The following is a 115,343-nucleotide window of genomic DNA, read 5'->3' on the forward strand; positions in this document are numbered from 1 at the left end:
AAAATGTGTTAATTGTGGACTTTGTGCAAAAGTTTGTCCTTACCATGCTATCATTTACGTACCTGCTCCTTGTGAAGATGCTTGTCCCGTAGGTGCAATTAGAAAAGAAGAAGATGGCAAACAGAAAATTGACTATGAAAAATGTATTTACTGTGCAAGATGTCTGCAGGCTTGCCCTTTTGGAGCAATTTTAGAAAAATCTCAACTTATAGAAGTCATTCGTTCTCTAAAATCACCCTCTCAAAAAACTGTAGCTCTAATAGCACCAGCTATTGCAGGCCAATTTTCGGCAGATTTTGAACAGATTGTTTCTGCTCTCCGGAAGCTAGGATTTGATTATATTGTAGAAGTAGCCGCCGGTGCAGATATTTATGCAAAAAAAGAAGCCAAAGAATTTATTGAACGAATGGAAAAAGCTGATAAGCTCATGACTTCTTCTTGCTGTCCTTCACATTTAGAACTCGTAAAAAAGCATATTCCAGAACTTTCTCCTTATGTTTCCAGCACAAGGACACCTATGCACTACGCAGCTGAACTAGCTCGTGCTCAATATCCTGAGGCTAAAATTGTATTCGTAGGTCTTTGCGAGCGAAGCGAAGCAATCCCTGAGACTGCTTCGACCTCTAACGAGGCCTCGCAGTGACAGCGAAGGTTACTTTGCTTTAGCGATTATGTCAGCGGCAATACTTTGTCGTGTAAAAAACACTCGGATTAATATTAATCTTATCCAAAAAACAAAAAAGGCCTGGCTGAGGGTTACTCAACCAGGCCTTCTATCTATCTAAAATTTAACCCGGGCGCCGACCTACTCTCCCACCGGGGTAACCCAGCAGTACCATCGGCCCTGGAGGGCTTAACGACCGTGTTCGGAATGGGAACGGGTGTGGCCCCTCCGGTATGGGCACCCGGGAATTTTCTCCTTCTCTTACCTTCTAAAAGATCAAAATAACCAAAAAAACAAAAATTGCTGACAAGTGATATAGGGTACCGCTCCGGTATCCACGAGCCACCCACAGTATTAACTATCTAAGCCAATACTGTGGCCAAGCCGCTCGGGCGATTAGTACCGGTCAGCTCCACCCATTGCTGGGCTTCCACCTCCGGCCTATCTACCAGGTAGTCTCCCTGGGCCCTTCGGGGACAGGGTCTCCCCTGTCTCGGGAGGCCTCATCTTGAGGAGGGCTTCCCGCTTAGATGCTTTCAGCGGTTATCCCTTCCGCACATGGCTACCCGGCTGTGCGGCAGGCCAGCCACAACCGGTCCACCAGCGGTGCGTCCACCCCGGTCCTCTCGTACTAGGGGCAGCTCCTCTCAAGCCTCCTACGCCCACGGTGGATAGGGACCGAACTGTCTCACGACGTTCTGAACCCAGCTCACGTACCCCTTTAACGGGCGAACAGCCCGACCCTTGGGACCTTCTCCAGCCCCAGGATGGGATGAGCCGACATCGAGGTGCCAAACCGCTCCGTCGATGTGAACTCTTGGGAGCGATCAGCCTGTTATCCCCGGAGTAACTTTTATCCGTTGAGCGACGGCCCTTCCACTCGGCACCGCCGGATCACTAGGCCCGACTTTCGTCCCTGCTCGGCCCGTCGGCCTCGCAGTCAAGCACCCTTCTGCCCTTGCACTCAACGGCGGGTTTCCAATCCGCCTGAGGGTACCTTTGGACGCCTCCGTTACCTTTCAGGAGGCGACCGCCCCAGTCAAACTGCCCACCAGGCACTGTCCCTGAGGAGGCTTACCCCTCCAGGTTAGCACCCCGATGCAGGAAGGGTGGTATCTCAAGGACGGCTCCACCCGAGCTGGCGCCCGGGCTTCTCAGCCTCCCACCTATCCTGCACATCCTGCACCGAAGTGCAATGCCAAGCTGCAGTAAAGCTTCACGGGGTCTTTCCGTCCCACCGCGGGTACCCGGCATCTTCACCGAGACTACAGTTTCGCTGGGACCCTGGCCGAGACAGTGCGGCAGTCGTTACGCCATTCATGCAGGTCGGAACTTACCCGACAAGGAATTTCGCTACCTTAGGACCGTTATAGTTACGGCCGCCGTTTACCGGGGCTTCAAGTCCGAGCTTCGGAGGCCTACGCCCCCTAACCCGGACCCTTCACCTTCCGGCACCGGGCAGGCGTCAGACCCTATACGTCGTCTTACGACTTCGCAGAGTCCTGTGTTTTTGGTAAACAGTCGCCACCGCCGATTCCCTGCAACCCACGCCAGCTCCAGCCGCTAAGGGCCTTCACCAGCGTGGGCACCCCTTCTCCCGAAGTTACGGGGCCATTTTGCCGAGTTCCTTAGCCAGGGTTACCCCACGCGCCTGAGCATTCTCTGCCCGCCCACCTGTGTCGGTTTGCGGTACGGTCACCTGAGCTTCTTCAGCCACGAGGCTATTTCTCGGCAGTGTGGTCCGAGCGCCTTCCCGGGAACTCTCGCTCCCGGTTACTTACTCCCCCTCACCCTCGGGGGCGGGATTTGCCTCGCCCCGTCACCGGGCTACAGGTTTGGAGGGCCTGCCATTCACGGCCCCGGCGCCCTTCCCTCCTGCGTCACCCCTTGGCCTCCACTCAGGTGGCGGGGGATTGTTGACCCCTCTTCCCATCGGCTACGCCTTCCGGCCTCGCCTTAGGGTCCGGCTAACCCTGGGCGGACGACCCTTCCCCAGGAAACCTTGGGCTTACGGCGAGAGGGATTCTCACCCTCTTTATCGCTACTCGTGCCCGGATTCTCTCCTCCGACCACTCCAGGTGCCCTCACGGATCACCCTTCTACGCAGTCAGAGTGCTCCCCTACCACTCATGCCTCTCAGCATGAGTCCGCAGCTTCGGCGACTGGCTTAAGCCCCGTGGTATTTTCGGCGCAGCCCCGCTCGACCAGTGAGCTGTTACGCACTCTTTAAATGATGGCTGCTTCTAAGCCAACATCCTGGTTGTCTAAGCAGGGCCACCTCCTTTACCACTTAGCCAGTACTTCGGGACCTTAGCTGGCGGTCTGGGTTGTTCCCCTCTCGTCGCTGGACTTTATCACCCAGCGGCTCACTCCCAGGGTCCTTCTGACGGTATTCGGAGTTTGCCGGGGTTCGGTAGGCCGGTAAGCCCCCTAGCCCCAACAGTGCTCTACCCCCGTCAGATATCCCCTGAGGCTGTACCTCAATACATTTCGGGGAGAACCAGCTATCACGGGACTCGATTAGCTTTTCACTCCTACCCACAGCTCATCCGAGGAGTTTTCACCCTCCACCGGTTCGGGCCTCCAGCGGGTGTTACCCCGCCTTCACCCTGGCCATGGGTAGCTCGTCCCGCTTCGGGTCTGCCGCCAGCGACTTAACGCCCTTTCAGACTCGCTTTCGCTTCGGCTCCGCCTATCCGGCTTAGCCTCGCCACTGACGACAACTCCCGGGCTCATTATGCAAAAGGCACGCCGTCACCCACGCTCCCGCGCAGGCTCCGACTGCTTGTAGGCCAGCGGTTTCAGGCTCTATTTCACTCCCCTCCCGGGGTTCTTTTCACCTTTCCCTCACGGTACTTATGCTCTATCGGTGCGCAGGGAGTATTTAGCCTTGGAGGGTGGTCCCCCCTGATTCACACGGGATTCCTCGTGCCCCGTGCTACTTGGGTAGCACACCCAGGGAGTCCACTCAGCTTTCGCCTACGGGGCTCTCACCCTCTACGGCGGACCATTCCAGGTGCCTTCGGCTAGCCAAGCGGTTTTCTTACTCCCCGAGGAGTCCCTAGCCTCCTCCAGTGTGCCCCCTCTACCCCGGATGAGCAACGCCTAGGGGCTTCTACACTCATCCGGTTTGGGCTCCTCCCCTTTCGCTCGCCGCTACTCAGGGAATCTCGTTTGATTTCTTCTCCTCCGGGTACTGAGATGTTTCACTTCCCCGGGTTCGCCTCCGCCAGGCTCTTAACCTAGCGGATGACCAGGTATTACCCTGGCCGGGTTCCCCCATTCGGGCATCCACGGATCAACGCCTGCTTGCGGCTCCCCGTGGCTTTTCGCAGCTTGCCACGCCCTTCCTCGCCTCCTGCGCCCGAGGCATCCACCGCTGGCCCTTAGTAGCTTGGCCACTAAACTCTTCTTTATAAAAATTCCACAAAAAATACTCGTATCCTTGCTCTCGGCTCGTGGATACCGGGCGATACCCTATTCACTTGTCAAAGATCTGTGCCTACTAAGTGGCTTTGCTGAACTACCCCCCCTACCTTCTCCAACAGGGCAGCTCCCCAAAACCACCTACTCTGGTGGAGGTGAACGGACTCGAACCGTTGACCCCCGGCTTGCAAAGCCGGTGCTCTCCCAACTGAGCTACACCCCCATATATCTATATGGTGGGCCTAGGTGGACTCGAACCACCGACCTCACGCTTATCAGGCGTGCGCTCTGACCTAAACTGAGCTATAGGCCCAACCCTATTAGGCCTATCTACCCTTCACCTTCCACCTTCTATCTCTCTCTTTAAAAGAACAAATCAGCCTCTCAGCCAATCCCTCAAAACTGAATAGCGGCTAGCGGACAAGCACCTGTCTCTTTACCTACTCTCCATAACTCTTCCAAAACTAGAAAAGCTAGTTACTTGAGTCCGTACACTCAGACTCCTTAGAAAGGAGGTGATCCATCCCCACCTTCCGGTAGGGATACCTTGTTACGACTTCACCCCAGTCACCAGCCCTGCCGTCGGCGCCTCCCTCCCCCTTCCGGGGGTTGGGATAGCGACTTCGGGCAGAGCCAGCTCCCGTGGTGTGACGGGCGGTGTGTACAAGGCCCGGGAACGTATTCACGGCGGCATGCTGATCCGCCGTTACTAGCGATTCCGGCTTCACGGGGTCGAGTTGCAGACCCCGATCCGTACTGAGAGCGGCTTTCTGGGATTTGCTCCCCCTTACGGGTTCGCTTCCCTCTGTACCGCCCATTGTAGCACGTGTGTAGCCCTGGGCATAAGGGCCATGATGACTTGACGTCATCCCCCCCTTCCTCCGGGTTGTCCCCGGCAGTCCCCCTAGAGTGCCCGGCTCTACCCGCTGGCAACTAAGGGCAAGGGTTGCGCTCGTTGCGGGACTTAACCCAACATCTCACGACACGAGCTGACGACAGCCATGCAGCACCTGTGCTAGGGCTCCCAGGCAAAGCCCGGGCACCCCCTCATCTCTGAGGGGTTCCCTAGCATGTCAAACCCAGGTAAGGTTCTTCGCTTTGCATCGAATTAAACCACGTGCTCCACCGCTTGTGCGGGCCCCCGTCAATTCCTTTGAGTTTCAGCCTTGCGGCCGTACTCCCCAGGCGGGGTGCTTATTGCGTTAGCTTCGGCACGGAAGGTTTAACCCCCCACACCTAGCACCCATCGTTTACGGCGTGGACTACCCGGGTATCTAATCCGGTTTGCTCCCCACGCTTTCGGGCCTCAGCGTCAGGTGCCGTCCAGCCGGCCGCCTTCGCCACCGGTGTTCCTCCCGATATCTACGGATTTCACCCCTACACCGGGAATTCCGCCGGCCTCTCCGGACCTCAAGCCAGACAGTATCGAACGCAATTCCGGGGTTGAGCCCCGGGCTTTCACGTCCGACTCGTCCGGCCGCCTACGCCCCCTTTACGCCCAGTGATTCCGGGCAACGCTCGCCACCTCCGTATTACCGCGGCTGCTGGCACGGAGTTAGCCGTGGCTTCCTCCAGGAGTACCGTCAACCCCTACCAGCTCTTAACCAGTAAGGGCTTCTTCCTCCTTGACAGGGGTTTACGACCCGAAGGCCTTCTTCCCCCACGCGGCGTCGCTGGGTCAGCCTTTCGGCCATTGCCCAAGATTCCCCACTGCTGCCTCCCGTAGGAGTCTGGCCCGTGTCTCAGTGCCAGTGTGGCCGACCACCCTCTCAGGCCGGCTACCCGTCGTTGCCTTGGTGAGCCGTTACCTCACCAACTAGCTGATGGGACGCGGACCCCTCTTAGGGCAGGTGCTTGCTATGCAGTGGCACCCTTTCTTCCCTCGGCTCGCGCCTCAGGAACGTATCCGGTATTAGCCACCCTTTCGGGTGGTTATCCCAGACCCCAAGGTAGGTTACCCACGCGTTACTCACCCGTCTGCCGGTGTACTCGGGTAGCCGAAGCTACCCTTTCCCCCTCGACTTGCATGTGTTAGGCGCGCCGCCAGCGTTCGCCCTGAGCCAGGATCAAACCCTCACGTTAAATCAATAACGCAAAGGCTCTTTGGCTCCCTTAAAACTCAAAAGCCGACAAGCCTCTCAAAGGCGCTTGCCCGCTACCGCTATTCAGTTTTCAAAGATCAGCCTCAATCAGGCAAACCTAAATTTAAACACACATAAAACCACCTGTCAAGCTCACCCCGACAAGTGGCTTAACTCATACTCAAAGATCAAATATCCTCAGCAACTCTATATGTTATACATCTGACATATCTCTGTCAAGATCTCGTAACTTCCTTCCTCGCTTTCCTCGCTTCCAAAGATCAACGCTCTCTCTCAAAGGCCCTGCTAATTTAACCACCTAACTAAAACTGTCAATACCTAATCTGAAAAAATTTTAAACCACCTATATTCCAGCTTGAGGCCCTAACTCCTAGTTAAAAAAGAAGAAAGGCCACCAATCCTGGCAATAAATAGTTTTAAGCAAATTATCCTTTCACCTAGGAGGTAACTTGCTATGGGAGAAGGTGATCTTTGCGATATCGACCTCCTCAAAGAAGGCTTTGCCCAAAAACTCTGGCTGGCCTCCAATAGGTTCCTGATAGCTGAAGAAGTTTCAGAATACTTATGTCTCTTTGATGAAGACTCTATTGCTTCTCTTTCTAAAATAGCAGCAAAGTTTATTTCTCCCGTTATAAAACATGAAATTTCTCGTGAAAGACTCGCAAATAATTGCCGATTTTAAAAGGGAAGCCATTTAAGGCTTCCCTTTATGTCTAATAGGCTTCGTCAGTTTTTAGAAACTCTGGCTTTATTTTGTCACTAAAGAGTTTATAAGTCCAGATTTGATAGGCAATCACCAAGGGAACAAATATAAAAGCTACTACCGTCATAACTTTTAAGGTCAACGGACTTGAAGATGAGTTATAAATTGTAAGGCTCCAAGCGGGATTAAGGCTAGAAGGAATAAGGCGAGGAAAAAGCCCAGCAATACCAAAGGCTACGGTAAAAACAATAGCTGCTGACGAGGCAAACCAAGCATACCAATAAGCAGCCCTAGAAAGGAAAGCTGGTATGGCAAAATAGGCTATTAAAGCTGCTGCAGGAATTATTAACAACCATTTATGAATAACATAGTTAGTCCACAAGTCGGTGGTCAGGCCAGAGACCGCTAAAAATACTAAGACCAAAATTATTTCTAGAATCCAGAAACGCTCGGCTATCTTTTTGGCTCTTTTCTGTAATTCACCGTTACTTTTGACCGTTAGCCAGATAGCCCCATGAACAATAAACATAACTACAAAAAGGGCTCCGCCAATAAGGCCATAAGGGTTTAAAAGAGTCAGTGTATTGCCGTGCATAATACCTTGAGCATCAATGGGCAAGCCTTTAAAGAAGTTGGCAAAGGCTACTCCAAAAAGAAGAGAGGGCAAAAAGCTACCAAGAACCAGACAGACATCCCATATTGTGCGCCAAATGGGGCTGTCTTCTTTACCTCTGAATTCAAAGGTCACCCCTCTAAAAATTAGGGCAAAAAGAATTAATAGAAGAGGAGTATAAAGCGCACTAAACATTACAGCGTAAGTAGTAGGAAAAGCGGCAAAAGTAGCACCACCAGCAGTGACCAGCCAGACTTCATTGCCATCCCAAACAGGTCCTACGGCGTTGTACATAATACGTCTTTCAGTTTCATTTTTGGCAGCAAAGGGTAAAAGCATACCTATGCCGAAATCAAAACCGTCAAGCATAAAATAAACAGCCCAAAGGACTCCCCATAAAATAAACCAGATTATCTGAAAAATATTTTGTTCCATTCTCCATCCCTCCTTTCTTAGGTAGTAATCGGCTCTGCCGAAGTAATTTCAATTACTTTGGTTTCTTTAGCTTTAGGACCGCGTCTGGCAAACTTGAAAATAAGATAGAAGCCTATCAAACCCAAAAAGGTATAAACCAGAGTGAAGGCTATTAATGAAATGGCTACCTGAACAGGAGCTACAGGAGAAACAGCCTCTGTGGTCTTCATGAGTCCATAAACTATCCAGGGCTGACGGCCTACCTCCGCTACTATCCAGCCTAGTTCACAACCTAAGTAAGGCAGGGGAATTATCCAGGGAAGGATTCGCAAGAGCTTTCTGTCTGTCTCAGGATTGAGGCGCTTAACAAAAGCCCAGATACTCATGAAAAGGAAAAGTAATCCAAGCCCTATCATGGCCCTGAACGACCAAAAAGTCAAAGCCACAGGGGGCCTTTCTTCTTTAGGCCATTCTTTAAGACCTTTTACTTCGGCGTTTAAGTCATGGTAAGAGATGAAACTTAAAAATTTAGGTATAGGGAGAAGTTCTATTTTGTTGCGCTCATTAGCTTCATCAGGGATCACTAAAAGATAAAGAGGAGCTCCGCGCTGAGTTTCCCAGATAGATTCCATAGCCGCCAACTTAGTTGGCTGGGTATGGGCTACGTGGCTTCCGTGGATATCACCATTTATGACTAAAAATATAGAAAAAACTAAAGTCCAGATAGCTGCTACACGAAAACTTTTTTTGAAAAAGGTAACTTCATTTTTACGGATCAAGTGCCAGGCCGAAATCCCCAGTACAAAAAAACCGGCCAAAACATAGGCTGCAGCTGTTGTATGAAAAAATTCGAGCCAACCAAAGGGGTTGGTTATAACGGCCCAAAAACTTTCAAGCTCAGCTCGATTGTTGCGTAGAACATAGCCTACTGGGTGCTGCATCCAGCCGTTAGCCAGAAGTATCCACAGGGCAGAAATATTACCAGCAATGGCTACCAACCAGATACAAATAGCGTGAAGCTTGGGAGACAAACGATTCCAGCCAAAATGCCAGACAGCTATAAAAGTAGACTCCAGAAAAAAGGCCAGAGTAGCTTCAATGGCTAAAAGAGAACCAAAAATGTCTCCCACGTACATGGAGTAGCGCGACCAGTTCGTCCCGAACTGGAATTCAAGGGTAATACCAGTAACTACACCTACGGCAAAATTAATCAGAAAAAGCTTCCCCCAGAACTTGGCAGCACGTTTGTAGTCCTCATCGCCGGTTTTAACATAGAGGGTTTCATAAATAGCCACCAAAAGAGAAAGCCCCAAAGTTAAAGGAACAAAAAGAAAATGAAACAAAGTGGCCACAGCAAATTGTAGCCGTGACAGTAAAACTACATCAAACATTTTCCCACCTCCTGAGTTGTTTTATTGCAAGCCTCTTTTTGTTATTGCGAGCGAAGCAATCTCCATCCCGCGCGCTAGCGAAAAAACCTGAGATCATCGCGGCAACTGAGTCGCCTCGCCATGACGCTTGTAATGCCTCATTAGTGGCTATAAACTAAACTTTAAGTTGGCTATGGGGATGCCTTTTAACAGTTTTCTTAAACCATCCCGAGCTGCCTCCCACACCAAATGCACCTTACAGTTTTTACTTAGATGGCAAGCTTCGGGCTTGCCTACGCATACATTTAGACAAATTTCTCCTTCAAGGGCTTCCACTACCTCTAGCAAAGAAAGTTCACTGGGATCCCGGCGCAGTAGATACCCACCGGCCCGCCCTTGCTTTATCTCTATGATGCCTGCTTTGGCTAAATTCTGAGCAATCTTTGCCAAAAACTCACCAGGGATGTCCATTTCGCGGGCAATTTCTGTGCGAGGAATAATTCTCTTAGGGTTTTCAGCTAAATAAACTACTAAACGAACTCCATAATCTGTGGCTCGGCTGATACGCATAACACCTCCTAAACAAGTTAAATTGGGTCTTAATTATCTTAGTTTCTTAATTTTGACAAGACCCAAAATTTAGCCCTTGTTGACCTTTACTGTTTCACTATCTATGATTCGGTAAAGGAGGGAAAAATGTTTAAACTGGGTTGGTTTACTACAGGAAGAGACAAAGCGGCCAGAGACCTTTTAAGTGTGGTTCAACAAAAAATAGACGAAGGCTTTATTCCAGGAAAGATTGTTTATGTGTTTCTCTCTCGAGAGCCCGGAGAAAGCCAAGAAAGTGATGCCTTTTTAAGGCTTTGCGAAGATTTAGGGCTTAAAGTTTATTGTCTTTCAGCCAAACATTTTAAGCCCTCTCTTCGTCAGCAAAATCGCAAGGCCTGGCGCATATCTTATCACCAAAAAGTTTACGAACTGATTAAAAAAGATCCTGTAGATTTGGTAGTTCTGGCCGGTTATATGTGGGTGGTCTCTGCTGAACTTTGTCAAAAACTCCCCATGATAAATTTACATCCAGCACTTCCTGGTGGCCCTCAGGGGACCTGGCAGGAGGTGATATGGAAGCTTCTTGCAGAAAGAGCCGAAGAAACTGGAGCTATGATGCATTTGGTAACCCCTGAGCTTGACCGAGGGCCTGCGGTGACCTTTTACCGTTTTAACATCAAAGGCGAAAAATTCGCTCCCCTATGGGAGGCATTTGAAAAAAAACTAGCGGAAAAGGGTTTAGCAAAAATTATAAAAGAAGAAGGAGAACAAGAACCTCTCTTTGCTCTAATTCGTGAAGAAGGGGTTAAAAGAGAGTTGCCATTAATTGTCTATACCATAAAGGCCTTTGCCGACAGTGAAATAAGGCTAGTAAATCACCAATTGGTTGACCGGGAAGGGAAAAGACTCTTAGAACCTTTTGACCTCACCTCACGCATAGAAAAATATTTGACCACTGGAGAATGGTAAATGCTTCGTGGTCACGGAGGCGAAGTTTATTATCTTGCCAAGCATCTTGGAATCTCTCCAGAAGACATTAGCGACCACAGTAGCAATGTCTCTCCCTTGCCCCCTCCCCAAGGGCTTTACGAACACTTAAAAAAACATTTACCAGAAATTGAACGTTTACCCGAAGCAGATAGCGAGTCTTTGCGAGAAGCCATGGGGATACACTTTGGTCTTGAGCCCGAATTGATTATCCCCGCAAGTGGCACCAGTGAATGGATATTTAATATTCCTAAACTCCTTAAACCAAAAAAGGTTATCATTTTAGGCCCTACATACAGTGACTATGCTGATGCTGCAAAGTTAGCAGGTCTTGATAAAAAATTTGTACTGGCTAGAGAAGAGGAAAACTTTAGGCCTCCTTTAGAAGAACTTGAAAAAATCATTGGCCCAAAAGATTTAGTTTTTATATGTAATCCCAACAATCCTACTGGCACTCTAGTACCCCAAGAGGCCCTTAAAAGGCTGGTTTTAAAATACCCTGAAACTTTTTTCGTTATTGATGAATCTTACATTGACTTTGTAGCTGACGAATCTTCCCTGGTTCCTTATATTAAAAATTTGCCAAATTGTCTTATTTTGCGTTCCTTTTCTAAGATATATCGCATTCCCGGCTTAAGACTTGGTTTTTTAGTAATAAGCCCCCCATTAAAAGATGTTTTTTGGCAGGCCCTTCTCCCCTGGGCTGTTAATAGACTGGCTCAAGTGGCAGGAGTTTGGCTAATTGGCCAAAAAAACTATGTTAAACAAGTAAAACTTTTTATCGTCCAGGAAAAGAAAAATTTTTTGAAGACCTTAAACGACATGAATTTACCGATAAAAGTTTACGAAAGTTCTTTGCATTTCTTTTTATTAAAATTAATGAAGCATAATTCCCAAAAAGTTTGGCATTCATTGCTGAAAAAATATTATATTTTGATACGTAATGCCTCTAACTTTTATGGTCTTAAGGGGCCTTTTTTGCGTTTGGCCTTAAGAGAGACTGAAAAAAACCAAAAGCTACTCCTAGCTTTAAGGGATGTGCTTAAATGAAAAGGATAAAAGTTTTGCCCGTTCCTAAACCAATTGAAACAGAAGGTTTGATTGTGCTGGTAGATATTTTACGAGCTACTTCAACTATAGTAACAGCTCTGAGTTGCGGAGCTTTAAGGGTAAAGCCTGTAGCTTCTATAGAAGAAGCCTTGCTTTACAGCAAGCAAGACTATTTACTAGCGGGAGAAAGGGAGTGTGTACCTCCAGAGGGTTTTCAGGCGGGGAATAGCCCCATTGAAGCCCAAAATTTTGCTCAGGCAAAAGTGGTATTAACCACTACAAACGGGACCAAAGCCCTAAGCTTTGTAAAACGAGCAAAAGCTATTTGTGCCGGGGCTTTTTTGAATTTGGCAGCGGTAAGCAAGTTTGCCGAAAGATTTGAAGAGGTAACGGTGTTATGTGCTGGCACTAATGGAGACTTGTCTCTAGAAGACTTTCTGTGGGCTGGTAAATTTTTAGGCTATCTTTTTAATTATGAAAGAGAAAATGACGCAGCTATTGTTGCTTTTGAATATGCCAGAGAGATATCAGACATATTAAAAGAAATTATCAAATCTCCACATGCTCGTCGGTTAGAAAAATTCGGATTTTATAAAGACATAGAGTTTTGTGCCAGACTAAATATTTACAATACCGTACCTATCTTAACCTCTGAAGGTTTTGTGGGCATTGAAGTAACATAGACCGTTGAAGAGCAAGGCATTGAGGCAAAGATTCCCATTGTGTTACTAGAAAAAGACAAAACAGGTGACAATTTAGGGTTTGTCATTGCGAGCGAAGCGAAGCAATCTCATTGACGGGACTGCTTCGTCGCCTAACGATCTCCTCTCAGTAACAGAAAATAACTACTACGCCGCAGGCAAATGTGCTGCCTCTCGTGACATTTATTAAAAAATATTCCTTTTAATATAAAAAGTGGAAATCTTGGTAGGGAAAAGACATTGACGCCCGTTTAAACAGCACGTAGTTTTAAATCTTATGAAAATTGCTTTAGCCCAGATAAATCCCACAATAGGCGCTTTTTGGCAAAACTCCCAAAAAATTTTGGCTTTTACAGAAAAGGCCCAAAAAAAAGGGGCTGAACTTGTAATTTTCCCGGAACTAAGCCTTTGCGGTTATCCTCCAAGAGATTTATTGACACGCAAAGATTTCAGAAAAGCGGTAGAAGACACTTTAATTTATCTCAAAAAAAATTTGCCCAAAGATATTACCGTTGTACTAGGTGCCCCCAGGTCTAAAGATGGGGCTAAAAATTTACCTGTAGAAAACCAGGCCATCGTGATAACTAATGGAGAAGAAGTTGTTTCTTACGGCAAAAACCTGTTACCTCCTTACGATATTTTTGATGAACCTCGTTATTTTAAACCTTCTTATCAAACTGCTTGCTTTTTGCTGAAGGGAATAAGTATTGGACTTAGCATCTGTGAAGATATTTGGCCGTTACCAGGATTTCTTGATTTCGATTACGCCTTTGACCCCCTTGAAGGCCTTGCCGGACGTATCGAAATCCTTATCACCATAACTGCTAGCCCTTATTTTGTTGGTAAAGTAGATATCCGCAAGAAACTGCTGGCCTCTCAAGCCAAGCGCCTGGGAGCCTATATTTTTTATGTCAACCAGGTGGGAGCCCATGACCATTTACTTTTTGATGGCCAAAGCCTAATAGTCTCGCCTGAAGGCAAAATTGTTGGTGAAGCCAAAGATTTCGAAGAAGACCTCATACTTTTTGACTTTTCTGCTAAAAAAGCAATAAAACATCCTATCTCTGAGTCTAAAACGGCCAGCCTTCTTAAATCTTTAGTTTTTGGAGTGAGAGAGTACTTTCGAAAGACCGGGTTTAAAGGAGCCCTTATAGGCCTTTCAGGCGGTATAGATTCTTCAGTAACAGCGGTTATTGCCACAAAGGCCCTGGGGCCCGAAAATGTAATAGGTGTACTTATGCCTTCTCCCTATACCAGTCAGGAAAGTAACGAAGATGCTAAAAAATTAGCCGCCAATCTTGGCATCAAGACTTTGACTATCCCTATTTCACAAACCTTTGAAACTCTTCGACAGGAAATAGCCAAATCACTTGGCCGTAAAACAAAAGGTCTTACGCAAGAAAATCTGCAGGCCAGAATAAGGGGCAACATTCTCATGGCCCTGGCCAATGAGTTTAATTACTTGGTTTTAAATACGGGCAATAAGAGCGAATTGGCCGTAGGGTACTGCACTCTCTATGGAGATACTTGTGGGGCTCTTTCAGTTCTAGGTGACGTGCTAAAAAACGACGTATATGCCCTGGCTCGCGAAGTAAATCGGGAAAAAGAAATAATTCCAGCACGAGTGCTTAAAAAACCACCATCAGCCGAGTTGCGGCCAGATCAGAAAGACGAAGACGATCTCCCCCCCTATCGAATTCTTGATCCCATTATCAAAGGTTTTGTCGAGGAGGGGAAGAGTGTTCGCGAACTGATTTCTCAAGGTTACCCAAAAAAAATAGTAAAAGAAGTTTTAAAGCGCTTGCGTATTGAAGAATATAAGCGCTGGCAACTCCCGCCTACATTAAAAGTAAGCCCCAGGGCTTTTGGCTATGGCTGGCGTTACCCTATAACGCATAAGTTCTTTTTTGAAGAGTAATTACCAGAATATCCATTTCCCCGTGATCAACACATAAAGCCCCAGGCCGAGGTTGGTTATTGCGTGAGAAAGGATGGGTACCCATATATTTTTGCTATAACAAAGAAGGCCGCCGTATATTACACCTGCTAAAAATCCCGGGAGAACTCTAAAATGCTCAAGAGCAAAAAGGGTAGCCGCTGTCCAAAAAGAAAAATGGGTGTAAGCACCTAGCGGTACTTTATAAAAATCCTTGTCTATCAAATAGCGCATTAGAAAAGAACGCCAGAAAAGCTCTTCAAGCACAGGGACCATTATAGCGGCCCCAATAAGCCTTATCCCTATAAATGTCCAGGAAATCCAGAGTGAAGAGGTTTCGGCAAAAGGAGAAATCGCTTTGGGAGTACCTATAGTAGGGAATATTCCTTCTCCTCCAACCCAGCAAACCAAAACAAAAACACCGCTTATTAAAGCCAAAAGGATTTCTCTACTATTAATGCGTGAGTAAAGCTCAACAAAATTTTTACGCCAATAAAAAAGCAAAAAACCAACGGAAAAAGTCTTCAAAATATAGAGGTAAAAATAGTATTTAGAAGGTAAATAAGAGCCTACAAAAGTTAAGACTAAAAATAATGCAAATGGTAAAATATAATATATTGTTTTAGGCATCATGCTATGTTAATCGGAAAAAATCATGGTTAGCAATAAAAATTTTACAGGATACGTCCAAGTTTATACAGGAAACGGCAAAGGGAAGACTACCGCCGCCCTAGGTTTGGCTTTAAGGGCCCTTGGGGCTGGATTCAGGGTCTTTTTGGGACAGTTTATAAAGAGCAGTGAGTACAACGAAATAAAAGCTCTAAGAAAATTTGAACCGGCCGTTGAAATAGCCCAATTTGGGCGAGGTTGCTTTATCAAAGGTAAGCCTTCTCCTGAGGATTACCAGCTGGCTCAAGAAGGTTTTACCTTTTGCCAGGAAAAAATTCTTTCTGGCCAGTTTAACCTGGTGATACTGGATGAACTTAATCTTGTTTTACATTTTGGGCTATTAGATTTAGCTAAAGTGCTGGAGTTGCTTAAAGTCCGGCCCAGACATACAGAAATTGTAATTACAGGACGTTATGCCCCACCTGAGCTTATTGAAGCAGCAGACCTGGTCACGGAAATGAGGGAAATTAAACATTATTTTCGTCAGGGAGTAGCAGCCCGCGAAGGTATAGAAAAATAGCAATCTACTAAAAGCATTGAACAATTTTCCTAAGGCTAATATAGTGTAAAGGCGTGAGAGGATTTTCGCGTACTCTATTTTTATTATTGTTTGTGGTGGTTATTGCCTTTTTTCTTTCTCTACGGTCACAAAAATCACACACCGTAGAGCTTATCCGGGTGCCTATAACCTCTTTCAACAAAATTTCCGGTGAGGTGACTTTTAATCGTCGAGGAGACAACTCTGAATATATAGTCATAAAACTCGGTAATAAACCTTCTCAGGAACTAGTTGTCCTGGTTGTTGAAAAAGACGGAATAGCTAGAGAAATTGGCCGTATCTCAGGGGCTACCTTTATTTATACGTTGCCGAGGAATATAAAATTCGAAAATTTGAAAAAAGTAGAGTTGCGTTCTAATGAGACAGGGCGTATTTTGGCGGAGGCATATTTGACTAATAAGGAGTAACTATGGGGCGGAAGCACAAATTGCATACTAAGTTCATATTTGTAACTGGAGGAGTTCTTTCTTCTCTGGGGAAAGGTTTAGCCGCAGCAGCTATAGGTACTCTTCTTGAGGCTAGGGGTCTTTCTATAACCCTTCAGAAGTTGGATCCCTACATCAATGTTGACCCAGGTACCATGAATCCTTTTCAACATGGCGAAGTTTACGTTACTGACGACGGGGCCGAAACAGACCTTGACCTAGGACATTACGAGCGTTTCACCTCGGCTAAAATGAGCCAGAAAAATAACTTTACTTCAGGAAAAATTTATTACTCAGTGATTATGAAAGAACGCCGAGGGGATTATTTAGGAGGTACAGTTCAGATTATTCCCCATATCACCGACGAAATAAAAGCGTCTATTCTTCAACTGGCAGGTAACGATGTTGATATTGCTATTGTCGAAATAGGCGGCACAGTTGGAGACATTGAAGGGCTCCCTTTTTTAGAAGCCATTAGACAACTTAGATATGACCTGGGTCGTGAAAACACCCTTTACATACACTTGACCTACGTACCCTACATAAAAACAGCTGGAGAACTAAAGACCAAGCCCACTCAGCATAGTGTAAAAGAATTGCGTGCCATAGGTATTCAACCTGATATTCTTCTTTGTCGTACCGAAAAATTTTTGCCCCAGGAAGTGAAAAGAAAAATTGCCCTTTTTTGTAATGTTGATGAAGACGCGGTAATAACCGCCAAAGACGTAGAATGTATTTACGAGATCCCGTTAATATTTCACAAAGAAAAATTAGACGAAAAGATAATAGACCTCCTAAACATCTGGACCCGAGAACCCCGTCTCACCGCCTGGGAAGAACTTGTTTATCGTTTAAAAAATCCCAAACACGAAGTAACAATTGCTGTAGTAGGTAAGTACGTTCACTTAAAAGACTCTTACAAATCACTTCACGAGGCCTTAGTTCACGGAGGAATTCCCTCACGTACTAAAGTGAACATTCGCTATATTGATTCCGAAGAAATTACACCAGAAAACATCGGTGAACTGCTTGATGGAGTGCATGCGGTCTTGGTTCCAGGTGGTTTTGGCTCTCGCGGAGTCGAAGGAAAGATTCAGGCTATAAAGTTTGCCCGTGAAAATAAGATTCCTTTCTTTGGTATTTGCCTGGGAATGCAGTTGGCAGTTATAGAGTTTGCCCGTCATGTGGCGGGGCTTAAAGGAGCTGACTCTACAGAATTTAACACTGACACCCCTTATCCTGTCATTTATCTCATGCGTGAGTGGTTTAACTTCCGCACCCAAAAGGTTGAAGTACGCGACGAAACTACAGAAAAAGGCGGTACCATGCGGCTTGGAGCTTATCCTTGCCGCTTGATTGACGGTACCCTGGCCAAAGAGGCTTACAAACAAGATGAAATCTTTGAACGGCATCGGCATCGCTATGAGTTCAATAACGAATATCGCGATATTCTTACAGAAAAGGGCCTGGTAGTAAGTGGTGTCTCTCCTGACAACGAACTGGTTGAAATTATTGAATTACCTAAAGATGAACACCCCTGGTTTCTGGGCTGCCAGTTTCATCCAGAATTCAAATCAAAACCCATGGCTCCGCATCCACTTTTTGTAGCCTTTGTAAACGCAGCCCTTGAAAAATCGCAAAAGATAGATGAAAAGGCCGCCTGATATCTCCTGGGAAGAAGGTTTTGACTGGCTTAAAGAAAAACTTAAAGCGAGCCATATCTCCTATGACTTAAAAATATTTGGGCCAAAACTTAAGGCCTATTTAGCGGCGTTTGAAAAAGAAGCGCAAGCCCTTAATCTTACCGCGGCTAAGAGCCGTTTTGACTTGCTTGCCGGCCCAGTTTATGAGGCCCTTTTCCTGGCCAAGTACCTCCCGCGAAACATGACTTGTGCTGATCTAGGCACAGGTGCAGGATTCCCTGGATTAATTGTAAAGATAGCCAGACCTGATCTCAGAATTTTTCTAGTAGAGGGCTATCCTCCTCGTGTATCCTTTATGAAAAAGATTGTAAAAGAACTGGCACTCGAGGATGTCTATCCGTATCTATGCCACGTAGGATTTCAAAACTGCCCTCTTAAAGTATCGTTAGTGTTGGCCCGCGGCTACGGAAGCCCAAGTAAGTTTTTGAAACATGGCCGCGAGATTTTTGGGGCTTCTCAGGGCTTATATCTCTGGCGTAAAGATGTGGAGAAATGTTCGTTGAAAAAATTGCCCATTAAACCAGTTTATTGTTTACCTATCTCTTCGAGACCTGTTGAACTCCTTGTGTTTCATTTTTGATTTTAGTTGGTTGTCGCTGCTACGTTTTCCTGAGTAATTACAAACAATAGTTAAAAGATGGCTGATGGCACAAGAGGCTGCGTCAGCAGCTAAAGTGAAGCTCCGGTGGCGCCGTGGCTATTAGCCCTATGTTTTTTGAATTTTGCAAATGTATCACTGGACTCAAAAGGCCAACAATCCCTTACAAAAACTATTTGGACACTTCGCCACTTCGTAGCTCGCTATAACGTTTAGTTTAAAAGCAATATCTCTATCGCTTCCTGTAAATTAGAAACAGGCAATTGCTTTAAGTGGATTTGATTAGAAATGCTGCTCAAATTCTCACGCGGAGCACAAACCGTATCAAAACCTAGTTTTTCGCCTTCTTTCAGACGGACTTCAGGGTAAGAAACCTGCCTTACTTCACCGGTAAGCCCTATTTCTCCAAAAAGAAAAAGCCCTTGGGGTAAAGGCCTATCCAGACGGCTCGAAGCTAACGCCATAGCCACTGCCAGATCTACTCCTGGTTCAGTGAGTTTAAGCCCTCCTACCACGTTGAGATAAATATCCTGGTCGTAAAAACTGAGTCCGGCCTTTTTCTCAAGGATAGCGGCGATCATGGCCAATCGCTGAGGGTCAAAACCTACGCTGGTGCGCCTGGGCGTGGCCAGGTAGCTACGGGATACAAGGGCCTGGACTTCTACCAAAATAGGCCGTGTGCCTTCTAGGGTGGCACAAATCACACTTCCTGGAACATCAAGAGTTTCTCTAGTTAAAAATATAGCCGAAGGATTGCTAATAGGCTTTAAGCCAGAGCTAGTCATTTCAAAAACGCCGATCTCGTTGGTAGAACCAAAGCGATTCTTTACGGCTCTTAAAATGCGAAAATGAGCGGTGCGTTCCCCTTCAAAATAAAGCACTGTATCTACCAGATGTTCTAGAACCCGCGGGCCAGCAAGCATGCCTTCTTTAGTCACATGGCCCACCAGGATTACGGCCACGTTTTTGTTTTTAGCGAACTCAAGCAATTTGTTGGTGCACTCTCGCACCTGGCTGACACTTCCCGGAGCAGACGAAACCTCGGGCCAGAAGACCGTCTGAATGGAATCCACGGCTAGAAGCACAGGAGACTCCTCTTCCACTGAAGAAAGAGCTGCGGCTAGATCTGTTTCTGGTAGGAGCAAAATATCTTCCTTAATGACTCCCAATCTTTCCGCTCTTAGCTTTATTTGCTGAGGAGACTCTTCTCCTGAAAGATAAACCACTTTGTAACCGTCGCTGGCCAGGTTTTTTAAAACCTGGAGAAGGAGAGTTGATTTGCCGATGCCCGGATCTCCACCAAGAAGAATCAAGGAGCCAGGAACAATTCCTCCTCCAAGTACCTGGTCAAGCTCAGAAAGCCCGGTAGCCAGACGTTTTTCCTTTAAGCTTTCTACTTCGTTTATCTTTAAAAGGTTGGCCTTGCGGGAAGTTTTTTTACTGATAATAGAAGAAGTTTCTTCTACCAGAGTACCCCAGCTCCCACAACCCGGACAGCGCCCCAGCCACTTGAGACTCTTATAACCACATTCCTGACAATAAAATTTGGCCATTGAAGGTATTTTATTCTATACCCTTACAAAATTCTAGACGGTAAGGGACAGGCAAAACACTTACCAAATTAAAACTATTTATATTTTTATACTTGACACTATACCCTATGGGGTATAGCTTAATAACTATGAAAACTAAAGATTCTAAAAAGCAGCTGATAAATCGTCTGAAACGAGCTCAGGGGCAACTTAAGGCCCTTGTGGAGATGATTGAAACAGACGCTCCTTGTGAAAAAACCGTGGTGCAGTTTAAGGCAGCCAAAGCGGCTTTTGATAGTGCTTACGCTTTGTTTCTAGAGTTAGCCCTTGAAAAATGCCTGGCCCAAAAAGACCAGGAGACACTGAAGTTAATTCTAAAACATTTATGTCAAATAAGAGTGGAGGGAACAAATGAAGAAAAGAAAGATTAACCCTATCTCTCTTAAACGAGCCAAAATCCAGTGGGCTTTACTACCCATTTTTTTGATAGCCGCAAGCCTTGGCTGGAAGTATCACTGGTTAGGTTTTGTTGTGCCGGTAGCTATGATCGTGGGTATGGTTGGTGGCCTCTTGAGGGGCCGTTACGTCTGCGGGAATCTTTGCCCACGAGGAGCTTTTCTTGACCGCTTATTGGCCAAAATAAGCCCTAAAAGAGAAATACCTTCTTTTTTCCGTAGCTCTTATTTAAGAGCCTTTATGTTTGCCTTCTTGATAGGCATGCTCACTTTCCAAATATCGCGAGACCCAGGGAATATTATGCACTGGGGTTTTAGCTTCTGGCTGATATGTTTTGTAACCAGCATACTTGCCATTATTTTGGGAATCTTTTTTCATCATCGTACCTGGTGCGCGTTTTGCCCTATAGGCTCCTTTGGAGCGCTATTCGGAGGGCATAAAAGGGCACTCGCTATTGAAAGGGAAAAATGCGTAAATTGTCTCCTTTGTGAAAAGGTCTGCCCTATGACCCTGAAAATAGCCAGCAAAAACTCAAACGACCTTATCTGTAATCGTGACTGTATTCAGTGCCAGGAATGCGTGGGCCACTGCCCTAAGAAGATACTAAGTCTGGTTAAAAATCCTCAGGGAAAAGAAAGTTGCGCAGAAGAATCACTCCCTCAGGCAGCTCTTCAGAGGTAAAATCCCAATCTTTGGGAGGGCGTCTCAGGCGCTTCCAGGCATAAAGAGAAGTCCCAATGGACTCAGGATGAAACTGGACGCCCTCTATGGGAAATTCCCGATGACGCACACCCATGATTTCTCCCTCTTCATCACGGGCCGTAACATAGAGCTCCTCAGGAAGACTTTCTTCTTCTATTACCAAAGAATGGTAGCGCATAGCCTCAAAGGGCTGAGGAAGATTTATAAAAATGCCTTTCTCGTCATGTTCAATTCGTGAGGTTTTACCGTGCATAAGGCGTTTGGCCCGAACTATACGTCCACCAAAGGCCGCACCAATACACTGATGCCCCAGGCAAACACCAAGAACTGGTACTTCACCTGCTAGTTCTTTAATCAAAGATACAGAGATGCCTGCTTCAGCTGGGGTGCACGGACCGGGAGAAATAACCACATGGGTGGGAGATTGCTCTTTTATGGCCTCAACGGTAGTTTCATCGTTACGAAAGACTTTGATTTCACTTCCGGGTGCCAGTTTTTCACACATAATTCCCAGAAGTTGAACCAGGTTATAAGTAAAAGAATCGTAATTATCAATAACCACCAGACGTATGGCCATTAAAGTCCCTCCTGGGCTAATTCAATAGCCTTTATCATGCCACGGGCTTTATTAAGGGTTTCCTGGTATTCTCGTTCAGGGTCTGAATCCGCCACAATTCCGGCACCGGCCTGAAGATATAACTTGGTGCCCTTCTGAAAAAGGGTCCTTATGGTGATACAAAAATCCATGTTTCCGGAAAAACCAAAATAACCAACAGCTCCAGCGTAAGGGCCACGTTTAGCGTGCTCAAGCTCTTCAATGATTTCCATGGCTCTGATTTTAGGAGCCCCTGAAACCGTACCCGCCGGAAAGGCGGCTTTTAACACGTCAAACATGTCTTTATCAGGTAAAAGTTCGCCGCGCACACCTGAAACTAAATGCATCACGTGTGAATAACGTTCAATCACCATAAGTTCGTAAACATCGACACTTCCGTAAGCCGATACCCGGCCAACGTCATTTCGACCAAGGTCCACCAGCATAAGATGTTCAGCCCGTTCTTTCTGGTCGTGGAGGAGGTCTTCGGCCAGGGCCTGATCTTCAGTTTCTGTACGGCCGCGAGGCCTGGTGCCGGCGATGGGGCGCACTTCTACTTGGCCTTCTTCCAAACGCACTAAAATTTCTGGAGACGAACCAATAAGGGTTTCGTCTCCTAAACGCAAGAAGAAAAGATAGGGAGAGGGGTTTATTTTGCGTAAGGCTCGATAGAGGTCAAAAGGGCGTATATGGTTGGTGCCCGAAAAACGCTGGGAAAGAACAACTTGAATTACATCACCGGCCTGTATGTATTCCTTGGCCCGTTTTACCATTTCGTGAAAACGCTCGCGGGTGATTTCGGGTTTAAGTTTGGTTTCCTGGTCAGAAGTGGCCCGGGGAGGATAAACCAACGGGCCCCTTATACGGCGCACCATAGCCTCTATTTCAGCTAAAGCCCTCTCATAGGAAGCTTCTGGAGGAATTCCTTCGGTAATACGGGCGTTATACACCACGAAAAGAGAATGTTTTAAGCGATCATAAACCAAAAGGATTTCGGGAAACATTAAATGAATATCAGAAAAACCGGTGGTTTCCGGTAAGGTGTCAGGAAGCTTTTCAATAAAACGAACGATATCATAGGAAAGAAATCCCACCGCCCCGCCAAAGAACCTGGGAAGCTCAGGCAAAGTGGCTGCCTTGAAACGAGACATAATTTTTTTCAACTCGTCTAAAGGATCAGCCACTTGGAAACGCCTTTCACCATGGCGGTCGTAAAGAGAAACGGTGGTCCCTCGCGAGCGAAAAACTAAAAACGGGTTTATACCGATAAAACTAAAACGGGCCCACTTTTCTCCCCCTTCTATACTTTCTAGAAGAAAACCGTAGTGCCCTACCAACACTTTATAAAAAAGGGAGATAGGGGTTTCCATGTCCACCAGGACTTCCTGGTAAACGGGGATAAGATTATGGGCCTCGGCCAGCTTCAAAAACGTAGCTTTGTCTGGTGCAGGTTTTCCTAAAATCATGCTTCGCTTTTAGCCTCAGCTAAGGTGAATGTCAAGTTTATCATAGACAGGTCTTAATGGAAGCATTATAAAAGCAGGCATGATTAACATTCCGAATTTAGTAACAATTCTCCGCCTATGTCTGGTGCCAGTGGTAATAAGCTATCTATTGGCCGGAGACCACCAAAAAGCCCTTATCTTTTTTTTAATCGCCGGCTTAAGTGACGTCCTTGACGGGTTTTTAGCCCGTCGTCTCAACCAGAAAACCCTCTTAGGTGCCATTCTTGACCCCATTGCCGACAAAACTCTCGTTGATTCTATCTATCTTTTAGGAGCTTATCTCGAGCTTTTGCCCAAATGGCTAGCTGTTATAGTAGTTGGGCGAGATTTTTTGATCCTTCTGGGCTTTTTGTGTTTGGTGGCCATAACTAAAAAAATAGAAGTGCGCCCTACATACTTGAGTAAGGCTACCACTGCTATTCAAGTGATTACGGTGGTGGCTACCTTAGCCAAAATCCCAAATCTAAATATTTTGTTCTACTTAACAGGGGTTTTTACGGTTTTATCAGGGCTACATTATTTGTGGTTGGGCGTTCAGGCCAAGAAAAGAGGGGCATGAAGCCCCCTCTTTTTAAGCTTTTCTTTGTTTTCTGATGAAAATAGCAGTCAGAAAAAGCCCGACTCCGAGAAGCATGTAAGTGGCTGGCTCAGGGGTGTGAGCTACCACTTCGCCATAATCATTGCCGCACTCCATGGTCCAGTGAATTTTTGCTATATGATCAGAAGACCAGTCAATTAGGTCTAACGGAATGGCTACCTCTATAAAAAAACGGGAAAAGCTATGGTCTGGGTCATCACTATAGGCTAAAGAGCCTCCCCCAATATACGAACCGTTTTCCATACGGAACGGATTAGATACGCCGTGACTGGAATAATAGACATCCCGCCAGGAATCTACCTCATATACGCCGCCGAGATTTAAACCGCGGTTTTCTGAACCGTCAACATAATTAGAGACCACTACCGCATAATCCCAGGTGCCGTCGTTTCCAATATCAAGGGAAATGTCTCCGGCGTCCCACTCCGTACCCACTTGAGGAAAACCCGTGGCTATGGCGATATAAAGATTTTCCGCATCAAAAGTGGCTAAAATAGCTTCAACATCGTATTTTTGCCCGCCATAACCTGGTTCAAGGTAGCCGTTATTTCCTACCCAGTCTTCCTGAAAAACAAAAACACCAGGTATATTCGGGTCCCAATCGTTACTATTTTCTCCGAAGCTAGACGTATTAAGCCCCCAGTCGCTTAAATCGCCATCTACGGTTATAGTTATGGCCCAGGCTCCTGAGACCAACCATAAAAAGGATAAGGCCAGCAACCAAATTTTGAGTTTCATTTTTTCCTCCCTGCTTCAGATTTTAATTTTTATTAAGCAAAGAGCGTGCCAGACATAGAATCGTTGTTTTTCAATAGTTTTAGGGAAGTTAGCTTAGCGAATTGACCAGAAAAGTGGAAAAATCTTTCCACTAGATAGGGAAAAATTTTTCACTACCAGAAGAGTTTAAGACGAGTTTTCTTGAGTTCCTTGATTGTTTCAAGGGGGAGATAAGAAGAAATTTTAAGCTCATTAGCTTTATTTTCAACGAAATTTAAAGCCTCTTCAGGACTTTGGGCATGTACCATGGTGTAAAGATTGTAAGGCCATTCAGGGTAACTTTTTCTCTCATAACAGTGGGTAATTTTTTTCTCTTTCGCTAAAGCCTTCCCTACCTTTTCTAGCTGATCCTCTGGAACTTCCCAGGCTACCATGATATTTCCCCTAACTCCGGCCCTGGTATGGCGTACAAGACCGGCAAAACGTCTTATAATACCCTTATTAAGACTATCTTTAATCCAAGATAGAACTTCTCCTTCATCGAGTCCGATTTTCCTGGCTATTTCTTGAAAAGGCCTTGATACTCGCGGAAGATCTTCTTGGGTTAACTTGACCAAAGAAATGGTTTTCTCGTCGGGAACGAGAAAATTTTTCATATCTGTATCTGAAAAAGAAAAATCTATATTATTGTCTTCAGTATGATTTTCATTGAGATCGTAAACCACGGCGATATGAAAAATACGCTTAATAGGCAAAATAAGAAACCGAGAAACACCAGCCTTTTTAATTAATTCAGCCAAAGTTTCCTCAAAGGGTTCATTGGGAGGGACAGCGATAGTAAACCACATATTATAAAAATGATTACGCAGATAATTATGACTTACGCCGGGAAAGGCATTGATTACATCTGCTGCCTGGCTAAATTTCTCTTCAGGAACAGCAGCCGCCACCAAGCTTGTTTGATAACCCAGGGCGTGCGGATTAAAAATAGCGCCTATCTGGCGCAATATACCCGCCTTTTTTAGCTTATTTAAGCGAGTTATTACTTCTTCTTCAGAAATTGAAAGCTTTCTGGCTAAGCTTTGATAGGGCGCACTCTCTAAAGGAAAACGTTTTTGTATCTCCGTAAGTAGAATTTTATCTTTTTGATCCATGAAGATATAGTGCCTAAAACTTAAATAAAAGTAAAGTTTATGTTTCTTGAGATTTTTGCATGCAAATTTTAGAAAATATAGAATAGATGGCCACGGCGCCAGTGCCTCGCGGGAGAGTTACTTTGGCTGCTAGCATTTGACGGCAGGGATCCCTTCGCTAGTGCTCGGAACAGGGATTGCTTCGCCACTTCGTGGCTCGCAATGAGACTTTTTCCGTGTCACGGCGAGGAGCCAGCTTTCATTCCGTCACTGCGAGCGTAGCGAAGTAGTCTCTTGCGCTACTAGCCCTCTACCAGCAGCCATCAGCCATTGGCCATCGGCCAACTACCATGTAGTCACTGCGAGCCCGCAAAGGCGAAGCAGTCTCTTAAGTAAACCATTTGCAAAGGTCTCGTTTATCAAGATTCCTGTTCAAGCAAGTTTTGGATAAAAAACATTCGAATTTTAAAATAACCTCAACAGAAGATTTTTCAGAAAGGCCTAAAAGATATATATAAAGTTTAACAAAAATAAACAAAAATAAAATTTATATTTGATATTTTTGTAATATTTTTAGACTTTTGTTAAAGGTTTTTTGGACTATATTGAACAAACATGAACACTTCTAAGCGAAAGAATCTCAGTTACATAATTCTTATAGTCCTTTTAGTAGGCTTGTTGGTCTGGCTGGCTCTCTTTCTTCACCATCGTATGCGTTACGCCATTTCTAACGCTGTCTTCGTAGAAACAGATAAACTCGTTTACTCAAGCTTTTCCCAAGTGGCAGGGAAAATCATCAAGGTCTCCAAAGATGAAGGAGAAACAGTTAAAAAAGGCGATGTTTTGGCCATTCTTGATGACTCTCCCTACCAAAAAATTTATGCACGTTTATTAGCCGAAAAAGCTTCCGCAGAAAAAGAAAAAGAGGCCCTTAAAATCGCCATCACCCGCCTTAAACAACACCTTGCCCTCAAAGAATCTCAAGTACAACAGAAAATTTATCAACTCAAAGAAGAACGAAAGGCCGCTTTGGCTCAGGTAGAGGCACTCTCCTCTCAAATTGCTCAGCTCCAAAGAGACCAAAAAAGATTTGCCACCCTTGTGGCTAAAAACCTCGCTCCCAAACGCAAGCTTGAAGAAATAGAAACCAATCTCAAACAGCTTTCTCGCCAGCAAAAAGCCCTGGCCTTTAAAGCCGAAGCCCTTAAATACGGTCTTGTGGCTGCTAAAAAAGAACTAGCCATGGTCGAAAACCAGAAAAAGACCATCAAAGAACAAAAAGAGCGCTTAAAGGCCCTTGAAGACAAAATCAAAGCCCTTTCTGCTTCTGTAGCCGCAGCTAAACTTAATTTAAAATATACCAAACTGGTATCCCCTATAGACGGCATAGTGGCCAAAAGGTTTCACGTGGCCGGAGATGTAGTAGGCCCGGGGCAGCCTGTTTATGCCCTCGTTGATCCTAAAAATCTCTATATTCTCGTCCTTCTTGAAGAAACCAAGCTTAAAGGAGTAGAAGTTGGTTGTCCGGTAAATATCAAAATAGACGCCTTTCCCGATGAAAAATTCAAGGGTGAAGTGGCTGAAATCCTTCCTGCCACCGCGGCTAAGTTTGCTTTAGTGCCAAGAGACGTATCAGCTGGGGAGTTTACTAAAGTGGCCCAAAGAGTACCAATCAAAATACGCATAACGGAAGGCCCGGTAAAAATTTTACGGGTAGGCCTTGGGGGCGAAGTAGAGATCAAAAGGAAATGACACCCTCTTACAAAGAAATCACCCCTGCTGAAAGAGTGCTTATTACCATTATCGTAATGGTAGGTGCCTTTATCGCCATTCTTGACACCACCATTGTAGATATAGTGGTCCCTAAAATGATGGCTCCGTTATCTACCGACCTCTACGGTATTCAGTGGGTTATCACCTCTTATATGACCGCGGCGGCGGTTGGCCTCTTATTAGTGGCTTCTCTGGGTAAATCTTACGGCTTTTCCAAAATTTTTACTGTAGGAGTGGCCATTTTTACTATTTCAAGTGCCGCTTGTGGTGGCGCCACCTCTTTAGCCGAGATGATAGTCTTTCGTTCCCTTCAAGGAATAGGTGAAGCCTTTATCATGGGGTCAGCCCAAACTATTCTTTTTTCAGCCTATCCACCTGAACGCCACGGCCTAGCTATGGGTATTTTTTCTTTAGGAGTAAGTTTTGCTCCTGCCCTTGGTCCTACCGCAGGCGGATTCCTTACGGAACATTTTTCCTGGCGCTATGTTTTTTTAATAAATGTTCCGATAGGAACTCTAAATTTTATAGCCGCTCTTTTCTTTTTGCGTGAGTTAGTACCTTATACTAAAAAGCTAGTCTTTAATTTTAGAAGTTATATTTTATTAGCAACAGCTTCTATTTCTCTCTTGATCATGCTTTCTAAAGGTCAGCAATATGGCTGGTTTCAATCTACTTTTATAGGAGTTCTTGCCTTTGTCTCGGCTATATCTTTATGTCTTTATTTTCTATCTGAAATAAAAAGTAAAACACCTCTTATAGACTTTTCTATTTATAAAATACCAGAATTTGGCTTGACTATGGGCTTCCATTTCTTTGTTTTGGGATTTGCTATGTATCAAATTTTTTATCTTTTACCTCTTTATTATGAAAGGCTAAAGGGACTCCCCACTTTTGATACCGGGCTTCATATGTTAGCTTTTGCCGGCTTTATAGGTATATTTTCCATTATTTCAGGAATATTAAGTGACAAGATTTCCCCGGTAAAAATACTTTTTGTTAGCTTTGTCTTATTATGTATTTGTAGTTTGTTTCTTTTACCCAAGCTTAACTATTGGCTCCCAGCTAAAGAAGCAGCTATTCTTACCATACCTTTTGGTATAGCCATGGGTACTTTTTTTGCACCCATGGCTGCTTTAGCTCTTAGACCTTTGGGAGACAAAGCAGGTCTTGGGGTTGCCCAAATGAACTACCAACGTTTTATTGCGGGTTCTTTTGGCACTGCTATAGCCACTAATACTCTTGAAAAAAGGGCCTCTTTCCATTTTCAAGAGGCAGATAGTTTACAAAATTTCAACTATGCACATATGTTTTTAGAAAAAATTACTCATAAACTCAGTGCAATTTTCCCTGAACCTTTAGCCACCTTAAAAGCGAAGGTCTTGATTTATAAATGGCAAGAGCTTATGGCCTATTCCCTCGCCTTTCAAGATACTTTTAGATACACGTTTTATTATGCTGCTCTAGGTGGTCTTTTTCTTCTAGCCCTAGCCTATCAGCAAAAGTTTTATAGGAGGCCAGCGTGAAAAAACTTTTAGTGGTTATAGTGGGCCTTTTTTGTCTAATTAATACTTCTTGGGCTTCTGAAGAACTTACCTTAAAAGACTGTTTGAAACAGGCCCTTTCAGAGAACCCTCAACTTTCTTCTATCAAAGTACGCGTTAAAGCTGCCGAGGAATTGGCTCAGGCGGCTAGAAAAGAAAAGTGGCCCACCCTTTCAGCACGTTATCACTTCCTTCACATGAGAGACCAGCAAAAAGTAGTTATCCTGGGGATGGACATCCCTCTTTCTGCTCATGAGAAGTCAGAATTTGATCTTTTATGGAACTTTCCCGTATTTCACGGTTTTTCTTTAAGAGTTAAAGAACGCTTGAAAGAACTTGATGCTGATCTTGCCTCTGTAGCCTACGAGCGAGCCCTTTTAACCCTTAGTTTTCAAGTTAAAAAGGCCTATTATGATCTCCTTAAAGCTGAACGGGGCCTAAAAGAAGCCCAAAAGTCTGTAGAAAGATTGAAGGCCCATTTAAAGACTGCTAAAGCCTTTTACGAACAAGGTCTTATTGCCAAACACCAAGTGTTAGAGGCCGAAGTAGCAGTAGCTCAAGCGGAGCATACGCAAATAGTAGCCCAAAACTTAGTAGAAATTGCTAAAGGCCGCCTGAATATCTTGCTAAACCGCAAAGTAACAGCGCCTATAGAAATTCAGGATAACCTAGATAAGGTACCTCTTGTTGAAAAATATAAAAAATATGTTGAGGAAGCCCTTAAAAAACGACCCGAAATAAAAGCAGCCAAAATTGCTATTGATAAAGCAAAAGAAAACGTAAGACTTGCCAAATCAGCCTATTATCCGTGGGTGGATGTACAGGGAATCTACCAAAAACAGGGGACGGATCTCCTGGCCACGAGAAATCCTTATGGAGACAGGGAAAACATATTCTTTGGCGTTGAAGTCAAGTGGCTACTTTGGGATTGGGGGAAACGAAAAAGAGAAGTTTCTGCAGCACGAGCCCAAGTTTATTCAGAAGAAGCGGCTATGAAAGATATTGAAAATCAAATCTCTTTAGAAGTACGGGCCGCCTATCTTGACTTTGAAGCCGCTAAAAAACGTCTAAAAGTAGCTGAAGAGGCCCTAAAAAGCGCTGAAGAAAACTATCGTCTAAACAAAGCCCGTTTTAAAGAAGGACTTGGCACTACTACCGATGTCCTTGATGCGGAGGCCTTTCTTACCAGTGCTCAGGTGAGGCGTATTCAGGCCCTGGCCGATTTAAAAATAGCTTACGCCAAACTTCTATACGCCACGGGCTTAATTGAAAGCAAAAATTAGGTTGAGCAATTTAATGTACGCCGTATACAGGGCCAAGGCCGAGTTCTTTTTCGCTAAAGATTTCAGCAGTAAAAAGATATATTTCTGTTTCAGGGTCTTGCCAGCAACCTGGAGGAAGGCCTGCTTTAAGACAGGTATGGTCTAGAAAGGTCTCTCTATCCCAACCGTATTCTACAGCTACCTGAGGAAGCAAAACACCTCGATTTATACCCCTTATTATGTAAATACCGTGTTTACCTACTTCAATTTCATCTATACTTGTCGCCCTCCACATAGGAGAAAGCACAGAAATTTCTATATCAATTTCAGAAAGTTCCTCTAAAGTTACAGGAGGAAAACGCGGATCATTAAAAGCTGCCGAGCGTGCCATTTCAAAAACAGTTTTATATAGAGGACCTTCAGGATGAAAAGTACCAATACAACCCCTTAACTGGCCATGCTTATGCAAAGTCACAAAGGCCCCATAAGGCTCCAAAAGTTTCGGAGGAATTTCTCGAGGGAGACGGGGAGGGCGCCCCTCAAGGGCGCTCGTAATACTCTCCCTAGCTATATAAAGCAAAAGTGCCTTTTCTGCTTCGTTAAGCCCTACTACTTTGGCCATTCTATTTCACCATTTCTATAATTTGTTTTTCTTCCAAAACCCCTGCGTGTATCTTTCCGTTAGGAAAAATATAAGTCGGAGTTCCTCTGATGCCTAGTCTTGGTAAAATTTTTAAGGCCTCTTTTACTTTTTCCTCTCCCTCTTTACATTGAGTTCCCTGGTAGCCCTTCATTAATTCTTTGGGCCCCTTTTTATCACAAATAATAGCAACAGCTTTTTCCTTGGCATGAGGGTGCAAGGCTTCTAAAGGCATAAATATTACATTTACTTTTATCTTTCCTTGCTCCGCTAATGGAAAAATTATCTTCTCAGCTCTTTTACAGTGAGGGCAGTCAGGATCAGTTATGAAAAACACTTCTGGTCCTTTACCTACAGAAAAAGCCACTAGTTTTTTTAATTCTTTCAGTTTTTCAGGCGAAAGACGATTAAGTTCTGTCAATCTTTCCTGAGTTAAGTCTTTGCGAGCAAGAATATCTATAATACGTCCTAAAACCAGATAACGGCCACTCTCATCAAGATAAACAGGAGTTTTCCGGCCATTGGCCTCTACTACTACTTCGCAAAGGCCTTTTATTGGCGTCGATTTTACACTAATAACTTTGGGCTTCTCACCACCAAAAAGAGGAGCAAGCATCTGAGCTGCTCTTTCTCTTTTAGGACAGGCCGCCCAGCTAGTACCAAATCCAATCCAGACAACAAAAAACAAAACCACTAAAAAAAATTTTTTCATTTTTACCTCCATAAAATAATTTTATTCTTATTTTTCGGCCTTACTATCTTGAAGATTTAACATTAATAAGGCATTATCACAGCAGCTTTTATTAAAATTTAACAAATTTTATAAGGAGGTTCCTTGAAATGAACCTTTTAGACAAAAAAGTCCTTCTCGCTCCAGGGCCTGTACCTGTTCCCCCTCAAGCCTTGCTGGCTATGGCTAAACCGGTTATCCATCATCGCCTTCCAGAATTTTCTGCAATTCTAAATAAGATAAGAGAAGATTTAAAGTACCTTTTTCAAACTACTAAAGATGTCTTGTTTTTTGCCTCTTCTGGAACCGGAGCCATGGAAGCCTGTGTGGCTAATCTTTTCAAGCCAAAGGAAAAAGTCATTGTAGTTAGAGGGGGGAAATTCGGAGAACGCTGGGGTGAGCTTGCTGAGACTTATGGCCTAAATCCAATCTATATTGACGTTACCTGGGGAGAAGCCGTCTCGCTAGAAACAGTTAAGAAAACTTTAGAAGAAAACCCTGATGCTCGAGGCCTTTTAATTCAGGCCCACGAGACTTCTACTGGTGTTAAACATCCCGTGGCTGAAATCGCTGCTTTAACTCGAAATACCGAAGTACTTCTGGTAGTTGACGCTATCTCTGCCCTTGGAGTTTATCCCCTTCCTTTTGATGAATTAGGCATTGATGCTATGGTAGCAGGCTCACAAAAAAGCCTCGCCCTTCCTCCAGGGCTTTCGTTTGTAGCCTTGTCTGATAAAGCGTGGCAGCGTGTAGAAGAAAATAATGAATCTCCCCGGTATTATTTTGACTTTCGCAAAGAGAAAAAAGCACTGGCTAAAGAAACCACTGCTTTTACTCCAGCAGTTTCGTTGCTCTACGGTTTATCTGAAATTCTTAACCGCATAAAAGAAGTTGGGCTTCCGAGTCTTTTTGCCCATTACAAACGCCTTTCTGAAGCCTGTCGAGCCGGGGTAAAGGCCCTGGGGCTAGAGCTTTTTGCCAAAACTCCATGTGAAGCGCTTACCATTATTAAAGTGCCTGAAGGAGTCGATGGGCTTAAGCTCATGAAGCTTATGCGCGAAAAATATCAGGTAACCATGGCCGGAGGGCAAGCTAAACTCAAAGGTAAAGTGGTGCGTATTGCTCACTTGGGATATCAAGGACCTCTTGATGTTATAGTTGCCCTCGCTACTTTTGAAATGGCCCTTACAGAGCTTGGCTATAAAATTCCTTTAGGGGCCGGCGTAGCTGCAGCCCAAAAATATTTTCTGGAAACAGAGGAGGAATAAACATGAAGGTGTTGGTTAGTGATCCCATTGCTGAAGATGGCATAAAAATCTTAAAAGAAGCAGGTTTAGAAGTTATTATCAAAACAGGTCTCTCCAAAGAGGAATTAATTGAAGAACTCAAAAAAGGTATTGAAGCCATCATTATAAGAAGTGCCACCAAAGTAACTGCCGATGTTATAGAGGCCGCCCCAAACCTTAAAGTCATTGCCCGGGCAGGCACCGGTCTTGACAATGTCGATATAGACGCCGCTAATCGTAAAGGAATCGTAGTGATGAATTGCCCAGGAGGGAACACTGTTTCAGCCGCAGAGCACACTATCGCTATGTTAATGGCTCTAGCTCGCAATATCCCTCAGGCCACTGCTTCCATGAAAGCCGGCAAATGGGAAAAAAAGAAGTTTATGGGCCGAGAAGTAAACGGCAAAACCTTAGGTGTCATAGGAGTGGGACGCATTGGCTCTATAGTAGCTGACCGAGCCAAAGGATTAAAAATGCGAGTGATTGCCTATGACCCTTTTGTCAACCCTGAACAAGCCGCCAAAATAGGCATCGAGGTAGTAAGTCTTGATGAGCTTCTAGCCCAAGCTGATTTCATAACTATTCACGTTCCCTTGACTAAAGAAACAAAGGGTTTCATCAGTAAAGAAAAGTTTGAAAAGATGAAAGACGGCGTAATGCTTATACATTGCGCCAGAGGCGGTATCGTAAATGAAGCCGATCTCTATGAAGCCATGGTCTCTGGCAAGGTTGCAGGAGCAGCCCTTGACGTCTTTGAACAAGAACCGCCGCCACCAGATTATCCGCTTTTCAAGCTTGAAAACTTCATTTGCACCCCTCATTTAGGGGCCTCAACCCTTGAGGCTCAAAAGAATGTAGCCTTGGCCGTAGCCTCTCAAGTAGTAGATTACTTGATACACGGAGTAGTAAGAAATGCCGTGAATATGCCTTCCGTTTCAGCAGAACTCCTACCTACTTTAAAGCCCTATTTAAAACTTGCTGAAAAACTTGGTATTATCCAGGCCCAGCTAGCAGAAGGGCCTATTCAAGAAGTTCATATTGAGTATCAGGGAGATGTAGCCAATCTCGATACCAAACCTTTAACTGTAGCTTTATTAAAAGGGCTTCTTACCCCTGCCTTAAGGGAAGACGTAAACTACGTAAATGCTCCTATCAGGGCTAAAGAGAGAGGCATAAAAGTTACAGAAAGCAAAGTAAATACCGCCGAAGATTTTCTTAACCGCATCAAAGTGATAGTGAAATATCCTAAGGGTGAAAATCTAGTAGCGGGTACCATCTTTGGTAAAAAAGAGCCACGCATTGTCCAGATTAACGACTTCCGTCTAGATGCTATCCCTGAAGGGCATATGCTTTATTTAATGAATGAAGACAGACCTGGTGTTATTGGCCAGATAGGCATAACTATTGGCGAACATGGTTTAAATATTTCTAGAATGCACGTAGGGCAAGACCCTGCCCAACAGGCCAACATAATTCTTCTCTGTGTTGATAAACCTGTCCCCCAAGACTTATTGGAAAAACTCAAAACTCTCCCACCAGTAAAATTGGTAAAACCCCTTGAGCTTTCTTAGATATATATTTAGAGGGCGCTGACAAGCGCCCTCTAAATCTTACTTTTTATTTTATCAATTCGTATTGACAAAAAATTTTTTACATATTTTAAAAGAGACCTTTGCAAAATATCTTATTTAAGAGACTGCTTCGCCCATACGGGCTCGCAGTGACACCTGAGAGAGTCATTGTATGGTTTTAAGTAAAGGGCAAAAGCATTAAAGTAAAAAAAGTTGGTAGGGAGGGACAGGCTGTTGAGTCATGGAACGTTTGCTTTTTAGCAAACTGTTCGATCGCAAGATTAGCCGTCCTTCCCTGTGTTTGAACAGTATCCGGGACGTTTCCAATTACGGAAACTGTCCGTATACAAGGCTAAACCTGGAAGGACCTCCCTACCAACAATCTTTATTTTATCTCAAAGAAAGGAGAATTGAAGACCTATGAAAAATTTATCTTTTCTTGGGGTGGATGTGGCCAAGGATACATTGGTTATTTTTGATGGCCAGAAGGTTTACGAGTTTCAAAATGAAAGGGGTTTAAAGAAATTTAAGAGGAAGTTTTTTAAGAAGAAAGAAGACAGGAAGAAAAGGGTGGTGATATACGAGCCCACAGGGCCATATTCGGCATTTCTGGAGGAGTTCTGTGCTACGAATATGATAAAAGTAGTATCCCTTAACCCCAGAAAAGTCCCCCGTTTAAGAGAAGTATTAGGTCATAGAGCAAAAACAGATAATCTTGATGCGAAACTGTTATACGAATATCACAAGATAGTTAGCGAAGAAGAGATCAAAGAAATAGAATATAACGAAAATTTAGAGAAATTATCTTTATTGTTAAGTGAGTATCAATTACTTCAAAATATAGAAAACAAGTTATCTAATTTTCTAGAGTATTTAGATAGAGTACCAGTAGATAGTAAAGAAAGCAAAAAATACATACAGAAAAACTTAGAAGAAACAAGGCAGAGGCTTCAGAAGATAAAGAAAGAGATGGAGGAATTAGTAAATAAAGATGACGACATAAACAGAGGGGTTAGAGAGATAGAGAAAGTTAAAGGTATAGGGAAGATGATAGCGACATATTGTTACATCTTTTTTCGGAAGAGGCGGATAAGAAACCGGCGGGAGGTAGTAGCTCTAGCAGGATTGGACCCGGAAGTAAAGGAATCTGGTAAGAGGAAGCTGGTAACCAGGATAAGCAAGAAAGGGGATAATAGGTTAAGGAGTTTGCTTTTTATGGGGGCGCTTAGTGCCATAAGATGTAAAGAAGGGGGACTAAAAGAGTATTACGAAAGTTTGATAAAGAGAGGAAAACCGAAGAAAGTGGCCATAATAGCCTGTGCCAGAAAATTATTGATATTTGCTTTCTATAATTACAAAAAATGGCAAATGGAAGCTCAAAGTGCTTGACAAAAACCACAGTATCTTGCGAGGCTGCGTCCAGCAGCCGAAGCAATCAATCTATATTTTCCTTAATTTTGCAAAGATCTCTTTTTTGTCAAACTTATGTAGCAACATTCCTGGATTCTAGCTTTAGCCAGAAGTAAATGGAACTTCAAATTATTTTTAAAGCAAACTTGGTTTTTAACGATTAGTTAGTTATAAAAAAGCAAAACCCCTAAAGGAGATCTCTATGGTGGGTAGATGGCGTATTTTAGTAGTGTTTTTGTTGGTGGTGGCTTTTCTTGGCTGCAGTTCCTCCGAAGAAAAGATTGCCAAACACATGGAAAAGGGCATTGCTTTCGCCAAAGAAGGAAAACTTCGCGAAGCAGCCATAGAATTTCAAAATGTGCTTCAAATTGACCCTAAACACCCAAAGGCCAATTACGAACTAGCAGAAATTTACTTAAAAACAGGAAACCTCAGGCAGGCCCTTTCTCAATATCGCAAGGCCGTTGACGTTGATCCGGAAAACCTTGAGGCCCGAATCAAGCTTTCTTCTCTTCTTATAGCCGCAGGGGAATTAGAAGAAGCGGAAAAACACCTACAATATGTCCTTCAAAAAGAGCCCGAGAATATAAAGGCTTTAAATCTTTTGGCTACTCTGCGTTTACGACAGAAAGACTATAAAAACGCCGAGAAATTAGCAGAACAAGTGCTGGCTAAAGATCCGGGAAACATAGAAGCTCTAGTAATTATTTCGCGTGTCTATAATGCCAAAGGTGAAAAAGCTAAAGCACTGGCTAAGTTAAAAGAGGCTATAGCTAAGTCCCCTGACAATGTTTTTCTTTATGAGCTTTTGTTACGCCAGTATCTTGAAAACGGAAAAGTTAAGGAAGCCGAAACTTTGCTTAAAGAACTTACCGCCAAGTTTCCAAAGCAAACGCGTTTCGTAAGAGAGCTCGTTTCCCTTTACGTGGCTCAGGGCAAGTTCAAAGACGCTGAAAACTTTCTGCTAACCTGGAATGAAAAACATCCAAACGAAGTCTTTGGCCGTTTAATGTTGATAGACCTTTACCGTCAACTTGGCCAGATTGACAAGGCCATTCAACTTGCCGAAGAAAGCCTTAAAAAATGGCCAGACTCTTTAGACCTGAAGGCTCAGCTGGCCTATCTCTTAGTCCAGAAAAATAAGCTTGATGAAGCCCAAAAACTGGTTGACGAAGTTCTCGCCAAAAATCCTAACCATCCGATAGCCCATCTGGTACGCGGAAAAATTCGTCTAGCCAAAGGCCTTTTAGCCGAAGCCCTAGAAGACTTTGAAATTACCGTTAAAGGTAGGCCGCGCCTGGCTGAAGCCTACCATTTCATTGGTGTAGTTAACCTGCTTCAAGGAAAGCCGGCTGAAGCCAGAAAGGCCCTTGAAAAAGCCATTGAGTTAAATCCCCTTGCCTGGAAAACTCGTTTGATCTACGCTCGTTTGCTTCTCGCCCAGGGAGAGCCTGATAAAGCGCGTGAAGAAGCGGTAAAAGTCCTTCGTCTCATGCCCCGAAACAAAGAAGCCGGGCTCTTATTGGCTGCTTCTTATATGGCTGAAAAGAAATTTGCCGAAGCTGAAAAAATCTATAAACGTATGATTCAAATATTTCCGAAAGATCCAACAGTACACTTTGCTTATGCTACCTGCCTTTACGCTCAGAAAAAAATAAAAGAAGCAGTGGCTCAGGACTTAAAGACCTTAGAGCTCGCCCCTAACCACTTACCAGCTCTTACTCGCCTGGTACGATATTATCTTGCCCAGAAAGAACCTGATAAGGCCTTGGCCCTTATTGACAAACACATGGCCAATTTTAAAAACAAGGCTCCTCTTTACTTTTTAAAAGCCCAGGTTTATCTGGTTAAAAAAGACCTGAAAACGGCTGAAGAGCAACTTAAACTGGCTCTTAAAGAGAATGACAAGTTCCTCCCCGCTTATAACCTTCTCATTGCTCTTTACGCCAAGGAAGGAAAACTTGACCAGGCTTTAACCGAGACGGAAAAGGCCCTTGAGAAATCTCCACAAAACGTGAGACTCTTGATGATCAAAGGGGCTATTTTGTTGGCTCAGAACAAAAATGACGAGGCCGAAAAAGTTTACCGCCAGATCATTGAAATAAAACCCGATTACTTCCCAGCGCTTAATAACCTGGCCTGGATGCTTGCGGAAAAAGGTGAACTTGAAGAGGCCTTCATTTTTGCCCAAAGGGCTAGAGAACTTGCCCCTGAAAACCCATATATCCTTGATACCTTTGGTTGGGTACTTTATAAGCGAGGCTCTTACGATCTAGCTATTTCTACCTTTAAAGATATTCTTGAGAAGAACCCAGACTTTTTGCCCACAAGATTTCATCTCGCCAAAGCCCTTATCGCCAAAGGAGAAAAGAAAGCGGCTTTGGAAGAGCTCGAAAAGATAGTAAAATCTCCTCTTAATTTCCCTGAAAAAGAGGAGGCTAAAAGACTTCTTGAAGAACTCAAAAAATCTTAGAGACTACACTTGCCAAGAACTTGAGGCCCTCTTCAAAGAAAGAGGGCTTCAAGCCTACCGGGGACGGCAGGTTTTTAAGTGGTTAGCCCAACCTGGAATCTACTCTTTTGCCCAGATGACAGATCTTCCCAAAGCCCTTCGTGAAGAGCTGTCTAAAGAGTTTTGTCTTTTTCTCCCGGAAATTTACAAAGAAGAAGTCTCTTCAGACGGGACTCGTAAACTTGCTTTGCGTCTTAAAGATGATGAACTTATTGAATGCGTTATCATTCCCGAGGAAGACCACTATACCCTTTGCGTATCCTCCCAGGTGGGCTGTGCCATGGGGTGTGCCTTTTGTCTCACAGCCAAAATGGGTTTTAGGCGCAATCTTTCCCCTCACGAAATTACGGCCCAGGTGTTGAGGGCCAAAGAAGTGCTTATACGCGAAGGGCTTATTAAAGAAAAGCCTTTGCGAAATATCGTCTTCATGGGTATGGGAGAGCCGCTTGCTAATTACGAAAATATTCTTAGGGCCCTAAAAATTCTGCTAGACGAGAAGGGGTTTAATTTTTCGCGCCGCCGCGTTACGGTTTCCACCGTGGGCCTGATTCCCCAGATGGAAAAACTCGGGAAAGACATAACCGCTAAACTTGCTATTTCCCTGCACGCCGCAGATGAAGATAAAAGGACTCAACTTATGCCTATCAACAAGCGCTATCCTTTGAAAGAACTGATACCTGCCTGTCGCCGATACCCCTTACCTAAAGGCTGGCGTATTACCTTTGAGTATCTTATGCTTAAAGGGGTGAACGATTCTTCTCACGACGCCCACAAACTGGCCAAACTCTTAAAAGGCGTGCCAGCTAAAATCAACCTGATTCCTTTTAACGAACATCCGGCCTTGCCTTTTAAGTGCTCAGATGAGGAAACTATATTCCGCTTTCAGGGAATTCTCCTTTCTTACGGTTATGTAGCCACTATTCGCAAAAGTAAGGGGCGAGATATTTCAGCGGCCTGTGGGCAACTGGCTACGAGGCTTGCCGCATGAGAGAACCTCATCGTGTTACGATAATCGGCGGAGGGCTTGCTGGTTCAGAAGCTGCCTGGCAACTGGCCTGCCGAGAGGTCCCGGTAAAACTTTACGAAATGCGCCCTAAAAAACTGACTCCGGCACACAAAACAGGAAAGCTTGCAGAACTCGTATGTTCAAATTCTTTGCGTTCAAAAGAGATAACCAGTGCCGTGGGGCTATTAAAAGAAGAGTTAAGGCGACTTCTTTCTCTGATTATGGAAGCGGCTTTGGCCAGCGAAGTTCCCGCCGGCAAAGCCCTGGCCGTTGACCGAGAGCTTTTTGCCTCCTACGTAACCGAAAAGATAGCCACCCATCCGTTAATAGAAGTGATTAACGAAGAAGTTATCTCTATTCCGAGTGAGGGAATAGTTATCGTGGCCACGGGGCCGCTTACTTCTGAGGCCTTAGCTGAAGACTTAAAGCGCTACACAGGCGAAGAATTCTTTCATTTTTACGATGCCATAGCCCCTATTATTTATGCCGAGTCCATCAACTGGGATAAAGTATTTAAGGCTGATCGCTATAGTGAAGGCGAAGGGGCTTATATCAACTGCCCTATGACCAAAGAGGAATACGAAAGGTTTATAGACGCCTTGCTGGCTGCAGAAAAAGTCCCTTTTAAAGATTTTGAAAAGCCGAAATATTTTGAAGGCTGTCTCCCCATTGAAGTTATGGCGGAAAGAGGAAGAGAAACTCTGCGTTTTGGCCCTATGAAGCCTGTGGGTTTGAAAGACCCGCGCACAGGCAAAGAGCCTTATGCCGTAGTGCAACTCAGGGCAGAAAACAAAGAAGGGACTTTGTATAACCTGGTGGGTTTTCAAACTAAATTAAAATACAAAGAACAAGAAAGGGTCTTTCGGATGATACCCGGGCTTGAACAGGCCGAGTTTGCCCGGTTTGGCTCGGTACATCGCAATAGCTTTGTATGTGCGCCTAAGGTGCTTACCAAGACTTTACAGTTAAAAAAAGAACCTCGTATTTTTCTGGCAGGCCAGTTAAGCGGAGTAGAAGGTTACGTGGAATCAACGGCTATGGGTCTTCTTGCCGGGCTTAACGCCGGGCGTCTAGCCAAAGAGATGAAACTCGTTGTCCCGCCGCGCACTACCGCTCACGGGGCTCTCGTCCATTATATCACCGAGGCGGATCCTAAACATTTCCAGCCCATGAATATCAATTGGGGGCTCTTCCCACCACTTGATTTGCCCGGCAAAGTTCGCAAAAAAATGCCCAAGAGGGAAAGATATAAACTAATGGCTGAACGGGCCTTTAAAGATCTGGCCCAATGGCTAGAAAAAGAAAAAATTTTAGCTGATCTAAAATTTTTACAGGAGAAGGCCGATGAATTGTCCCGCCTGTAACGGTAACATCCCCGAAGGGGTTTATTTTTGCCCATATTGTGGCAAAGCCGTGCAAATCAACAAGCAAAAATTCTGGCTTATGGCCGGCCTTGCGGGTGTTTTTGCCGGAGCCGCTATAGCCTTAGTCTATCAATTATTTAAAGAGCGGGAACTCTGGTTAAGTCAAACCCCCTCTCAGAACAAATCTTCTGTTGAAGAAGACGACGAACTTATGGATTTTTAAGAAAGGTCAAACCCTTGCCGCTTTTCATAAAACTTTGTAGTTTTAATACAAAATTTTGAAAAAAATTTGACATAGGGAGATTTTTATGAAGGTAAACGTGGAAGACATCACTTCAGTGCAGAAAAAACTCAAAGTGGAATTGCCGCCAGAGGTAGTGGCCAAAGAGATTGACCGAGCCTGCCGGAAGCTCAGTAAAGAGGTTTCGGTAAAGGGTTTTCGTAAAGGGAAGGTTCCCAAGGCCGTAGTGAAACGCCTTTTTAAAGAACACATTGAAGAGCGCGTGGTAGAAAATCTAATCCAGGAAAGCCTTCCCAAGGCCATTGAAGAATCAAAGCTAGCCCCCATTGTAAGGCCTTTAATTGAATCTTATGACCAGTTAGACGAAAAAACCGGTTTTTCTTACACCGCCGTAGTAGATATAAGGCCTGAGATCGATATAAAACCTGAAGATTATAAAGGATTAGAGATAGAAGCACTTCCTACCGAAGTAACTGAAGAAGAGCTTGAAAATCACCTGAAAGCCATTCAGATGACTTTTGCTGACCTAAAACCAGCTGAAGAAGGCCACGAGATACAATTAAACGATATAGCCATTCTCTCTTTCAAAGCCTACATCAACGGCGAACCGGTGCCAGGGCATGAAGCCGAAGCCCTTTATGTTGACGTTGGTACTGGAGAATTTAACGAGACTATAGAACAGGCCCTCATTGGCAAAAAGGCCGGAGATACAGTAGAAATAGATGTAACATACCCTGAAGACGCTTTAAACGCCCAGCTAGCAGGGCAGACTGTCCATTATAAAGTCCAGATACGAGAAGTTTATGTGAGAGATTTAAAGCCCCTGGACGACGAGTTTATCCAGAAAATGAATCTGGGCTTTGAATCTGTTGAGCAACTACGCGAAAGAATCAAGGCTCGCCTCGAAGAAGAAAAAAAGAAAAAGGCCGAAGAATTTTTAAGAGAACAGGTGCTTCAAAAGCTGCGGGAAAAGATTCAGTTTGAAGTACCTGAACGTTACGTAGAATACAAACTTGCTCGCCTGATTGAACAAATGCAGCAAAACCTTGAAGAAAAAGGCCACACTTTTGAGTCCGCAGGTATTTCTGTGCCCAAACTCAAGGAACGGTTGCGCCCCATGGCTGAGCAGCAGGCCCGTGAAGATCTCATTTTAGAAAAAATTGCAGAGATCGAAAATATAAGTGTAAGCGGTGAAGAACTTGAGGAAAAAGCCAAAATGCTTGCTGAAGCCACTAAGGCCAGCCTTGAAGAAGCAAGAGCTATTCTGGCTACTTCTATGGTGCCACGCATCATAGCTGACAAGACTTTGCAATTTTTGGTGTCTCAGGCTAAAATTAAAGAAAATCAATCAAATTCTGCTTCCGAAGAACCAAAGGACGCCGAGGAAAGAGAGGGTTAACCATGTACGTACCTATAGTTATTGAACAGACTGCTCGTGGCGAACGAGCTTATGATATTTACTCGCGCCTCCTGCGGGAAAGAATTGTCTTTATCGGAGCTCCCATTGATGATCACTTGGCCAACCTGGTGATTGCTCAGCTCCTTTTTCTGGAAGCTGAAGATCCCGATAGAGACATCACTTTATATATAAACTCGCCTGGTGGCATAGTGACCTCTGGCCTAGCTATTTACGACACTATGCAATATATAAAGCCTGATATCTGCACCCTTTGCTTAGGGCAAGCGGCTAGCATGGCTGCTGTACTTCTAGCTGGTGGCACTAAAGGTAAACGCTATGCCCTTCCGCACTCGCGTATCATGCTACATCAACCCATAGGAAGCTTTCAGGGCCAGGCTACCGATGTTGACATTCAGGCGCGAGAAATTCTTCGTTTGCGAGCCATGTTAAACGAAATACTGGCTAACCACACTGGCCAGCCTATAGAACAAATCCAAAAAGATACCGAACGCGATTTTTATATGTCTAGTGAAGAGGCGCAAAAATATGGAGTTATTGATAAAATATTAACCAAGCGCCCTTCAATGAAGGAGGAAAAGGACAATGCCTAAGAAGAAAAACAAAGGCGATTTACATTGCTCCTTTTGCGGAAAAAGCCAGCATGAAGTCCGCAAACTGATTGCTGGCCCGGCTGTTTATATCTGTGATGAATGCATTGAGCTTTGCAATGACATAATCGCCGAAGATTCTGACGGCGAAGAGTTTGAAAAAGAGTCGCCGTCTATCCCTAAGCCTTCAGAGATTAAGGCTTTTCTTGACCAGTACGTAGTCGGTCAGGAAAAGGCCAAAAAGATTCTTTCGGTGGCGGTTCATAACCACTACAAGCGTATAGAAAGTCGAGTGAGCTTAAACGGCGTAGAACTTCAGAAAAGCAATATCATGTTGATAGGGCCAACGGGTAGCGGAAAAACTCTTCTCGCTCAAACGCTGGCCAAGTTTTTAAACGTGCCTTTTACCATTGCTGACGCCACCACCCTTACCGAAGCCGGCTATGTAGGTGAAGACGTAGAAAACATTATCCTTAATCTGCTTCAAGCCGCTGATTATGACGTAGAACTTGCCCAGCGGGGCATTGTTTATATTGACGAGATAGACAAAATTGCCAAAAAGACTGATAGCCCGTCTATTACCCGTGACGTTTCGGGAGAGGGAGTTCAGCAAGCCCTTTTAAAGATACTTGAAGGCACTGTGGCCAATGTGCCTCCAAAAGGCGGCCGCAAACACCCACAACAGGAATTTATCAAGGTTGATACAACTAATATCCTGTTCATTTGTGGTGGTGCTTTTGTGGGGCTTGAGAGAATTATTAAAGAGCGTCTTGGCCAACGTTCCATTGGATTCGGGGCTGATATAAAGAGTGCTAAAGATATGAGTATTGGGGAGATTCTTGCGCACGTGGAACCTGAAGATCTCATCAAATTTGGTATGATTCCTGAGTTCGTTGGTCGTGTACCCATTGTAGCCACACTTGATGAACTTACCGAAAAAGAACTTATTAAGATTCTTACCGAGCCCAAGAACGCTCTTACCAAACAATATCAAAAACTATTTGAAATGGACGGCGTAAGCCTTAGATTTACAGAAGGGGCTCTTAGGGCCATTGCCAAGGAGGCCATAAGGCGCAAATGTGGCGCCCGAGGCTTAAGAGCCATTATGGAAGAAGCTATGTTTGAAATAATGTATGAGTTGCCTTCTATGGAAGGCGTTAAAGAAGTAGTGGTAACAGAAGAAGTTATCACCAGAAAAGACAAACCAATAATAATTTACGAATCACAGGCCCAGCAGGCCTAAGAGGTGTTATGGATACGAAACAAGAACAACAAGCAATAACCCTGCCGTTACTACCTTTAAGAGACATCGTTCTTTACCCTGGACGTTTGGTGCCTTTGTTTATAGGGCGGGAAAAGAGCATCATGGCCATTGAGCACGCCATGGCCGGCACCAAGGAAATTTTCCTTTCCGCCCAGAAAGACGCCCAGCTTGACGAACCTGAAGAAAAAGACATTTATCGAGTAGGTACCATCGGCACGATAATTCAGATTCTCCGTTTGCCAGACGGCACGGTAAAGGCCCTTATTGAGGGTAAACAGCGGGCTAAGATCAACCGCTTTTTGCCAGGGCATTCCTTTTTCATGGTGGAAGTGGAGCCGAAAAGCGAGGTTATTGAAGCTGGCCCAGAAGTTGAAGCCTTGATAAGGCTTTGCCACGAGGCCTTTGAAGAATACACCAAAGTGAATAAGAAGATTCCTCCAGAAGTTGTTTCGTCAATTTTGGGGCTCAAAGATCCTTCAAGGTTAGCAGACCATATCGCCGCGGTTTTAAACCTTAAGCTAGCCCAGAAGCAGAGGCTTCTTGAAATAACTAACGTTAAAAAACGGCTGGAAATGGTGCTCGGTTATCTCCGGGGGGAGATGGAAGTTATTCGCCTTGAGCAGCGCATCAAAGAGCGCGTCAAGAAACAGATGGAGAAGACCCAGCGCGATTACTATCTGAACGAACAGATGCGCGCTATCCAAAAAGAAATGGGCGAGCGAGAAGACGGCCGTGGAGACCTGGCTGAGCTTGAAAAGCGCATTAAACGGAAGCGCTTGCCTAAAGAAGTGGCGGCTAAAGTGCGCCAGGAGTTCAAGAAGCTCCAGATGATGTCGCCTATGTCAGCGGAAGCCACTGTAGTGCGCAACTATATTGACTGGCTGATTAGCCTTCCGTGGTATGAGCGCACTAAAGACAAAATAGACATAGAAGAAGCCGAAAAAATCCTTGACGCTGACCACTACGGCCTTGAGAAACCCAAACAGCGCATTCTGGAACACTTAGCCGTGCAAAAGCTGGTTAAAAAAATTAAAGGGCCGATTCTTTGCCTGGTGGGCCCGCCAGGGGTGGGAAAAACTTCACTGGCCAAGTCGGTAGCGCGGGCCATGGGGCGCAACTTTGTGCGCATATCGCTTGGTGGCGTGCGCGACGAGGCTGAGATCCGCGGGCACCGTCGCACTTATATCGGAGCTCTTCCTGGCAAAATAATCCAGGGCATGAAAAAGGCCGGCACAGTAAATCCTGTATTTTGCCTTGACGAGGTTGACAAGATCGGCACTGACTTTCGTGGTGACCCAGCCGCGGCCCTCTTAGAGGTGCTTGACCCAGAGCAGAATTTTGCCTTTCAAGATCACTACTTAGAAGTGGGCTACGACCTTTCAAACGTGCTTTTTATTACCACAGCCAATGCCCTTCATACTATTCCTACGCCTCTTCTTGACCGTATGGAAATAATTGAAATCCCAGGCTACACCGAAGAGGAAAAGCTAGAAATTGCCAAAGGCTATTTAATTCCCAGGCAGCTTGAAGCCCACGGACTGTCACCTGAAATGGTCACTTTTTCTGATCGGGCCATTTTAGAAATAATCAGGCGTTACACCAAAGAAGCCGGGGTTAGAAATCTTGAACGCGAGATAGCGGCTATCTGTCGTAAGATTGCCAAAGAAGTAGCCAAAGACCCCAAGGCCTTTAAACCTACCAAAGTCTTAGTTAGCAAAGTTCACAAGTATCTTGGTGTTCCTCGTTATCGCTACGGCATGGCCGAAGAGAAAAACGAAGTGGGTATGGCCACTGGCCTTGCCTGGACAGAGACTGGCGGCGCCCTTCTCCAGATAGAAGCGGTGATTATGCCTGGTAAGGGTAAACTTCTCATTACCGGAAAGCTTGGTGACGTGATGCAGGAGTCTGTCCAGGCGGCTATGAGCTACGTGCGTTCAAGGGCGCATCAACTTGGGCTTCCGCCGGATTTTTATCAGCGAATTGATATTCACGTGCACGTGCCCGAAGGAGCCATCCCTAAAGATGGGCCAAGTGCTGGCATAACCATTGCCACGGCCATTGTCTCGGCCCTTTTAAAGATACCGGTTAAGAGAACAGTGGCTATGACCGGTGAAATCACTTTAAGAGGAAGGGTTTTACCCATAGGTGGCCTTAAAGAAAAACTTTTGGCGGCCCGCCGCGGGCATATTGAAACAGTGATTATCCCGCAAGAAAATGAAAAAGACTTAAAAGAAATTCCGGCCAAGGTGCGAAAGGATTTAGACATCGTGCTGGTAGAACACATGGACGATGTCTTAAAGATAGCCCTTGACCTTAAAGAACCTGACAAATTATTTAGAGACGTACCACCTTATACTTTGTTTGGCGATACCAAAGAAGGCAGCGAGATAAGAACGCATTAGCCTTGACAGGTAGGAGTGGGCTTGTTAATTTTACCCCTGGTTGGGGCGGATAGCTCAGCGGGAGAGCATCGGCCTTACAAGCCGGGGGTCACAGGTTCAAATCCTGTTCCGCCCACCATAATGAGAATTGCGGGGCTGTAGTTCAGTACGGTTAGAACGCCGGCCTGTCACGCCGGAGGTCGCGGGTTCAAGTCCCGTCAGCCCCGCCAGCTTATCATCTTATGGACCTACCATTTATCCTCAAAAAAATAATCGGTAATCTTTTGCTGCCCTCAGGGCTTTCTTTTGTCTTTTTATTATTGGCTTTTTTAGCTGCTTTTTCCCGTTACCGTAAAAGCCAGGTGAAAATTTTTCTTGCCTTGGGTTTTATTATTCTCTACTTGTCTTCTACAGTTTTGCCTTATTTTTTATTGCATCCTCTTGAATCTCGTTATGCCAAGCCCAAAGAAGCCGTTTTAAAGGAAGCTCAAGCCATTGTTTTGCTTCCTTCTTACGTATCTGACCGTCCGAATTTAGCTCTACTAGACCGCATTGGGGGAGAAACGGCCAAAAGACTTTTAGCGGCAGTATTGTTGGCCAAAAAATATCCGGAAAAACCACTTATTATCGTGGGGGCTGGGAGTCAGGGCCTGGATATGGGCAAGGGAGCCAGTTACCTGGCAGAAATTGCCGGGGGCTTGGGAGTCAAAAATGTAGAAGTTTACGATAAGGCCAATGATACGGCCTCAAGCGCTCGGGTGCTAAAAGAACGCCTTAGCGGCCAGAAATTCATTTTAGTAACCGCTGCTTACCACATGCCTAGGTCAGTTTATCTTTTTGAAAGAGAAGGGCTTAAGCCCATTCCGTATCCGGCTTATTCAATCTCCAGAGAGGAAAGGTCTTTTGGTATTACTGATTTCTGGCCCAGGCCTATAAATCTTTTTTACAGTGACCTTGCCGTCCACGAATACCTGGGGCTTGCATTTTATAAACTTTTAGAGCACATTCCTTAAACTATGAATAACTGGACTGGTCGGGCGCAAAAAATTTTAGAGGATTCTTTATCAGTCAAAAGGCTATTCTGGGATAAACAGCGGGAGAACATTTTAAAATCCGCTGAAGCCATTTTAAATTCCTTAAAAAACGGAGGAAAACTCCTTATTTTTGGAAACGGCGGCAGCGCGGCCGACGCCCAACACATGGCCGCTGAGTTTATCAACCGCTTCAGACTTGAAAGAGAACCTCTTCCGGCCATTGCCCTCACCACCGATACTTCTATTCTTACGGCGGTGGCTAATGATTACGATTTTTCCGACGTATTTGAAAAGCAGATCAAGGCCCTAGGGCAACCTGGAGATGTAGCTCTTGGCATTAGCACCAGCGGAAATTCAAAAAATGTATTGCGGGGCCTTAAGGCCGCCAGAGAACAAGGGCTTTTAACCATTGGGCTAACTGGCGGGACGGGTGGTAATATGGCCAGTTTTGCTGATATTTTAGTGGTAGTGCCGTCCAGAGAGACCCCTCGTATTCAAGAAGCCCATATTTTTTACATCCATCTTGTTTGCGAACTGGTAGAGGAGGCCATCTTTGCCAGTTAAGCCCCTTGATTTTTCAGGTCTTAAAACTTACAGCCTTTTTGAACGGCCAAGCAAGGTTTCCGTGGAAGACCTGGCAAGGCCTCTTTCGCCGGGCTTAAGTTTTAAAGAGTTTCTCGCCTGCCTGCCCAAAGAACTAGCCGCAAAGGACTTGCTGGCGGTAGCTCGTGCCATGGCTCACGCCATTAAAAACAAGCGGCCGGTTATCTGGGGTTTTGGGGCCCATGTCATCAAAGTTGGCCTCACGCCCATTATTATTGACCTTATGCGGCGGGGGTTTATCTCCGCGGTCATGGTAAACGGAGCCTGCATGGTCCATGACTCAGAACTGGCCATGGCTGGCATCACTTCTGAAGACGTAGCCCAGGCCTTAAAAGACGGAAGTTTTGGGGCTGCTAAAGAAACCGGTGAGCTGGTAAACCGAGCGGCCAAAGAAGGGTGTAAGCAGGGCCTGGGTCTGGCTCTGGGCAAACTTTTGGCTGAGGGCGATTATCCTTATAAAGACCTAAGCCTTTTTGCTTCGGCCTATAAACTCGGAGTGCCGGTAACCGTACACGTGGCCATAGGCACGGACATCGTGCACATGCATCCCACGGCAGACGGCGCCGCTATTGGTGAAGCCTCTTTTTATGACTTTAAAGTCTTTTGCCGCCTGGTGGCGGACCTTGAAGGCGGCGTGTTTTTTCTGGCCGGTTCGGCGGTATTATTGCCAGAGGTCTTTTTAAAGGCTTTAACTGTGGTGAGAAACCTTGGCTACAAAGTAGAAAAATTCACCACGGTGAATTTTGATTTTATAAGACATTATCGCCCCCTTACCAATGTGGTTAACCGACCTACCATGACCGGTGGGAAGGGCTATCATATAACGGGGCACCATGAAATCTTAATTCCGCTTCTTGCGGGAGCTTTGCTTGAGGAGTTAAGCCATGAAGCTTAAACTTATTTTTGACGAAATCGTAGCCGAAATTGAACTTGCCGATACGCCGTGTGCCAAAGCCATTTTTGAAGCGGCTCCTTTTACCTCCCGAGTTAATCTCTGGGGCGAGGAAATTTATTTTGCTACACCGGTGGCCTTTGGCCTTGACGAAACGGCCAAAGAGGTGGTGGAGCTTGGTGATGTTGGCTACTGGCCAGATGGCAAGGCCCTTTGCCTATTTTTCGGGAAAACGCCTATAAGTACGCCTTCGGAAATTAGGCCTGCCAGTGCCGTAAATATTGTGGGGAAAATCTTAAGCCCTCTTGAGGACTTGAAACGCGTGCCTGAAGGATTAGAAGTTAAAGTAGAAAAAGCTTAGGAGGTGTAGGCCCATGCCCATATACGAATTTACTTGCTCTGAGTGTGGAGAGACCTTTGAAGAACTAGTCCTTGGTGGAAGTTACGATGGGATCAAGTGCCCTAAGTGCGGCAGCGAAAAAGTAGAAAAAATAATGTCTGCCTGTGCCTTTAAGTGTGGAGCTAACTTTGTAAGTGCTTCAGGGAGCAGTGCTTGCAGTAGTTGTACGGCCACCAGCTGTAGCAGTTGCAGCGGGAAATAATTTATGCACTACGATATTGCCTCTAAGGTTATTCTTTCTCGCTGCAAAGAGCCTTTTCTTTCTTTTTTCTGCGGTTTACCAGTAAAAAAAGCTTTTTTAATTGAAGAACGCCCACAAGAGACTACCTCTTTAAGGCGGGCTGACTTTGTTTTAAAAACAGTTCTAGAAGATAATGAAGAACTTTTAGTGTTAGTGGAATTTTTTTCTTCTTGGAAGGCCTGGTATCCTTTGCGTACTCTTGAGTGCCGTTGCCGTCATCTTCTTGAAGAAAATATCCCCGTTAAAACTTTTTGTTTTTTGTTTACTCCTTCAGCTGGTGCCAAAAATTACTATAGAGATGAAGAAGTCAATTACCAGTTCAATCTAATTAAACTTTACGAAATAGACGCAGAAATGGTGGTAGAAAAGGGCCCAGAATGTTTATTAGCCTTTGTGCCTATTTTAAAAAACGGGGAAAAATTTATTGATGAAGCTGAAAAGAAAATTTACCAGTCAGAAACTTCCAGGGAAACTAGGGCGGACCTTTTAACGGGAATGGCCATTTTAGGAGGCTTAATTTCTCCTGAAATTCCGTTAAAATTGGTCCAGAGGAGGCGTGATCTAATGATAGAAAGTGCTGCTTACGAAATAATTAAAAAAGAAGGTTTTGAAGAGGGATTAAAAGAAGGTCTCCAACAGGGTATTCAGCAAGGTATTCAGCAAGGTATTCAGCAAGGATTAAAAGAAGTTCTTCTAGATGTGCTTGAAGAAAGGTTCGGAATTTTACCCGTGTCTGTTATCTCTCAAATTAACGCTATATCCAGTGCAGAATTATTAAAAAGCCTTAGCCGAGCGGCTGTTAGAGCAAAAAGCCTGGAAGAATTTAAAGACTTATTAAAACGCGTAAACGAGTAAATTTAGTTTTTAGTCGTCAGAAAGTTAAGTCACGATTTAAAAGGAGTAGTTCTTTGAGAAAGCACATTAAGGTAGGCACTAGAGGTTCAAAGCTTGCCCTGGCCCAAACAAATTGGGTCATCGGCCAGATAAAAGAACGCTACCCCGAGATTCAGGTAGAAACCGTCATCATCAAAACCAAAGGCGATAAGATTTTAGATGTTCCCCTGGCCAAAGTTGGCGGCAAAGGGCTTTTTGTCAAAGAAATAGAAGACGCCCTTTTGCGAGAAGAGATAGACCTTGCGGTCCACAGTATGAAAGATGTTCCTACCGAGCTGCCAGAAGGCCTTGAAATCGCTATAATCCCTGAGCGCGAAAGCCCGTATGATGTCGTAATTTCACAGGGTGGGGAATCCATTGATGACTTGCCTAGTGGCGCCACGGTTGGCACCAGTAGTTTGCGCCGGAGTGCCCAGCTTAAGGCTTACCGGCCTGACTTAAAGATTGAAAATTTACGGGGAAACCTTGATACCCGCTTGCGCAAGCTAAACGAAGGTCTTTACCACGCCATTATTGTAGCCCAGGCCGGTCTCATAAGGCTTGGCCTAAAAGAAGAAAGAGCCAAACCCATTTCGCCTGAAATAATGCTTCCTGCCATTGGCCAGGGGGCTCTCGCTATTGAAGTTCGTGAATCTGACCATGACCTGAAAGAAGGTCTTTCCTTTTTGCATCACGAAGAAACGGCTATTTGTGTAGCAGCAGAGCGGGCCTTTTTGGCCACCCTTGAAGGAGGTTGTCAGGTGCCGCTGGCGGCCTTTGCCAGGCTTTCAGGAGATAACTTAACCGTTGAAGGTTTAATAGCTGATCCTTCTGGCGAAACTATTCTCAAAGAGGAACTTAAAGGCCCCAAAGAAGAAGCCCAGGCACTTGGGCGAAAGCTTGCGGAAATTCTTCTTGGCCGAGGCGGCCGAAAAATTCTTGACGAAGTTTACGGGAGAGCATAATGCCAGGGAAGGTTTATCTCATAGGTGCAGGTCCAGGAGACCCAGGGCTTATTACAGAGAAAGGAAGGCGGGTCATCGCCAAGGCTGATGTCATTGTTTACGACTACCTAGCTAATCCCAGGTTTTTGGCTCTAACCAGAGAGGACGCCGAAAAAATCTACGTTGGTAAAAAAGGCGGTGATCATACCCTTTCGCAAGAAGGTATAAACCAGTTGCTAGTAGAAAAGGCCAAAGAAGGGAAGACCGTAGCTCGCCTTAAAGGGGGAGACCCTTTTCTCTTTGGCCGTGGTGGCGAAGAAGCTGAAGTTTTGGTGGAACACGGCATCCCCTTTGAAATAGTGCCAGGGGTTACTTCCGCCATTGCCGCTCCGGCTTACGCCGGTATCCCGGTAACTCACCGGGAGCATACTTCTACTTTTACCATGGTCACCGGCCACGAAGACCCAACTAAAGAAGACTCAGCTATTGACTGGGAGGCCCTGGCCCGCATTGGCACTATAGCCTTTCTTATGGGCATGAAAAACCTGCCTCGTATTTGTGAAAACTTGCTTCGCCACGGCAAACCCGAAGACACGCCGGTGGCGGTGGTGCGCTGGGGTACTACCCCACGGCAAAAGGTGGTTGTTGGAAACCTCGGAAACATTGTGGCTAAAGTGGAGGAGGCAAAGCTTGGCCCACCGTCCATAATCCTGGTAGGCGAAGTGGTAAAGCTTCGCGAAAAACTTAACTGGTTTGAAACTAAGCCCCTTTTTGGCAAGCGCATAGTGGTTACCCGCACAAGGGCCCAGGCCAGCCAGCTCGTGGAGAGCCTTGAAGAATGCGGGGCCGAGTGTCTAGAAATTCCTACTATAAAAATTGTCCCGCCAGACTCTTTTGAACCGCTTGAGCAGGCTATTGAACAAATAGAAACTTACGACTGGTTGATTTTTACTTCTGTTAACGGCGTGCAGGTCTTTTTTGAAAGGCTCTTTGCCAGAGGGAAAGACGCCCGTGCCCTAGCCAACACCAAAGTGGCGGCTATTGGCGTGGCTACAGCCGAGCTTATCAAAAAATACGGCCTGCTGGTGGATCTCCTGCCCCAAGAATTTCGGGCTGAAGGGCTTTTAGAGGCCCTCTTAAAAGAAGAGCTTGCCGGGAAAAAAGTCTTGATCCCAAGGGCCCTTGAGGCAAGAGAGATACTACCTGAAAAATTACGCGAGGCAGGCGCTGAGGTTGAAGTAGTCCCTGCTTATCAGACGATTCTTCCTGAAGAAGAAGCCACCCGATTGAAGAAAGAGCTTGAGCAGGGGGTGGATGTTATAACTTTTACCAGTTCTTCCACGGCTAAAAACTTGCTAAAAATGCTGGGAGACGAAGCCAGAAGTTTGCTTTCAGAGGTAGTGCTAGCCTCAATCGGGCCTATTACCACCGAAACCCTAAAGAAGGCCGGTTTTACTCCCCAGGTGGAGGCCAAAGAATACACTATTCCCGGACTGGTTAAGGCAATTCTAGAATATTTCAGAGCCTGATTTATTTCTTCTCCCTTTTATAGCATCTATTTTGTTAACCGCCTTGATCCGATGGTAATCATCAAATTGCCACTTGAACATTTTTGAGAGGAAAGGTCACAAATGAAATATGGATATGTTTTTATACGGATAGGACGTCATAGTTTTAAACATCAAATACTTGCACCATTTTTTATCTCTTATGACACGCCGTTTCTATTGTTGCTCCATTCAATCAACCGCTCGATTGACGTTGCCATGATTACGGTAAATATAATAGTTAAAATCAGTCTCAATGCCGTAAATTTAGGTCCTAAAAATTGGAGTTCTACTATTTCTTGAGGAAGCTTTATACACGCCCATGCGTTAAGAAAAATAATGACGTTAGAAATGCGTGCGCCTTTTTTAATTAAAGCCGCAGCCATTGGGAAAGCCACATAAAGAGGGCCTGTCGGCAGAGCGCCAAAGAGCAAGGCCAGAAAAAAACCTTTTATTCCCGAAGTTCTTCCCAAATATTTTACAACCATGTCTTTTGACACCCACAGCGTAAAAAGACCCATTAATATCATCACGGCAGGTAATATCCAAATCATTTCAACAAAGAATTCCCATGATGTTGTAAAAACCATATCTCGTCTATCAGGGAAAATTGATAGCAAGATTATCGCGATACTCAAAGTGATACCTAGAAGAATCACATCTCGGATCGCTCCTTTTAGCGCCTTATCTTTTTTCATAATAGTGCCCCTATTATAAGAGCAATAATAATTGCGAAGATGAAACTTATGCCATTTCTCAGCAGGGCAATTTTCTTTCCCAGTTCTTTTATCTCCAGAGGCAGAGTAACTATTCCAACCATTGTCAACGTTGTTATGAAAGCGGCAACGGCAGTAACTGATGCCCCACCCTTCAGAAGTGACGCTGCCAAAGGAAAGGAGATAAGTGCTGGAATATACAGGATCGTCCCTAAAAAGGCACTGAAAATTAATCCGCCAAAACCAGCTTGCTCGCCGATAACGTCAGAAATCTTGGCCGGGGGCACAAAGCCTAAAAGCAGACCTATGACGATGATGATAATAAAAACCATTGGAAGAATGCGGAAGAAAGATTTTACCGCTACTATCAGTGATTGCTTCGTTTTTTCCTTATTCCTTATTAAAGAAACAAATAAACAAGCAAAAGCGAATATATTTATCAAAAAGGCTGTTTTATTCATTAGTTAGCATCTCACAGCATTTTAGATTAACCCGCCCAACATTCCTTTTTGACCTGCGGCTATGGATTTGAAAAATTTCTTATTCCCCACCTCCAAATTAGGAGGTGCGTTACCATATCATCTATTACCTGTCAATGAATTACTCAAAATTAGCCGTATAAAGTAAATAAATTTGACATAATAACACTAGAAGATTTAGCATTACTATAAATAACTCCTGGCAAAACTTTACTGACTATTTTAAACGAATTTCCTATTCCTGAACTTTTTCAACTAAAGCCCTTTTACATCTCCTGGGTAAAAAGAACCCTTGCCTGAAATAAGAATACCCGGAAAGTGGCTTATATCTCAGAAGACAACAAAAAGCGCTTTATAAAATTTCTTGAAACTCTTATGAACTCTGGCAAGTGGCCCAGGCTGAATAGGCTATAAAAATTTACAACTACTGCGACAATTGAGTTATTGCGAGCGAAGCGAAGCAATCCCTGAGACTGCTTCGACCTCTAACGAGGCCTCGCAGTGACAGCGAAGCTTACTTTGCTTTAGCGATTATGTCAGCAGCGATACTTTGTCGTGTAAAAAACACTCGGATTAATAGCTCTCTGGATAAACCTTGATTTCCGCTTAAGCCAGAATTAAGCTTGGCTTAAAATGGCTACCATCTTTTTCACCTAATGGGTGAGACGGGCGAAGACACAAAACAATCTAAACATACTGGTAATAGAGGGATAGCCCCAACCCTTCTCCCTCTGGGAGAGGAGAGTTTTAGAGGAAAAATCTATTAAAAAATGGGGGGTTTGGGATATGTCCCCAGGGCCTACCCAAAATGTCTAAGTGGGGAATAACAATGAAACAGATTATTTATCTCGATTACAACGCTACCGCACCGGTTCTTCCTGAAGTAAGAGAAGTTGTCGATTTTTATTTAGTCGAGGCCTTCGGTAACCCATCTTGCAGCCATAAAGTCGGGCAGGTAGCCAAGAAAGGCCTCGAAGAAGCGCGAAAAAACGTTGCATCTTTAATTGAAGCTAACCCACAAGAAATAATTTTTTTATCAGGGGGCACAGAAGCTAATAATCTCGCCATTTTGGGAATGACCCTGGCTCAAGAAAAAAAGAAACACGTAATTACCTCTCAGATTGAACATCCCTCGGTGCTAAACCCCATGATAAAGCTTTTAGAAATGGGTTTCGATGTAAGTTTCCTCCCGGTAGATAGTCAGGGCTATGTTGACCCAGACGAGCTTAAAAAAGCCCTTCGGCCGGATACGTTTCTCGTGTCAATTATGCTTGTTAATAATGAAGTAGGTACTATCCAGCCTGTAGCTGAAATTGGACATATATGCCGTGAAAGAGATATAGTTTTTCACACTGATGCGGCCCAGGCTGTAGGGAAACTTCCTGTTTCCGTAAAAGAAATAAATTGTGACTTAATGACTATAGCCGGCCACAAGATGTATGCTCCCAAGGGAATTGGAGCTTTATTTATACGAGAAGGCATTTCTTTGAGGCCTCTCATGCACGGGGCTTCTCAGGAAAAGGGATTGAGGCCAGGCACAGAGCCAGTAGCTCTCGCCTGTGGTTTGGGTAAAGCAGCATCTATAGCTAAAAAGGATTTAATCGCCGAAGGGGCCAGAGAAAAAATATTAAGAGAAAAGCTATATCAAGGTTTGAAAGACATTTATCCCCGTCTAGTTCTCCATGGAGACCCTGAAAGAACCATTTCTAACACCTTGAGTATATCCTTTCCTGGGCTTAGCGCTTCTCAAATTCTTGCCAATTTACCGGAAATTTGTGCTTCTACTGGAGCAGCCTGCCATAACAAAGCCCAGGCCATTTCTCACGTATTAAGCGCTATGGGAGTCTCAAAAGAGGTAGCCTTGGGGACCATGCGTTTAAGCCTTGGCCGCGGCACATCAGATCAAGACATAAGTAGGGCTATTTCCCTTTTTAAGCGCGTATTAGTGAGTTAATAGTTCTCCATGCCCATTTTAGGAGAAATAGCCAATAATCTGATTTTGCCCCTGCGCTTACGAAATTTTAGAGTCTTTTTCATAGGCCAAAGTTTTTCTCTTTTAGGTACCTGGATTTTTGTGACTGCTCAGCGCTGGCTTTTATATGATCTAACTAATTCAGCCTTTTTTCTTGGCATATTGGGAGCTATAGGGAGTTTACCAATCCTTCTATTCTCGATACCAGCAGGATACTTAGCTGATCATTTACCTAAAAGAAATCTTCTTTTGCTTTCTCAAAGTGTAGCTGCTTTGCAGGCAGGTATTCTTACTTTCTTAGTTGTTAGCGGACGGGTCGAAGTTTGGCACATTTTAAGTCTAGCCTTTTTGCTCGGATGCACTGTTGCCCTTGAATTCCCGGTAAGGCATTCTTTTATCTTTGACCTGGTGGGTGAAGATTCATTGGTAACAGCTATTTCGTTACACTCCACGGCTTTTAACTTGGCAAGATTCCTGGGGCCAGCTATAGCAGGGTTTTTAATGGCTCATTTTGGCCTGTGGACCTGTTTTTTGGCTAACACGCTATCTTACCTGCCGATAATTTTTGCCTTGGCTATTATCCCTTTATCTGAAAATCATAAAGGTGTTTCCAAAAAACCCTGGGAGGGATTAAAAGACGGTTTTATTTTTGTATTAAACAGTCGCCAAATCAGACGCATCTTACTTCTCATAGCTACCACCAGCATCTTTGTCTTACCTTATGCGGTGCTTCTTCCAGCGGTGGTGCGTGAAAATTTCGGTGGAGGAGGAAAGGAATTCAGTTTTCTCATGGCCGCCAACGGCCTGGGCACACTTACGGGAGCCATATTCATGGCCGCTTTTGGTAGAAATATTCCTAAAGATAGATTTATACCCGCCAACATGGCTCTTTTATGCATTTATCTGGGCGGGATGATTCTTTCAAAGAAGTTTTATCTGGCTTGTGTTTTGTTGATAATGTCTGGCTTTCATATGGTTTGCATGTTTACCTCTGCTAACGCCTTTCTTCAGCTGAATAGCCCGGATGACCTGCGCGGCCGCATTTTAAGTCTTTTTAGCTTGAGTTTTTTAGGGCTTTTCCCTTTAGGAAGCTTTTGGGCTGGTACTACTGCTCAATATTTTGGGCCTAAATGGACTTTACTGGCAGGGCTAACCATAGCCCTGGTTTTATCCATCTGGCAAGGACTTATTCCAAGTCTTAAAAAAGCGGAAAACAGATAAAATATCCTGGCCATACCTCAAAAATTTCTTGATAAAAAATCAATTTTACGAGAAACTAAAATAGCTCTTTGAAAATTGAATAAGGTAATAGGGGCTGGCATTAGCTTACTTTAAAATATTCCTGTTGTCGTAGCTCCTGTTTTCTACGTTGCTTTTCGGCCGTTGCGGTTTTGTTCTTTTTGGTCTCTGTGGTCCTTTTATTAATGAGTCATTAAATAGGCGACAAAATACCCGGTTATTGCGAGCATTTTTCTGGTCATTGCGAGCATTTTTCTGGTCATTGCAAGCATTTTTCTGGTCATTGCGAGCGAAGCGAAGCAATCTCCATCCCACGTGCTAGTAAAGGTCTTGCCAGACCGCAAAGTAATATCGGCAAAAGCAACCCCTGGCCTTTCCGGTCAGGGGTACCCTATTTTCACGCAAATTTATAAGTTTGCTATTTATCGTTATTTTTGGAAAAGGCTATTTTGAACCCTGACCGGTTCTGGAATCCGTTGGTATTCAAGTGTTTCGGGTGGTTCTTGAGTTAAATAGTAAAGTTTAAAAAGTGGTTTTTGGCAAATTTTCGCTGAACCTTGACCTGAGCCGTCATCTAACTCTAGCAGATAACGCCATTTTTAAGGCCTGCAGTGAGAAAACCTTGCCTGATTAAGAAGGCATTACGACTGGTTAGGTAGTCGTGTTCATACACGACTACCCGGTAGTTAGGGTGAGAAAACCTTGCCTGATTAAGAAGGCATTACGACAAATAATGTTCATAAAAACAAGATTCACAACATGGTTCATGTGAGAAAACCTTGCCTGATTAAGAAGGCATTACGACTGTGTTTTTTGGCCCACAAAACGGCTTTAGCATCTAAATGTGAGAAAACCTTGCCTGATTAAGAAGGCATTACGACTCTGAAGCCAACTGGCTCGACAATATAATATACATTTATGTGAGAAAACCTTGCCTGATTAAGAAGGCATTACGACATTAACACACTCTTCACAAACTACACCAAAACCTTCAACAGTGAGAAAACCTTGCCTGATTAAGAAGGCATTACGACTTTATTGTTACTTTTTCATTTTTATTTATTGGTAACCAGTGAGAAAACCTTGCCTGATTAAGAAGGCATTACGACATGAATTTTTTATCAATTACATCTGAAAAATCAACTAGTGAGAAAACCTTGCCTGATTAAGAAGGCATTACGACTCAACATCAGCTAAGAAACATCTGACAACAACCTCTTCACGTGAGAAAACCTTGCCTGATTAAGAAGGCATTACGACAGGTAATAGAGCTCGTGGTCAACCTTTCGTTCTAAGTAGTCCTGTGAGAAAACCTTGCCTGATTAAGAAGGCATTACGACTCGAGGCTGTTTATTTTCGAATTGTCAAGCCACCTTTCCTGTGAGAAAACCTTGCCTGATTAAGAAGGCATTACGACCCTGGGTATTGAGGGCAATCCAATTGCATCCCGTAATTTGTGAGAAAACCTTGCCTGATTAAGAAGGCATTACGACAGGTAATAGAGCTCGTGGTCAACCTTTCGTTCTAAGTAGTCCTGTGAGAAAACCTTGCCTGATTAAGAAGGCATTACGACTCGAGGCTGTTTATTTTCGAATTGTCAAGCCACCTTTCCTGTGAGAAAACCTTGCCTGATTAAGAAGGCATTACGACCCTGGGTATTGAGGGCAATCCAATTGCATCCCGTAATTTGTGAGAAAACCTTGCCTGATTAAGAAGGCATTACGACCTTTGAAAATCCTCGGCCCCGTTGTGATTTTCCCTGAAGACCAGTGAGAAAACCTTGCCTGATTAAGAAGGCATTACGACCCAGCACCTCTTCCTCATCAAGCTCATCCGTACTAGCGAACCGTGAGAAAACCTTGCCTGATTAAGAAGGCATTACGACGCCTTGTCTATCATGTTTTCGGTGCTGCTGAAGACAACAAGTGAGAAAACCTTGCCTGATTAAGAAGGCATTACGACATGTTCCTCTACGATATCATGATCCACAAGAGTTAGTTTGTGAGAAAACCTTGCCTGATTAAGAAGGCATTACGACATTGCTTTAAGATATCATATTGTTTATTTATGAATAAAGTGAGAAAACCTTGCCTGATTAAGAAGGCATTACGACCTTGGTTTATTTCCCATAAAAATTCAGTATCGTTATTTTTTAACGTGAGAAAACCTTGCCTGATTAAGAAGGCATTACGACATGTTCCTCTACGATATCATGATCCACAAGAGTTAGTTTGTGAGAAAACCTTGCCTGATTAAGAAGGCATTACGACGTTGGGGAGTTGTTGTCGTTTAAAATACTTTAAATACCGGGTGAGAAAACCTTGCCTGATTAAGAAGGCAAAGGGACAGGCCCCCTGGCCTGTCCCTTACAAATTGACGGGCCCGGTAATATGGTAGATGGCTGATGGCTAATGGAGAGAGACTGCTTCGCTTCGCTCGCAGTGACAGAATGGTTGATGCCTGATGGCCAATGGCGAGAGATTACTTCGCTATGCTCGCAGTGACTGGATCTTACAATTCAATATCCCCTAACGTTAAGTTGTTTCCAGATGTGAAAGTAGTTTATAAGCTCGAGCGGTCTTCTTGAAATAGGCCGCTATTTCGCGAGGGTCATCGAGCACCGTGAAAAGATCAAGATCTTCTCTGGAAATCATTCCCTCGTGTAGAAGTCGTTCTTTTATCCAGGTAACTAATCCGTGCCAGTACTTGCTTTCTACCAGTACAATGGGCACTGGCCTTATTTTATGTGTTTGCACTAAAGTAATAATTTCAAAAAATTCATCGAGGGTTCCATAACCCCCCGGCATACATAAAAGGCCTACAGCATATTTAGCCATCATTACTTTGCGCACAAAAAAGTAGCGAAATTCAATTTTTATATTGGCGTAAGGATTGGCTTCTTGTTCTCGAGGAAGCCTTATATTGAGGCCTACCGAATAAGCACCAGCCTCTGCTGCTCCCTTATTAGCCGCTTCCATTATCCCGGGGCCACCCCCAGTAATTATGGAAAAGCCCTCTTTAGCCAGCAAACGAGCAATTTCTTCGGCCTTCTGATAATAAGGATGGCCTGGTTTTACCCTGTTTGAACCAAAGACCGTAATAGCAGGATAAACCTTAGGTAATTCTTCAAAACCTTCTACAAACTCAGCCATTATCTTAAAAAGCCGCCAGGATTCTTTAGCAGCTAAACCATTTAACACGTATTGTTTGTCATCTAATTCTCTCAAGGCCGACCTCCATGACTGTTAGCTAAACTTTTATTGTTAAACATTTCTTTTAAGACTCGTAAAGAATTAATTTCCTGATTTAAAACCCGCAATACAAAATTTTCTATTAACCTTTCCGCCCTTTTAAGGTTTTCGGCACCTGGTTTGATTATCCTTAAACGCATGGGGCTTACATGGGCAATATGATTCAAAAAAGCCAGCAATTTCAAATCGAGGGCAAAATCCTCTTCAAATGCACAATTTTCACAGACCACCCCGCCCTCTGTAAAAGAAAAAAAGACATCTCTCTTCAAAGGCTTTTCACAGCGCAGGCAGCTTTCTCCAAGATAAGGGAAAAAACCGCTAGCTTTTAAAAGAGAAAGCTCAAAGCTAATCTTTAAAAGAGGCCAAAAATCAAGGCCCTTGTTTAGCACGTAAAGACTTTCCTCAAAAAAAGAAAAAAAAGCTTGGCCAGTTCCGACTTTGAAAAAGCATTCTACCAATTCACTCAAATAAGCAGCTTTGGCAAAGGTCAGAGGTTCAAAACGCAAGTTTTCAAAGGGATTTAGCAAATCGGCCTGATCTAGAAATGGTGGCAAATTTACCTTGCCACCGCGCAAATGGGCCTGAATAAGAGAAAAGGGCTCAAGGGTGTTAACAAAACGTTTGAGACTTTTACGCCCTCCTTTAGCTACAGCGGCCAAACGCCCGCGTTCTGCTGAAAGTAACTCCAGCCGGACATCTTTCTCTCCTAGCGTTTGAGAACTTAAAATGATGGCCTGAACAACGACATTCAACGCTTATTCAGCTGACCCTGGAAGCTTAGGTAAAGTTGGTGATGGATTTTTAGGAGTATTTGCTTCGTCTTTTTTTAGAGGAATTTCTTCTATAAGAGGTGCAAGCTGAGAAGCAGATTTCTTTTCTTCTTTAAAAAAGAGGAAATAGCCTCCAGTTATAAGTAAAATTACCAGTATCAGAATGGCTATAAGACGCCACGGTATTTCTTTTTGGGATTCTTTTTCATAGGACATTTCTTGAATTTTTTCAGTCTTATGCCGACGAAACGGGGCATAAGCCTCTTCAAAGCGGATTAAGGCTTCGTTTGGGTCAAGCCCGATGGTTTCACAGTAGCTTCTTATAAAACCCCTTATGTATATTTCTGCAGGAAGAATTTCCCAGTCTTCAGCCTCAAGAGCTTTTAGGGCTCGCAAACCAATCCTTGTTTGTGAAGAAATTTCTTCCAGACTAAAGCCTCTTATTTCCCTCTGGTGTCTAAGGTATTCCCCAAAGCCGTTTTTATTTTGTCCTTCAGACATTAAAGCAATATCCTTATGTAAGCTTGTTCTCTAAGTTCTTTTTGCCAATTTTTGAGCAGTTGGTCAATTTTTTTCTGGCGAATTTTTTCTTCTATCTTTTGTTTGACTTCGCTTAAAGGTTTAGCCTTTTCTTTTTTAACTTGCAAGAGTTTAAAAATCTGCCAGGTATGGCCAACTTTTACAGGTGGGCTAATTTCACCTGGGTGAAGCTTGGCCAAAATATTCCTTACTTCTGGAGCTAACTCTTCTGGACTGAACGTCCCAAGGCTGTGACCGCTATCTGGAATTTGAGAATATTCGGCGGCCACTTCCGCAAAGTCTTTCCCCTTTTTTAGTTCTTGATAAGCCTTTTTAATCTTGATTTCTGCCTGTGGACCACTAATGACTATAGCAGCTATTTCGTATTTGGTTATTAGTTTTCCATATTTTTTTTGATACGCCCTTTCTATTTCCTCTGGAGTGACAACTATCTGGCTTACTCGGCTCTGGACCAGCTTTATTCGTTTTATCTGTTGTGCTACTTTCTCTCTGTATTTTGCAAGAGTTAACCCCTGCTCGGTCAAGAATCTTTGAAAGGCTTTGTCATCAAAACCATTTTGGCGCTTAAAATGCTCAATAAACTTGTCTATTTCTTCTGGAGAAACGGTAATTCCTTGACGCTCAATCTCCTGATTTATTAGTTTTTCGTCGATTAATTCTTGAAGGACTCTTTGGCGAATTTCTTTTTTAATACGCTCTCTTTCAGCAGGGTCTTGTACGCCTTTTAAGTATTCCTGATATAACGGAGCTGCTGCTTCATCAAGCTCTGAAAGGGTTATAACCTCATCGTTTACCACGGCTACAATGCGGTCTACTATCTGGGCCTGAACATTTACCGCCCAAAAAATAACCCATATAAACAAAATAGCCTTTTTCATCTAGCCTCCGCTAAATTTTTCTGCTCTGAGAGAAAGTAAATCTTTTCTGGCAACTTGGCGAGGGCCTTTTTTACCTCCTCGAGAAAAGAAAGCAATTCTTCGAGCACTTCCGATGTAGCTAGACTCAAAATAAGTTTGTTATCTTTAGTGATGCGTAGCCCAAGACCTCTTTTTCGAGCGAGCTTACGCCACAACTTTTCGTCTATCTGGGCTGAAGGGTCAAAGTAAAAGATTACCTCTTTGCCACGACGGTCAAGCTTACGTACTTTAAAAGACCTTAAAATGGCCTTGAGCAGAGAAAGTTTTATCAGGTTTTCCACTTCTTTGGGCAGGATACCGAAACGGTCCTCTATTTCAAGGGCTAGTTCTTCTATGGCTTCTCTAGTTCTAGCCAAGGCCAGACGCCGATAAAGATGCAGACGTTGTTCTACGTCAGGAATATAAGAGGCTGGAAAATAAGCAGGCACCTTGAGGTTGACATCGGATTCTACCTCTTCTTCCAAAGGCTTCCCGCGCATTTCGTCTATAGTATGCTTAAGTATTTCCAGGTAAAGGTCATAACCTACTGCGGCCACATGCCCTGATTGAAACGTTCCCAATAGATTTCCGGCCCCTCTAATTTGCAGATCACTCATAGCCAGCTTAAAACCTGCCCCAAGCTCCGTAAATTGCATAAGGGCCTTTAGCCTACGCTCAGCATCTTCTGAAAGCCCTGAAAGAGAAGGCACCAGTAGATAAGCATAGGCCTGAACGTTACTTCGCCCGACTCGTCCCCTTAACTGATAGATCTCAGCCAGGCCCATACGGTCAGCCCGGTTAATAATGATTGTATTGGCTGAAGGAATGTCTATGCCCGATTCAATTATGGTAGTACAAACCAGGACGTCTATTTCCCTGCGTACAAAACGCACCATGATTTCTTCAAGTTTTTGCGATGGCATCTGGCCATGAGCCACTTCTATACGCGCTTGAGGCACCAAGCGCCGCAGCCAGTCTGCCAGGGCGTATATGCCTTTTATACGATTGTGGACAAAAAAGACCTGGCCTTTACGGTTAAGTTCTCTTTCAATAGCTTCTTTTATCACCTGTTCATCAAAACGGGCCAGATAGGTCTTTATAGGTAGCCGTTTTTCTGGTGGTGTGGTTATAACGGATAAATCTCTTATTCCTAAAAGTGATAACTGTAGCGTCCTGGGAATAGGAGTAGCAGAAAGGGCAAGAACATCTACATTTTTTCGTAATTGTTTAATTTTTTCTTTGTGTTTTACTCCAAAGCGATGTTCTTCGTCGATAATAAGTAACCCGAGATCTTTAAAAGAAACATCATTTGAAAGTAGCCGATGAGTGCCAACTACAATGTCTATTTCGCCTTGAGCTAGTTTTTTAAGGATTTCTTTTTGTTCTTTTGGAGATTTAAAACGGGAAAGAACCGCTACTTTAATACCGAGAGGAGAAAGTCTTTCATAAAAGGTACGAAAGTGTTGTTCAGCAAGCACCGTGGTAGGGACCAAAATAGCCACCTGTTTTTTGTTTTCTACGGCCAGAGCCGCAGCTCTTATGGCTATCTCTGTTTTGCCATACCCCACATCTCCACAAACGAGACGGTCCATAGGGGTAGGCTTTTGCATATCTTTCAAAGTTTCTTCAATGGCGACAGCCTGTTCAGGAGTCTCTTCATAAGGGAAAGAAGCTTCTACCTGACGCAAAAGGGGCCCTGGCTCAAAAGAAAAGCCCTGGCCTACTTTTCTAGCTGCGTAAAGAGAAAGGAGTTCCTGGGCCACTTCTTCAATGGCCTTTTGGACTTTTTTCTTCCTAGCCTCAAAGCTTTTACCACCCAGACGATCAAGAGAAGGTTCTTTTCCTTCGAGACCAACGTATTTGTGGAGGAGATTAAGCTTATCAACTGGGAGATAGAGTTTATCGCCGTCTTTGTATTCAATTAGAAGGAACTCTCCAGGCAAACCGCCTATCTCCAGTGACACTAATCCGTGATAGCGGCCAATACCATGCTCACGATGGACAACAAAATCTCCTGGCTTTAAGTCTTCAAAACGTAAAAAAGTTTCTTTTAATGAACGGGCTTTTTGAGTAGTAAGTGGTTTACGAACTCCAAAAAGCTCATGTTCGGGAATAATAGCTAAAGAAAGTTCTGGCCAGATGAACCCGCGCGAAATGGTGCCTACGTATATGGCCATTTCAAACGGGGCCGCAAATGCATTAAAGGCCTCTTTTTTGAGGGGGATTTCCATAAAGCCGAGTTCTCTTTCTACGAGGGACTTTATCTTTTCCGCTGATTTTTCGTGAGGCGAGGTTATTACCGTTCGTTCTTTACTGGCAATTTCTTGCAGATATTTCAATCCTCTTTCTATGGCTTCTTTAGGAAAGGCCTTAATGGACTCAAGATGGGCCTGATGGTCTTTTATTTCAAAGCTCAAACCTTCTTCTAAGACAGGTAGTTTTGAAATCTCTAAAATTTTGGCATGGTTATCTAAAAGGCTCAAAGCTTCTTTCTGAGTAAGAAAGCTTTCTTGTGGCTCTACCAATACCCTTTTACCTTCCTTGGCCTTGCGCCAGGAAAGGACGAGGCGTTCTTCAAAACGAGCTATCTCGTCAATCACTTTTTCGGGCTCAAAAATGATCAGGGTATCTTTAGGTTCAAGATAGTCAAAAAAACTGGCAGGTTTTTCGTAAACAAGGGGCAGCCAGAATTCTTCAGGTTCTAAAACAAGGCCTGTTTCAAGGGTCCTGAGATAAGAGCTTTCTTTATCAGGAGGAAGGCCATAGTCGGATAGCCTTTTGAATAGGCGTTCTTCAAGGCCAGAAGGGTCAAAGGATAAAATTATTTCTCTTGCCGGGAGAATGACTAACTCTTCGATTTCTTCAAAAGAGCGTTGGGTTTCAGGGTCAAAGCGCTTTACACTTTCCACTTCATCGCCAAAAAAATCAATCCTTACGGGAAAGGTCTCTCCAGCGGGGAAAATGTCAATTACTCCGCCTCTTATAGAGAACTCTCCTACCCGCTGGACAAGGCCTGTTTTTTCGTAACCCAAGTTGATTAAGTTTTCTAAAAACTTTTCGCGAGGAAGCTCTTCACCAAGCACTACATATTCGTAAAATTTATTTAAGGCTCCGGGAGGTAAAGTTTTTCGCAAAAGGGCCTTGGCCGAAAGAATAATTAAGGCTTTTTTTCGTGTTCTAAATTGGTACAGGGCCGCTATCCTCGCGGCACTGATAACGGGAGAATGATAAACGCCACCAAATGGGAGGACATCCTCAGCTGGATAGTGGAAAACGTTGGTAAAACCGAAAAAGTTAAGAGCTTCTTTTACGCGTAAGCATTGAGATTCTTCAGGTAAAAGAATTATTCCTTTTTGTGCTTCAGCAAGACGCAAAAGACAGGCCAGTGCCTCTTCGGTAAGGCCCGAGACCTTTAGCCGGCCTTTTCCTCCAGTTAAAAACTCTTTTATATTTTCAAACTTTTCCGAAAGTTTTAAAGTCATTTAAGTTTAAAAAGGCCTTTGCAAAATGCCATATTTAAGAGACTGCTTCGCCCATACGGGCTCGTAGTGACAAAGTAGATAAAAGCTAGCCTTGACAAGCTGGAAAGGACTCGCCGTGACAGTGGTGTCATTGCGAGCCCTCAGCTCCTTTCCCGTCATTGCAAGCCACGAAGTGGCAAAGCAATTTCTATCGCGAGGCGACATAGTCGCCGTGGCGATCAATCTATATTTTTTTGAATTTTGCAAAGGTCTCAAATTTAAAAGTTTTTTAAAAGTCTCCGAAAAGTATTAAACAAGAGCCATAAAAAATCTCTTTAAGCTTAAACGACAGATGAAAGTTTTAAAAGAACTGGCGAGACAAAAAGAACTAGACCTTCCGTCTTTTCCCCCATTAGCTATTAAACTCGTTGAAGCCGTAAAAGAAGGTTCTTTTGAAAAACTAGCCAAATTAATTCAGCTAGACCCGGCCCTGAGCTCTAAGGTATTAAAACTGGCTAACTCGCCTTTCTTTTCCCACGGTAAAAAAGTTGAAGATTTAAAGTCAGCCATAGCCATTCTGGGTACCGAAATGCTCCAAAATATAGCTTTATCTTTTATTTTAATTAAACATTTTACCCAGAAGGGTAAAGGTAAATTTGATTTTGCTCACTTCTGGCGCAGGTCCCTCACCGCGGCGATAGCCGCCAGTCTTTTAGCTGAAGAATGCGGTTTGTCTCGCGAAAGATTGTATTTGGGAGCCCTTTTAATGGATTTTGGTATTCTCGTTATGTATCACCTGTATCCTGACGACTATATCCAAGTATTAGAAAGTAAAAAGATCGAAGAGATTTCCATTTTAGAAGCGGAAAAGAGGGTATTTGGAATTACTCATCCTGAGGTTGGTAAAGAAATTATCGCTATATGGAAACTACCTTCTTATTTGGAAAGCTTTATCTTGTACCATCACAATCCTGATGTAGCACCTGACATCCTTAAAAAAGAAATAGAGATTCTTTATTTAGCTGATAGGACTTCTAGTATCTACTTTACGAACAGAACAGCTGATAAATATAGTATAGTTCTCGAGAGAGCTAACAAAATATTGGGCTTATCTTTTCAAACAACAGAAAGCCTAATAGATAAAACAGCTAACAAGGCTCAAGAGATTTTTGCTATATTTGATCTAGTTTCTTATGAAATAATACCTTATTCTTTAATACTTGCTGAAGCCAATAAGGAGCTGAAACGGATAAATATAAATTATGCTTTGCTTTTGCAGCAACTTAAAGAAGAAAAAGAAAGAGCAGAAAGGCTTGCAAAAAAGTTAAAAGAGTCAAATATACGTTTGCGAGAAATAGCTTTAAAAGACGCCCTTACGACCTTATATAACAGACATTATTTCCAAAAAAGGCTTGAAGAAGAAATTGAAAGGAGTTTCAGGTATAACCAACCACTTTCTATTGCTATTTTGGATATTGATTTTTTTAAGAACATAAATGACAAATATGGCCATTTATGTGGAGACAAAGTTCTAAAGACGTTAGCTGAAATTTTAAGAGAAGAAACCAGAAAAAGCGATATATTAGCCAGGTACGGTGGTGAAGAGTTTGTTATTCTTCTTCCTTCTACCAATCTTCAAGGAGCCAAGACTCTAGCTGAAAGGCTAAGACAAAAAATAGAAAAATATGAATTTTCCTGTGAAAAATATAAGTTCTCAATAACTGTGAGTTTTGGGGTGGCTTCTTTAGATCCAAAGAAAAAGACAACAGTTATTGATTTCCTTTCTGCTGCTGATAAAGCACTTTATATATCTAAAAGGCAGGGGAGGAATAGAACCACCGCTGTCCAGTTATAATGAGACGGGCAAATCGCCCGCCTCATTAAGCTGCTTGAGCAGCTAATTCTTCTGGAGGGTAAACACTAACCACTTTGCGGCCGTGACGGGTTTCAAACTTAACAATACCGTCTATTTTGGCAAAGATGGTATAGTCTTTACCAAGGCCAACATTATATCCAGGATGGATTTTGGTACCACGTTGACGGATTATTATGTTACCAGCTTTTACAAACTGGCCACCGTAACGCTTAACACCAAGTCTTTTACTATGGGAATCACGGCCATTCTTAGATGAACCGCCTGCTTTCTTATGAGCCATAATTTCCTCCCTTAGGCTGAAATTTCTTTAATTTGTAACTCAGTATAGTACTGACGGTGCCCCATTTTCTTTTTATAATTTTTTCGTCTCTTTTTCTTGAAGACAATAATTTTTTTACTGCGGCCCTGGTTTACAATAGTGGCTATGACTTTAGCTCCTTCCACTAAAGGCTGACCAATTTTAAGATCGTCATCTTTAGCTACCAAAAGAACGTCAGTTAGTTCTATCTCCTGACCAGGTTCCCCTGGAAGTTTTTCCACTCTAATGGTATCTCCAGGGCGCACTTTATATTGTTTGCCTCCGGTTTTAATTACCGCGTACACTTCTTCACCTCCCACAAAAGTATGACTAGGGCAAGATATCACCTAAAACACAACTGTCAAGATTTGAACTTATTATAAAGCAACTTCTCTTTCTTTAAAAGCCTCTAAAATGCCGGCTTGAGCGGGATCTTGAAGGAGTAAATTTATAGCTGTCCTGGCAAAATATGAAAAGAGATGTATATTAGCAAAATGCTGGCTTAAAAAATGACAGCAGGGAGAAAGACTCTAACATCTCAGGTGGTCTAAACCTTGAAGCACATCAATATAAAAAAATTACAGATAGAGATAACAAGCTACTGTAATCTTGATTGCGATTACTGTATCAAAAATTCCCAGGCAAAAACCACACAAACTCACTTAACCCTTGAATCTTTTGAAGAAATTTTACAAAAATACACCGCCCAAGAGTTCGTATTATACGGCTTTGGCGAGCCTTTACTTCATCCTCAAATAGAAAATCTAATTGAACTCGCTAGAACCAAAGGGAAGGTATTTTTACTAACTAACGGTACTATAATCCCGAAGTTAAAAGAGATAGCTTCAAGAGTAGATTCATTAGGCGTTTCGGTAGATAGCCTCCAAAAGAGCAACTTAAGAAAATTACAATTTCAGGAAATCCTAGAAGTTGTAGATAAACTCACCGAAATTGTTCCCATAAGTCTCTCAACTGTATTGTCAACGGAAAATATTGACAACTTCTTAACACTAGTAACCTGGGCGGGAGAAAGGCACATCAATATTTCTGCCACTAATTTAGTCCCTTATAACCAAAATATGGCCCGAAAAGCTCTTTTCTTAGAACTTAGTAAAAAAGCAATAAACGTTTGCCAAAGGTTTTTAAAAAACCTTAACGATGCAGAAGAGTTGCTTAAAGGTATAACTTCTCTTTCCACTAAGGCTCAAAAGTCGTATCAAGAAATTCTTGATAACCTTGAAGGATACCATTTAAACCTTGAAGCCTTGGTCAAGGGATGGCCTAAAATTGAGCAGGCTCAAAAAGCTGAAAAGATACTGGAAGAAGCTCGCGAAAAGGCCTTCAAGTTCAACATAAATATTGATCTTCCCCGCATGTTTGCTGACGAAAAAAGAAGGACCTGCCCTTTTCATGAAGCTATCTTTATTAGATCAGATGGACGCGTGGCTCCCTGTGCAGAATTGGCCTACACTCACCCTCTTTTTGTAAACTTTAGGCAAAAAGAAGTCCAAGAATATTTAAGTTTTTCAGATGAGTTTGCCCTTAAAAAGAAAGACATTGTAAAAAATTATCCCTGGTGTGGTGACTGCCAGCTAGTAGACGGCTGTTGGTTCTTAGAAGAGAGTATGGACTGCTACGGTAATTATCCTTCCTGTAGCGAATGCCTCTACAGTGCTGGCCTGGCGAGATGTATTTTGTAAGTCGTTTTTCGAACTTAAAGATTACTTTTTAGAACGTCCGTAAACATCGTCAAAACGGACAATATCATCCTCGCCAAGGTATTCACCATTTTGCACTTCTATTATTTCCAGAGGTATCTTGCCCGGATTTTCCAGGCGATGTTTGGTAGATTTAGGAACAAAAACAGATTCATTTTCATGTAAAAAGATTTCCTCATCGCCTATTTGAACTTTAGCTGTCCCTCGCACTACAACCCAGTGTTCTGAACGGTGATAGTGCATTTGAAGGCTCAATCGTTCTCCAGGGTTAACCACAATGCGTTTTATCTTATAGCGAGGGCCTTCTTCAAGCACTGTATAGCTTCCCCAAGGGCGATAAGTGGTCACATGCTCCAAGGCCTCAGGATAACCTTCATTTTTTAATTGTTTTACCAGATTGCTAACTTTCTGGGCCTCACCTTTCTTGACTATCAAAATAGCATCGGGAGTCTCTACTACCAGGTGGTCCTCAAGACCAATAGTAGCAATGAGCCGTTTTTGACCAAGAATCATACTATTTTCTGTGTCAATGGTTATAACCCGACCGGTTTGAGCATTGCCTGATGAGTCTTTTTCTAAAACATCAAAAAGGGCATCCCAAGAGCCAATATCATTCCAGTAAAGAGAAAGAGGGACTACTGCTACCTGAGAAGATTTTTCCATTAAGGCGTAATCGATCGATATATCAGGCATTTCTGCAAATTTTGAGGTAAGAGTGTCAAAATCATTATCATAAAGAGCAAAAATATCCGGAGCACAGGTCGCCAGTTCTTTTGAAAAAGTTTCAGGCGTAAAGAGAAATATACCGGCGTTCCAATAATAACCACCTTCTTTAAGGTAATTTTCCGCAGTAGCGACATCAGGCTTTTCAGTAAAGCGAGCCACTTTATAAGCAGAAAAATCATTTACTTCTTTTAACCTCTCCCCCTGTTTGATATATCCATAGCCTGTTTCTGGCCGGGAGGGTGTGATACCAAAGGTTACTAAAAAGCCCTCTTTAGCCACCTGAGCTGCTTTTTGCACGGTCTCAGCAAAAACATCTTCTGGTTCAATTAGATGGTCTGAAGGGCAAATAAGAACAGGTTCATCAGAAGGCAATCCCCACTTTTCTAAAGCATATTTGAACCCGTAAGCAATAGCTGGCCCCGTATTCCTAGCATGAGGCTCACAAAGGAGATGATAACCTGACAAGTCTACAAGATGGGCTTTCACGTGAAATTTATAATGCTCGCAAGTTAAAATCAAAATATCTTCTGGATTAAGGAATAACAACAATCTATCTACGGTTTGCCTCAAAAGAGACTTACCCCCATTAAGCTTTAAAAATTGTTTGGGATAATCTTTACGGGATAAAGGCCAAAGCCTTGTGCCAGAACCTCCTGCTAACACAATAGCCTTCATAACTTACGTCTCCTAAGTTGTATTTTTTAAGGACGGTTGGCCGGTTGACTCAAGCACTGACTGCCAGAAACGGCTTTTTAAGTCAACCTGTTTTCTTTTCTGAATCGCTGTCTTAAGAGGAATATGGATGTAGCGATCATTCAAATAACTTACCATTAACCCGGTTTTCCCGGCCATGGCCGCATGCACAGCATATTGCCCCAAGAACCCACAATAGATTCGGTCATCAACAATAGCCGGGACACTTCTTATGATGTAACTGGGGTCTATGTAACGAATGTAAATCTCTGTACCTTTTTGTTTGAAATACTCTTTAATTTTGTCCCGTAAAAATTTGCCAATGTCACCCAGTTTTAGATTCCCTGAAGCATCGTATTCAGGCGGATCAGGACGAACGTATTTTTGCCCAGCTCCTTCAGCCACTACTATTACCGCGTGCTTACGAGCTTCAAGACGCTGCTCTAACACTGGCAAAAGGCCGTTTGGGGGCTCGATATCGAAATCTGCCTCAGGTATTAAACAAAAATTTACTTCTTTCCGCGCTAAGGTAGCCGCCGCTGCGATAAAGCCTGAATAACGTCCCATAACTTTTACTAATCCTATGCCATTTGGCACAGCTATAGCTTCAGTGTGCGCGCAGCGAATAGCTTGACACGCCATTTCTACCGCCGTGTCAAAACCAAAAGTCTTAGAAGTAAGAAAAATATCGTTATCAATGGTTTTAGGGACGGCTACCACTACTATTTTTAAGTGGCGTCGGCTTATCTCTTCTTTAATAAGAGTGGCGGCACGGAAAGTACCGTCACCTCCAATCATAAAAAGTATCTGAACATTCAAACGTTCCAAAGCATCAACTATTTCATCAATGGGCTGATGGCCACGAGAAGTACCTAAAATAGTACCACCCAGTTCGTGAATGTTAGAAACAACATCTGGTGTGAGCTCTACTACATCATGGCCATATTTAGGGATAAAACCTTGAAGGCCGTATCTAATACCAAAGATATGTTTCACGCCATAGGAAAAATAGAGCGTAAGCACAATAGAACGTATGACGTCATTGATCCCCGGACATAATCCTCCACAGGTAACAATAGCCGCTCTAGTTTTAGATGGATCAAAATATATACGAGGCCTTGGGCCAGCAAGTTCAACAGTGGGAGGAAGTTTTTTTTCTTTTAAACATTGTTTTAGATAAGCCTCTGAGATCTTTAAGGCCACTTTCATGTCATCGGAGATATAGCTGATAGGCTCTTTTTTTAGAGGATTTGTTATTTTGTTGGGCCCTAAAGATTCAATCCTGAAGTCAAGATTCTCATCAATAATTTCTTCAAGGACTTCAAATTGGCATTCCATAATAGCCCCCTCAACTGCCGAGGTTTTTAAGTTTATTCTTTTATTTATTATCGTCTCAATAATCTCTTTTTAAAGAGATTTTGTAAAGCCGGAAAAAGTTCAGGAAAAGAGAAAATATAGCCTGCTTCAAGAAGTCTTTTAGGGCGAGCTTTTACCCCTCCCACCAAAATATCTACCAGTTCTCCAAAAATAAGTTCAAGTGCCTTTGGCGGAACAGGCAGAAGGGCAGGACGCCTTAACACCCTTGCTAAAGTTTGAATAAATTCTTTATTGCGGACAATTTCAGGAGCGACCAAGTTAAACGGACCAGAAACATCTTTCTTGATAAGGAAGGTTACCGCAGCACAAACATCTTCAATGTGTATCCAGGGGAACCATTGTTTACCATGTCCAATCGGACCACCAAGCCCTAGTTTAAAAGGAAGAAGCATCTTAGAAAGAGCTCCTCCGTCGCGACCAAGAACTATACCTAATCTTAACGTACAAACACGGACTCCTTTATCTTTTGCTGAAAAAGCTGTCTCCTCCCAGGACTTACAAACCTTAGCCAAAAAATCTTTTCCTGGAGCACTTTCTTCAGTAATCTCCTCTTCACCGCGGTCAGTCCCATAAAAACCTATAGCCGAAGCATTAAGTAAGATCTGGCCTTTAGTTAATACAGAAACTATGTGTTTAGTAGTTAAAATCCGACTCTCGTAAATAAGTTCTTTGTATTTCGAGGTCCAGCGAGCAAAAATATTAGCACCAACAAGGTTAATAATTACATCGGCTTTAGCACACTCATGCAGCCAATCTCCAGGAATTATTGGGTTTCCATAGGAGGGAATGACCCCTTCAGAAATTACTAGGGCTCTTTCGGGCCTCCTTACTAAAACCTTTACCCGAAAGCCCCTTCTTAATAAGTACTTTGCAAGATGTCTTCCTATAAAGCCGGTACCTCCGGCTATAAAAACTTCCAATACTTTCCTCCATAGTGGCTCTGCTTTCCTTTTACCCTAAAAATTATTTTTTTGCCAAATAAATAGAGTTTGACTATTAGTTGGTCTATAAAACACGACAATTCAAGATTACCATTGAGTTTCATAAATTTTGGTTTTAAATTTTTTTAAGATGAAAAATATTTTAAAGAGACCTTTGCAAATGCTATATTTAAGAGACTGCTTTGCCCGTAAGGGTCCGCAGTGACAGCCTGAGAGGCTCATTGTGAGGCTGCGTCTAGCAGCCGAAGCAATCCCTGTCACGAGGCGCCGATGGCGCCGTGGTGATCTATCTATGTTTTTTGCAAAGATCTTTTTAGGTCAAAATAAAAAGATTAAGGTCATTCAAAATAGATGATAAACTCAAATTACATGTTTAAGTCTTTGTTTTGCGAAAAAGAATGCCGGCTTGAACATTTACTTGAATTATCTCTCAAGTTTGTTACCAAACTCTTGCAAACTGAAGAGGAAGAAGATTTATGGGCCTTGGTGTTGGTGGCAATCACCTCGGCTCAAGGGTTAAAATTTAACCGAGCCTTTATTTTTAAAAAAGAAGAAGCCCGCGATGTCTTTAGGGGAGTAACCGGCTTAGGGCCACTTTCTTTTGAAGAAGCCCACCAAATTTGGTCGCAATTGGAAGTTGAAAAACCGTCTTTCGAAGAATTAATAGCTAGGGCCAGACAAGAAATCACCAACGAAAACCGCCCGATTGTTAAATTTGCTAAAGAACTTTCTATTTCTTTTTGCGAAAATTCTTCCAGCTGGCAAAAAGTTTTTAACGAACAAAAGGTTTTACATCTCAAAAGAGACGAACATCCCGAATTTCGCTATCTTTTTGAAAAATTAGAGGTAAATGAGTGCGCTTTGGCACCTATTAAAACACCTATGACTTATGGATTCATCTTGGTAGATAACTTTGTTACCAAGAAGTCCTTTTCGGCAATGGAGTTCTATTTTTTAGAAACTATATCTGCCTTAACCAGCATAGCCTTACAAAGGCTTTGGTCTTATAAAGAACTGCTAAGACAAAAACATCTTCTTCTAGAGGCGGAACGCATTTCTGTAATAGGTGAGCTCTCTTCAAAGATTTTTCATGAAATACGGAATCCCGTTTCGGCTTTAGGGGGTTTATCAAAAGTTTTGTTAAAAAAAGAAGTCCCTGAAGGCATAGAAAATTACTTAAAAACTATGGTACGCGAAGCTGAACGTCTGGAAAATGTTTTAAAAGATCTTTTTCAATTTATGCCTTCTTTTGAACTTAAAAAAGAACCTGTCAGACTTTATCGTCTACTGCAGAGTGCTCTAGTCCTTTTTTTAGGAGTTTTCAAAGAAAAAGGGATCCATGTTTCCTTTGAGTGTTTGGACGGAGATCCAATAGTAAATGTTGATCCTAAAGAGATGCAGTTAGTTTTTATCAATATACTTAAAAATATTTTAGAAACATTAAAAGAAGGTGGTAGTCTACAAATTATAACGGATAAAGATCAAGAAGGCATAAAACTAAAAATTATTGCCCAAAATTCCCAAATAAAACAAAAAACTTTCCATAAATTCCCATCTCAAATAACTAAAGGTTTTTCGGAAAAATCCGTCTCTGGTTTAGGTTTATCTTTAGCCAAAAGGATGATTGAATTACATGGAGGAAGATTTTCTGTTGAATATCTGGAGTCATCTGGTATGGAAATTATCATCTTTTTCCCAAAAAAGATGATAATGAATGGAGAAGACGCATGAAAGTTCTATGGGCCCCGTGGCGCATGGAATACATACTCGGGCAAAAAGAACCAGGTTGTCCTTTTTGCCCTCCAGAAATCAATCTTCCTGATGAAAAACGTCTTATTTTATACGCCGACGAAAAAACTATCGTTATAATGAATAAGTTTCCTTACAATACAGCCCATCTTTTAGTATCCCCCAGGAAACATGTTCCCGAATTAGACGATTTGTCTCCCGATGAACTTGCGGCTCTAATGCTCACTACCAGAATGTGTCTTAAAATTTTGCGTGAGGTAATACGGCCTGATGGTTTTAACGTAGGTATAAACCTTGGCAAAGTGGCCGGTGCTGGTATTCCTGAACACCTTCATATACAGATAGTTCCCCGCTGGAACGGAGACGTAAATTTTATGACCGTTTTCGGAGATGTAAGAGTAATCCCAGAACATATGATTGCTACTTATAGGCGTCTTTATCCCCATTTTGAAAAATATATGAAGGAGAAAAACTCCTCTGAATAAGAAGGACTCTGTCCAAAAAGCTTTAAAAAAGCTTAGCTACCACCGAAAAGCTTGTCGACTATGCCCCAGAGAGTGTGCGGTTGATCGTGTAAAAAAGCAGGGCTTTTGTAAAACTAGTTGGAACCCCAAAATAGCAGGCTACGAACCCCACTTTGGAGAAGAGGCCTGTCTGGTCGGGAATAAAGGCTCGGGTGCTATTTTTTTCTCTGGTTGCAATCTGGCCTGTGTCTTTTGCCAAACTTATGAAATATCCCGTGAAGGATTAGGCCAGGAAATTTCTTCTGAAAATCTGGCGAGTATCATGCTTGAACTTTCTCAAAAGGGCTGCCATAACATAAATTTGGTTTCTCCTAGCCATCAGGTCTATCAAATTTTAGAAGGCTTGGAATTAGCCTGGGCCAAAGGGCTTACGCTTCCTGTTGTTTACAACACCGGAAGTTATGACAAAGTAGAAACCCTCAAAGCCCTTGAAGGCCTCATAGACATTTACTTAGCGGACTTTAAACTCTGGTCCCCTGAGCTTGCCGCCAAATATTTAGGCGCCAGAGATTACCCTGAAGTAGCAAAAAAGGCTATTAAAGAGATGTATCGCCAGGTAGGTGACTTGGTATTTGATAATCACGGCCTGGCCCGCCGAGGGCTTATTTTGAGACATTTAGTTATGCCAGGTCTACTTGGAGAGACTGAAAAAATTTTAGTCTTTCTAAAAGAAGAGTTATCCACAGACATTTATTTGAATTTAATGGGGCATTATCATCCAGCGGGCCAAGCGCATAATTTTTCGGAAATAAATCGCACCTTAACCAAAAAAGAATATGAAGAAGCCCTAAAAATAGCCAAGGATTTGGGTTTCAAAAACCTTGACACTACTCACCGAGCTCTATTGGAGCTACTACTGCCAGATTAGCCGTAATTTTTCTGTAAGATGGTTAATTTTTGACATTAGTCGAAAATTTTGTTATAAATTTTCATAAAAAGAAGACTAATTATTTTATTTATGAAAATAGATTGCTTGACAAGCTTTAACCCCTATAGTAACTAGCGCTTTAAAGAGAATTTTTGAATTAAGGAGGGCATTATGCCGGTAGTAGAATTCAAAGGTAAAAAGTTTGAGGTAGATGAGGACGGTTTCCTTCTTGGCGGTTTGGATGCTTGGTGCATGGAGTGGGTAGAATACGTAAAGCAGCTAGAAGGTATTGAAGAGCTCACCGATGAACACTGGAAGGTAATCAAAGTTCTCCAGGATTATTACAAGAAGAACGGTGTTGCTCCCATGGTTCGTGTTCTTTCTAAGGTTACTGGTTATCCTCTTAAGAAGATTTATGAGCTCTTTCCCTCTGGCCCTGGTAAGGGAGCCTGTAAGATGGCTGGTCTTCCTAAACCCACTGGTTGCGTATAAGGCTTTATTTGGGGCGGTTTAAACCGCCCTTTTTATTTTTTGTTATTTTTGTTGCACTAGTAGATATTTTTGTAAATTGTTTCTTTCTCCAAAAAGAGTAGATTATTATCTGGCTAGCCCGTTTATTATTTTTATTAAAACCTTTGCAAAATGCTATACTTAAGAGACTGCTTAGCCCAAGTGGGCTCGCAGTGACTACATGGTGGATGGCCAATGGCTGATGGCTAATGGTAATATCCCGGAGACTGCTTCGCCTGTCCCAAGCGTAGCGAAGGGATCTTCCTATTGACTCCTAGCCGTGACAGAATGGTAAATGGCTCTCACTTGCCATTTCTCACCTCTCACTTTTCACTTCTCACTCATATTTACCAGAAGCCCCGCAGGGCCGACGGAGTGGCCCAGCAGGGTCATTGCGAGCGAGCTGTGGCGAGCGAAGCAATCTCAGGGCCGAAATAACGCTCTCGCGAGGCAAAAGTCTCGCCGTGGCGATCAATCTATATTTCTGCATTTTGCAAAAATCTCTATTTTGTTGATTTAAAAAGCACAGAATCCTATTCTATAGTAATTTTTTCTTAAATAAAGATTCAGATATATTGTAGATAGTTTTTCTACCTCTTAAATATTTTTTGTTTGACTAATCTTTCTTTTCAACATAAAGGTATTTTATATCCAGTTTATCAAAATTTAGGAGGTTAGGCATGAAGTGGGCGAAAAGTATTTTGGTTTTAGTCATTTTTTTAGGCCTGTTGGGTTTGGCTCCGGCAAGTAGGGCCCAAACTTCTACAGCTGAACTTTTAAAAAGGATCGAAGAACTTTCCCGCGAACTTGAATCTCTCAAAAAACAGCTCGCTGAGATGAAAGAGGCCCAGGAAGAACAGCTGGCCGTCCAGGAAGAAAACACTGAGTTTCTAGAAGAAGTGAAAAACAATATGGGTAAATTCAAAATCTGGGGAGATATAAGAACCAGAGTTGATTCAACTCGCGCCAAAGTGGCTACCAGCTACTGGAGTTATTTTAACGGCATTTATTATGACTCTACTCTACACCGAATGATTCCTATGATTGACATGACAGATCCAGGCCATGGACAACCCACTAAAGGTTATAAAGAAAACGACACTCTTTGGACCAACCGTATGCGTCTCAATTTCAAGGTAAAGCCCACGGAAGACACGGTGGTTAAGGTTCGCCTGGCTTATTACAAAATATGGGGCATGTCCGATGATTACGTTTCCCCTGAGCTTTTCCCGAGCATGGACAACAATTTTACTTTTGGCGTCAGGCCTTCAGACAGCCGCCTCTACGTTGACCGAGCTTACTTTAACTGGACTAATATTGGTGGCCTTCCTATCTGGGTATCCCTTGGTCGCCGTCCTACCACCCACGGAGTCCCCTCTCATATTCGGGAAGGGCTTGAGCGGCGTGAAGCCAGCCCGGCTGGCATCAACATAGACATTCCCTTTGATGGGGCCACTATTGGTTATCAATATAGCTGGCCCTGGACGGGGAGGATTCGTTTCTGTTACGGTCGCGGCTTCGAGTCCGGTTTTAAAATGCCCATTGACCGCGCCAAAGACGACATAGATTTTTACGGCTTTGTCTGGGACGTCATTGATGAACCTGAACGCAATATGCTCTTCGTTATCCAACTATTTAAAGCCGAAGGAGTGATGGACTTCCCTGAAGGCACCTGGTTCATGTCAAAACTCGGGCCAGGCTACGTAACCACCAATAACAACCTTGGCGACATTTATGAAATAGGCGCTACCTGGCTCCACAAGGTTGACATTCCAGCCCTTGGCCTTGAAGGTGTAGATTACTTCGTCTCTTTCGGGCTTTCTATAACGGACCCCGACCAGATAGGCGCTATGCCTGTAGCAGTTTATGATGGTACCGATTATAATACTGACTTTATGTATTACTCCCTTCTGGGTGGTTTTTCTTTAGGTGACCCTTCAGCAGTAGATACCAGCACCCACACAGGCTGGGCCGTTTATTTGGGCACACGCGTTCCTCTTCCCTGGGTTCCTGGAGCCAAGCTCGGTTTAGAATATAACTACGGCTCTAAATGGTGGATGCCCTTTATGGTGGCCACGGACGACATCTATATCAACAAACTTGCCACCCGCGGGCATGTAGCCGAAGTTTACTGGATTCAGGATCTAGCAGCTGGCGAGGCCCTCTCTGATTACGCCAAAGTCTTCCTCCGGGTAGGTTTCCAGTATTTCTGGTTTAATTACAGCGGTAGTGGCTCCTGGCTGGGTGAGCCACACGAAATAAACGAGCTTGATGATATGGGTATGATGGGACCAGAAAATCCGCAAATGTTTGTGCCTTTAAAACACATGTATAATCTCTATCTCTCTCTAGAACTCTTCTTCTAAAGTAAAGGGCCGGGATTCCGGCCCTTTACTTATACACCTCTTTTTTCTCCCCAAAGAATTTTGTGGAGCTGGAGCTGAAAACGCACTGGAAGCTTGTCTTTTATTATCCATTCGGCCAGCTCTCTGGGTTCAAGCCTCTGCCACACAGGTGAAAATAGAACCTGGGTGTAAACAGGAAGGTAAAATTTGGTCATAACATTTTTAGCCCACTTGTAATCTTCTCTATCAGCAATGACAAACTTCACTTGATCCTTGCGGTCTAAATAAGCCAGGTTTTCAAAACGCATGTAAGCGTTCATCTCGGATGAAGGGGGCTTTATGTCCATGATTTTTACGACTTCGCGGGGAACGCGCTCAAGGGGCATACTTCCGTTTGTTTCCAGAAGGACAGTGGCTCCTTTGTCCAAAAAAGCCTTCATCAAAGGATAGACATTTTCCTGAAGAAGAGGCTCTCCGCCGGTTATCTGGACTACTTTAAGCTTGCCTCCCCTTTGCCACCTATCCAAGATCTCAGAAAGGCTAATAAAGTTTTTTTGGGGCTGCTGAGCGTAAACCGTGTCACACCATTGACACTGCAAATTACAGCCAGCCAGCCTCACAAAAAAAGTAGGAAGACCAACGTAGGTGCTCTCCCCCTGAAGGCTAACAAATATTTCGGCTATGTCTAAAATTAAGTCCCTCTCAGGCATTTAAGCCTTAACAAAAGAAGCACAGGCCCGCTCAGTTTCACAAACAGTTACGCGGATAAGCTCCACTCCATAAGGTTTAAGTTTAGGAGCAAGCTTTTCAAAAATATAGCGGGCAATATTTTCCGAGGAAGGATTCTTGTCCTGAAACGCAGGATGTTCATTTAAGTTTTGGTGGTCTAGCTCGTCAAGAACTTCTTTCAGGTGTTTTTTTAGGTCTTTAAAATCAATGAGAACGTCTATTTCGTTAAGCTTTTCGCCTCTTACAGCTATTTCTACTTTCCAGTTATGGCCGTGTAGCCTCTCACATGCTCCGGGATAATCACGAAGATAATGGGCTGCGGCAAATTCATCTTTAACGGTTAATTCGAACATTGTTTAAAAACCTCGGCAGGAAGTTGGAGGCGGCGCGGGGATTCGAACCCCGGAATAACGATTTTGCAGACCGTCGCCTTAACCGCTTGGCTACGCCGCCTCTGTTATTGGTGGCGGCGCAGGGACTCGAACCCCGAACCTTGCGGATATGAGCCGCATGCTCTCACCTGTTGAGCTACGCCGCCACGCTCTTTTAAATGTTCTCGATAGAAAACAAATTGTCAAGGCCTTCTAAAATTTATCCAAAATTCCCGCTTAAGCATTGGGGGCTTCGCCTCCAAACCCCCATGTTACCAACATGTTAAGCTCTATTTTCAGTTTTTTGTGTTTTCACCCGCTTGCAAAATATATTTGAGCTTTAATTCTTACAGTAAGCTGTTTTAAACCACCAAAATCCCACTTAAATGAGAACAAAGATAGAATTAATTTCTCAGGTTTAATTGAAAATTCTTGAATAGCGGTCAGGCCTGTGGTTTATCTTAAACAGTCAAACAATTTTTAAGAGAGGTAAGCTATGCTAGCTAGTATAGAAGTTGCCTTAAAACCTGAACTTAAAGATGCCCTGGGAGAAAAGCTTGCCAGACGCATGCGTGAAGACCTGGGGCTTTCTGTAGAGGCCTGTCGTACTATACGAATCTATTTAGTAGAAGCAGATATTTCCCATGAGGACTTGCTAGCCTTTGCCTCGGGGCCACTTTGTGATCCTGTAACTGAAATATATTCCGTTGAAAGGCCTTTGGCTCCGAAGTTTGGTTTTGATTGGCTTATTCAGGTAGGTTTTCGGCCCGGAGTTACAGATAACGAAGGAAAAGTAGCCAAAGAGGCCCTTGAATTACTCATTGGTCGTAGTCTAAATGAAGACGAAAATGTCTATTCCCTGACCCAGTATCTGATAAGAGGGCATCTCAGCCACGAAGAAGTAGAGAGGATTGCCAAAGAACTATTGGCCAATGAACTCATAGAACGCTTCTGGATAGTTTCTCAAGCTGAGTTTAATGTGGAAACCGGCCTTGAAACCCCACCACCAAAAGTTACCGAAACCCACGAAATAAAAGTAGAAGTCTTTGATTTATCAAAACTTTCAGACGAAGAACTACTAAAGCTTTCCAAGGAAAGATTACTTGCTTTGAACCTCAAAGAAATGCAGACTATAAAGGAATTTTTCACCGCTAATCAGGAATTCTTGAAACTGCGCCAAAAATACGGCCTTGACTATCGCCTAACTGACGTAGAGTTAGAAAGCCTTGCCCAGACCTGGTCAGAACACTGTAAACACAAAATTTTTAACGCCAAGATTACGTATACTGACAAAACTTCAGGGAAAACCGAAATTATTGACAGTCTCTTTAAGACTTACATTCGCAAATCAACTGAAGAGATTCGAAAGGCCAAAGGTGAGCGAGACTTTTGCCTCTCGGTTTTCGTAGATAATGCCGGTGTTATTAAACTTAATGACAAGTGGAACGTGGCCATGAAAGTTGAAACCCACAATAGTCCCTCAGCCCTTGATCCGTATGGAGGAGCACTCACCGGCATCGTGGGAGTTAACCGTGATCCCTTTGGCACAGGCAAAGGGGCTCTTCTAGTCTTTAACACCGACGTGTTCTGTTTTGCCCCACCAAACTGGAAAAAACCTCTTCCCCCAAGACTTCTTCATCCAAAACGTATTTTTGAAGGGGTAAGAGAGGGAGTAGAGCATGGTGGTAACAAAAGCGGTATCCCTACGGTTAATGGTTCCATTGTATTTGACCCCCGGTATCTAGGGAAACCCCTGGTTTACTGTGGCACAGGAGGTATCATGCCGGCTGAAGTGTGTGGAGAACCGAGCTGGAAAAAGGGGGCCCGTCCGGGAGACTTGGTTGTCATGGTTGGTGGCCGTATAGGTAAAGACGGCATCCACGGAGCTACCTTCTCTTCAGAAGAACTCCACGAAGGCAGTCCAGCCACAGCAGTCCAGATAGGAGATCCCATTACCCAGAAAAAGATGTTTGACTTTCTCTTAAAAGCCCGCGATGAGTGCCTTTATACCTCTATTACTGATAATGGCGCCGGTGGCCTTTCTTCCTCAGTGGGGGAGATGGCACGCGAGTCAGGTGGAGCTGAACTTGACCTTGAAAAGGCACCCCTCAAGTATCACGGCTTACAACCTTGGGAAATTTTGGTTTCAGAAAGCCAGGAACGCATGACCGTAGCCGTGCCTCCTGAACATATTGATCGCTTCCTTGAACTGGCGAAAAAGATGGACGTAGAAGCCACGGTCCTTGGCCAATTTACAGACTCGGGGTTTTTCCACATTCGCTATCAAGGAAAAACGGTAGGGCTTTTGCCCCTTGATTTCCTACATGATGGCGTGCCTCAACTGGAACTTAAGGCCGTGTGGGAACCTCCTAAAGTTGACGAACCTAATTTACCAGAACCTGAAGACTGTGGAGAGATTCTTAAAGACCTGCTTTCCTCTTACAATATATGTTCCAAAGAATATGTAGTGCGTCAGTATGACCACGAAGTGCAGGGGGGAAGCGTAGTAAAGCCTTTGACAGGAGCCAAAGACGATGGCCCGAGCGACGCGGCTGTTTTGAGGCCGGACTTAAGCGCCCCCGATGGCCTGGTTGTGGCCCACGGTATTTGTCCAAAATACTCAGATATTGACACTTACTGGATGGCGGCCAACGCCATTGACGAAGCTATACGCAATGCCGTTTGTGTGGGAGCAGACATTGAACATATGGCCGGGCTTGACAATTTTTGCTGGTGCGATCCCATTCAAAGTGAAAAGACTCCAGATGGCTACTATAAACTTGCCCAACTGGTAAGGGCCAACCAGGCCCTTTACGATTTTACCACGGCCTTTGGAGTGCCTTGTATCTCTGGGAAAGACTCCATGAAAAATGATTATTTAGCTTCTGGGCTTGGCTTAACTCCAGAAAACAATCCCTTTGGCGTAGGAGTAGTGCTGCCTGATGGTAGCCTCAAAATTTCTATCCCGCCAACACTACTCTTTTCAATCCTGGCCAGGATTCCTGACGTCACTAAGGCCTTGACTCTTGATGTCAAAAGGCCGGAAGAACTGGTCTATATCCTTGGGCTTACCCGAGATGAACTTGGAGGCTCAGAATACTTCAGGCTCAGAGGGTTCACTGGTTCTAAAGTGCCCAAAGTTCACGCCTCCTCGGCTTATGAGCGCTATCTGAAATTGAGAGACGCTATTTACTATGGCCTTGTTTCGGCAGCGCACGATTGTTCTGACGGAGGTCTGGCCGTCACCCTGGCTGAAATGGCCTTTGCCGGGCACCTGGGCATAGCCATTGACCTTTCAGCTATACCTTATGAAGGAGAAAAGCGGCCTGACTACTTACTCTTTTCAGAGTCAGCTAGCCGCATAGTGGTAACTGTGCCTAAAGATAAACAAAGGGACTTTGAAAACCTTTTCACCGGTACGGCTTACGCCCTAATTGGCGAAACCATAACCGAACCAGTTTTTATTTGCCGTGATGAAAGAGGCAAGGCGGTAATAGAAGAAAATATCTTTGAGCTTAAAAACGCCTGGCAAAAGCCTCTAAACTGGTAAAAGTTTAATTCTTTATCCTTGGGGGCAAGAAATGGCCTTGTGGCTCCGCCCCCAAGCCCACGTTCCCAATTTGTTTAGCCCTTAAAAAGAATAAATTTGGACTTCAAAATAAGGGGGGATAAAAATCTTGGGGCAATTGGGCTTTTTATTTAGAAAAGTCCTTTCTTTGAAAAGAAACTGAGCTTTACTTCTTAGCCTGGAAATTTCAATAAAGGTCTTATTTTTTTTATAACGAAAAATTAAAGTCCCTTTCGAGGTTTTTAGTTCTATCTTATTTAAAACACCTAATTTTGAAAAATATCCGCAAACTTTACCCTTTTCGTTTAAAGGGATATCTAATCTATAACCATCCTTCGTGGCAAAGCTTTTCGCTTCTTCGAGCCATTCCTGAGGATAAACCCCTAAAAACAAGGCACCCCAGGGGATATCTATCTGACCTAAAAGGTCTTTCATTTGAAAGATATAGGCTTTTTTAGCCAAAAAATTTAGTGCTTCAAGTCTTTGCTTGGCTAAAATTCCTTGGAAAACAGTTAAACCCAAAAAAGAAGGCACTTCAAAATAGACAAAATTTGAACCTGCTAGAAAAAAAGCCTCCCCCTTTAGATTGCCTTTAGGCGTTGAAATATCATAAGCCACTAGCCCTTTGGCCCCGTAAAACGGCCTTACCTCTGGCAACCAGGACACCGGCTTGGGCGGAGCACAGGAAAATAAACAAGAAAACAAAAGAAGGACAAATATTAAGAGGAGTTTTTTCTGCACAGCTTTTCTATTTTCCCGGTTATTCTTTCGCGATCGCGCTTCTTTTTAGCGAAAGAAAGCGATTTTTCATATGCCTTACAGGCCTCTTTTGGACGGCCAAGAGCCTTTAAAATATCTCCGTAATGTTCGTGAATTATCGGGTCATTAGGAGATAATTCCAGGGCCTTTTGAATATTTTTTAAGGCTTCTTGATACTTGCCTTTACGAAATTGAACCCAGGCCAGACTATCAATAATGTAGCCACTTTCAGGCTTTTTCGATAAGGCCTTTTTTATGTATTTTTCCGCTCTGTCAAGGTCTCGATTGAGATCAGCCAGGGTATAGCCAATAAAGTTTAAAAGGTCTGGGTCATCGGGGTATTTCTTTAAAAGCGGAGTAAGAACTTTTAGTACTTCTTCGTCATTACCCGTGCAAACCAATAACATGGCGTAGGATGACATAAAGTCCAGGTCTTCGGAAAACTGCGAAAGCCCTTTTTTCATAAGAGAAAGGCCTAGATCACAGGCATCTAATTGATCAAAAATAGAAGCGGCAAGCAAATATAAGTCTTTATTGTCCGGTTGGCTTGCAAGGGCCTTTTCAACAAGAGAATAAACTTTTTGAGGATCACGGGTAAGGGCCGCAATCCTCCTGAGTGCCAAAGGGAAAACTTCTGAATCAGGTGGTATTTTTTGATAAATTTTAAGGGCTTCTTCTTTTAAACCCTGTTTTTCTTTGGCTATTCCTAAATAAAACAAAGCCGCGTAAAAATCTGGTTTTTTTTCAAGGACTTTTTCAAGGGCTTTTTCAGCCTCTTTTTCACGATTCAAATCCATAAGAAGTAAAGCCTTGCGAAAAAGGAGCTGCGGCCTTTCTCCCACTAATTCTTCAAGTTTATTAATCAGCTCAAGAGCCTTTTCAAACTCATTTGAATTTACATAAAGTTTCAATAAGGCCTCATAAAGGTGAAATTGCTCAGGGTTTTGAGCCAAAGCCTCTTCATAAATTTTCTGTGCTTCTTTAAAAGCCCCTATTTTTTCAAGGAAATCCCCATACTCAAGGAGTATTTTGAGGTTATCTGGTTCAAGTTTTAGAGCCTTAGAATAATACTTACGGGCCTGATCAAAGTCTCCCTTTTTTCGGTAAACACGAGCAAGTTCCAGATATATAACAGGATTTTCAGGATTTTTTTTGGCCAAACGCTCAAGCACTTTTATGGCCTTCTCAAGTTTGTTTTGTTCGAGATAAATAGAGGTAAGAATAGAAAGGGCCTCAGCGTTATTTGGATCTTTTTCTAAAAGTTTTTCTAAAGTCTCTGCTGCTCTTAAAGGTCTCTGTTGAAACCAATAGGCCCTGGCTAGTAGAAAAAGGGTATCTTTATCCCCTGGGGACTCTTTCAAGATCTTTTGAGCCAAACTAATAGCCTTTTCATATTGGCGCATTTGAATATAAATTTTTAGCAAATCCTTTTGGGGTGTAAGGGCCTTTGGATCACATCTTACAACCCTTTCCAAGGCCTTTCTGGCAGAGACTAAATTCCCTTGGAGCAGGAATTGCTCTCCTACGAGATAGTAATAATAAGCTTCAGCAGGAGGACATTTGGCCCACAAATTTGAAGAAATTAGCAGTCCTAAAAAGAGACCTAAACTAAGAACCTTCAATGGCCAGAGGATAATTTTCTGCATCTGGTAACCTTTCCTTTAGATATTTTCTAAGCTTTTTAAGCAAACGTTCTTCTATTTGGCGAATCCTTTCACGTGATACACCAAATCTTTGACCAATCTGCTGAAGAGTTAAAGGCTCTTCAGCCAAAAGACGTTCGTAAAAAATAACTCTTTCCTTGTCTTTTAAGTCTTTACCAAATTCCTCTAAAATACTACGAAGTTTGGAAATAACTTCTTTTTTAGCTACCTGGTCTTCCACTTTGGCATTTGGGTCAGCTAGAAAGTCGCGGTGAAGTTCATCAGAATCTTCTTTAACAGGGGCGTCAAGACTTACCTCACCAGCACTCAAGCGCTGTTCCATTTCAATGACGTCTTCTTCTTTCACGTTAAGACGCTTGGATATAAGCTTGGCCGCAGGCTCAAAGCCCATGGCATCAAGCTTTTCTTTTTCCTTGCGCAAATTGTAAAAGAGCTTTCGCTGGGCCTGAGTAGTCCCTATTTTTACTAATCGCCAGTTATCCATAATGAACTTTAAAATGTAGGCTTTTATCCAAAAGGAGGCGTAATAAGAAAATTTAACTCCCCGATAAGGATCAAACTTCTTTACGGCCTGCATTAAACCAACATTTCCTTCTTGAATGAGATCGAGAAAGTTTTGCATCCAGAATTTCTGAAAATCAAGGGCAATTTTTACCACCAGGCGCAAGTTAGAAGTTACCAAGCGATAGGCAATTTTGGGATCTTTGGTTTCATAATATTCCTTGGTAAGACGCTCTTCTTCTTCACGAGTTAGAAGGGGATATTTGCTTATCTCTTTCAAATATTGCTGTAAAGGATCATAAGAAATCAGATCTTTTTCTTCCTTAGGAATAGCCGGCAGAGCTTCTTTTTCAGAACGATTCTTTTCTGTTCGCTTTTTAGGTTCTTTTAGGGAAAGCTGTTCTTTTTTTTCTGTATTTTGGGCCTTCTCTTTTGTTGTTCTAGCAATATTTTTCTTTTTAAGCTTGAGCTTAATTTTTTTCTTAGGTTTTTCTTCGGTAGGAGAAGAAACGGGTACTGCCAAAGGAGGTTCTTTTTCTGGCAGTTCAACTAAAGCTTTATCTTTATTGATTTGGGATTCTGAAACTTTTGTTGACATCTATCCTCCTAGGCGGTTTCTTCTTTAACTGGGCGATAGCCCTGTTTTTTAAGGTAAATTTGAATAGCTGTAATAGCCGCCGGTGTTACTCCTGATATACGTAAGGCCTGCCCTAAAGACCTAGGGCGCACTTTGCTTAACTTCTCTCTAATTTCTGTAGACAAGCCTGGAATTTCCCAATAATTCAAATTCTCTGGTAAAAGCATGCTTTCCCAGCGGCGAAATCTTTCTATCTCCTGACGTTGCCGATTAACGTAACCAGCGTACTTGGTTTCTATCTCAATCTGTTGCAGGATATCATCAGATAAGCCTTCAAGAAAGGAAAAAATTTTCTTGATCTCCTCAAGAGGTACTTCTGGACGCTTCAATAAATCAAAAAGGCTCTGAGGCTGCTTCAAAGGATTAGAACCAATTTTTAAAAGGAGAGGATTTATTTCTTCAGGGCGCAATTTCAATTTCTTTAGTTTTTCTATAGTTTCTTGAATCAGCTTTTTCTTGCTAAGAAAGTGATGGTAACGTGTATCATCGATAAGCCCCAGGCGATAAGCAAATTCTGTCAAACGCAGGTCAGCATTGTCTTCTCTGAGAAGCAAGCGATATTCTGCCCGGGAAGTAAACATACGATAAGGTTCATTGGTTCCCTTGGTAACTAAGTCATCTATAAGCACACCAATATAGGCCTGCGAACGGTCAAGGATAAAAGGCTCTTTTTCCTGCACAAAAAGGGCGGCGTTAATACCCGCCATAATACCCTGGGCCGCGGCTTCTTCGTAGCCCGAGGTTCCATTTATTTGCCCGGCCAAAAAGAGCCCGGCTATGGTCTTAGTTTCAAGGGAATGCTTTAGCTGAATAGGATTTACGTAGTCATATTCAATAGCATAACCTGGTCTTAAAATCTCGGCATTCTCAAGCCCCTCTATAGAGCGCACCATGGCCCACTGCACGTCTATGGGAAGACTTGTGCTTATTCCGTTGGGATAAACTTCTACAGTATCAAGGCCTTCTGGCTCAAGAAATATCTGATGTCGTGGCTTATCAGCAAAACGAAAGATTTTGTCTTCAATAGATGGACAATAGCGGATACCCACTCCTTTAATTATGCCGGTAAAAAGGGGGGAGCGGTCAAAGGCCCCCCGTATTATTTCGTGAGTTTTTTCATTGGTGTACGTGATATAACAGGGTACCTGAGGCAAAGGTGGCCTTTTGCCCTGGTTTTCATAGGAAAAAAGGGGAGGAGGGACATCACCCCACTGGACTTCCAGACGGGAATAATCAATAGTGCGCCCGTCAAGCCTGGGACAAGTGCCGGTCTTAAGGCGCCCTATTTCAAAGCCTAGCTCCTTCAAACAATCGGATAGTTTGTTTGAAGGGGGGTCTCCCATTCGCCCCGCTGGAAAATTTTTAAAACCTATATGTATAAGACCTTTTAAGAAAGTCCCTGTGGTTAAAACTACGGCTTTGGCGTGAAATATTTCGCCGATAGAAGTTTCCACACCGCAAACCCGGTTATCCTTTACCAGGATACGGTCAACCAGGGCCTGTTTCACAAAAAGGCCTGGAGTGGTTTCAAGCTTTCTTTTCATGTAGTCCTGGTAACGCCAGCGGTCAGCCTGGGCCCTGGTAGCGCGTACAGCTGGCCCTTTACGAGTATTCAGTTTGCGAAACTGGATACCTGTTTGATCAATAGCTTTGGCCATCTCTCCGCCAAGGGCGTCTATTTCCTTAACTAGATGCCCCTTGGCCAGCCCCCCGATGGCCGGGTTACAGCTCATAGCACCAATACGGTCAAGATTAATAGTTAATATCAAAACTTTTGAACCGAGCTTGGCGGCTGCCAGAGCAGCTTCTATCCCCGCGTGCCCAGCACCCACTACGATTACGTCAAACTCTTGAAAATAAACCGGCATAACCCCTAACCTACAATTTGACTTTTAAAATTTATCAATTTAGACTAATCGATTAAAGGATTTTCGCCTATCTCCGAAATTAAACATATAGGAGAGACCTTTGTAAATTCCGAAAAGAGGAATTGCTTCGGCTGCTAGTGCCTGGCGACAGCGATCCCTTCGCTAACGCTCGGAACAGGCGAAGCAATTCCTGAGATTGCTTCGCCCCTAACGGGGCTCGCAATGACAAAAAGTGAAGACGAGAGATCGCAATGACAAAAAGTGAAGACGAGAGATCGCAATGACAAAAAGTGAAGACGAGAGATCGCAATGACAAAAAGTAAAGACGAGAGATCGCAATGACTGCCCCCACTCGTCACTGCGAGAAGGCCCGTAGGGCCGACGAAGCAGTCTCTTAAGTTAAGCTCTGGCAAAGTTTTTAAAAACCTTTTGTGAGGTGGCTTTATGAAAATACAAGACCGCCTGGTATCAAAAAATTTAATTCGTGACTTAAAATCTCAAAAAGGGCCAACAAGGGCGAGTTTTCAAGAAATTTTACAAAAAACTCTTGAAAAGCCAATAAAAACTTCTAAAACCGTAGAAATAACTTCTTCTTTAGAAACTTCATTAAGTCGGGTCAATCAGTTGGCACAAGAAGTTATGGCCACCTTAGAAGACGTCTTAAAGGGTAATCCTGCAGACCTTTCTCTTCTTGAAGCCAAAGCTCAAGAGCTCAAAGAGGCAGCGCAAACATTTCCTCAAGGAGTGCGTGAAACCTTAGAAGAAGTAGCTTTATTGGCTGTGGTACACTCAGCCAAGGCTAAAGAAGGTTTGATTTAAGAAGGATTATTTGGTTTCACCCAGATTTCAAGTTCGTCAAGGGCTGTTTTACTGGCTCGTCTAATCTGTATCTTTAAATTCTTGTATTCAATTACTTCTCCAGGCTTGGGTATGCGGCCTGCTATTTTTAAAACGAATCCACCTATGGTTTCGTAATCTCCAGGTGGGATATTTAGACCTAGCTCTTCGTTGGCCTGTTCTATCTCCATCCAAGCCTTTACTAAAAAGTGATTTTCAGCAAGTTTTATATAGGGGACTAATTTTTGGTCAAATTCATCCCAAAATTCTCCTAAAACCTCTTCCACCAAGTCTTCCACAGTGATAATACCCACAGCCTGTCCATATTCATTTACTACCACCGCCAGGGTTTGTCCCATTTTTTGCATTTCACCAAGGAGCTCGGCAGCTAACTTAAACTCAGGCACGTAAAGGACTTCTCGCATAAAATTGCTGACTGGTTTATCAAGCTCTTTAACCCCTAAAACATCAAGAGCAATAAGGACGCCTACCAAGTGATCAGGATGCTCTTTATAGACCAGAATTCTTGAAAAACCACTTTCTACAAATATTTTAAGAGCTTCTTTAAGAGGCTGATTCTTTTCTATCGCTTTTACCCTTACCAGAGGAATCATTACCTGGGCTGCTGTTTTTTTAGAAAAGTCAATCAGACGGGTAATGAGAAGTTTTTCGCGAGGATCAAGGGCCTCCTCAGAAGAAACAAGAATCCTGATCTCTTCTTTGGTAATGGAGGGAAGCTTTTTACCTTCTTCTTTGGTTACCAAAGAAATAAGATTTGCTACCACCCAAATTAGAGGATACAAAAGTCGGCTCACCAAATAAACCAAAGGGGCAATTTTGGGAGCTAGGGAGTTGGCCTTTTGTTGGGCAATACTTTTGGGTATCATTTGACCGAAGAGCAACATTAAAGGAGGCAAACCAAAAACAGCTAAAAAACCTCCAAATTCAGGAGACACTTTGAGTAGGAATTTAGTAGTAACCACACTATTGCCAATAACAGAAAGATTTAGTCCCAAAAGAGTCGTTGTCAGTAGCCATTCTGGTTTTTCTAATAACTTTAAAGCAATTTTGGCTCCGAGATTCTTTTTAGCCTGCTTTTTTAGTTGATTTTCATCAGCTGCTACCAGAGCAATTTCAGCTCCAGCAAAAAAAGCTTCGGAAAATAGCAATATAAGGAATATGGCCAGGCCAGTTAGATAAATCATTTGACTTTTTCCACAACAATACTAACCAGGCGCGTACCTTTAACCCTCTCTACCGTGAACTTAAAACCAAAAGCCTCTCGACTTTCGCCTTCGCGTGGGAGTTCTCCGAAAAGATGTAGAACCAACCCTCCTAGGGTTTCGAATTCATCTGTGGGAAGATCTGCTCCTACCACACGATTAAATTCTTCAATCCGAAGCCTTGCTGAGACACGATAAACTCCTGGCTTAATTTCCTGTAGGGGCTCACGGCGCACATCAAATTCGTCGTAAATTTCACCAAAAAGCTCTTCAAGAATATCTTCAAGGGTGACAAGACCTACAATAGTGCCATATTCATCCACCACTAGGGCAAATTTGAGACGTTTTTTCTGAAACTCTTCAAGCAAGGTGCGTACTTTCATGGCCTCTGGCACAAAAAAAGGCGGGCGCACCAGTTGAGATAGCTTGGTTGGCTCTGGGCTAAGCTGCCAGCGCAAGAGATCTTTTACATGCAAAATGCCTATAACATTATCGATGTTTCCCTGATAAATGGGAATACGTGAAACCCCTCTTCGCTTGATACGAAACAAGAGATCTTCAGTGATAGGTCCGTCTTCTAAGGCAAAAATTTCACGTCTAGGAGTCATTATGGCTGAAACAGGAATCTTTTCCGACTCAAGAAGCCCGTGGATAAAACGCCTTTCTTGCTCACCTAAAAGACCTGCCTGATAGCTTTCTTCAACAAGTTGTAAAAGATCTTCTTCTGAAAAATCGACATCTGAGCGAGCAGGGAGCCCAAATAGACGCAAAAAAGCTTCAGTAAAAGAAATTAAAAAGATCCTTACCGGAGAAAATATAAAAATAAAAATTCGTAAAAAAGGCGCTAGGAAACAAGCGGCTCTTTCTCTCTGACGGAAGGCAATTACCTTGGGAAATAAGTCTCCAAAAAAGAAAAGCAGGACCGTCATAACCGGAAAAGTAAGCCAGGCATTTTCATCCCCGAAAAGTTTTACAAAAAGAACAGTGGCTACGGCCGAAGAAACAATATCGGCAAATTCGTTGCCGATAAGTATGGTAGCTAAAACTCTACGTGGGTGATGGAGGAGCTTAGCAGCTAAGCGACAGGATTTTTTACCGTGCTCTTTGAGACGCAAAATATCCAGGCGAGAAAGAGAAAATAGAGCAACTTCTGAGCTGGTAAAAAACGCTGAAAAGCATATCAGGGAAGCCACCAAAATTAGTTGTAAATATACTTCTAAAAGGCCTGGACTCATGTAAAGTTTGAGTTGTTATTAAACTGTTTGAATGAAAAAATACCTTAGCCTTTATTTTTTTGAAAGATCTTAACTGTTTTGTCATCAAAGTTTTTTGTCTTTTTCAGAAACTGGTATTAAGTTAAGGAAAAATATATGAGGCAGTGCCGTTTTGGGTGGGAGAGAATTTTCATAATAAGAGCTTTACAAAGTTCTAGGAATTTGGGTTCATTGGGCCTTGAGGTGAAAGATTGCTTTGCTCGTAACGATAGGTCAAGAAAGCTAAAATGGCTATTATTTGATAACAATTTTAATTTATGCAGCGTAATCTTATTGCCCCTATAATAGGCTTTGCTTTAGCAGCCACGGTCATTTTTTTGACCTTGCGCCTTTACCTTCCTTTTTTTCAACCTATTGCCTGGGCAGCGGTTATCGCCCTTTTTTTGCACCCTGTTAACCGTTTTTTGCGGCGCAAATTGGGAGGCCGAAGAGGGCTTGCTTCTTTGCTGCTTTGCATACTTTTTATATTTTTTATCTGTGTACCCATTATTTTTGCCTTTGCCAGCCTTACCACTCAAGCTATTGATATCGTTACCACTATTAAAACCCATATAGAAAAGGGCCAGTTTTCAATAGCCTTTATGCCTGATCCTGAAAAATATCCCCGGTTATATGCCCTGGCCAAAATCTTTTACGAAAAAATAGCCATTTATGAACAAGAGATACAGCAGACTTTGCTCACTCTAGCTTCTTCGGTGGGGCAATTTCTCCTCTCTAGAGGAACCGATATCTTTCGAAACACTATCAATATAATTTTACAAGTTGTCTTTATGATTTTTACTCTTTTCTATTTGTTTCGAGACGGAGACTATTTCGTAGATAGCATTAAAAAACTTTTACCTGTACCCCCAGATGAAGCCAACCGTATAATGAAAAAAGTCCAACAAGTTATAGAGGCTACGCTTTATGGTTCTATTTTGACAGCAGCAGCCCAAGGAGGCTTAGCCCTTTTAATCTATTTGATTCTTCGTATTGACTCTGCTTTTCTACTCGGCCTATTAACGGCTTTTGCCTCTTTCATCCCTCTTTTAGGAACAGCTATGGTTTGGGTATCTGTGGCCATATATTTGGCTATTTCGGGAGCTTTTGTTAAAGCAGTCATTTTGGTTGTTTATGGTTCGGTAATAATAAGCCAGATAGATAACCTTATAAGGCCTTATTTTATCGGTGGCCGCACGGAAATTCACAATCTCTTTATATTCTTTAGCATTCTTGGAGGCTTAAAGTTTTTTGGCTTTCTCGGAGTCTTTTTAGGGCCTATTTTAGTAGCCCTATCCATCTCTGTACTTGAAATTTACCGCCAAAAGATTACAGAAGAACTCTATGCCCGAACTCCCCGAAGTGGAGACTATTAAAAATAGCCTTAAAACCTGCCTTAAAGGTCAAACAATAAAAAGTTGTGAAGTATCCTTACCAAAACTGGTATCTCCTGATGACTTTGCCGAAAAAATAAAAGGTCAGAGCATAAACGACCTTAAAAGACGAGGAAAGGTGCTTTTAATTTTTCTGAGAAACTGGGTCCTTTTAGTCCACTTTAAACTAACAGGTCAACTGATTTATTTAGAGAACCCTTTGTCTCCACCTCCTTATACTCACATTGAGTTTTCTTTAGAAAAAGGCAAGCTTTATTATGCTGATTTAAGGCAATTTGGACGCCTTGTCCTCTGGCCCGTTAAAGAGCTAGACGAATGCCCACTTTTAAAAAAATTAGGGCCAGAGCCCTTTGAGCTAAACATTGATACTTTTTTTAGGCTTTTAAATAAGAGCTCCCGAAAAATTAAAACCTTTTTACTAGATCAAGAGAAAATAACAGGCCTTGGGAATATTTACGTTGACGAAAGCTTATTTAGAGCAGGGGTTCATCCAGAACGGCCAGCTAATTCTCTTTCTTTTGAAGAAGCTCAAAGGCTTTTAAAAACCATAAAAGAAATTCTCAATGAGGCCATAAACCTTGGGGGATCGTCTGTTAGGAATTACGTTGACGGCCACGGTGAAAGCGGCCGTTTTCAGGAAAAACACTTAGTTTACGGCCGCCGAGGAAAGCCCTGCCCTAAGTGCCAAAAGCCTTTGGCTTATGCCCATATTGCTGGTCGAGGAACCACCTTTTGCCCCTACTGCCAAAAATAGTCAGACGAGGAAAGCACTACACCTCTGGTCGATTGAAGATTTTGTGGTTATAAACTTTAGTGGTCATTAAAAAAACTTTAGGAGGGATACGTGAAAGAGCTGCCCAAAGCCTACGATTATCGCGGTGTAGAAGAAAAGTGGTATCGCTATTGGGAAGAAAAAGGCTTTTTTAAGCCTAAGCTTGACCCAAATCGTCCCCATTTTTCAGTGGTTATTCCCCCTCCAAATGTTACAGGGAAGCTCCATATAGGGCATGCTTTAAATAATACCTTGCAAGACGTCATTGTCCGTTACAAACGGATGGACGGCTATGATACCTTATGGCTTCCTGGTACAGACCATGCCGGTATCGCCACGCAAAACGTTGTAGAAAAAGCCCTTGCCAAAGAAGGCATTTCTCGGCACGACATCGGGCGCGAAGAATTTTTAAAGCGCGTATGGCAATGGAAAGAGGAATACGGCGGCGCCATTATTGAACAGCTAAAACGCTTGGGGTGTTCTTGTGATTGGTCTCGCCAACGTTTCACCATGGACGAGGGGCTGTCACAAGCTGTCCGTGAGGTCTTTGTCAGGCTCTGGGAAGAAGGTCTTATTTACCGTGGAGACTATATTATCAATTGGTGCCCGCGCTGTCACACCGCCCTAGCAGATATCGAAGTAGAGCATGAACCCACTCCAGGCCATCTCTGGTACATCAGGTATCCGTTGGTTGACGGTTCAGGCTATATAGTAGTGGCTACTACCCGGCCAGAGACCATGCTTGGAGATACCGCTGTGGCGGTAAACCCCGAAGATGAACGTTATCGCCATCTTATTGGCAAAAAAATAAAGCTCCCTTTAATTGGACGAGAAATTCCAATCATTGCAGACAAAGAAGTTGATCCTGAGTTTGGTACCGGAGCGGTAAAAGTAACACCGGCTCATGACTTTGCTGACTTTGAGATTGCCAGACGTCATAATCTCCCCTTTGTCAAAGTTATGGACGAGGACGGAAAGATGACTAAAGAAGCCGGCCCCTATGCTGGCCTTGACCGCTTTACCGCCCGCCAAAAAGTAGTAGAAGATTTAGAAACTCAGGGACTCCTTGAAAAAATAGAAGATTATGAAGTAGTGCTTGGAAAATGTTACCGCTGTGACGACATAGTTGAACCCCTTCTTTCCAAACAATGGTTTGTAAAGACTAAACCCCTGGCCACACCAGCTATAGCGGCTGTTGAACGGGGGTTCACCAGGCTTGTTCCAGAAAATTGGAAAAATCTTTATTACGACTGGATGTACAACATCAGAGACTGGTGTATCTCTCGCCAGATATGGTGGGGGCACCGTATTCCCGCTTGGACGTGTAAGGATTGCGGGGAAACCACTGTTTCTCGTAACACTCCAGAAGTCTGTGCCCATTGTGGCTCAACAAATATTCACCAGGAAGAAGACGTACTTGATACCTGGTTTTCTTCTGCTTTATGGCCATTTTCTACACTCGGCTGGCCAGAAGATACGCCTGAGCTCAGGCTTTATTATCCGACGTCTCTTCTCGTAACCAGTTTCGACATCCTCTTTTTCTGGGTGGCTCGTATGCTCATGATGGGGATTCACTTTATGGGAGCAGTCCCGTTTCGTGACGTCTATGTCCACGCCCTGGTTCGCGACGAAAAAGGCCAGAAGATGAGCAAGAGCCGCGGAAATGTAATTGACCCGTTGGTAATGATAGAAAAATACGGCACTGACGCCTTCCGTTTCACATTGGTTGCCTTGGCCGCCCAAGGGCGAGATATCAAGCTTGCCGAGTCGCGCATAGAAGGGTACCGCCACTTTGTTAACAAGATCTGGAATGCAGCTCGTTTTGTATTAATGAATCTAGACAACGATTTTGAAAGAGTTGACTTAAAACAAGCGGCTCTCCCTAAAGAAAGTCGTTGGATCCTCTCAAGACTCTCTAAAACCGTGGCCAAAGTTCGCCAAGCCCTTGACAACTATGAATTTGACCAGGCAGCTCTTACCTCTTATCACTTTTTCTGGCATGAATTCTGCGACTGGTATGTGGAAATGTCTAAACGCTTTCTTAGTGAAGGCGGTGAAGCTAGAAAATTGGCCCAAAATGTACTGGTAGAAGTGCTTGAGACCAGTCTCAGGCTACTACACCCTTTTATGCCTTTTGTTACCGAAGAAATTTGGCAGGCCATTCCGCACGAAGGTGAATCTATTATGGTTGCTCCTTATCCTAAGCCAATTAAAGAACTCGAAGATGATGATCTTGAAAGCGAGATTGAGAAAATAAAAGAAGCCATTGTGGCTATAAGGGCTATTCGGGCTGACTATAACCTCCACCCCACAGCGAAAATCAAAGTCATTTTGCGAGCGGAGAAGGAAGAAACCCTAAAACTTTTTGAAGAGTTTTCTCCAGTTATAAAACTTCTAGCTCGTTTGGCCGAAATAGAGCTAGTAAAAGGTGGAGAACGTCCTCGCGGAGCAGCTCAGGCCGTGCTAGCAGAAGCAGAAATTTTTGTTCCCCTTGAAGGCTTGGTAGATATTAAAGCTGAACTCAAAAAACTAGCTAAAGAAGAAGAAAAAGTTCTAAAAGAGCTTTCCCGGGTTAAAAGTCGCCTTGAAAATGAAGGCTTTTTGAAAAAGGCCCCTAAAGAAGTAATAGAAAAAGAAAAGGCTCGTCGTCAGGAGCTTGAAGAAAGGCTCAGTCGTATTCATGAGAACATGAAACGCTTAAAGGAGCTAGCTTAAATGATAGTGGTTGGGCCTTTAAAAGATCAAGCTGTGGCGTCTTTGAGTCTTGAAGTGTGTGAGAGAAAGGGCCTGGGCCATCCGGATACCATTTGTGATGCCCTGGCTGAGGGGTTTTCCCGGGCCCTTTGTCAATTTTACCTGGACAAATTTGGCTTTATTTTGCACCACAACGTGGACAAAGGTCTTCTTTTTGCCGGCCGGACAAGGCCTGTTTTTGGTGGTGGAGAGGTCCTTGAGCCATTTGAGATTTATTGGTAGGGCGAGCTACCCTCTTTTTTAAAGATATACAGGTGCCAGTTGAAGACCTGGCCCACCAGGTAGCAGAAAACTTCTTTCGCCAAAATTTTCACGCTTTAGACCCTGAAAAACACGTAAAGATAAACACACTAGTTAGGCCAGGTGCCCCGGAGCTGGTGGAATTGTTTCTTAAATACCAGAAAAAAGGAGTCCCTCTGGCTAACGACACTTCAATAGGCGTGGGATTTGCTCCCATGAGTCCTCTTGAGGAGTTGGTGCTCAAATCGGAAAAATACCTTAACGCTCATTTGAAAGAAAAATATCCAGCTATTGGGGAAGATATAAAGGTTATGGGGGTGCGCGAGGAGGATAATTTCCGCCTTACCATTGCCTGTGCAGCGGTAGGGCGCTATCTTTCAGGCCTTAATGACTATTTTGGCTGGAAAGAGAAAATTGTAAAACTTATAAAAGATTATTTCTCTCCACAAAAAGATTATTTCTCTCCACATTATCCAAATTTGGAAGTTTTCATAAATGCGGCGGACGATCCGGATAAAGGAGATATTTATCTAACGGTAACGGGCACTTCGGCTGAAGCTGGAGATGACGGCGAAGTAGGGCGTGGCAATCGGGTAAACGGCTTAATCACGCCTTTTAGGCCTATGAGCCTTGAAGCCGCCGCGGGCAAAAACCCCATAAGCCACGTGGGGAAAATTTATAATTTGTTGGCCCAAAAAATTGCCCAAAAACTTGTTTCTGAAATAGAAGAAATTGAAGAGGCTTATGTGACTATAGTTAGCCGTATAGGATATCACAGAACCCCAAACTCTTTCTTTGCGATTAAGAACAGAAGAAGATTTTCCAAAGATAGCATCGTTAGCAAGAGAACTGGCTCAAGAGGAGCTAAAGAAAGCTCCAACCTTATGGCGCGAAATTATCGCTAGCAAACTAAGCTGCTTTTAAAAAGAAGGGCCCGTTTGCCGGGCCCGGCAGATGTTACGGAGTAATGATGGGGGATTCTCCGTTTTCAATCTCTACTACTTTGATGTAAAAAGTTACGGTTTCTCCTGCGAGCGGGGGATTTAAATCGAGAGTAAGATTTTCTTCATCGATATTAGTGATGGTAGCGGGCACAGTAACTTCTCCCTGCTCGGTATTAAACACTAGATTTAACATCATGCCTACCTGTGGCTCCGTATCAAGAGAAAGAGCATCTTTAGGAACCACTTTAACTAATCTTTCGTCTCTTTCGCCAAAAGCTTTATCAGGAGACAAAGTAATTTCTTTTTCTTCACCTTCAGCCATACCAATTACCGCCTCAGAAAGCCCGGGGATAATTTCTGGAGAGCCAACCTGAAACTGAAAAGGAGGACCACCTTCTGTGCTTTCAAAAACTTCGCCATTGGCTAATTTGCCTACACAATGAATGCTTACTACATCACCTAACTTAACTTTACGCATAAACATAACTCCTTAAAAATTATTCGTGAAGGGAACTAAGGTAGGTGGGCCTTAGCATCCCTCTCCAAATTAAGATAGCATAAGTCTAAAAATAAAAAAAGAAAAATTTAATAAAATATTTTGTTAAACTTCCACATGAAAGCTAATTTTACTTCTATGCTTACTTTTATGCGACTTTAGCGTTTAGATCACCCAGATATTAGGTTTAGTCCAATTTATAACGATAAAGGATAAAGTCTTCTGAGGCACAATGGGTGCTGCGATCCTACGGGATTGTTTTGTCACTTTGTTCTCTCAATAAAAGAGATAGTTATTCGCAGAAACAGCATAAAATTTTAGGAGACCTTTGTAAAAGGCCGTACTTACGAGACTGCTTCGCCCAATTTGGGCTCACAGTGACGGAATAGGAGCTGGCTCCTCGCCGTGACAGAGAGTATCTTGCGAGCTACGAAGTGGCAAAACAATCTCTATCGCGAGGCAACTTAGTCGCCGTGGCGATCAATTTCTGTTATTTTGAACTTTGCAAAAATCTCTTCCATGATTACCGTCTATGCAAAAATCTAGGGTGTAAAATTTTTGGCCTCTTTATTAAGCTCCCTGACAAAAATCCTGAATTTAGAATTTTATTTGCTTCTTTATTTTTCGGAATATTTAAGTTATGCATTATAAGTGACGAACTATAGAAAAGGCATCTTCGAAGGTTTTCAATCATTATCAATTTAGCTTTAAACGAGAACCATAGAAGAGGTCAAACATGGAGGAGGTATATTTCAATTTGATTAAGAGTATCCCCGCGCCTATTCTTTTTTGTGACCAAAATGGAGAAGTAGCGGCTATTAGCGATACTTTATCTAGTATTACCGGGAAATTTTTCGAAAAAGAAATAAATTTGAAAAATTTATTTCCTAATTGGGATCTCCAAAAAGCATCTCATTTTTTTGCTAACCTTGGAGGACGAGAAGTCCAAGTTGTTTATTCTCCTTTTATTGAAAATAATTCTTTAAAGGGCGGCTTTTTTTATTTTTCTTTTCTTGAACACACGGAAAAAACTTTTTCTGCCGTCCAAAAAGAAAGATCCGATATTTTAAATTTTATTGTTCGTGGCCTAGCTCATGATTTTAGAAATTTTCTATTTGCCGTTCAAGGGTATCTTGAACTAGCCCAAATAGCCTATGACGAAGAGCGTCAAAAAAAATATTTGCTGAAAGCTAAGCTGGCCTTATCGCGAGCCAAAGAATTTGCTGAAAATTTAATGACCGATAACCCTAACCAAAAATTTGATTTATACGAAACTTTGCAAGAGGTATTTGAGTCGATTTTAGATAATAAAAATATTAAGTGGACTTTGTATATCCCTGAAAATGTTTGGCCCCCAAAGATAGACAAAATTCATTTGATACAAATTTTTATAAACCTAGTTAAAAATTCTTTGGAAGCTATGCCAACCGGTGGCTACTTAATTTTAGAAGTTGAAAACGTCTATCTAACATATAAAAAAAGAGAACTAAATCCAGGACCTTACCTTAGGTTTACTCTAATTGACAGTGGTATAGGTATTAAACCTTCTGATCTACCTCTGGTTTTTATCCCCTATTTTTCTTCAAAGGACAAGGTCAGAGGGCTAGGATTAGCCATGGTTAAATATATTGTCAAATCTCACGGAGGAGAAATCAATATAGAAAGTGAGCCAGGAGAAGGCACCAAAATAGAAATCTTTTTACCTGCTGCTCAAGAAAATTCTTATTTTAAACAGTCAGATATCAATAACAAAAAAAGCCCTGAGCTCAATGTCTATGTAATTCCCAAAAAACATATTCTTTTATTGGAAGACGAACCAGAAATTGGCTCTTTTTTAAAGGAAACTCTAGAATTCATGGGATATAAAGTTACTTGGAAAAAGAACCCTGATCAAGCCTTAAATATTTACAAAGAATTTTTGACCAAAAAAGAAACCTTTGACTTTGTTATTTCTGATTATCACTTACCTAAAATGAATGGTTTAGAATTTTTAGTGGAAATTAAAAATCTCAATCCTAAAGCCAAAATATTAATAACAACCGGAGAAAGAGACAAAAAACTTGAAAAGACTCTCAAAGAAGCTGGGGCATTAAAAGTTCTTGTAAAGCCATTCTCTATAAAAGAATTAGCCGAAGCCTTATCAAATACATAATATCTAGTTTTTTAGAAACATTTGCAAAGTTTAAAAACATAGGTTGAGATTACTTCGGTTAATGGCGTAGCCTCGCAAAATGATTTGTTCTGCGCTGTCACTGCGAGCCCACCTGGGTGAAGTAGTCTCTTAAGCAAATCTCTTATTATTAATCCGAGTGTTTTTTACACGACAAAGTATCGCCGCTGACATAATCACTAAAGCAAAGTAACCTTCGCTGTCACTGCGAGGCCTCGTTAGAGGTCGAAGCAGTCTCAGGGATTGCTTCGCTTCGCTCGCAAGATACTGTGGTTTTTGTCAAGCACTTTGAGCTTCCATTTGCCATTTTTTGTAATTATAGAAAGCAAATATCAATAATTTTCTGGCACAGGCTATTATGGCCACTTTCTTCGGTTTTCCTCTCTTTATCAAACTTTCGTAATACTCTTTTAGTCCCCCTTCTTTACATCTTATGGCACTAAGCGCCCCCATAAAAAGCAAACCCCTTAACCTATTATCCCCTTTCTTGCTTATCCTGGTTACCAGCTTCCTCTTACCAGATTCCTTTACTTCCGGGTCCAATCCTGCTAGAGCTACTACCTCCCGCCGGTTTCTTATCCGCCTCTTCCGAAAAAAGATGTAACAATATGTCGCTATCATCTTCCCTATACCTTTAACTTTCTCTATCTCTCTAACCCCTCTGTTTATGTCGTCATCTTTATTTACTAATTCCTCCATCTCTTTCTTTATCTTCTGAAGCCTCTGCCTTGTTTCTTCTAAGTTTTTCTGTATGTGTTTTTTGCTTTCTTTACTATCTACTGGTACTCTATCTAAATACTCTAGAAAATTAGATAACTTGTTTTCTATATTTTGAAGTAATTGATACTCACTTAACAATAAAGCTAATTTCTCTAAATTTTCGTTATATTCTATTTCTTTGATCTCTTCTTCGCTAACTATCTTGTGATATTCGTATAACAGTTTCGCATCAAGATTATCTGTTTTTGCTCTATGACCTAATACTTCTCTTAAACGGGGGACTTTTCTGGGGTTAAGGGATACTACTTTTATCATATTCGTAGCACAGAACTCCTCCAGAAATACCGAATATGGCCCTGTGGGCTCGTATATCACCACCCTTTTCTTCCTGTCTTCTTTCTTCTTAAAAAACTTCCTCTTAAATTTCTTTAAACCCCTTTCGTTTTGAAACTCGTAAACCTTCTGGCCATCAAAAATAACCAATGTATCCTTGGCCACATCCACCCCAAGAAAAGATAAATTTTTCATAGGTCTTCAATTCTCCTTTCTTTGAGATAAAATAAAGATTGTTGGTAGGGAGGTCCTTCCAGGTTTAGCCTTGTATACGGACAGTTTCCGTAATTGGAAACGTCCCGGATACTGTTCAAACACAGGGAAGGACGGCTAATCTTGCGATCGAACAGTTTGCTAAAAAGCAAACGTTCCATGACTCAACAGCCTGTCCCTCCCTACCAACTTTTTTTACTTTAATGCTTTTGTCCTTTACTTAAAACCACACAATGACTCAATTGTCGCCTATTTAGTGGCCCCATCCTGTGAAAACATCGACCAATAACCACCAACTCTAGTTCAAGAGAGATTCCTGTGCGTGGTCAAAGCCTACAATTTGTTGTGCCTGCTGGTGGTCGGTCAGGTTAATATCGCGCTCTTTGGCTTCAGTGGGAGCTACGACCTTACCTCGCTGTTTTATGCCGCTACCACTTTATACCCAAGTCTTTCTGCTTCTTCTTTTATTTTTGTCAATAATCTCTCCCTATTTATCTGCTTCAGATGATTTGCCCCTAATTCCCTGTATTCCTGACCCTCTTTGATGATAAAATACACCGCTTTCAATATCTTATGCGCTATGGCCCCTATGGCTTTCTTAGGCCCTCGACGAGCACGAAGTTGCCTATATTTTGCCGCATAATATGTCCCTTTCTTCCTCGTGGCCGCCCAAGACACCTCTATCAAAACGCTTCTTAAAGGATGTTTCTTTACCGGGCTCTTGCCGCTAATCCTCTTTCCTCCACTTTCGTTATTCCCTGGACAAACTCCTGCCCAACTGGCTAGCGCCCTCTCATTTGAAAACTTCTCAGATCCGGCCCTACTTCTGCCAAAATAGCTCGCGCTGAAACTTCACTTACTCCTGGTATCCCTTTTAATCTCTCTATTAAATCTTCATGGTGTCTCATTACTTCCTTGATCCTTATATCCATAATCCCTATCTCTTTTTCCAGAGTCTCTATTATGCTTAAGAGCGAATGCAAAAGAAAACGATGATGCTCTTCGAAAAAGCCACAAATAGAGCGATAGAGCTCTTCTACTTTCTTCTTAAGTTTCCCTTTAGCACAAGCCCTAACTTCTTCAAGGCTAGGCTTGGGGGTCTCTAAAAGTAATCTCATGATTTGACGACCTGTTTCCCCAAACAAATCTGAAACTACATTGTCTAGCTTAATATTTGCTGATTCAAAAAGCTTTTGAACTCTTTTCTTATAATCAGCAAGCGTTTTGACATGTTTCTGTCTAAGTCGTACTAGCTCTCTCCAGAAACGAACTTGTTTTGGGGGAATATAACTTGCCCGTAGCAGACCTACACGAAGTAATTCTGCTAACCAGCGGCTGTCTGAGACATCCGTCTTTCGTCCAGGGACATTTTTGATATGCCTGGCATTGACTAAGATCACTTCCACATAGCCTTCTAAAATATTGTGTATAGGCTGCCAGTAAACACCTGTGCTTTCCATGGCTACAATGGGACAATCTTTTTCGATCAGCCATTCTCTCAGGGCTATAAGATCGTCGGTAAAAGTTTCAAATTCTCGAACTTCGACTTCTATAGAACCATCAGGAAGAGTCTTTAGGATACATGCTGAGACGAAACGCTTATGAACGTCAAGGCCACAACAAATGGGATGAATAATTCTTAAAACCTGGTTATTTTCTTTTTCAGGAGCCATGGGTATATACCTCCTTTTTAAAGACTTTTTGAAGCAACAAAATATCCATGGCTCCTCTCTTTTCAATGTTTTCATGCCTTCGTTGTGCCCCTTTGGGGCATGGAGGTTAATAATTAAAACTACCGAAAAATTTTACTTAACCTTTGAAAAGAGAGCAAAAATAAATTTCTTAATATTTCTATTTTCTGTAAATCCTCTCCTGAAAACGGATAATTTCTTATGGCTATAAGGATACCCAAAGGACGGCCTAAAAAAACTAAAGGAGAAAACATCAACTCTTTCTCGTTTTCTATAAAAGGAAACAGCTCAGAAGTATTTTTGGCAGAACAAGTCCATTCAATTTGTTTGGCAAAAATTTTTTCTAAAATATCGTTTATGTAAAAATTCCTACCTTTCCATATCCTTCTATTTTTTCCTAAAGAATAGCGAATTACTATACTTTTTGAAACTTGATTATAAATACCGAAAAGAACAGTTTCACAGTTAAACACTCTGATTAGTGTCTCAGCTACTATAGAAAGTATATATTGAAAGTCAGCCTGAGAAACTAAATTAGAAGTGATTTCTTTTATAGCTTTTTCAAATAGAAATTCGTTAGAAATGTCCACTTTAGTTTCAACTTTTTTAGTATTTATTGAAAATCTTAATTCTTTCAATAAAGAATCATGTAATTCGCGAGTAATTTCTATTGCTTTTTTGATCTTTTGTTCTATTTCTTCTTTTTTTAATTTAAAATTACGTTGAAGTAATTCAAAGGCCTTTTCCTTTTGTCCAGTAGATAAAAATTTTACAGCGTCACTTATAGTTTCTATATATTTTGCTGGATGATTTTCCTTTTGAGCGGCAGGAGAACCTTCAAAAGTTGAAATCAAAATCTCTGGCAAAGACCATTTTTGCCCCATAAAGCTAGCTAACCTAAAAAGTTTTCTTTTTAGTTTTTGGGGATTTTCTTGTTCAAATATTTCTATTTTTTTATAAAGTTCCGGAAAATATATAGCTAATATTATTCTAATTAACCTATGAAAAAGAAGCTGAATAAAAAATTCCTCTAAAGGAATTTTTAAATGAAAAGCGATTTGTCTACCTAAATAAGCTCCTAAAAAAGTCTGCCCTAAAAGACGCAAAACAGTTTCTCTATTATTAGAGTTTGTTTTAGCTATTATCTCTTCAAGATAATCAGATACTAAGATAATTTCTCTAATTTTTTCAAAACCAAGAAACAAGATAGCTTTAGAAACAGTTATTATCTCTACTCCATTAGGATTATAAAAACAAGAATTAGCTAATTTAATTACTTTATTTGTAAGGCCATAATCTTTTAAAATATGGTCAGCTAGTTCTTGAAGAGACACCTCTTCTGAATCAAGGTTTTCTAACAGAGTAAGAGCCTCATAACTACAGGGGAGTTCTTTGTCAGCTAATAGTTCCTTTATCTTCGACCATTCTATTTCGGGAACATGCCTTGTGTTATTGACCATCATCATCTAAGCTTTATCGGAAAAACAAAAAAAATATTTAGTAAAAAAGTGGGAAAAAGAGTCGCTCATTTAATAGCTACTGGTTTTGGCCTGGGTTATCTGCCAAAGGCTCCTGGCTCCTGGGGTTCTCTGGGGGCAGTAGCTTTAATGGGCATAATTGGTCCCTTTACGCATCCGGCTTTCCAAAGTCTCATAGCCATAATTTTGTTTTTAGCTGGTATCTGGGCCTCAAACGAATATATTCAATCGCTAGATAATAAAGATCCTTCTGAAGTAGTGATTGACGAGATAGCTGGTCAGTGGATTGCTCTTGTTTTTTTCGCGCCAACTATAACTAACTTATTGCTAGGTTTTTTTCTTTTTAGACTCTTTGATATCTGGAAACCTTTACCTGTTCGCCTGGGAGAAAAACTACCTGGTGGGCTTGGTATTATGATGGACGATATTTTAGCGGGAATCGCAGCCCATCTTTGCTTAAAGCTTATCAATCAATTTCTTCTATCTTAAATCCTTCGAGACTAAATAAAGCTGCGGTCACTCCCATTAAAGGACTCAATCCACACGAAGGACTCCTAGCTTTTAAAAAAGCCCGTTTTATCTTTAAAAGTCTAGCCAGTTTCAAACTCTCATAAGCCCCGCGTACAAAAGCTTCGGTAACGTCTTGGCCGTCTTTGGTTATAACCTTTGCCTTACCTTCAATCACAGCCAGGCCGTCTCCGCCATAAAGATCCGCTGCTGGCCGAGGAGTAGTTAATCCACCAAGCTGTTCCGGACAAAAAGGAATCAAAAAATACTTTTTGCCCAAGCTTTTGATTAAGTCCGATTCTTTAGAAGTGCCATCATAGCGGGTTGATAGGCCCAATAGACAGGCGGAGACCAAAACAGGAATCATCTTAGCCTATAATCACTGAAGGTTCGTCTTCTTTTCTAGCTTCAATATAGCCTATTTCAAAAGCTTTTTCTTTCATACCTTCGAGAATAAGCTTGATATCTTGAAGTTTTTCAGGAGATACAATCAACACCATGCCGATACCACAATTAAAAGTTTGAAACATTTCTTCTTCAGGAATTTGCCCTTTTTCTTGCAAGAAATTAAAGATTGCTGGACGGGTCCAAGAATTCTTGTTTATAACCGCCTTGCACCCCCTAGGTAACACTCGTGGGATGTTATCGTAAAAACCACCCCCGGTAATGTGAGCAAGCCCTTTAAGCCTAAAGCCTTGTTTTAAAAGGCCTAACACCTGCCGGACGTAAATTTTAGTAGGCCTGAGAAGTTCCTCCGCCAGAGGTCTTTCAAGGCCTTCAGGTATGTCATCCAAAGAAAGTTTTAATTCTTCAAAAACAATTCTGCGTACCAATGAAAAGCCGTTGCTGTGAAGACCATTGGAGGCAAGCCCCAAGATAACATCTCCCACGGCAATTTCAGATCCATCTATAATCTCATCGCGATCAACTACTCCTACGGTAAACCCGACACAGTCGTACTCTCCTCCGGTGTACATACCGGGCATTTCAGCTGTCTCGCCACCTATAAGGGCACAGTCAGCTTCTTTACAACCTGAAGCAATGCCTTCAATAAGCTCTAAAGCTACTTTTTCGTCAATCTTTCCAAAAGCTAAATAATCTAGGAAAAACATTGGTGCTGCACCCGTGACGATGATATCATTCACGCACATGGCCACAAGGTCAACACCTATACCTCGATGCTTTCCGGCTGCCACGGCCACTTTGATTTTGGTACCGACGCCATCAGTGGAAGAGACCAGGACGGGATTTTTATACCGATCGGTGTTAAGAGCGAAAAGCCCGGCAAAACCGCCAATTTCCGTCAACACCCCGCGACGAAAAGTAGTAGCCGCAAGCTTTTTTATCTTAGTGACCAGCTTGTCAGCAGCTTCTATGTCAACTCCGGCTTCTGCGTAACGTTTAGCTTTAGTAGGCATAAAGTTTTCCATAAGGACGATGTGTTTTGGGTTTTATCTTGAAAAACTTTTCTTTCCAAATTTCCTCAAGGTCAAAATTCAGGTCTTGAGCGTATTCTGCAAGAATTTTCTCAAGGGTGCTTTTATCTTCTTCGTCTATCTCCTCGATTTTTAAAACCGAGCTAATCTGTGTCTCAGAAAGTTTTCCTCGCACATAAATTATGCCTCCATGCATACCTGTACCTAAAAACATGCCTGCGAGAGGCCGCTCAGGATAACGAGAATTCATACCAAGGAGGACTATAACTCCTCCAGCCATGTATTCTCCGAGGAAATCCCCTGCTTTACCCCCTATTACCAGCACGGGAATCTTGTCCATATAAGACTTCATGTGGATACCCACACGATATCCAACGTCAGAGGCCACAAAAATTTTCCCACCGCGCATTGCATAGCCAAGAACATCTCCGGCCATGCCCTCCACGATGATTTTGCCTTCATCCATGGTATTTCCTGTACCGTCCTGAGTGTTGCCATGAACCCTTATCCGAGGACCCCGCATAAATGCTCCCAAGTCATGCCCTGGCACACCGTAAACATCAATATCAATTTCAGCGGATACCCCAGCAGCTAAATAACGGTGACCGTTAACGTTTTTTATGATGATATGGCTTGCCCCTTGCTCAATGGCCTTCCGAATATGTTGATTTAACTCACGGTAATGTAAATCTTTGGCATCGATTTCAAAAACCATAACAAACTCCTTACCTTAAGCCTCTTCCTCTTCTTCGGTTTCTTCTTCGTCACCTAAAGGAATACGACAAACCGGAGCTGAAATTTTAAAGGGCTCGCCGCGCAAATAGCTCCGTTGATTGGGAATGGTATCTGGTTCCAGTTCTATAATTACCGGTTCACCAGCCTTAGGGCACCAAACTTCATCAGGATCAGGACAAATGGCCCTTATAGCCGCCTCTTCACTGGCCATATAATAAAAATCGCCTTTTTTAGCAGCCACTAAAGGCCTTAATTTCACCCGATCATTCAAGCCCACCAGACCGCCATTATAAGCAAAAAGAATGGCAAAAGGCCCATTGAGCATAGCCGGGCCGTAAACCGCCCGAATAGCCGTACAAACACTGCGATCTGGTTCTTCCATGCGGTCTATCTCTTCCCAGAAAGGAGGAGCTAAAGCCATACAGGCAAGCTCTATAGGTAAGCCGTGCCGCCTGATAAGGAGATCCAAAAGATAGGCTACCACTTCGGTATCAGTAAGGAGCGTGCAGTGGTAGCCAAACATTTCCAAGTAGCGACGGTTAGTCCCATAACTAGAAATTTCGCCGTTATGAACAATTGACCAGTCAAGAATGGTAAAGGGATGAGCTCCACCCCACCATCCTGGAGTGTTAGTAGGGAAACGGTTATGAGCCGTCCAGATGTAAGCAGAGTATTCATCAAGTCTAAAAAACTCTGCTATCTGGTCAGGAAAACCAACCCCTTTAAAGGCCCCCATATTGCGGCCAGAAGAGATGATATACGCCCCGCTTATATCGCGGTTTATTTTCATCACCAGACGAACCATATAGTCATCTTCATCAGGGGTGCCTTCACATATTTCACGAAGGTCCCCTTCATAACGAGGCTTGACAAAATATCGGTAAAACCGAGGGGGCGAAGTAATTCCTGGCACGGGACGAGTAGGAATCTTTTCCTGATGGACCAGGTAACACTTGTGGGCTAAGACTTCCTCCACTTCTTTTAAGGCCTTTTTAGTGTCCGCCATTACGTGCAGGCAATAATGCTCGGCAAACTCAGGGTAAATACCGTAAGCCGCATACCCTGCTCCCAGGCCATTGCCCCGCTCCATCTGGCAACAAATGGACTCGATAATTACCTCGCCTTTAATTAGTTCACCTTTACGGTTAATAACTCCAGATAAACCACAGCCAGAAATTTCTTTGTTAGGAATGAATATCTCCATATTTATTCTCCCGCGTGTTTTACACCCAGGATTCTGAGTTCAACTTCATTAAGGCCTACGGCCCGCAGTTTGTCGCGGTTGCCTCGCAGGCTCTCTATTGAGTTTAAACCCATGGCCCCTAAAAGCTCTTGAATCTCGTGGGCCCAGCCGTGAACCAGATTATATATCTTTTCATAGGCCGTATCAGGATCAAGACGCTTAATTAATTCCGGTTTATTGGTAGCTATACCCCAAGGACATTTGCCGGTGAAGCAGCGGCCGCACATAGTACAACCTACGGCAATAAGAGCCGGAGTGCCAATGTAAACAGCATCCGCCCCGAGAGCTATAGCCTTTACCACATCGGCACTACAACGTATACCCCCAGAAACAATAAGCGAAGCCCAATGACGTATCCCTTCCTGGCGAAGCCTTTCATCTACAGCGGCAAGGGCCAATTCTATAGGAATGCCCACGTAGTCTCTAAACATAGTAGGAGCCGCACCAGTACCTCCACGCAAACCACAAAGCACTACGGCGTCAGCTCCGGCACGTACAATACCAGAAGCAATAGCTGGAGCATTATGCACCGCAGCGATCTTAACAAAAACCAGCTTTTTGTACTCAGTGGCCTCTTTCAAAGCGTAGATTAGGCCGCGCAGGTCTTCAATGGAGTAAATATCGTGGTGAGGAGCAGGTGAGATGGCATCAGAGCCCACTGGAATCATACGAGTTTTAGAAATTTCTTCCGTAACTTTTTCGCCAGGAAGATGGCCACCGATCCCGGGTTTAGCCCCCTGGCCTATTTTAATTTCAATAGCTACACCTGCATTCAGATAATCTACATGTAAACCAAAGCGCCCAGAAGCACATTGGACTATGGTGTTTGAACCGTACTCATAAAGAGAAGCATGAAGCCCACCTTCACCGGTGTTATAAAGGGTGCCCAGGTCTTTAGCCGCCCGAGCAAGGCCCTGGTGAACATGGAGGCTTATGGCCCCATAAGACATAGCCGCAAACATTATGGGCACTTCAAGTTTGATCCACGGACCGGGTTTTTGTTTAAGGTAGTATTTCCCGTCCTCAAGGACTACTTCTAATTTATCTGGCTTGGGGCCGATATAAGTGCGGAGCTCCATGGGCTCTCGCAAAGGATCTATGGGAGGATTGGTAACCTGACAGGCATCTAAAACGAGATGGTCCCAATAATTGCGAAAAGGTACGGCACAACCTGTTGCTGAAAGAAGAACACCGCCTGTATCCGCTTGCTTATAGACATTTTTGATAAACCACGGCTTCCAGGTGTCATGCTCGCGAAATTGCGTGGGGTGATGCCGAATAATAATGGCTCCCGTAGGGCAGGTGGCCTCACAGCGATGACAACCTACACACTTAGAGTGATCTTCTGTAAGAGTTTCCCTCTTTTCATCCCACCCGTGGGCTTCATATGTGCACTCACGAATACAGAGCTTACACTTGGTGCACTTATCCCCGTCTCGGTCTATATAAAAATCTGGATAAAGCTTACTGAACTGGACCTTCTTTTTTTTAGATTTAGTTTTTGCTTCTTTTTGGGGGTTCACTGTATCCTCCCAATCATCGAGTGTGTTGGCAAACTTACAAAAGCTGTTTAAAAAATTCAAGTTCTATCTAAATTTTTCTTATGCTATCATAAAATTGAGGTTAGCAAAGAATGAATAAAATTCTTTTAATCACCAAAAAAGGGGTCTCTATTCCCAAAAAACTTAAGGAAACCCTTTACAGGGTTTTTAAGGCCCACGGAATAGATATAGTAGAAGAATTCAAACCAGAATACCAAAATCAAATATTAGCGGTGGTGGTATTGGGAGGAGACGGGACGCTTTTACGTGCAGCTCCCACTGCTTACATGCTTGATGTCCCTCTTTTAGGAGTAAACCTCGGAAGACTCGGTTTTCTCACAGAAATCACCGAAGACGAAGCAGGTAAAACTTTTGAATCTCTGGCCAAAGGCACTTACGAAATAGAAGAACGCCTGATTCTAGAGGTTTACTCTGGCCCTAAAAAATATCTATCTTTAAACGAAGTGGCCATCATTAAAGGGCCTCTTGGGCTTATGATTCATATTAAAGTTGATTGTGATGGAAAACTTTTAAGCGTTTATCATGGAGATGGCCTTATTATCTCCACCCCTACAGGCTCTACCGCCTACAATCTTTCAGCAGGAGGCCCTATAGTTCATCCCCAGAGTGACAATTTTATCCTCACTCCCATTTGCCCTTTTATGCTAAGTGCCAGGCCTATTGTTATTCCCGCAGATAAAAAATTATCTGCCAGTCTTCTTTATAAAGCCGAAGAGGTTCATGTAATAATTGATGGTTATATTAATTTTATTCTGTCGCATGAAGACAGGCTTCAAATAAAAAAAGCGCCGCGGACGCTTAAATTAGTGCGCTCCCCGACGCGGGATTACTTTGAAATTTTAAGAATTAAACTCGGTTGGGCCGAAGTTAAAGTTTAAGCCGTTTCTTCTTTTTTTATCTTAGCTAAAAGGCGCTCTTTTTCTTTTTCCATAGCCTCTTTGCCCGCTTCTATGGCCTCACGCAAAGTAGCTGTCTTCTCTTCTAGAACCTCTTTGCTTTTAACTACCACTTCTTCGGCCTTTTCTTTTAATTCTTCTTTGATTTCCTCGGTCTTTTCTTCTAATGCGGACTTAACCTCTTCGGCTTTTTCTTCAAGTTCTTCTTTGGTTGTAATCAACTTCAAGCGGGCCTCTTCAGCGGCCATACGTGCCTTTTCACGAAGTTCTTCGGTAGTTTCTTTAAGCTCTTCTCTTATTTCTCGGCCTGGCTTAGGGGCTAAAAAAAGAGCAAGACCTGCTCCTACTATTCCTCCAATAAAAAAAGACGCCACTACCGTAGTAAAAGAAAAATTTTTTTCTTCCATCATGATATTTCACCTCCTGCAGGTAATTTCTTTTTAAATGTTTTCAAAGCTACTTGTAAGCCTTTGGCCACAGCAGCTACCTCTATAGCTGCCTCTGCTACATTTTTAGATATGACTTCTGCCACCAAACGACTGGCCTTTCCGGTTTCTTCCACCGCTTTAAATAACTCTTCGGTTTTCTCTACCTTTAACTTTATATCTTCTACAATCTGGTTTAATTCTTTGATTAAAGCTTCTACTTCCTCCATAACTTTTGGAAGATCTTTTTCTACTCGCTCAGTGGATTTTTCAAAGAAGGTGCCAATTTTTCCAACGGCCTCTTTTATATTGCTAGCCGCTCCTCTTATTTCATAGGCTGTATCTTTTAGTATTTCTTGTAGCTCTGATAATAATTCTTTTATGGCTGGAGGCAAAATAGACATATCATCAGCCAAACGGTCTAGACGTTTGGCTAAATGATTCACGCTATCTAGAGTTTCCCGAGCATTTACTAATACAGGTTTTACTTCTAGCTCAAGATCCCTGAGGATATTAAGAGTGTCAGATAAGGTGCGGTCTACTTCGGTTAAAGTGTTTTTCAAACGAGAAACGAGGCTTAACAAAAAAACGACCAAAATAACAAAAAAAGCCGCGGCGATTATTCCTGCTAGATAAAGCCCTTGCTGCAAATCCATTTTTGCCTCCCCTTCATTGAAAAAATAAGTTGCTTCAGGGTGGTTTGTTTTAAGTTAAGCCCAACCTTAATATAAAGCAAGAAAAAGTTGACGATTTCAAAAAGCTATAGTAGCTAAGCAGCTGTCATGAACGAGATAAAACCTTTTTACGGCTGGCGATATAATACAGAAAAGGTCTCTCTAGAAGATGTTTTGGCCCCTCCTTATGATGTGGTCTCTGCCGAAGAACAAGAAAATTATCTCAAAAAAAGTCCTTATAACATTTTTCATTTAGAACTAGGAGAAATATTTTCCTCTGATAACCAGAATGAAAATCGCTATACCAGAGCAAAAGAATTTTGGAATCGCTGGCGCCAAGAAGGTATACTTGTTCGAGAAAAAAAACCATCTATTTATCTCTATAACCTCCATTTTGAATGGGAAGGCAGACGGATAACCAGAAAAGGTTTTATTAGTCTGGTACGCCTGGCTCCTTGGGAGACAAAAAAAATTCTTCCTCATGAAAAAACCTTCGATAAAGTGACCGAAGATCGTCTTAAGCTTTTAAAAGCTACTCAGGCCCAATTCAGCCAGATATTTTGCCTTTATCACGACAAAAATCTTGTAAGTTTGAATGCTTTAGAAGAAAAGGCCAAGCTTCTCTATCAGGTAAAAGATCCGCAAGGCTTTACCCATGAACTTCTCCAGGTTACTGACAAAGAGGCCCTAGAATTAGTCCAGCAAACTATAGAGAAAGGGCCTTTATATATAGCTGATGGCCATCATCGTTACACCACGGCTCTGCGCTTTATGAAAGAAATGGAAGAAAAATACGGTGCTAATCCACCGCGATGTTTTCACTACATGATGATGTATCTTTGCCCCTTTGAAGAACCTGGTCTCTTGGTTCTACCTACTCATCGTCTTTTAACTCTTTCTTTGTCCCTAGAAGAAATCAAACAAAAGCTGGAAAGCTGGGGCAAAATTTCTGAGCTAACTCTCTCACCAAATAAACTAAACGCTTATATTTCTGAGCTTAAACCTTATGAATTTGTAATTGTAAACAATGGAAATCTTTTTATTTTCAAATTAGAGAAAGAAAAAATCGATA

The 115,343-nt window shown here is 43.0% G+C and carries 94 protein-coding genes, 6 tRNA genes, 3 rRNA genes, 2 pseudogenes and 1 CRISPR repeat array (2 of these 106 cut by a window edge); of the genes and pseudogenes, 56 read left to right on the forward strand and 49 right to left on the reverse strand.

Annotated features, from left to right (window positions below; translation table 11 throughout):
* Window positions 1–643, forward strand: the 3' portion of a protein-coding gene (locus tag THEIN_RS11525; RefSeq protein WP_052299035.1) for a [Fe-Fe] hydrogenase large subunit C-terminal domain-containing protein. It extends 41 nt beyond the left edge of the window; 643 of the gene's 684 nt are visible here — the last part of the coding sequence; its start codon lies off the left edge, out of view; it ends in the stop codon at window positions 641–643.
* Window positions 644–792: 149 nt separating this feature from the next.
* Here the strand turns inward: THEIN_RS11525 and rrf are convergent.
* The 5 genes from rrf to THEIN_RS04190 all read right to left on the reverse strand — a co-directional run bounded on the left by rrf (window position 793) and on the right by THEIN_RS04190 (window position 6,172).
* Window positions 793–909 (reverse strand): 5S ribosomal RNA (gene rrf, locus THEIN_RS04170).
* 130 nt (window positions 910–1,039) lie between these two features.
* Window positions 1,040–4,064, reverse strand: a 23S ribosomal RNA gene (locus tag THEIN_RS04175).
* A gap of 173 nt (window positions 4,065–4,237) precedes the next feature.
* Window positions 4,238–4,313 (reverse strand) — tRNA-Ala (locus tag THEIN_RS04180).
* Window positions 4,314–4,324: 11 nt separating this feature from the next.
* A tRNA-Ile gene (locus tag THEIN_RS04185) sits at window positions 4,325–4,403 on the reverse strand.
* A 195-nt stretch (window positions 4,404–4,598) separates the two neighbouring features.
* A 16S ribosomal RNA gene (locus THEIN_RS04190) occupies window positions 4,599–6,172 on the reverse strand.
* The 16S, 23S and 5S rRNA genes sit together here with 2 tRNA genes alongside, the layout of an rRNA operon.
* A gap of 474 nt (window positions 6,173–6,646) precedes the next feature.
* Here THEIN_RS04190 and THEIN_RS04195 point away from each other — a divergent pair.
* On the forward strand, window positions 6,647–6,874 hold the full coding sequence (locus THEIN_RS04195) for a hypothetical protein (protein WP_013907449.1): 228 nt from the start codon (window positions 6,647–6,649) through the stop codon (window positions 6,872–6,874).
* Between the two features lie 31 nt (window positions 6,875–6,905).
* On the opposite strand, the gene cydB is transcribed toward THEIN_RS04195, so the two are convergent.
* The 3 genes from cydB to THEIN_RS04210 form a co-directional block, all read right to left on the reverse strand.
* Window positions 6,906–7,943, reverse strand: coding sequence for a cytochrome d ubiquinol oxidase subunit II (cydB, locus tag THEIN_RS04200; protein ID WP_013907450.1), 1,038 nt, complete (start codon window positions 7,941–7,943; stop codon window positions 6,906–6,908).
* A 17-nt stretch (window positions 7,944–7,960) separates the two neighbouring features.
* Window positions 7,961–9,313 carry a cytochrome ubiquinol oxidase subunit I gene (locus THEIN_RS04205; protein ID WP_013907451.1) on the reverse strand — a complete coding sequence of 451 codons (1,353 nt, stop codon included), beginning with the start codon at window positions 9,311–9,313 and terminating at the stop codon, window positions 7,961–7,963.
* A gap of 147 nt (window positions 9,314–9,460) precedes the next feature.
* Window positions 9,461–9,862: an RrF2 family transcriptional regulator gene (locus THEIN_RS04210; protein ID WP_013907452.1), complete on the reverse strand. Its 402-nt coding sequence runs from the start codon at window positions 9,860–9,862 to the stop codon at window positions 9,461–9,463.
* Between the two features lie 126 nt (window positions 9,863–9,988).
* On the opposite strand from THEIN_RS04210, the gene purN reads away from it, so the two are divergent.
* The 4 genes from purN to THEIN_RS04230 all read left to right on the forward strand — a co-directional run bounded on the left by purN (window position 9,989) and on the right by THEIN_RS04230 (window position 14,497).
* On the forward strand, window positions 9,989–10,810 hold the full coding sequence (purN, locus tag THEIN_RS04215) for a phosphoribosylglycinamide formyltransferase (RefSeq protein WP_013907453.1): 822 nt from the start codon (window positions 9,989–9,991) through the stop codon (window positions 10,808–10,810).
* Complete coding sequence (locus THEIN_RS04220) at window positions 10,811–11,878, forward strand: pyridoxal phosphate-dependent aminotransferase (protein ID WP_013907454.1); 1,068 nt, start codon at window positions 10,811–10,813, stop codon at window positions 11,876–11,878.
* Complete coding sequence (locus THEIN_RS04225) at window positions 11,875–12,561, forward strand: 2-phosphosulfolactate phosphatase (protein ID WP_013907455.1); 687 nt, start codon at window positions 11,875–11,877, stop codon at window positions 12,559–12,561. The genes THEIN_RS04220 and THEIN_RS04225 overlap by 4 nt, the downstream gene beginning before the upstream one ends.
* 295 nt (window positions 12,562–12,856) lie before the next feature.
* Window positions 12,857–14,497, forward strand: a complete 1,641-nt coding sequence (locus THEIN_RS04230) for an NAD+ synthase (RefSeq protein ID WP_013907456.1) — start codon at window positions 12,857–12,859, stop codon at window positions 14,495–14,497.
* Here the strand turns inward: THEIN_RS04230 and THEIN_RS04235 are convergent, their stop codons facing one another.
* On the reverse strand, window positions 14,498–15,148 hold the full coding sequence (locus THEIN_RS04235; protein ID WP_013907457.1) for a CAAX prenyl protease-related protein: 651 nt from the start codon (window positions 15,146–15,148) through the stop codon (window positions 14,498–14,500).
* Between the two features lie 22 nt (window positions 15,149–15,170).
* Between THEIN_RS04235 and cobO the strand changes: the two genes are divergently transcribed.
* The 4 genes from cobO to THEIN_RS11530 are packed head-to-tail and all read left to right on the forward strand — an operon-like array spanning window position 15,171 to window position 18,451.
* Window positions 15,171–15,704: a cob(I)yrinic acid a,c-diamide adenosyltransferase gene (gene cobO / locus THEIN_RS04240; protein WP_013907458.1), complete on the forward strand. Its 534-nt coding sequence runs from the start codon at window positions 15,171–15,173 to the stop codon at window positions 15,702–15,704.
* Window positions 15,705–15,757: 53 nt separating this feature from the next.
* A complete protein-coding gene (locus tag THEIN_RS04245) occupies window positions 15,758–16,150 on the forward strand; it encodes a hypothetical protein (RefSeq protein WP_013907459.1) in 393 nt (130 codons plus the stop codon).
* A 2-nt stretch (window positions 16,151–16,152) separates the two neighbouring features.
* The gene (locus THEIN_RS04250) at window positions 16,153–17,832 is read left to right on the forward strand and encodes a CTP synthase (RefSeq protein ID WP_013907460.1); all 1,680 of its coding nucleotides are present in this window, start codon (window positions 16,153–16,155) and stop codon (window positions 17,830–17,832) included.
* The gene (locus THEIN_RS11530; RefSeq protein ID WP_013907461.1) at window positions 17,816–18,451 is read left to right on the forward strand and encodes an RsmG family class I SAM-dependent methyltransferase; all 636 of its coding nucleotides are present in this window, start codon (window positions 17,816–17,818) and stop codon (window positions 18,449–18,451) included. Before THEIN_RS04250 ends, THEIN_RS11530 begins: the two co-directional genes overlap by 17 nt.
* A gap of 230 nt (window positions 18,452–18,681) precedes the next feature.
* Here the strand turns inward: THEIN_RS11530 and radA are convergent, their stop codons facing one another.
* Entirely contained in the window at window positions 18,682–20,022 is a 1,341-nt protein-coding gene (radA, locus tag THEIN_RS04260; protein WP_013907462.1) for a DNA repair protein RadA, read from the reverse strand.
* A 128-nt stretch (window positions 20,023–20,150) separates the two neighbouring features.
* On the opposite strand from radA, the gene THEIN_RS04265 reads away from it, so the two are divergent.
* Both THEIN_RS04265 and THEIN_RS04270 read left to right on the forward strand, forming a co-directional pair.
* The gene (locus THEIN_RS04265) at window positions 20,151–20,432 is read left to right on the forward strand and encodes a metal-sensitive transcriptional regulator (RefSeq protein ID WP_052299037.1); all 282 of its coding nucleotides are present in this window, start codon (window positions 20,151–20,153) and stop codon (window positions 20,430–20,432) included.
* A complete protein-coding gene (locus THEIN_RS04270) occupies window positions 20,413–21,138 on the forward strand; it encodes a 4Fe-4S binding protein (RefSeq protein WP_013907464.1) in 726 nt (241 codons plus the stop codon). The genes THEIN_RS04265 and THEIN_RS04270 overlap by 20 nt, the downstream gene beginning before the upstream one ends.
* On the opposite strand, the gene THEIN_RS04275 is transcribed toward THEIN_RS04270, so the two are convergent.
* Together THEIN_RS04275 and trpE are read right to left on the reverse strand one after the other, a co-directional pair.
* A complete protein-coding gene (locus THEIN_RS04275; RefSeq protein WP_013907465.1) occupies window positions 21,071–21,736 on the reverse strand; it encodes an anthranilate synthase component II in 666 nt (221 codons plus the stop codon). The genes THEIN_RS04270 and THEIN_RS04275 overlap by 68 nt on opposite strands.
* Window positions 21,736–23,220 carry an anthranilate synthase component I gene (trpE, locus tag THEIN_RS04280; RefSeq protein ID WP_013907466.1) on the reverse strand — a complete coding sequence of 495 codons (1,485 nt, stop codon included), beginning with the start codon at window positions 23,218–23,220 and terminating at the stop codon, window positions 21,736–21,738. The genes THEIN_RS04275 and trpE overlap by 1 nt, the downstream gene beginning before the upstream one ends.
* A gap of 79 nt (window positions 23,221–23,299) precedes the next feature.
* Here trpE and THEIN_RS04285 point away from each other — a divergent pair, with 79 nt between their 5' ends.
* A complete protein-coding gene (locus THEIN_RS04285; RefSeq protein ID WP_013907467.1) occupies window positions 23,300–23,818 on the forward strand; it encodes a CDP-alcohol phosphatidyltransferase family protein in 519 nt (172 codons plus the stop codon).
* A 12-nt stretch (window positions 23,819–23,830) separates the two neighbouring features.
* Here THEIN_RS04285 and THEIN_RS04290 read toward each other — a convergent pair whose 3' ends face one another.
* Together THEIN_RS04290 and ahbA are read right to left on the reverse strand one after the other, a co-directional pair.
* A complete protein-coding gene (locus tag THEIN_RS04290) occupies window positions 23,831–24,595 on the reverse strand; it encodes a PEP-CTERM sorting domain-containing protein (protein WP_013907468.1) in 765 nt (254 codons plus the stop codon).
* 152 nt (window positions 24,596–24,747) lie between these two features.
* Window positions 24,748–25,728, reverse strand: coding sequence for a siroheme decarboxylase subunit alpha (gene ahbA, locus THEIN_RS04295; RefSeq protein ID WP_013907469.1), 981 nt, complete (start codon window positions 25,726–25,728; stop codon window positions 24,748–24,750).
* A gap of 594 nt (window positions 25,729–26,322) precedes the next feature.
* Between ahbA and THEIN_RS04300 the strand changes: the two genes are divergently transcribed.
* Genes THEIN_RS04300 through THEIN_RS04310 form a run of 3 tightly spaced genes read left to right on the forward strand, consistent with a single transcriptional unit; the run spans window position 26,323 to window position 30,304 of the window.
* Window positions 26,323–27,459 (forward strand): HlyD family secretion protein, encoded by a 1,137-nt coding sequence (locus tag THEIN_RS04300; protein ID WP_013907470.1) that lies wholly within the window; start codon window positions 26,323–26,325, stop codon window positions 27,457–27,459.
* Window positions 27,456–29,003: a DHA2 family efflux MFS transporter permease subunit gene (locus tag THEIN_RS04305; RefSeq protein WP_013907471.1), complete on the forward strand. Its 1,548-nt coding sequence runs from the start codon at window positions 27,456–27,458 to the stop codon at window positions 29,001–29,003. Before THEIN_RS04300 ends, THEIN_RS04305 begins: the two co-directional genes overlap by 4 nt.
* On the forward strand, window positions 29,000–30,304 hold the full coding sequence (locus tag THEIN_RS04310; protein ID WP_013907472.1) for a TolC family protein: 1,305 nt from the start codon (window positions 29,000–29,002) through the stop codon (window positions 30,302–30,304). The genes THEIN_RS04305 and THEIN_RS04310 overlap by 4 nt, the downstream gene beginning before the upstream one ends.
* Window positions 30,305–30,314: 10 nt before the next feature.
* Here the strand turns inward: THEIN_RS04310 and amrA are convergent, their stop codons facing one another.
* Both amrA and THEIN_RS04320 read right to left on the reverse strand, forming a co-directional pair.
* Window positions 30,315–30,905, reverse strand: coding sequence for an AmmeMemoRadiSam system protein A (gene amrA / locus THEIN_RS04315; RefSeq protein WP_013907473.1), 591 nt, complete (start codon window positions 30,903–30,905; stop codon window positions 30,315–30,317).
* A 1-nt stretch (window position 30,906) separates the two neighbouring features.
* On the reverse strand, window positions 30,907–31,635 hold the full coding sequence (locus THEIN_RS04320; RefSeq protein ID WP_013907474.1) for a DsbC family protein: 729 nt from the start codon (window positions 31,633–31,635) through the stop codon (window positions 30,907–30,909).
* Between the two features lie 128 nt (window positions 31,636–31,763).
* On the opposite strand from THEIN_RS04320, the gene THEIN_RS04325 reads away from it, so the two are divergent.
* The 21 genes from THEIN_RS04325 (at window position 31,764) to cobA (ending at window position 53,211) form a co-directional block, all read left to right on the forward strand.
* Window positions 31,764–32,921 carry a pyridoxal-phosphate-dependent aminotransferase family protein gene (locus THEIN_RS04325; protein WP_013907475.1) on the forward strand — a complete coding sequence of 386 codons (1,158 nt, stop codon included), beginning with the start codon at window positions 31,764–31,766 and terminating at the stop codon, window positions 32,919–32,921.
* 2 nt (window positions 32,922–32,923) lie between these two features.
* Window positions 32,924–34,510, forward strand: coding sequence for a phosphoglycerate dehydrogenase (gene serA / locus THEIN_RS04330; RefSeq protein ID WP_013907476.1), 1,587 nt, complete (start codon window positions 32,924–32,926; stop codon window positions 34,508–34,510).
* Window positions 34,511–34,930: 420 nt separating this feature from the next.
* Window positions 34,931–35,899 (forward strand): IS110 family RNA-guided transposase, encoded by a 969-nt coding sequence (locus tag THEIN_RS04335; protein WP_013907477.1) that lies wholly within the window; start codon window positions 34,931–34,933, stop codon window positions 35,897–35,899.
* 223 nt (window positions 35,900–36,122) lie between these two features.
* Entirely contained in the window at window positions 36,123–38,393 is a 2,271-nt protein-coding gene (locus THEIN_RS04340; protein ID WP_013907478.1) for a tetratricopeptide repeat protein, read from the forward strand.
* Window positions 38,371–39,420, forward strand: coding sequence for a dual-specificity RNA methyltransferase RlmN (gene rlmN, locus THEIN_RS04345; protein ID WP_013907479.1), 1,050 nt, complete (start codon window positions 38,371–38,373; stop codon window positions 39,418–39,420). The genes THEIN_RS04340 and rlmN overlap by 23 nt, the downstream gene beginning before the upstream one ends.
* Complete coding sequence (trmFO, locus tag THEIN_RS04350; RefSeq protein ID WP_013907480.1) at window positions 39,417–40,802, forward strand: methylenetetrahydrofolate--tRNA-(uracil(54)-C(5))-methyltransferase (FADH(2)-oxidizing) TrmFO; 1,386 nt, start codon at window positions 39,417–39,419, stop codon at window positions 40,800–40,802. Before rlmN ends, trmFO begins: the two co-directional genes overlap by 4 nt.
* On the forward strand, window positions 40,783–41,025 hold the full coding sequence (locus THEIN_RS04355) for a hypothetical protein (RefSeq protein ID WP_013907481.1): 243 nt from the start codon (window positions 40,783–40,785) through the stop codon (window positions 41,023–41,025). Before trmFO ends, THEIN_RS04355 begins: the two co-directional genes overlap by 20 nt.
* An 85-nt stretch (window positions 41,026–41,110) precedes the next feature.
* Complete coding sequence (tig, locus tag THEIN_RS04360) at window positions 41,111–42,442, forward strand: trigger factor (RefSeq protein ID WP_013907482.1); 1,332 nt, start codon at window positions 41,111–41,113, stop codon at window positions 42,440–42,442.
* Window positions 42,443–42,444: 2 nt separating this feature from the next.
* Window positions 42,445–43,053: an ATP-dependent Clp endopeptidase proteolytic subunit ClpP gene (gene clpP / locus THEIN_RS04365; RefSeq protein WP_013907483.1), complete on the forward strand. Its 609-nt coding sequence runs from the start codon at window positions 42,445–42,447 to the stop codon at window positions 43,051–43,053.
* Window positions 43,046–44,293: an ATP-dependent Clp protease ATP-binding subunit ClpX gene (clpX, locus tag THEIN_RS04370; RefSeq protein WP_013907484.1), complete on the forward strand. Its 1,248-nt coding sequence runs from the start codon at window positions 43,046–43,048 to the stop codon at window positions 44,291–44,293. Before clpP ends, clpX begins: the two co-directional genes overlap by 8 nt.
* An 8-nt stretch (window positions 44,294–44,301) precedes the next feature.
* On the forward strand, window positions 44,302–46,716 hold the full coding sequence (gene lon, locus THEIN_RS04375; protein WP_013907485.1) for an endopeptidase La: 2,415 nt from the start codon (window positions 44,302–44,304) through the stop codon (window positions 46,714–46,716).
* A gap of 43 nt (window positions 46,717–46,759) precedes the next feature.
* Window positions 46,760–46,834: transfer RNA gene (locus THEIN_RS04380), tRNA-Val, on the forward strand.
* A gap of 13 nt (window positions 46,835–46,847) precedes the next feature.
* A tRNA-Asp gene (locus THEIN_RS04385) sits at window positions 46,848–46,925 on the forward strand.
* Between the two features lie 12 nt (window positions 46,926–46,937).
* On the forward strand, window positions 46,938–47,708 hold the full coding sequence (locus tag THEIN_RS04390; protein ID WP_013907486.1) for a YdcF family protein: 771 nt from the start codon (window positions 46,938–46,940) through the stop codon (window positions 47,706–47,708).
* Window positions 47,709–47,711: 3 nt separating this feature from the next.
* The gene (gene gmhA / locus THEIN_RS04395) at window positions 47,712–48,293 is read left to right on the forward strand and encodes a D-sedoheptulose 7-phosphate isomerase (RefSeq protein ID WP_013907487.1); all 582 of its coding nucleotides are present in this window, start codon (window positions 47,712–47,714) and stop codon (window positions 48,291–48,293) included.
* Window positions 48,283–49,227: a GSU2086 family protein gene (locus tag THEIN_RS04400; protein ID WP_013907488.1), complete on the forward strand. Its 945-nt coding sequence runs from the start codon at window positions 48,283–48,285 to the stop codon at window positions 49,225–49,227. The genes gmhA and THEIN_RS04400 overlap by 11 nt, the downstream gene beginning before the upstream one ends.
* The gene (locus THEIN_RS04405; RefSeq protein WP_013907489.1) at window positions 49,217–49,585 is read left to right on the forward strand and encodes a cyclophilin-like fold protein; all 369 of its coding nucleotides are present in this window, start codon (window positions 49,217–49,219) and stop codon (window positions 49,583–49,585) included. The genes THEIN_RS04400 and THEIN_RS04405 overlap by 11 nt, the downstream gene beginning before the upstream one ends.
* Window positions 49,586–49,598: 13 nt before the next feature.
* A complete protein-coding gene (locus THEIN_RS11955; RefSeq protein ID WP_013907490.1) occupies window positions 49,599–49,826 on the forward strand; it encodes an FmdB family zinc ribbon protein in 228 nt (75 codons plus the stop codon).
* Between the two features lie 3 nt (window positions 49,827–49,829).
* Window positions 49,830–50,720: an RpnC/YadD family protein gene (locus tag THEIN_RS04410; RefSeq protein WP_013907491.1), complete on the forward strand. Its 891-nt coding sequence runs from the start codon at window positions 49,830–49,832 to the stop codon at window positions 50,718–50,720.
* 53 nt (window positions 50,721–50,773) lie between these two features.
* Window positions 50,774–51,703 carry a hydroxymethylbilane synthase gene (gene hemC / locus THEIN_RS04415; protein ID WP_013907492.1) on the forward strand — a complete coding sequence of 310 codons (930 nt, stop codon included), beginning with the start codon at window positions 50,774–50,776 and terminating at the stop codon, window positions 51,701–51,703.
* Window positions 51,703–53,211: a uroporphyrinogen-III C-methyltransferase gene (gene cobA, locus THEIN_RS04420; protein WP_013907493.1), complete on the forward strand. Its 1,509-nt coding sequence runs from the start codon at window positions 51,703–51,705 to the stop codon at window positions 53,209–53,211. The genes hemC and cobA overlap by 1 nt, the downstream gene beginning before the upstream one ends.
* Before the next feature lie 179 nt (window positions 53,212–53,390).
* On the opposite strand, the gene THEIN_RS04425 is transcribed toward cobA, so the two are convergent.
* Window positions 53,391–53,927, reverse strand: coding sequence for a permease (locus tag THEIN_RS04425; protein ID WP_013907494.1), 537 nt, complete (start codon window positions 53,925–53,927; stop codon window positions 53,391–53,393).
* Window positions 53,924–54,406 carry a permease gene (locus THEIN_RS04430; RefSeq protein WP_013907495.1) on the reverse strand — a complete coding sequence of 161 codons (483 nt, stop codon included), beginning with the start codon at window positions 54,404–54,406 and terminating at the stop codon, window positions 53,924–53,926. Before THEIN_RS04430 ends, THEIN_RS04425 begins: the two co-directional genes overlap by 4 nt.
* Window positions 54,407–55,253: 847 nt before the next feature.
* Here THEIN_RS04430 and THEIN_RS04435 point away from each other — a divergent pair.
* Both THEIN_RS04435 and THEIN_RS04440 read left to right on the forward strand, forming a co-directional pair.
* On the forward strand, window positions 55,254–56,378 hold the full coding sequence (locus tag THEIN_RS04435) for a cysteine desulfurase family protein (RefSeq protein WP_013907496.1): 1,125 nt from the start codon (window positions 55,254–55,256) through the stop codon (window positions 56,376–56,378).
* A 9-nt stretch (window positions 56,379–56,387) separates the two neighbouring features.
* Window positions 56,388–57,617, forward strand: a complete 1,230-nt coding sequence (locus tag THEIN_RS04440) for an MFS transporter (protein ID WP_013907497.1) — start codon at window positions 56,388–56,390, stop codon at window positions 57,615–57,617.
* A 629-nt stretch (window positions 57,618–58,246) separates the two neighbouring features.
* Window positions 58,247–59,982: direct repeats of the CRISPR family, unit length 37 nt; unit sequence GTGAGAAAACCTTGCCTGATTAAGAAGGCATTACGAC.
* Window positions 59,983–60,169: 187 nt separating this feature from the next.
* Here THEIN_RS04440 and THEIN_RS04445 read toward each other — a convergent pair.
* From THEIN_RS04445 to mfd, 5 genes are read right to left on the reverse strand one after another with little or no spacing between them, the layout of a single operon-like run.
* Window positions 60,170–60,862, reverse strand: coding sequence for an LOG family protein (locus THEIN_RS04445; protein ID WP_013907498.1), 693 nt, complete (start codon window positions 60,860–60,862; stop codon window positions 60,170–60,172).
* The gene (gene recO / locus THEIN_RS04450) at window positions 60,859–61,638 is read right to left on the reverse strand and encodes a DNA repair protein RecO (RefSeq protein ID WP_013907499.1); all 780 of its coding nucleotides are present in this window, start codon (window positions 61,636–61,638) and stop codon (window positions 60,859–60,861) included. Before recO ends, THEIN_RS04445 begins: the two co-directional genes overlap by 4 nt.
* Before the next feature lie 3 nt (window positions 61,639–61,641).
* Window positions 61,642–62,157, reverse strand: coding sequence for a helix-turn-helix domain-containing protein (locus THEIN_RS04455; protein ID WP_013907500.1), 516 nt, complete (start codon window positions 62,155–62,157; stop codon window positions 61,642–61,644).
* On the reverse strand, window positions 62,157–63,074 hold the full coding sequence (locus tag THEIN_RS04460) for a SurA N-terminal domain-containing protein (protein WP_013907501.1): 918 nt from the start codon (window positions 63,072–63,074) through the stop codon (window positions 62,157–62,159). The genes THEIN_RS04455 and THEIN_RS04460 overlap by 1 nt, the downstream gene beginning before the upstream one ends.
* Window positions 63,071–66,574 carry a transcription-repair coupling factor gene (gene mfd, locus THEIN_RS04465; protein ID WP_013907502.1) on the reverse strand — a complete coding sequence of 1,168 codons (3,504 nt, stop codon included), beginning with the start codon at window positions 66,572–66,574 and terminating at the stop codon, window positions 63,071–63,073. Before mfd ends, THEIN_RS04460 begins: the two co-directional genes overlap by 4 nt.
* 331 nt (window positions 66,575–66,905) lie before the next feature.
* Between mfd and THEIN_RS11535 the strand changes: the two genes are divergently transcribed.
* Entirely contained in the window at window positions 66,906–68,408 is a 1,503-nt protein-coding gene (locus THEIN_RS11535; RefSeq protein ID WP_013907503.1) for a sensor domain-containing diguanylate cyclase, read from the forward strand.
* Between the two features lie 25 nt (window positions 68,409–68,433).
* Here the strand turns inward: THEIN_RS11535 and rpmA are convergent, their stop codons facing one another.
* Complete coding sequence (gene rpmA / locus THEIN_RS04475; RefSeq protein ID WP_013907504.1) at window positions 68,434–68,709, reverse strand: 50S ribosomal protein L27; 276 nt, start codon at window positions 68,707–68,709, stop codon at window positions 68,434–68,436.
* Between the two features lie 11 nt (window positions 68,710–68,720).
* A complete protein-coding gene (gene rplU, locus THEIN_RS04480; RefSeq protein ID WP_013907505.1) occupies window positions 68,721–69,032 on the reverse strand; it encodes a 50S ribosomal protein L21 in 312 nt (103 codons plus the stop codon).
* 249 nt (window positions 69,033–69,281) lie between these two features.
* Between rplU and THEIN_RS04485 the strand changes: the two genes are divergently transcribed.
* Entirely contained in the window at window positions 69,282–70,427 is a 1,146-nt protein-coding gene (locus THEIN_RS04485) for a radical SAM protein (RefSeq protein WP_013907506.1), read from the forward strand.
* A gap of 21 nt (window positions 70,428–70,448) precedes the next feature.
* Here THEIN_RS04485 and THEIN_RS04490 read toward each other — a convergent pair whose 3' ends face one another.
* From THEIN_RS04490 to THEIN_RS04500, 3 genes are read right to left on the reverse strand one after another with little or no spacing between them, the layout of a single operon-like run.
* The gene (locus THEIN_RS04490) at window positions 70,449–71,846 is read right to left on the reverse strand and encodes a mannose-1-phosphate guanylyltransferase/mannose-6-phosphate isomerase (RefSeq protein WP_013907507.1); all 1,398 of its coding nucleotides are present in this window, start codon (window positions 71,844–71,846) and stop codon (window positions 70,449–70,451) included.
* A gap of 12 nt (window positions 71,847–71,858) precedes the next feature.
* On the reverse strand, window positions 71,859–73,202 hold the full coding sequence (locus THEIN_RS04495; RefSeq protein ID WP_013907508.1) for an ATP-dependent 6-phosphofructokinase: 1,344 nt from the start codon (window positions 73,200–73,202) through the stop codon (window positions 71,859–71,861).
* Between the two features lie 47 nt (window positions 73,203–73,249).
* The gene (locus tag THEIN_RS04500; protein WP_013907509.1) at window positions 73,250–74,161 is read right to left on the reverse strand and encodes a TIGR01777 family oxidoreductase; all 912 of its coding nucleotides are present in this window, start codon (window positions 74,159–74,161) and stop codon (window positions 73,250–73,252) included.
* A 372-nt stretch (window positions 74,162–74,533) separates the two neighbouring features.
* Between THEIN_RS04500 and THEIN_RS04505 the strand changes: the two genes are divergently transcribed.
* The 5 genes from THEIN_RS04505 (at window position 74,534) to THEIN_RS04525 (ending at window position 80,199) form a co-directional block, all read left to right on the forward strand.
* Complete coding sequence (locus THEIN_RS04505; protein ID WP_013907510.1) at window positions 74,534–75,913, forward strand: histidine kinase dimerization/phospho-acceptor domain-containing protein; 1,380 nt, start codon at window positions 74,534–74,536, stop codon at window positions 75,911–75,913.
* Window positions 75,910–76,416: an HIT family protein gene (locus THEIN_RS04510; protein ID WP_013907511.1), complete on the forward strand. Its 507-nt coding sequence runs from the start codon at window positions 75,910–75,912 to the stop codon at window positions 76,414–76,416. Before THEIN_RS04505 ends, THEIN_RS04510 begins: the two co-directional genes overlap by 4 nt.
* 196 nt (window positions 76,417–76,612) lie before the next feature.
* Window positions 76,613–77,323, forward strand: coding sequence for a radical SAM protein (locus tag THEIN_RS04515; protein WP_281054744.1), 711 nt, complete (start codon window positions 76,613–76,615; stop codon window positions 77,321–77,323).
* A 171-nt stretch (window positions 77,324–77,494) separates the two neighbouring features.
* Window positions 77,495–77,815 (forward strand): TusE/DsrC/DsvC family sulfur relay protein, encoded by a 321-nt coding sequence (locus THEIN_RS04520; protein WP_013907513.1) that lies wholly within the window; start codon window positions 77,495–77,497, stop codon window positions 77,813–77,815.
* Between the two features lie 698 nt (window positions 77,816–78,513).
* Window positions 78,514–80,199: a DUF3373 family protein gene (locus tag THEIN_RS04525; RefSeq protein WP_013907514.1), complete on the forward strand. Its 1,686-nt coding sequence runs from the start codon at window positions 78,514–78,516 to the stop codon at window positions 80,197–80,199.
* Window positions 80,200–80,228: 29 nt separating this feature from the next.
* Here THEIN_RS04525 and THEIN_RS04530 read toward each other — a convergent pair whose 3' ends face one another.
* The 4 genes from THEIN_RS04530 to THEIN_RS04545 form a co-directional block, all read right to left on the reverse strand.
* Complete coding sequence (locus THEIN_RS04530; protein WP_013907515.1) at window positions 80,229–80,888, reverse strand: 7-carboxy-7-deazaguanine synthase QueE; 660 nt, start codon at window positions 80,886–80,888, stop codon at window positions 80,229–80,231.
* On the reverse strand, window positions 80,889–81,260 hold the full coding sequence (gene queD, locus THEIN_RS04535) for a 6-carboxytetrahydropterin synthase QueD (RefSeq protein WP_013907516.1): 372 nt from the start codon (window positions 81,258–81,260) through the stop codon (window positions 80,889–80,891).
* Between the two features lie 24 nt (window positions 81,261–81,284).
* Window positions 81,285–81,360: transfer RNA gene (locus THEIN_RS04540), tRNA-Cys, on the reverse strand.
* An 8-nt stretch (window positions 81,361–81,368) separates the two neighbouring features.
* Window positions 81,369–81,445, reverse strand: a tRNA-Met gene (locus THEIN_RS04545).
* A 329-nt stretch (window positions 81,446–81,774) separates the two neighbouring features.
* Here THEIN_RS04545 and THEIN_RS04550 point away from each other — a divergent pair.
* The gene (locus THEIN_RS04550; protein ID WP_013907517.1) at window positions 81,775–84,828 is read left to right on the forward strand and encodes an AIR synthase-related protein; all 3,054 of its coding nucleotides are present in this window, start codon (window positions 81,775–81,777) and stop codon (window positions 84,826–84,828) included.
* Between the two features lie 81 nt (window positions 84,829–84,909).
* Here the strand turns inward: THEIN_RS04550 and THEIN_RS04555 are convergent, their stop codons facing one another.
* From THEIN_RS04555 to mnmG, 4 genes are read right to left on the reverse strand one after another with little or no spacing between them, the layout of a single operon-like run.
* On the reverse strand, window positions 84,910–85,512 hold the full coding sequence (locus THEIN_RS04555) for a hypothetical protein (RefSeq protein WP_169311149.1): 603 nt from the start codon (window positions 85,510–85,512) through the stop codon (window positions 84,910–84,912).
* A gap of 53 nt (window positions 85,513–85,565) precedes the next feature.
* Window positions 85,566–87,251 carry a tetratricopeptide repeat protein gene (locus tag THEIN_RS04560; protein ID WP_013907519.1) on the reverse strand — a complete coding sequence of 562 codons (1,686 nt, stop codon included), beginning with the start codon at window positions 87,249–87,251 and terminating at the stop codon, window positions 85,566–85,568.
* Entirely contained in the window at window positions 87,214–88,368 is a 1,155-nt protein-coding gene (locus tag THEIN_RS04565; protein WP_013907520.1) for a sigma-70 family RNA polymerase sigma factor, read from the reverse strand. Before THEIN_RS04565 ends, THEIN_RS04560 begins: the two co-directional genes overlap by 38 nt.
* Window positions 88,369–88,376: 8 nt before the next feature.
* Window positions 88,377–90,275, reverse strand: a complete 1,899-nt coding sequence (gene mnmG / locus THEIN_RS04570; protein WP_013907521.1) for a tRNA uridine-5-carboxymethylaminomethyl(34) synthesis enzyme MnmG — start codon at window positions 90,273–90,275, stop codon at window positions 88,377–88,379.
* 444 nt (window positions 90,276–90,719) lie between these two features.
* Here mnmG and THEIN_RS04575 point away from each other — a divergent pair, with 444 nt between their 5' ends.
* Window positions 90,720–91,094: a hypothetical protein gene (locus tag THEIN_RS04575; protein ID WP_013907522.1), complete on the forward strand. Its 375-nt coding sequence runs from the start codon at window positions 90,720–90,722 to the stop codon at window positions 91,092–91,094.
* On the opposite strand, the gene THEIN_RS04580 is transcribed toward THEIN_RS04575, so the two are convergent.
* Both THEIN_RS04580 and THEIN_RS04585 read right to left on the reverse strand, forming a co-directional pair.
* Window positions 91,091–92,317, reverse strand: coding sequence for a hemolysin family protein (locus THEIN_RS04580; protein ID WP_013907523.1), 1,227 nt, complete (start codon window positions 92,315–92,317; stop codon window positions 91,091–91,093). The two genes, THEIN_RS04575 and THEIN_RS04580, sit on opposite strands and share 4 nt — an antisense overlap.
* On the reverse strand, window positions 92,314–93,570 hold the full coding sequence (locus tag THEIN_RS04585; protein ID WP_013907524.1) for a hemolysin family protein: 1,257 nt from the start codon (window positions 93,568–93,570) through the stop codon (window positions 92,314–92,316). Before THEIN_RS04585 ends, THEIN_RS04580 begins: the two co-directional genes overlap by 4 nt.
* 296 nt (window positions 93,571–93,866) lie before the next feature.
* Here THEIN_RS04585 and THEIN_RS04590 point away from each other — a divergent pair, with 296 nt between their 5' ends.
* The 4 genes and pseudogenes from THEIN_RS04590 (at window position 93,867) to THEIN_RS04605 (ending at window position 99,653) form a co-directional block, all read left to right on the forward strand.
* Window positions 93,867–94,964, forward strand: a complete 1,098-nt coding sequence (locus THEIN_RS04590) for an AI-2E family transporter (protein ID WP_013907525.1) — start codon at window positions 93,867–93,869, stop codon at window positions 94,962–94,964.
* A complete protein-coding gene (gene mutM / locus THEIN_RS04595) occupies window positions 94,933–95,736 on the forward strand; it encodes a DNA-formamidopyrimidine glycosylase (RefSeq protein ID WP_013907526.1) in 804 nt (267 codons plus the stop codon). The genes THEIN_RS04590 and mutM overlap by 32 nt, the downstream gene beginning before the upstream one ends.
* Before the next feature lie 90 nt (window positions 95,737–95,826).
* Complete coding sequence (locus THEIN_RS04600) at window positions 95,827–98,469, forward strand: valine--tRNA ligase (RefSeq protein WP_013907527.1); 2,643 nt, start codon at window positions 95,827–95,829, stop codon at window positions 98,467–98,469.
* Window positions 98,470–99,653 (forward strand): annotated as a pseudogene (locus THEIN_RS04605) (methionine adenosyltransferase).
* A 52-nt stretch (window positions 99,654–99,705) separates the two neighbouring features.
* On the opposite strand, the gene THEIN_RS04610 reads toward THEIN_RS04605, so the two are convergent.
* On the reverse strand, window positions 99,706–100,170 hold the full coding sequence (locus THEIN_RS04610) for an FKBP-type peptidyl-prolyl cis-trans isomerase (protein WP_013907528.1): 465 nt from the start codon (window positions 100,168–100,170) through the stop codon (window positions 99,706–99,708).
* Between the two features lie 754 nt (window positions 100,171–100,924).
* On the opposite strand from THEIN_RS04610, the gene THEIN_RS04615 reads away from it, so the two are divergent.
* Window positions 100,925–102,340 (forward strand): ATP-binding response regulator, encoded by a 1,416-nt coding sequence (locus THEIN_RS04615; protein ID WP_013907529.1) that lies wholly within the window; start codon window positions 100,925–100,927, stop codon window positions 102,338–102,340.
* A gap of 297 nt (window positions 102,341–102,637) precedes the next feature.
* Here the strand turns inward: THEIN_RS04615 and THEIN_RS04620 are convergent, their stop codons facing one another.
* From THEIN_RS04620 to THEIN_RS04635, 3 genes and pseudogenes are all read right to left on the reverse strand, one after another.
* A complete protein-coding gene (locus THEIN_RS04620; protein ID WP_013907530.1) occupies window positions 102,638–103,606 on the reverse strand; it encodes an IS110 family RNA-guided transposase in 969 nt (322 codons plus the stop codon).
* 438 nt (window positions 103,607–104,044) lie between these two features.
* Window positions 104,045–105,297: pseudogene (locus THEIN_RS04630) on the reverse strand (IS110 family RNA-guided transposase).
* 119 nt (window positions 105,298–105,416) lie between these two features.
* The gene (locus THEIN_RS04635) at window positions 105,417–106,781 is read right to left on the reverse strand and encodes an HDOD domain-containing protein (RefSeq protein WP_013907531.1); all 1,365 of its coding nucleotides are present in this window, start codon (window positions 106,779–106,781) and stop codon (window positions 105,417–105,419) included.
* Between the two features lie 42 nt (window positions 106,782–106,823).
* Between THEIN_RS04635 and THEIN_RS04640 the strand changes: the two genes are divergently transcribed.
* Window positions 106,824–107,282 carry a phosphatidylglycerophosphatase A family protein gene (locus THEIN_RS04640; RefSeq protein WP_013907532.1) on the forward strand — a complete coding sequence of 153 codons (459 nt, stop codon included), beginning with the start codon at window positions 106,824–106,826 and terminating at the stop codon, window positions 107,280–107,282.
* Here THEIN_RS04640 and THEIN_RS04645 read toward each other — a convergent pair.
* The 5 genes from THEIN_RS04645 to THEIN_RS04665 are packed head-to-tail and all read right to left on the reverse strand — an operon-like array spanning window position 107,260 to window position 112,237.
* Window positions 107,260–107,667: a 2-thiouracil desulfurase family protein gene (locus THEIN_RS04645; protein WP_013907533.1), complete on the reverse strand. Its 408-nt coding sequence runs from the start codon at window positions 107,665–107,667 to the stop codon at window positions 107,260–107,262. The genes THEIN_RS04640 and THEIN_RS04645 overlap by 23 nt on opposite strands.
* A 1-nt stretch (window position 107,668) precedes the next feature.
* Window positions 107,669–108,718, reverse strand: a complete 1,050-nt coding sequence (purM, locus tag THEIN_RS04650; protein WP_013907534.1) for a phosphoribosylformylglycinamidine cyclo-ligase — start codon at window positions 108,716–108,718, stop codon at window positions 107,669–107,671.
* The gene (locus tag THEIN_RS04655; RefSeq protein WP_013907535.1) at window positions 108,708–109,451 is read right to left on the reverse strand and encodes a GltB/FmdC/FwdC-like GXGXG domain-containing protein; all 744 of its coding nucleotides are present in this window, start codon (window positions 109,449–109,451) and stop codon (window positions 108,708–108,710) included. The genes purM and THEIN_RS04655 overlap by 11 nt, the downstream gene beginning before the upstream one ends.
* 15 nt (window positions 109,452–109,466) lie before the next feature.
* Window positions 109,467–110,675: a class II glutamine amidotransferase gene (locus THEIN_RS04660; protein ID WP_013907536.1), complete on the reverse strand. Its 1,209-nt coding sequence runs from the start codon at window positions 110,673–110,675 to the stop codon at window positions 109,467–109,469.
* Window positions 110,676–110,677: 2 nt separating this feature from the next.
* The gene (locus tag THEIN_RS04665) at window positions 110,678–112,237 is read right to left on the reverse strand and encodes a glutamate synthase-related protein (RefSeq protein ID WP_013907537.1); all 1,560 of its coding nucleotides are present in this window, start codon (window positions 112,235–112,237) and stop codon (window positions 110,678–110,680) included.
* A 110-nt stretch (window positions 112,238–112,347) separates the two neighbouring features.
* Between THEIN_RS04665 and THEIN_RS04670 the strand changes: the two genes are divergently transcribed.
* Window positions 112,348–113,154: an NAD(+)/NADH kinase gene (locus THEIN_RS04670; protein WP_013907538.1), complete on the forward strand. Its 807-nt coding sequence runs from the start codon at window positions 112,348–112,350 to the stop codon at window positions 113,152–113,154.
* Here the strand turns inward: THEIN_RS04670 and THEIN_RS04675 are convergent.
* Both THEIN_RS04675 and THEIN_RS04680 read right to left on the reverse strand, forming a co-directional pair.
* Complete coding sequence (locus tag THEIN_RS04675) at window positions 113,151–113,582, reverse strand: YtxH domain-containing protein (RefSeq protein ID WP_013907539.1); 432 nt, start codon at window positions 113,580–113,582, stop codon at window positions 113,151–113,153. The genes THEIN_RS04670 and THEIN_RS04675 overlap by 4 nt on opposite strands.
* The gene (locus THEIN_RS04680; RefSeq protein ID WP_041434524.1) at window positions 113,579–114,253 is read right to left on the reverse strand and encodes a DUF948 domain-containing protein; all 675 of its coding nucleotides are present in this window, start codon (window positions 114,251–114,253) and stop codon (window positions 113,579–113,581) included. Before THEIN_RS04680 ends, THEIN_RS04675 begins: the two co-directional genes overlap by 4 nt.
* A 126-nt stretch (window positions 114,254–114,379) precedes the next feature.
* On the opposite strand from THEIN_RS04680, the gene THEIN_RS04685 reads away from it, so the two are divergent.
* Window positions 114,380–115,343 carry the 5' portion of a DUF1015 domain-containing protein gene (locus THEIN_RS04685; RefSeq protein ID WP_013907540.1) on the forward strand. Its footprint extends 323 nt past the window's final position, so only the first 964 of its 1,287 coding nucleotides appear in the window; the start codon lies at window positions 114,380–114,382; the stop codon falls past the right edge of the window.

This window comes from Thermodesulfatator indicus DSM 15286 (genome assembly GCF_000217795.1).
Lineage (GTDB): Bacteria > Desulfobacterota > Thermodesulfobacteria > Thermodesulfobacteriales > Thermodesulfatatoraceae > Thermodesulfatator > Thermodesulfatator indicus.

Bases quoted from the DNA above. Each gene is read 5' to 3' on its own strand.
- THEIN_RS04635 (WP_013907531.1), bottom strand. From the start codon at position 106,781: ATGATGATGGTCAATAACACAAGGCATGTTCCCGAAATAGAATGGTCG.
- purM (WP_013907534.1), bottom strand. From the start codon at position 108,718: ATGCCTACTAAAGCTAAACGTTACGCAGAAGCCGGAGTTGACATAGAA.
- THEIN_RS04410 (WP_013907491.1), top strand. From the start codon at position 49,830: ATGCACTACGATATTGCCTCTAAGGTTATTCTTTCTCGCTGCAAAGAG.
- THEIN_RS04250 (WP_013907460.1), top strand. From the start codon at position 16,153: ATGGGGCGGAAGCACAAATTGCATACTAAGTTCATATTTGTAACTGGA.
- THEIN_RS04510 (WP_013907511.1), top strand. From the start codon at position 75,910: ATGAAAGTTCTATGGGCCCCGTGGCGCATGGAATACATACTCGGGCAA.
- THEIN_RS04460 (WP_013907501.1), bottom strand. From the start codon at position 63,074: ATGAAAAAGGCTATTTTGTTTATATGGGTTATTTTTTGGGCGGTAAAT.
- THEIN_RS04290 (WP_013907468.1), bottom strand. From the start codon at position 24,595: ATGAAACTCAAAATTTGGTTGCTGGCCTTATCCTTTTTATGGTTGGTC.
- THEIN_RS04680 (WP_041434524.1), bottom strand. From the start codon at position 114,253: ATGGATTTGCAGCAAGGGCTTTATCTAGCAGGAATAATCGCCGCGGCT.
- THEIN_RS04585 (WP_013907524.1), bottom strand. From the start codon at position 93,570: ATGAGTCCAGGCCTTTTAGAAGTATATTTACAACTAATTTTGGTGGCT.
- THEIN_RS04430 (WP_013907495.1), bottom strand. From the start codon at position 54,406: ATGAATAAAACAGCCTTTTTGATAAATATATTCGCTTTTGCTTGTTTA.
- THEIN_RS04435 (WP_013907496.1), top strand. From the start codon at position 55,254: ATGAAACAGATTATTTATCTCGATTACAACGCTACCGCACCGGTTCTT.
- THEIN_RS04285 (WP_013907467.1), top strand. From the start codon at position 23,300: ATGATTAACATTCCGAATTTAGTAACAATTCTCCGCCTATGTCTGGTG.
- radA (WP_013907462.1), bottom strand. From the start codon at position 20,022: ATGGCCAAATTTTATTGTCAGGAATGTGGTTATAAGAGTCTCAAGTGG.
- THEIN_RS04520 (WP_013907513.1), top strand. From the start codon at position 77,495: ATGCCGGTAGTAGAATTCAAAGGTAAAAAGTTTGAGGTAGATGAGGAC.
- THEIN_RS04205 (WP_013907451.1), bottom strand. From the start codon at position 9,313: ATGTTTGATGTAGTTTTACTGTCACGGCTACAATTTGCTGTGGCCACT.
- THEIN_RS04590 (WP_013907525.1), top strand. From the start codon at position 93,867: ATGCAGCGTAATCTTATTGCCCCTATAATAGGCTTTGCTTTAGCAGCC.
- THEIN_RS04440 (WP_013907497.1), top strand. From the start codon at position 56,388: ATGCCCATTTTAGGAGAAATAGCCAATAATCTGATTTTGCCCCTGCGC.
- THEIN_RS04620 (WP_013907530.1), bottom strand. From the start codon at position 103,606: ATGAAAAATTTATCTTTTCTTGGGGTGGATGTGGCCAAGGATACATTG.
- clpX (WP_013907484.1), top strand. From the start codon at position 43,046: ATGCCTAAGAAGAAAAACAAAGGCGATTTACATTGCTCCTTTTGCGGA.
- THEIN_RS04335 (WP_013907477.1), top strand. From the start codon at position 34,931: ATGAAAAATTTATCTTTTCTTGGGGTGGATGTGGCCAAGGATACATTG.
- rpmA (WP_013907504.1), bottom strand. From the start codon at position 68,709: ATGGCTCATAAGAAAGCAGGCGGTTCATCTAAGAATGGCCGTGATTCC.
- THEIN_RS04235 (WP_013907457.1), bottom strand. From the start codon at position 15,148: ATGATGCCTAAAACAATATATTATATTTTACCATTTGCATTATTTTTA.
- THEIN_RS04525 (WP_013907514.1), top strand. From the start codon at position 78,514: ATGAAGTGGGCGAAAAGTATTTTGGTTTTAGTCATTTTTTTAGGCCTG.
- THEIN_RS04615 (WP_013907529.1), top strand. From the start codon at position 100,925: ATGGAGGAGGTATATTTCAATTTGATTAAGAGTATCCCCGCGCCTATT.
- trmFO (WP_013907480.1), top strand. From the start codon at position 39,417: ATGAGAGAACCTCATCGTGTTACGATAATCGGCGGAGGGCTTGCTGGT.
- amrA (WP_013907473.1), bottom strand. From the start codon at position 30,905: ATGGCCAAAGTAGTAGGGCTTAACGAAGCAGAAAAGGCACTTTTGCTT.
- THEIN_RS04210 (WP_013907452.1), bottom strand. From the start codon at position 9,862: ATGCGTATCAGCCGAGCCACAGATTATGGAGTTCGTTTAGTAGTTTAT.
- THEIN_RS04305 (WP_013907471.1), top strand. From the start codon at position 27,456: ATGACACCCTCTTACAAAGAAATCACCCCTGCTGAAAGAGTGCTTATT.
- gmhA (WP_013907487.1), top strand. From the start codon at position 47,712: ATGAATAACTGGACTGGTCGGGCGCAAAAAATTTTAGAGGATTCTTTA.
- THEIN_RS04550 (WP_013907517.1), top strand. From the start codon at position 81,775: ATGCTAGCTAGTATAGAAGTTGCCTTAAAACCTGAACTTAAAGATGCC.
- THEIN_RS11535 (WP_013907503.1), top strand. From the start codon at position 66,906: ATGAAAGTTTTAAAAGAACTGGCGAGACAAAAAGAACTAGACCTTCCG.
- mnmG (WP_013907521.1), bottom strand. From the start codon at position 90,275: ATGCCGGTTTATTTTCAAGAGTTTGACGTAATCGTAGTGGGTGCTGGG.
- THEIN_RS11530 (WP_013907461.1), top strand. From the start codon at position 17,816: ATGAAAAGGCCGCCTGATATCTCCTGGGAAGAAGGTTTTGACTGGCTT.
- THEIN_RS04670 (WP_013907538.1), top strand. From the start codon at position 112,348: ATGAATAAAATTCTTTTAATCACCAAAAAAGGGGTCTCTATTCCCAAA.
- THEIN_RS04355 (WP_013907481.1), top strand. From the start codon at position 40,783: ATGAATTGTCCCGCCTGTAACGGTAACATCCCCGAAGGGGTTTATTTT.
- THEIN_RS04390 (WP_013907486.1), top strand. From the start codon at position 46,938: ATGGACCTACCATTTATCCTCAAAAAAATAATCGGTAATCTTTTGCTG.
- THEIN_RS04580 (WP_013907523.1), bottom strand. From the start codon at position 92,317: ATGATTTATCTAACTGGCCTGGCCATATTCCTTATATTGCTATTTTCC.
- cydB (WP_013907450.1), bottom strand. From the start codon at position 7,943: ATGGAACAAAATATTTTTCAGATAATCTGGTTTATTTTATGGGGAGTC.
- THEIN_RS04300 (WP_013907470.1), top strand. From the start codon at position 26,323: ATGAACACTTCTAAGCGAAAGAATCTCAGTTACATAATTCTTATAGTC.
- THEIN_RS04320 (WP_013907474.1), bottom strand. From the start codon at position 31,635: ATGAAAAAATTTTTTTTAGTGGTTTTGTTTTTTGTTGTCTGGATTGGA.
- THEIN_RS04455 (WP_013907500.1), bottom strand. From the start codon at position 62,157: ATGTCTGAAGGACAAAATAAAAACGGCTTTGGGGAATACCTTAGACAC.
- THEIN_RS04530 (WP_013907515.1), bottom strand. From the start codon at position 80,888: ATGCCTGAGAGGGACTTAATTTTAGACATAGCCGAAATATTTGTTAGC.
- THEIN_RS04405 (WP_013907489.1), top strand. From the start codon at position 49,217: ATGAAGCTTAAACTTATTTTTGACGAAATCGTAGCCGAAATTGAACTT.
- THEIN_RS04270 (WP_013907464.1), top strand. From the start codon at position 20,413: ATGAAGAAAAGAAAGATTAACCCTATCTCTCTTAAACGAGCCAAAATC.
- THEIN_RS04225 (WP_013907455.1), top strand. From the start codon at position 11,875: ATGAAAAGGATAAAAGTTTTGCCCGTTCCTAAACCAATTGAAACAGAA.
- THEIN_RS04505 (WP_013907510.1), top strand. From the start codon at position 74,534: ATGATAAACTCAAATTACATGTTTAAGTCTTTGTTTTGCGAAAAAGAA.
- THEIN_RS04575 (WP_013907522.1), top strand. From the start codon at position 90,720: ATGAAAATACAAGACCGCCTGGTATCAAAAAATTTAATTCGTGACTTA.
- THEIN_RS04495 (WP_013907508.1), bottom strand. From the start codon at position 73,202: ATGGAATGCCAATTTGAAGTCCTTGAAGAAATTATTGATGAGAATCTT.
- THEIN_RS04675 (WP_013907539.1), bottom strand. From the start codon at position 113,582: ATGATGGAAGAAAAAAATTTTTCTTTTACTACGGTAGTGGCGTCTTTT.
- THEIN_RS04340 (WP_013907478.1), top strand. From the start codon at position 36,123: ATGGTGGGTAGATGGCGTATTTTAGTAGTGTTTTTGTTGGTGGTGGCT.
- mfd (WP_013907502.1), bottom strand. From the start codon at position 66,574: ATGACTTTAAAACTTTCGGAAAAGTTTGAAAATATAAAAGAGTTTTTA.
- mutM (WP_013907526.1), top strand. From the start codon at position 94,933: ATGCCCGAACTCCCCGAAGTGGAGACTATTAAAAATAGCCTTAAAACC.
- THEIN_RS04560 (WP_013907519.1), bottom strand. From the start codon at position 87,251: ATGCAGAAAATTATCCTCTGGCCATTGAAGGTTCTTAGTTTAGGTCTC.
- THEIN_RS04565 (WP_013907520.1), bottom strand. From the start codon at position 88,368: ATGTCAACAAAAGTTTCAGAATCCCAAATCAATAAAGATAAAGCTTTA.
- THEIN_RS04645 (WP_013907533.1), bottom strand. From the start codon at position 107,667: ATGATTCCTGTTTTGGTCTCCGCCTGTCTATTGGGCCTATCAACCCGC.
- THEIN_RS04195 (WP_013907449.1), top strand. From the start codon at position 6,647: ATGGGAGAAGGTGATCTTTGCGATATCGACCTCCTCAAAGAAGGCTTT.
- ahbA (WP_013907469.1), bottom strand. From the start codon at position 25,728: ATGGATCAAAAAGATAAAATTCTACTTACGGAGATACAAAAACGTTTT.
- queD (WP_013907516.1), bottom strand. From the start codon at position 81,260: ATGTTCGAATTAACCGTTAAAGATGAATTTGCCGCAGCCCATTATCTT.
- THEIN_RS04490 (WP_013907507.1), bottom strand. From the start codon at position 71,846: ATGAAGGCTATTGTGTTAGCAGGAGGTTCTGGCACAAGGCTTTGGCCT.
- THEIN_RS11955 (WP_013907490.1), top strand. From the start codon at position 49,599: ATGCCCATATACGAATTTACTTGCTCTGAGTGTGGAGAGACCTTTGAA.
- THEIN_RS04655 (WP_013907535.1), bottom strand. From the start codon at position 109,451: ATGGTTTTTGAAATCGATGCCAAAGATTTACATTACCGTGAGTTAAAT.
- THEIN_RS04610 (WP_013907528.1), bottom strand. From the start codon at position 100,170: ATGCGTAAAGTTAAGTTAGGTGATGTAGTAAGCATTCATTGTGTAGGC.
- THEIN_RS04660 (WP_013907536.1), bottom strand. From the start codon at position 110,675: ATGGAGATATTCATTCCTAACAAAGAAATTTCTGGCTGTGGTTTATCT.
- serA (WP_013907476.1), top strand. From the start codon at position 32,924: ATGAAGGTGTTGGTTAGTGATCCCATTGCTGAAGATGGCATAAAAATC.
- clpP (WP_013907483.1), top strand. From the start codon at position 42,445: ATGTACGTACCTATAGTTATTGAACAGACTGCTCGTGGCGAACGAGCT.
- tig (WP_013907482.1), top strand. From the start codon at position 41,111: ATGAAGGTAAACGTGGAAGACATCACTTCAGTGCAGAAAAAACTCAAA.
- trpE (WP_013907466.1), bottom strand. From the start codon at position 23,220: ATGATTTTAGGAAAACCTGCACCAGACAAAGCTACGTTTTTGAAGCTG.
- THEIN_RS04265 (WP_052299037.1), top strand. From the start codon at position 20,151: ATGAAAACTAAAGATTCTAAAAAGCAGCTGATAAATCGTCTGAAACGA.
- THEIN_RS04325 (WP_013907475.1), top strand. From the start codon at position 31,764: ATGAACCTTTTAGACAAAAAAGTCCTTCTCGCTCCAGGGCCTGTACCT.
- cobO (WP_013907458.1), top strand. From the start codon at position 15,171: ATGGTTAGCAATAAAAATTTTACAGGATACGTCCAAGTTTATACAGGA.
- THEIN_RS04275 (WP_013907465.1), bottom strand. From the start codon at position 21,736: ATGGCCATACGTCTGGTGGTTATTGATAATTACGATTCTTTTACTTAT.
- THEIN_RS04425 (WP_013907494.1), bottom strand. From the start codon at position 53,927: ATGAAAAAAGATAAGGCGCTAAAAGGAGCGATCCGAGATGTGATTCTT.
- THEIN_RS04220 (WP_013907454.1), top strand. From the start codon at position 10,811: ATGCTTCGTGGTCACGGAGGCGAAGTTTATTATCTTGCCAAGCATCTT.
- lon (WP_013907485.1), top strand. From the start codon at position 44,302: ATGGATACGAAACAAGAACAACAAGCAATAACCCTGCCGTTACTACCT.
- THEIN_RS04230 (WP_013907456.1), top strand. From the start codon at position 12,857: ATGAAAATTGCTTTAGCCCAGATAAATCCCACAATAGGCGCTTTTTGG.
- cobA (WP_013907493.1), top strand. From the start codon at position 51,703: ATGCCAGGGAAGGTTTATCTCATAGGTGCAGGTCCAGGAGACCCAGGG.
- purN (WP_013907453.1), top strand. From the start codon at position 9,989: ATGTTTAAACTGGGTTGGTTTACTACAGGAAGAGACAAAGCGGCCAGA.